We start from the raw sequence: 112,869 nt of genomic DNA, 5'->3' as shown, positions 1-112,869 counted from the left end.
CATCTCGCAGGCGCTCCCCACCGAGCTCATCGAGGCCGCGCGCGTCGACGGCTGCTCCATGATCCGCACGTTCTGGCATGTGGGCCTGCCGGCCGCACGCCCGGCCGCCGCGATGCTGTTCCTCTTCACCTTCGTGACCAGCTGGAACAACTTCATGTGGCCGTACATCGTGCTCGACAAGAGCAACCCGACGCTTCCCGTGTCGCTGTCGATCCTCCAGGCGAACTACTTCGTCGACTACTCGCTCGTGCTCGCGGGCGTCCTGCTGGCAACGGTGCCGCTGCTCCTCCTGTTCATGTTCGCCGGGCGCCAGCTGGTCTCCGGCATCATGGCGGGGGCGGTGAAGGGCTAGGCGCGACATGCCTCGCGCCTGCGGCGGGCATGGTGCGGCATCCGCAAGGATGGCCCCATGCCCGCCGACAAGGAGCCTCGCATGAGCGTCCCGGGGCGTACCCCGCCGCCCACGCTCGAGCTCGTGGCGGCCCGTGCCGGCGTCTCCCGCGCGACGGTGTCGCGCGTGGTCAACGGCTCGACGTCGGTCTCCCCGCCCATCGCGGAGGCCGTCCGCAAGGCGGTGCAGGAGCTGGGCTACGTGCCCAACCGGGCCGCGCGCTCGCTTGCGAGCCAGCAGTCCCAGGCCATCGCGCTGGTCGCTCCCGAGGACGTCAACCGCTTCTTCGGGGACCTCTTCTTCGCGGAGATCGTGGCGGGCATCGACGCCCGCCTCGAGGACTCCGACTACGTCCTCAACCTCATGATCGCGAACCATGACCCGAGCGGGAAGACGATGCGCTACCTCGGCGGCGGTGCGGTCGACGGGGCGATCGTGGTCTCGCACCACACGAGCGACAGGTTCCTGCGGCGCCTCACCGAGTCGCTGCCCGTGGTCTACGGCGGGCGCTCCGCGATCGCGGGCTCCGACACGTACGTGGTGGACGTCGACAACGTCGCGGGCGGTGCGATCGCCACGCAGCGCCTGATCGACCGCGGCTGCCGGCGGATCGCCACCATCGCGGGGCCGCTGACCATGCAGAGCTCGCTCGACCGCCTCGCGGGATGGCGGCGAGCGCTCGACGCGGCCGGCGTGGCCGCGGGTCCCGTGGTCGACGGCGACTTCACGATGTTCGGCGGCGCGAACGCGATGCGCGAGATCCTCGATTGGCGCGAGCCCGTCGACGGCGTCTTCATCGCCTCCGACCTCATGGCCTCGGGCGCGATCCCGGTGCTGCTCGACCGCGGCCTGCGGATCCCCGAGGACCTGGCGATCGTGGGCTTCGACGACAGCGCCGCCGCCGTGTCGACCGCCGTGGGCCTCACCACCGTGCGGCAGCCGTCGCGTCAGATGGGCTGGCATATGGCGGACACCCTCATCGAGGTCCTGCGCGGGAACGAGGGCGTGCCTCGCGAGCTGATCATGCCGCTCGAGCTCGTGGTGCGCGAATCCGCCTGACAGGCGGAGGCGCGCGTCGCCTCAGCTGGGGCCCAGGCCCCGCATGAGCAGGTCCCAGGCCTGCTCGATCCGCGGATGGCGCGCGGCCGCCGGGAGGCCCAGCACGAGCGAGGACATCATGCCGATCGCGAGCATGAGGTCGTCGACGCTGGTGCCCTCCGCGAGGACGCCCTCGGCGCGGGCGGCGTCGACCTTCTCGGTGATCGCGCGTGCGGTCCTGCGCTCGAGGGCGCGCATCTCTGGGCGCTCGTCGCGGGAGGCGAAGGCGATGACGGCGGCGCTGCCCTCGATCTGATGGGTGATGAGGTCCGTCACGTCGCGCAGCGTCGCCGTCGGGTCGGCCGCGAGGGCCTCGATCGCGTCGAGGTTCTCCTCGAACACCGCGTACGCGAGGGACTCGCGCGTGGGGAAGTGGCGGTACAGGCTCGCCTGCCCGACGCCTGCACGGCGGGCCACGGCCGAGATCGGGCCGTCGACCCCCTGCTCCGCGAACACGTCGCGTGCCGCGGCGACGAGCGCGGCGCGGTTCTCCGCCGCGGCGCTCGGCCCGCGGTTCGCCTTGGTCACCATGGCTCGAATGTATAGGCTGGGGGCACCGGACAGAGTTGTCCGGTAGCAGAGGGAGCATCATGGTCGGCCGAGGCCTGTCCCATGCAGGGTGCGCGACGCGCGAGGTGCGCCGCGTCCCGGGACCGGGTGATCCGGCCATCCTCCCTTCGGCTTTCCCCGGAGCCGTCCGCGCATCGCACGCCTCGCGCGCCGTGCGCAGTCTCTCCAGCCCCCACTGAGAGGAAGTCATGCCCACCACCCTTCCCACCGGAGACACCAAGGTCGCCGACTGGCTCGCCCACCCCGTCGCGGGCGAGGTGATGCGCGAGATGCTCGCCGAGGCCGGCCAGTCCGAGCGCACCCTCGCGCCTGTCAAGCGCTTCTCGATGAACAAGCTCGTCAAGATCTCGGGCGGCCGCTTCAGCCAGGAGCTGCTCGACGGTCTCATCGCGGAGACCGCGCGCCGCGCCGCGGACCCCGCGGCATCGTCCCTCCCTGCCGCTCCTGCTCCCGAGGCGGCCGTCGAGCCTCCCGCCCCGGCCGAGGCCCCCGAGTGGGAGGAGCGGATCACCGACGGCCGCTTCACCGGCAAGACCGTGGTGGTCACCGGTGCGGGCTCGGGCATCGGGCGCGCCACCGCGGCACGCGTCGCCCGCGAGGGCGGTCGTGTCATCGCGCTCGACATCTCGGAGGAGCGCCTCAAGGGCTTCGCCGCCGAGCTCGACGGGCTCGACATCACCACGGTCACCGCGGACGTCACCCAGGAGGCGGACATCGCGCGCGTGCTCGACGCCGCGGGCGACCGCATCGACGCGCTCGCGAACGTCGCCGGGATCATGGACAACATGACCGGGCTCCATGACGTCTCGGACGACGTCTGGTCGCGCGTGTTCGCGGTCAACGTCGAGGGCGTGATGCGGCTGTCGCGCGCGGTGCTGCCGCGCATGCTCGAGGCGGGCGCGGGCTCGATCGTCAACGTCGCCTCGGAGGCGGGGCTGCGCGGCTCGGCGGCGGGTGTCGCCTACACCGCCTCCAAGCACGCGGTGGTCGGCATGACCAAGAGCACCGCGTTCCTCTACGGCCCGTCGGGCATCCGCGTCAACGCGGTCGCCCCCGGCCCGGTCATCACCAACATCGAGGCGCGGTTCGACTCTCCGCTCGCGCAGGACCGCATCACCACCGCGATGGCGGTGCTGCCCACGCCGGTGGCCGCCGAGCAGCTCGCGGCGTCGATCACGTTCCTGCTGTCGGACGACGGCGTGAACCTCAACGGCGCGATCCTCCCGTCCGACGGCGGCTGGTCCGCCGCCTGACAGGCAAACGTGCGGCCGGTCCGACCGGACCGGGGCCACGCTGAGAGGGAGCGGGGGTCCGGGGCGCGAGCCCCGGGCCCCTGTTGCGTGTCGGGGCAGGTACCTACGATGGTCGGCATGATCGTCAGACACCTCGGCAAGACGCCCGTCATCGACCCCACCGCGACCGTCGCCCCCACGGCGGTGGTCTCCGGGGATGTGACGCTCGGTCCAGGGGTGCGCATCCTCCACGGCGCCGTGCTCACCGCGGAGAACGGCCGGATCGCGGTCGGCTCCGACGTGGTGGTCATGGAGAACGCGGTGGTGAAGGCGCGCGCGGGGCACGATGTCGAGATCGGCGACGCGGTGGTGATCGGCCCTCACGTCCACCTCAACGGCGCGCGGGTCGGGGACGAGTGCTTCCTCGCGACGGGCGCCGCGATCTTCCCCGGCGCGGTGATCGAGTCCGGATGCGAGGTCCGGATCCGTGGCGTGGTGCAGGTCAACACGACGCTCGCGAAGGGCACCATCGTGCCGATCGGGTGGATCGCGGTCGGCTCTCCCGCGTCGATGCTCCCGCCCGAGAAGCACGAGGAGGTCTGGGCGATCCAGCAGGACCTCGACTTCACCGGCACGGTGTACGGCATGGAGCGCGAGTCGACCATGCGCGAGATCCTGCGCAGCCAGAGCGAGTTCTACGGGGCGCACGCGCACGACGAGATCGTCGGGTGACGGCCTGCTCGATGGAGCGGTCGCCCGTGCGCCCGGCCATGGGCGGCGTCGCATCGTCGATGGGCCGCTCCGCCGGGACGCCGATGCAGCCGCGGGCGCCGCGGCGGGCCGAGGCCCGGGAGCGTGGCCCCCGGGCCTCAGCGAAGGTCAGTCGGTGCTGACCTGGATGCGGCGCGGCTTCGCGGCCTCGGACTTGGCGACCGTGACCGTGAGCAGGCCGTCCTTGTAGGTCGCGGCGACCTGGTCGGGGTCCACGCGGTCGGGCAGCCGGACGGCGCGGTGGAAGCTCCCGAAGCGGCGCTCGACGCGACGGAAGCCCTCGACGTCCTTCTCGTCGTAGAAGTCGCGCTTGCCGGACACGGTGAGCACGTTCTCCTCGAGCGAGACGTCGACCTCCTCGGGCTTCACGCCCGGCAGCTCGATGTGCATGGTGAAGCCGTCCTCGGTCTCCTCGACGTCGAGGGCGGGGGAGAAGGCTCCCGCGAGCGACGTGTCGGTGTCGCCGAAGAACTGCTGGACGATGCGCTGGAAATCGTCCGGCCACGGGCTCGCGGCAGCGGCCGGAACCGAACGACGAAGAACCTCTCGTGCCATGATCTGACCTCCTTCAAGGATGGGTGGCCCGGAAGGGTTGGCGCCCTTACGGGCGAGCGCTCGGTGGCGCTCCAAGGCCAGGATAAGACTTGAGCGCCAAAGGCTCAAGTCTGATTCTTCGTCCTGGTAAGGAGGTGTTTCTCAGTCCTGGTCGTACGGCAGGCGGGCGAGCCGGCTCGGGTGCGAGACATGGCCGAGCCATGCCACCACGAGGGTGAGGATCGCGGACAGCGCCATCCCGAGCCCGATGTGCGCCTTGAGCAGCAGCGCGCCGGTGAGCGCGCCGGCGCCGATGAGCACGATCGCGCCGGCGCGGCGCTTCCACGGCTGCCCGCCGCCGGACCCGAGGACCGAGTCCGAGGCCAGCCCCGTGATGGTCGACGTCACCACCACCGTGGTGACGTCCTTGACCGCGACGTGGCGGGCCGCTGCGGCCTGGCAGCCCATCGCGAGACCCAGCGCCGCGGTGATCGCGTACTGCAGCGCGGTCTCATCGGGCTCGAGCAGCGAGGCCGGCACCGCGGCCGCCGCGATCACGAGCCCGACCGCACCGAAGAGCACCGTGTGGCGAGCGGTCCACGCGGCCTCGGCGCCACGCAGCGCCCGGCCCCCGGCGGCGGCGCCGCCCATGAAGGCGGCCAGCGCGATCAGAGGGCCGACGACCGGCAGGCCGGTGTCGCCCGCGAGACCCATGCCGAGGATGACCACGTTGCCCGTCATGTTGCCCGTGAACACGCGGTCGAGCCCCAGGTAGCCGACGGCGTCGATGATGCCGGTCGAGAACGTGAGCGCGAGCATGAGGCCCAGATGGGCGCTCGCGGGGTTGCGGCGCATGCGGTCGAGCACGGGACCTCCGATGGGGACGGCCCCGGTCGGGATCCGAGGATGCGACGCGGGGCGGCTGTAGTCTCGGCCCAAGACTAGGGCACGGCGTGGAACGGCCACCGAGGGGACACCGCATGGGGGACTACCAGGGGACACTGCAGCCGGGTCGAGGCGTGGACGGGTCCCCGTACCTCGCCGCGGACCCTGCGCAGGTGTACTGGGGAAGGCTTCCCGCGCGCGACGATGCCCCCGTCCTGACGGTGGACCCCGGTGCCGAGGTGGTGGTCGACACCGTGAGCCACGAGGGCCTGCTCCCGGATCAGGGGTCGGATCCGCTCGCCTTCTTCGCCCGCCATGGCGTCGCGCCGCAGGACGTGCTCGAGGACGCGGTCGCGATCGCGGCGAGCCGCTCGCGGGCCGAGGGCGACGGTCCGCACGTGGTGACCGGGCCCATCGATGTGCGTGGCGCACGTCCGGGGGACCTGCTCGCGATCACGCTGCTCGACGCGACCCCGCGCGTGCCCTACGGCGTGATCTCGAACCGCCACGGCCGCGGTGCCCTGCCCGGCGAGATGCCTGCCGGGCCGGACGACGTCTCGGTGTTCACCCCGATCGCGCCCGACTCCTCCGGCGAGTGGCGCGGCCGCCTGCCCCTGACCGAGGGCGGCGAGCGTTCCGTGAGCTTCCCGCTCGCGCCCTTCCTGGGGATCATGGGCGTCGCGACCGACACCCCCGAGCGGGCCCACTCGGTGCCGCCGGGGCCGCACGGCGGCAACATCGACATCCGCCATCTCACGGCCGGCGCGACGCTTCATATCCCGGTCCAGGTCGAGGGCGCGCTCGCGTACGTGGGCGATCCGCACTTCGCCCAGGGCAACGGCGAGGTCGCGCTCACGGCGCTCGAGGCGTCGCTGCGGGTGCGCATCCGGCTCGACGTCCTCGATGCGGACGCGGCCGCGCGCGAGTTCGGCGCCTTGGCGACACCGCTCGCGGCCGATGCGACGCACCTCATGCCGACCGGGCTCGACGCGGACCTGGACGAGGCGATGCGGGCGTGCGTGCGCCAGGCGATCGCGTTGCTGGGCGCCCGGTACGGGATGGCGCCGCACCTCGCGTACGCGTACCTGTCCGCCGCCACGGACTTCGAGATCTCGCAGGTGGTGGACCTGGTCACAGGCGTCCACGCCCGCATCCGGCGCGCCGACTTCGAGGAGGTCAGATGAACATCGTGGTCGAGGGGGGAGCGGCGGCTCCGGAGGGGCTGGTCGAGGCCGTGCTCGCGTACGAGGCGGCGCTCGCGGACGACGATCTGGACGCGCTCGCCGCCGCCTTCGAGCCCGGCGGCTCGACGTTGCGCGGAGATCGCGCGGGTCTGCTCGTGGGGCACGAGCGGATCACGGGCTTCCGGGCGCGCCGCGGTGGTGCGGGCGCGCGCGGGCTCGACGAGATGCGGATCCATCTCGCCGGCGACGATGCCGCGCACGTCACCACCGTCAACGCCCCGGCGGGCGGCGGGCGGGGACTGGTGACGCAGCTGTGGAGGCGGGGTCCCGACGGCGCGTGGCGCATCGCCGCCGCCCATGTCACCGCGCCTGCGCCGGCCCTCGATGCCCGGATCTGGCGTGTCGCAGGGGCGCCGCTGGTCGCGGGCACGCCCGGCGGACCGCTCGCGGGCGAGACCGTCGCGGTCAAGGACCTGTTCGCGATCGCGGGCCAGCGCATCGGTGTGGGCGTGAAGGCGTATCTCGCCGAGGCGCCCCTCGAGCCGGAGACAGCGCCTGCGGTCCAGGCGCTGCTCGATGCGGGTGCCGATGTCCTCGGGATCGCGCAGACGGATCAGTTCGCGTACTCGATCGCCGGCCTCAACCCCGACTATGGGACGCCGCCCAACGGCGCCGTGCCGGGTGCGATCCCCGGGGGATCGAGCTCGGGGCCGGCATCGGCCGTCGCAGCGGGTCAGGCGAGCATCGGTCTCGGCACCGACACCGCGGGCTCCATCCGGGTGCCGGCGTCGTACCAGGGGCTGTGGGGGCTGCGGCCCTCCCACGGTGCGGTGAGCCTCGACCGGGTCGCGCCCCTCGCCCCGCGGTACGACACCGCCGGCTGGCTCACGCGCGACGGCGGCACGATGCGCCGTGTCGCCGAGGTCGGGCTCGCAGGCCGTCCCGCCGTCGCGCCGGCGGCCTCGTACCTGGCCGCGCCCGCCGTGATGATGTCGTGCGCGGCAGGCGTGCGGGACGCGTTCGACCGGGCGCTCGGCACGCTCGCCGGCGCGGGCCTCCACGTCTCGCCCGTCGACGTCCCGGCGCTCGACGACCTCCTGCTCGCCTTCCGCCTCACCCAGTCCGCCGAGGCGTGGAGGGCGGACGGCGCCTGGGTCGAGGCGCACCCGGGCGCGCTGGCGCCCGATGTGCAGGACCGCTTCGACTTCGCCAGGAGCGTCACGGAGGACCAGGAGGCCGATGCGGTCGCCGATGCGGGGCTCCTTGCCGCCCGGCTCGACCTCGAGCTCGGTGACCGCGTGCTCCTGGTGCCCTCGGCCGCATCGGCGGCGCCGCGCCTCGACGCGGACGGGGCCGAGCTGGAGTCGCGCCGTCGCGCGACGCTCAGCATCACCGCGATCGCGGGTCTCACGGGGCGTCCCGGGCTCTCGGTGCCGCTGCTCGGTACCCCTGATGGGCCGGTCGGGATGTGCCTGGTGGGTCCGGTCGGCTCGGAGCTTGCGCTGATCGACCTGGGGCTCGCGCTCGAGGCCGCGCTGCGCAATCCAGGCGAAACATCATCAGGGCACACTGTGTAAGTCACATCAACATTTCGCGGAGGCCCCATGTCCCTGCCAGGCCCGATCGACCCGCCCGCGCGCCTGCTCATGGGCCCCGGTCCCATCACCGCGGACCCGCGCGTCCTGCGAGCGATGTCGGCGCAGCTGGTGGGCCAGTACGACCCCTTCATGACTGAGTCCATGAACGAGGTCATGGGCCTGTACCGCTCCGTCTTCGAGACCGCGAACGAGCAGACGCTGCTGGTGGACACCACGTCCCGCGGCGCGATCGAGGCGGCGCTCGTGTCGCTGCTCGAGCCGGGCGACTGCGTGCTGGTGCCGGTCATGGGACGCTTCGGGCACCTGCTGGTCGAGATCGCGCAGCGGTGCGGCGCGGAGGTCCACACCGTGGACGCGCCGTGGGGCACGGTGGTCCCGATCGAGGACATCGCGGCCGCGATGGAGCGCGTCCGTCCCAAGGTCCTCGCGATGGTCCACGGCGACACCTCGACCACGATGATGCAGCCGTTCGACGGGCTGCGCGAGCTGTGCGACCGCTTCGACTGCCTGCTCTACGCGGACGTCACCGCGACGCTCGGCGGGAACCCGTTCCCCACCGATGCCTGGGGCGTGGACGCCGCGACCGCGGGCCTGCAGAAGTGCCTGGGCGGCCCCTCGGGGTCCGCGCCGGCGACGTTCTCCGCGCGCGCGGTCGAGGTGATCGAGGCGAGGCGGTCCATCGAGGCAGGGATCCGCGACGACGGCGATCCGGTGACGGCGCACCCGATCCGGTCCAACTACCTCGACCTCGCGATGATCTTCGACTACTGGTCCCCGCGGCGGCTCAACCACCACACCGAGGCGACCACCATGCTCTACGGCGCCCGCGAGTGCGCGCGGATCATCCTCGAGGTCGGGCTGCCTGCCTACCAGGAGCGTCACCGGCTCCACGGGAGCGCGATGCTCGCCGGCGTCGAGGGGCTGGGCCTCGAGGTGTACGGCGACCGCGCGTCCCGGATGGCCAACGTGGTCGGCGTGGTCATCCCCGACGGCATCGACGGCGAGGCGGTGCGCGGCTCGATGCTGCGCGACTTCGGCATCGAGATCGGGACCTCCTTCGGCCCGCTCGCCGGGCGCGTGTGGCGCATCGGCACCATGGGCTACAACGCCCGGACCGATGCCGTCCTCACGACGCTCGCGTCCCTCGAGTCGGTGCTCCGGCGTCAGGGCCACCCTGTCCCGGCGGGCGGCGGGGTGGACGCCGCGATGGACGTCTACGGCGGTGCCGCATGAGGCGCGCGCGGCGCGCGGCCGCGAGCGCGGGTGCGTCGCTCGAGGACGCCCGCGAGGCGCTGCGGCGCTGCGACGTGCTCGCGGGGATCTCCTCGATGGAGGGCGGCATCGAGCGCGTGTACCTGTCGCGCGAGCACGCCGCCGCGAATGCGCAGGTGTCCGAGTGGATCGAGGGCGCGGGCATGCGCGCGTGGCAGGACCAGGCGGGCAATGCGCGCGGCTCGTACCCGGGTGCGACGCCCGACGCGCCCGTGCTGCTGCTCGGCTCGCACCTCGACACGGTCCCCGATGCGGGCCGTTACGACGGCATCCTCGGGGTGATGATCGCGATCGCGGTGGTGCGGCGTCTCCATGCGCACGGGGTGATGCTTCCGTTCGCGATCGAGGTGCTGGGCTTCGCGGATGAGGAGGGCGTGCGTTTCGGGCGGACGCTCCTGGGATCGTGCGCCGTGGCCGGCACGTGGGACCCGGCGTGGCTGGACCTGCCCGACGGCGAGGGGGTGACGCTGCGGAATGCGCTCGCCTCGTTCGGGCTCGACCCCGAGGAGGTCGCGAGCGCGGCGCTCGACCCGGCGACGGTGGTGGGCTACCTCGAGGCGCACATCGAGCAGGGCCCGCTGCTGCTCGATGCCGGCCGGCCCCTGGGTGTGGTGTCGGGGATCATGGGCGCCAAGCGCTTCGATCTCGCGATGGAGGGCGAGGCGGGCCATGCGGGCGGCGTGCCGATGCGCCATCGGCGCGATGCGCTGCTGGGCGCTGCGGAGACGGCGATCGCGGTCGAGCAGGTCGCGCTCGAGCACGGCGTGGTCGGGACGGTGGGACAGATGGCGGTGCTTCCCGGCGCCGCGAACGTCATCCCGGGCCGCGCCGACTTCTCGCTCGACGTGCGCGCGGCGACCGACGCGGATCGGGACAAGGCGTGGGAGGAGATCCGCGCGCGCGCCGTCGCGGCTGCGGGGGAGCGCCGCCTCACATTCACCGAGCATCTGCGCCACGAGGCGCGCGCGACCTCGACCGAGCGGCGTCTGAGCGAGGCGATCGAGCATGGCGTCACCGTCGCGACGGGCGAGCGCGAGCCTATGGAGCTCCTGTCCAAGGCGGGCCACGACGCGATGGCGATCGCGTCGCTCGCGCCGTACGCGATGCTCTTCGTGCGCAACGGCAACGGCGGGGTGAGCCACCATCCTGACGAGACCGTCACGGTCGAGGACGTGGCGCTCGCGATCGATGCCTTCGAGGCCGCGGTGCTCGCGGTCGCCCAGCGGATGACGGACGGCACGCCGGCCTGACCCGGGCCTGCACGATGTGGTGCCAGCCGCGGCGCGCGCGGACCTGGCCGGGCGCATCGTCCGTGCCTACCGTGGTCGCGTGACCTCCCTCCACTTCCGCCAGGTCGACGTCTTCGGCGACCGTCCGTACTCCGGCAACCCCGTCGCGGTGATCCTGGGCGCCGACGGGCTCACCGACGCGCAGATGGCCGCCATCTCCGTGTGGACCAACCTGTCCGAGTGCACGTTCGTGCTCGAGCCGACCGTCCCGGAGGCCGACTACCGCGTGCGCATCTTCACGCTGAGCGCGGAGCTGCCCTTCGCCGGTCACCCCACGCTGGGCACCGCCCGCGCGTGGCTCGACGCGGGAGGCGTGCCGCGCGATGCCAGGCGCATCGTCCAGGAGTGCGGGATCGGCCTGATCGAGATCTGGGACGACGACGTGCGGCTCGCCTTCGCCGCGCCCGAGCCGCTGCGCACCGGCGACGTCGAGGAGGAGGACCTCGCGGGCTTCTGCGCGGTGCTGGGCATCGAGCGTGACCGCGTTGTCGCGTCGCACTGGGTCGACAACGGCCCCGGCTGGGTGGGCATCGAGCTCGCCTCGGCGGAGGAGGTGCTCGCGCTCGTGCCCGACGCGGCCGGTCATCCGGGCGACTGGTTCATCGGCGTGGTGGGGCCGCACCCCGAGGGTGCGGAGACCGCGGTCGAGGTGCGGGCCTTCTTCACCTCCGACGGCTCCGGGCTGCGCGAGGACCCCGTCACCGGGTCCCTCAACGCGTCCCTGGGGCAGTGGCTCGTCTCGACGGGCCGCATCGAGGCTCCCTACGTGGCGGCGCAGGGCACCGCGATGGGTCGCCGCGGGCGTGTGCACGTGACCCCCGCCGATGAGGACCTGTGGATCGGCGGCGCCACCGAGGTGTGCGTGCGCGGCACCATCGAGGTGTGAGTCAGGGCGTGTCGACGTCCGTCGCGACGCCCAGGCCCGTGCAGTCGACCGCCTCCGCGTGATGCGCCTCGAGGTAGTGGGCCGCGCCGCGGCCCCCGCCCACCGTGGCGAGGAGCGGTCGGAGGTGGGCCGCCCCGATGAGGACCGGATGGCCAGGGGTGTCGCCGTCGACCGCGCGCGCGAGCACCTGGGGATCGCCGGTCCAGCGCTCGACCACGCGTGCGACGGCCTCGGGCGCCAGCGAAGGGAGGTCCACGAGCGTGACGAGGACGGCGCCCGCGTGCACCGACTGCGCCACCTCGAGCGCGGCATGGAGGCTCGCGCCGATGCCCTCGGACCAGCGCGCGACCACCACGCCGTGGGCCCCGCGCGGGAGCAGGTGGCGGGCCTCGTCCGCCTCGGCTCCCAAGAGCGCGAGCACGGGTTCGCAGCCCGCGCCGCTGAGAAGGTCGCACGCGCGGGGGAGCCAGGCCCCCGCATCGTCACGTGCCAGGGCCTTGGGGCCGCCGAATCGCGACCCCGCCCCCGCGGCGAGCACCACTCCGACGAGTCCGTTGGCCATACTGGACATCGTAAGGAGGGACGATGATCGAACCCACCCGTGAGGACCTTCTCGCGTGCCTGCGCGTGTCCCGATGGGCCGACGAGCTCGCCTCGCGCGCCTATCCGTCGCTGCTGTCGCTGGAGCGCGCCGCGGTGTCCGCCGCGACCCCGCTGTCGCCCGGCGAGGTCGACGAGGCGCTCGCCGCGCATCCCCGCATCGGGGAGCGACGCGCGGGCGTGGACGCGGAGGCGAGGTTCTCCGCCTCCGAGCAGGCCTCGTCCGCGTCGGACGATGCGGTGCTCGCCGCGCGGCTGGCCGAGGGCAACCGCGCATACGAGGCCCGGTTCGATCGCGTGTTCCTCATCAGGGCCGCGGGGCGCTCGCGCGAGGAGATCGTCGCGGAGCTCGAGCGCCGGCTGCTCAACGACGACGTGGTCGAGCTCGCCGAGGTGGCCGACCAGCTGCGCGGGATCGCCCTGCTGCGCCTGCGCGCGACCTATGGGGAGGTGGCCGCATGAGCCACGTGACCACGCATGTGCTCGACTCGGTGCACGGGCGGCCCGCCGCCGGCCTGCACGTGCGGCTGATGCACGGCATGGAGGAGCTCGGCACGGGCGTGACGGACGCCGACGGGCGGGTCCCGTCGCTCGGGCCGGAGTCGTTGCACCCCGGGACCTACCAGCTGGTGTTCGCGACGGGGGACTGGTTCGCGGATCACGGTGTCGCGACGTTCTACCCCGAGGTGCGCATCGCGTTCGGCATCGCTGGCGACGAGCACTACCACGTGCCGCTGCTGCTGAGCCCGTTCGGGTACTCGACCTACCGCGGAAGCTGACGCGCGCGCCATCGTCCCTCGCAGTCGACGGAAGTTGACGCGTCATGGAATTTTTCCGGCACTGTTTGCGATAATCCATGCGTGAGCATCAACATCGACATCTGGTCCGACATCGCGTGCCCGTGGTGCTACCTGGGCAAGCGTCGCCTCGAGGAGGCGGTCGCCGCCTCCGGGGACGACGTGACCATCCGGTACCGCAGCTTCCAGCTGGACCCGGGCATCCCTGCGGACCAGGCGACCCCTCATGCCGAGGCCCTCGCGAAGAAGTTCAACACCACCCCCGAGCGCGTGCGTGAGATGAACCAGCGGCTCGTGGACCTCGGCGCCGAGGCGGGCATCGCGTACGACTTCGACGCCTACATGTCCGCGAACACCCGCGATGCGCATCGGGTGCTGCATCTGGCGCACTCCCACGGGCTCGGCGTCGAGATGAAGGAGCGCCTCATGAAGGCGCAGATGGTCGACGGCGCGGTGGTCTCCGATCACGACACCCTGGTCGCCCTCGCGGCCGAGGTCGGGCTCGATGCCGACGAGGTGCGCGACGCGCTCTCCACCGGCGCCTACGGGGACGCGGTCGACGCGGATGTCGCGCAGGCGGCGGCCTACGGCGCCACCGGCGTGCCGTTCTTCGTGTTCGACGGCGCGTTCGCGGTCTCGGGCGCGCAGCCCGTCGAGACCTTCGCGCTCGCGCTGTCCAAGGCTCGCGAGGCCCGCGCGGCGTCCTGACGCCTCGCGGCGTCCCTATTGACAAACGATCTTTATCTATCGATCATCGAGAGATGAGATCCGTTGTCATCGCCTGGCTCCGCCTCCTGCTCGTCGGAATCCTCGCCGGGTCGCTCCTGGGCCAGGTCCTGGTGGTGCTCATCGCGCAGGCGAACGGCAAGGAGGCTCCGGAGGTGGAGCATCTGGTGGTGCCGTACTCGATCGCAGGCATCGCGGCGATCCTGTGCTTCCAGATCGCGGTCGCGTGCATCTGGGCGCTGCTCACCATGGTCGAGTCCGGCCGCATCTACACGGCTCGCGCGCTGCGGTGGGTCGAGGCGATCATCTGGTGCGGGGGGACGGCCGCCGGCATCGTGGTGGCGACCGCAGGGCATCTGCTCCTGTTCGAGCGGCTCGGCGGTCCCGGGGTCCCGCTGGGGATGATGGTCGCGATGGTGACGGGGAGCGCATTCGTCCTGCTCATGGTCGTGATGCGTGGCCTGCTCGCCACCGCCATCGCTGACCGCGCGGAGCTGGCGGAGGTGATCTGATGCCGATCGTCGTCGACATCGACGTCATGCTCGCCCGCCGGAAGATGCCCGTGGGGGAGTTCGCCGCCGCCGTGGGGCTCACGTCGGCGAACGTCGCGGTGCTCAAGAACGGCCGCGCGAAGGCCGTCCGGTTCAGCACGCTCGAGCGGATCTGCGAGGTGCTCGCGTGCCAGCCGGGGGACATCCTGCGCTGGGAGCCCGACGTCGAGCCGGGCGCGCCCGCGAGCTGACCCCGACGGTCACTCGACGGTGATCGAGCCCTGCTCCGGGATCGCGATCGCGGGTCCCTCGAGGTGGCAGCTGGAGAGGTAGTAGGCGATCCGCTCGTACGGCGTGCCGTCGATCGAGAGCATGGGCTCGTCGGGCGCGGAGTCCTCGATCACGGTCGCGGTGAAGGTATCGCCGTCGGTGGCATGCGCGCGCAGGGTGGTGCCGTCGTCGAGCGTGACGATGGAGGCGGTGGGATCGTCCTCGTCCTCCTCGATGGTGGTGCCCTCGGGCCAGAACGTGAGGCGCGCGGTGCCGTCGACCACGGAGGTCACGCACCCGTTCGACCTCGCCGTGAGCGTCGCGGTCACGGTCACGGGATCACCGTCGAAGTGGCCGTCGATCAGCTCGACGTCCCGCATCGTGTGGTTCTGGTCTCCCACCTCTCCATCGTCGGCGAGGGTGAAGGCGAACCAGATCAGGCCTCCGGCGATGGCGGCGACGGCCACGAGGGGCCATGCAAGTCGTCCTCGACTCTTCATGGACGGAACGTATGGCCTGGTCAGAGTGCTGTCCATCCCCCATTTCGGGGGGCGTGCACGGGCGACGACGAAGGGGGCCGGCCCCGGCGGGCCGACCCCCTTCGCTACGTCCGGTTCAGGCCCGGTTCGCGCGGTAGTACGCGATGAGCGCCTGGGTGGACGCGTCCTGCGCGGACAGCGCCGCATCGTCGCCCTCGATCGCCGGAGCGATCTCGAGCGCGAGCTTCTTGCCCAGCTCGACGCCCCACTGGTCGAACGCGTTGATGCCCCACACCACGGACTGCGTGAAGGTGATGTGCTCGTAGAGCGCGATGAGCTGTCCGACGACGGACGGCGTGAGCGACGGGGCGAAGATCGACGTCGTGGGCTTGTTGCCCGCGAACGTGCGCGCGGCGACCAGGGCGCCGGTGGTGCCCTCCGCCTCGACCTCCTCGGCCGTCTTGCCGAAGGCGAGCGCCTTGGTCTGCGCGAGGAAGTTCGCGAGGAACAGCGCGTGGACGTCCTGACCGCCGTCCTCGAGCGGGTACGCCGGGTTCACCACGGCGATGAAGTCCGCGGGGATGAGGCGCGTGCCCTGGTGGATGAGCTGGTAGAACGCGTGCTGGCCGTTGGTGCCGGGCTCGCCCCAGAAGATCTCGCCGGTGTCCGTGGTGACGGGGGAGCCGTCCCACATGACCGACTTGCCGTTGGACTCCATCGTGAGCTGCTGCAGATAGGCAGGGAAGCGGTGGAGCTGCTGCGCATACGGCAGCACGGCGTGCGACTGCGAGCCCAGGAAGTTGCAGTACCAGACGTTGAGGAGCCCCATGAGGACGGGCACGTTCTTCTCGAGCGGGGTCTCGGCGACGTGCGTGTCGACCGCGTGGAAGCCCGCGAGCAGCTCACGGAACACGTCCGGGCCGAGCGCGATCGCGAGCGAGAGGCCGATCGCCGAGTCGACCGAGTAGCGGCCGCCCACCCAGTCCCAGAACCCGAAGGCGTTGGTGGGGTCGATGCCGAAGGCCGCGACCTTGTCGAGCGCGGTGGAGACGGCGACGAAGTGGTGCGCGACCGCATCGTCCTTCTCCGCGTCGGTGCCCACGGGCACGCCGGCCGCCTCGAGCGAGGACCACAGCCAGTCGCGCGCGAGACGCGCGTTGGTGAGCGTCTCGAGCGTGGTGAAGGTCTTCGACGCGACGATGAAGAGCGTGGTCTCGGGGTCGAGGCCCTTGACCTTCTGGCCCATGTCGGTGGGGTCGATGTTGGACACGAAGCGCGCCTCGATGCCCGCGGTCGCGTAGGGCTCGAGGGCCTCGTAGACCATCACGGGGCCCAGGTCGGAGCCGCCGATGCCGATGTTGACGATGTGCGTCACGGTCTTGCCGGTGACGCCCTTCCACTCGCCCGAGCGCACGCGCTCCGCGAAGGCGTCGATCGCGCTCAGGACCGACTGGACGTCACCGTCGACGTCCTGACCGTCGACCGTCAGCGCGGGGGAGGAGCCGGCGGGGCGGCGCAGCGCGGTGTGGAGCACCGCGCGGTCCTCGGTGGTGTTGATGTGCTCGCCCGCGAGCATCGCCTGGTAGCGCGAGGCCACGCCGGTCTCCTCGGCCAGCTTCACCAGCGAGGCCAGGATCTCGTCGGTCACGAGGTTCTTGGACAGGTCCACGTGGAGGTCGGCGAGGGGGAGGGAGTAGCGCGCGACGCGGTCGGCGTCGGCGGCGAACCACCCGCGGAGGTCCGGGGTGAACGAGTCCTTGATGGCGGCCAGCTCGGCCCAGGCGGAGGTGGCGGTGGGATCGATAGGTGCAGTCACGGTTGCCAGGCTAGTCGGGTTGGGGGCGATGCGCGTGGGACCTGGGGTCGTCGCGCATCGTCCGCGGTCCGACGCCTTTCGGCGTGGTCCGCCTCAACTTGCCCGTCGCCGGGCCGATGGGAAGGGGCGAGCACGGATCGCTCGCCCCCGCGCCACGGATCGGCCGCCCATGAACGACGCCGGAGGCGCACCATGACCTCGATCACCGCCATGCCCTCGATCCAGGCACGCATCGCGGAGATCCGCTCGATGATCCAGCCGCAGCCGGTGATGGCGACCCTCGAGCAGCCCCTGACCTCGTCCGCCGTGGCGACCACCGTCGCGTCCGGAGAGCCCGACTTCGCGAGCGCCTACGAGAGCGCGCTGACGTCCCTCGACGCGGGTGCCGCCACCGCCGCGTCCTCCTCGATCGCCACGCGGGCCGTGACCGCCGTGAGCGACGCGACCGCCGCATCGTCCGGGTCGACCGGCCAGGACCTCGTGGAGGCCGCGCGCCAGTACCTGGGCACGCCCTACGTGTGGGGCGGGGAGTCGCTGTCCGAGGGCGGTCTCGACTGCTCGGGCCTGGTCCAGCTGTCCTTCAAGGACCTGGGCATCACCGACATCCCGCGCGTCGCGAAGGATCAGGGCCGGATCGGCACCGAGGTCGCGTCGCTCGACGAGGCGGAGGTGGGAGACCTGCTGATCTTCGACAACGGCACGCACATCGGCATCTACCTCGGCGACGGGAGGATGATCGACGCCCCGTACCGCGGCAGCTACGTGCAGGAACGCGACGTCTACGCGACGCCCACGAGCATCCGTCGGGTGCTGTAGGCCGAGGGAGGCCGTCAGCCGAGGCCGAGCGCCTCGTCCAGGCGCGCGTCCCAGTCGTGCCCGGCCAGGCCCGCGCGGTCGAGGAGGTCGCGCCAGTCGTCGCGGGCCTGCTCGAGCGCGTCCTCGAACAGCGTGAGGTTGCCGCGCGCCGCGATGAGGACCGCCGCCTGAAGCCGGTCGCGGTCGAGGCTCGCGCTCACCGTCAGCCGCTCGAGCGCGCTCACGATGCGCGGCGCCGAGCGCCCGAAGTCCTCTGCCGCACGCTCCGCGATGCGGTCGCTCACCACTGCCATGGCCGGGATCCTCTCACGGACGGGCGCAGGTCCTACAGCGGGGGAGCGACGGCCCGGCGACCGGCGACGTACACCCCGGCGATCGCGGGCTGGCGCAGCCCGACCAGCAGAGTGAAGAGCTCCTCGAGCGTCGCCTGCTCCTCGTCGTCGGAGCGGATGCCCATCGACAGCATCCCCTCGAGCGGCTCCCAGCGGCTCGTCTCGATGAGCAGGAAGTCCGCGTCCTTGCCCACGTCGAGGTTGCCGAACGCATGCTCCATGTCGAGCGCCCGCGCGCCGGCCAGGGTCGCGGCGAACAGCAGCTCGGCGGGGTGCAGGGCGGTGCCCGCCTCGCCCTCCTCGGAGATGTGCACCTTGTAGCAGTCGCCCGCGACGCGCGAGATCAGCCACTCGTCGCCGGCGCCGATGTCGGAACCGAGCGCGATGTTGACGCCCGCCGCGACGGTCGAACGCCAGGGCATGGTCCCCGAGCCCAGGAACAGCTGCGACGTGGGGCAGTGCGCGATGGATGTGCCGGTCTCGGCCATGCGGGCGAGCTCGCGCGGCTGCGAGTGCACGGCGTGAGCGAGCGAGGAGCGGCGGCCCAGGAGCGAGTGGCCTCCCGACTTGGAGCCGGGCAGGAAGCGGCCGTCGTAGGTGTCGAGGTAGGCCTCGACGCCGTAGGAGCCGAGCACGGCGGCGATCTCGCCGTCGCCCTTGCGGTTGTTCTCGTTGAGGTGGGAGTGGAAGTAGACGCCGGTCATGCGGGCCTCGTCGTAGAGCTCGCCGAGCGCGTGGAGCGTGCGCGGCGTGACCGAAAGCGAGAAGCGCGGGACCACGGCGACCTGGACGTGCGCGGTGCGCGGGTCGCCGGTGTCGACCGCGTGCCAGCGGTCGATCTCGTCGGCCACGAGCGTGACCGCGTCCTCCTCGGTGGTGAGGAGGGCCGATGCGGCGTCCGGACCGACCGTCTGGATCCCGCGCCCGGAGACCACGCGCAGCCCGGCGTCGAGCGTCTCCCGGTACAGGGCGTCCTGGGCGACCGGGAAGGCGCTGCCGAAGACCATCGCCGCGGTGGTGCCGGCGGCGATGCGGCGGCGCGTGAAGTACCGCGCGGCACGGCCGGCGAACTCGAGGTCGGCGAACCGCGCCTCGGTGGGGAAGATGCAGTGGTCGAGCCACTCGAGCAGCTGCCCGCCGCCGTGCGCGGCGGTCGCGTACGACTGCGGGAAGTGCACGTGCGCGTCGACGAACCCGGGGATGAGGTAGTCCGCGCGGGTCACCGGCGCCGCCGCGTAGGCGGCCGGGAGGGAGTGCCAGGGGCCCAGCCAGACGATGCGGCCCTCGCCGTCGACCACCAGCCCGCCGTCGGGGAAGGACACCAGGTGCTCGGCCACCCGGGTCTGGTCGGGAGCGCCTGCGATGTGGAACACGTGGGCGCGGTAGACGTGGACGCCGCCCGTGGTCGAGGCGTCTGTCGGGCTTGTCATGGTCTGTCCCCCCTGCGCCCGGGGAGGCGCGCATCGTCACCGTAGACGGGGTGGGTTTCGGGTGCGTTTCAAGTATCCCCAGGCCGTCCCGGCGTGTCGCCGGGCGTGTCGCGCACGGCGTCCGCGGCTATCCCCAGGCGTCCCCCGAGGCTGTGTGTAAATTGTGTGTAAATCTGTGGAGGAAACACACCATCTAGTGGTGGCATCCGGGCGCAGGCCCCATATATAGTGGCGTCTACCCAGTCCGCCCTAGCGTCTCGAAAGGACGTCCCCATGACGATCTCGGTCTACTCGAAGCCCTCCTGCGTGCAGTGCACCGCCACCAAGAAGGCGCTCGAGCGCGCCGAGCTCGAGTTCCAGATCTTCGACGTCACCGAGGACCAGGACGCGTACGACACCGTCATGAAGCTGGGCTACCTCCAGGCGCCCGTGGTCATCGCGGGTGACGAGCACTGGTCGGGCTTCCAGCCCGACCGCATCGCGGCGCTGGCCGAGCGGGTCGCGTCCTAAGCGAGCCGCCCTATGGCCTCCTTGGTGTACTTCAGCTCGGCCTCGGGCAACACCCACCGCTTCGTGCAGAAGCTGGGTGTCCCGGCGGACCGGATCCCGCTGTACCCCACCGAGGAGCCTCTCAAGGTCGACGAGCCCTACGTGCTGGTGCTCCCGACCTACGGCGGCGGCAACGACCGCGGCGCCGTCCCCAAGCAGGTCATCAAGTTCCTGAACGACGAGCACAACCGCTCGTACATCAGGGGAGTGATCAGCGCGGGCAACACCAACTTCGGTTCGGCCTACTGCATCGCCGGCGACATCGTCGCCAGCAAGTGCAAGGTCCCGCACCTGTACAAGTTCGAGCTTTTCGGAACGCAGGACGACGTCACCGCCGTCCGCGATGGATTGGAAGACCTGTGGAAGCAACTGTGATCGACACGCCCCGCACGGGCATGGACTACCACTCGCTCAACGCGATGCTGAACCTCTACGACACCGAGGGGAAGATCCAGTTCGACAAGGACCGCGAGGCGGCGCGCGAGTACTTCCTCCAGCACGTCAACCAGAACACCGTGTTCTTCCACTCGCTCAAGGAGCGCCTCGACTACCTGGTCGAGAAGAAGTACTACGAGCCCGAGGTGCTCGAGCAGTACGACTTCGGCTTCATCCAGGAGCTCACCGAGCGTGCGTACGGCAAGAAGTTCCGCTTCCCGACCTTCCTGGGCGCCTTCAAGTACTACACGAGCTACACGCTCAAGACCTTCGACGGCAAGCGCTACCTGGAGCGCTACGAGGACCGCGTGGTCATGGTCGCGCTGACGCTCGCCGCGGGCGACACGGAGCTCGCGACCAAGCTGGTCGACGAGATCGTCTCGGGCCGCTTCCAGCCCGCGACCCCCACGTTCCTCAACGCGGGCAAGGCGCAGCGCGGCGAGTTCGTCTCGTGCTTCCTGCTGCGCATCGAGGACAACATGGAGTCGATCGGCCGCTCGATCAACTCCGCGCTGCAGCTGTCGAAGCGCGGCGGCGGCGTCGCGCTCTCGCTGTCGAACATCCGCGAGGCCGGCGCCCCCATCAAGCACATCGAGAACCAGTCCTCGGGCATCATCCCCGTGATGAAGCTCCTCGAGGACTCCTTCACCTACGCGAACCAGCTGGGCGCGCGTCAGGGAGCCGGCGCGGTGTACCTCTCGGCGCACCACCCCGACATCATGAAGTTCCTCGACACCAAGCGTGAGAACGCGGACGAGAAGATCCGCATCAAGACGCTCTCGCTCGGCGTGGTCGTGCCGGACATCACGTTCGAGCTCGCGCGCAAGAACGAGGAGATGTACCTCTTCAGCCCGTACGACGTCGAGCGCGTCTACGGCGTGCCGTTCGGCGACATCTCGATCTCCGAGAAGTACCACGAGATGGTGGACGACGCCCGGATCCGCAAGACCAAGATCTCGGCCCGCCAGTTCTTCCAGACGGTCGCGGAGCTGCAGTTCGAGTCCGGCTACCCGTACATCGTGTTCGAGGACACGGTGAACAACGCCAACCCGGTCGCGGGCCGCATCAACATGTCGAACCTCTGCTCGGAGATCCTCCAGGTCAACACCCCGTCGACCTTCAACGAGGACCTCACCTACGCGGAGACCGGCAAGGACATCTCCTGCAACCTCGGCTCGATGAACATCGCGACCGCGATGGACGGCGGCAACCTCGCGCAGACCGTCGAGATCGCGGTGCGCGGCCTCACCGCGGTGTCGACGCAGTCGGCCATCGACGCGGTGCCGTCGATCCGTTACGGCAACGACCGCGCCCACGCGATCGGCCTGGGCCAGATGAACCTCCACGGCTACCTCGGCCGCGAGCGGATCCACTACGGCTCCGAGGAGGGTGTGGACTTCACCAACATCTACTTCTACACGGTGCTGTTCCACGCCGTCGCCGCGTCGAACACGATCGCGAAGGAGCAGGGGACCGCGTTCGAGGGCTTCGAGAACTCGAAGTACGCGTCGGGCGAGTTCTTCGACAAGTACACCGAGCAGGAGTGGGTGCCCGCGACGGCCCGCGTCGCGGCGCTGTTCGCCGACGCCGGCATCGAGATCCCGACGCAGGAGGACTGGCGCTCGCTCAAGGCCAGCGTCCAGGAGCACGGCATCTTCAACCAGAACCTGCAGGCGGTGCCGCCCACCGGCTCGATCTCCTACATCAACAACTCGACGTCCTCGATCCACCCGATCGCGTCGCGCATCGAGATCCGCAAGGAGGGCAAGCTGGGCCGCGTCTACTACCCGGCGCCCTTCATGGACAACGACAACCTGGAGTACTTCCAGGACGCGTACGAGATCGGCCCCGAGAAGATCATCGACACCTACGCCGCCGCGACGCAGCACGTCGACCAGGGCCTCTCGCTGACCCTGTTCTTCCCGGACACCGCGACCACGCGCGACATCAACAAGGCGCAGATCTACGCGTGGCGCAAGGGCATCAAGACCATCTACTACATCCGCATCCGCCAGATGGCGCTCGAGGGCACCGAGGTCGAGGGCTGCGTCAGCTGCATGCTGTAGCGTCCCGCGCATCGTCCTCTCGACACACGTAAGAAGGAACTCACATGACCGATAAGCTGACCCTCGTCAGCCACGTCGACGCCATCAACTGGAACCGCATCCAGGATGACAAGGACGTCGAGGTGTGGAACCGCCTCACGGCCAACTTCTGGCTGCCCGAGAAGGTCCCGCTGTCGGGCGACGTCCAGTCCTGGGCGACGCTCACGCCGCAGGAGCAGGAGCTCACGATGCGCGTGTTCACGGGCCTCACGCTCCTGGACACCATCCAGGGCACCGTGGGCGCCGTGTCGCTCATCCCCGATGCTCTGACCCCGCACGAGGAGGCCGTCTACACGAACATCGCGTTCATGGAGTCGGTGCACGCGAAGAGCTACTCGTCGATCTTCTCGACGCTGTGCTCGACGCCCGAGATCGACGCCGCGTTCCGCTGGTCCACCGAGAACCAGAACCTGCAGCGCAAGGCGCAGATCGTCCTCGACTACTACCACGGCGACGACCCGCTCAAGCGGAAGGTGGCCTCGACGCTGCTCGAGAGCTTCCTCTTCTACTCGGGCTTCTACCTGCCCATGTACTGGTCCTCGCGGGCGAAGCTCACGAACACGGCCGACCTCATCCGCCTCATCATCCGCGACGAGGCCGTGCACGGCTACTACATCGGCTACAAGTACCAGAAGGGGCTCGAGACCGAGACCGAGGCCCGTCGCGAGGAGCTCAAGGACTACACGTTCTCGCTGCTGTACGACCTCTACGAGAACGAGGTCCAGTACACGCACGACCTCTACGACGGTCTGGGCATGGCCGAGGACGTCAAGAAGTTCCTGCACTACAACGCCAACAAGGCCCTCATGAACCTGGGCTATGAGGCGCTGTTCCCGTCGAACGTGTGCGACGTGTCGCCCGCGATCCTGTCGGCGCTGTCGCCCAACGCGGACGAGAACCATGACTTCTTCTCGGGGTCGGGCTCGTCGTACGTCATCGGCAAGCACGAGGAGACCACGGACGACGACTGGGACTTCTGAGCCCCGCCGCGTCCACGGCAGAGGCCCCGCACCGGAAGGTGCGGGGCCTCTGCGCGTCCGGGTGGACGATGCGCGGGTCGGGTGGTCCTAGACGAGCCCGCTGTACCCCTGCCATGCGGGGCCGGCGTCCGGCGCATCGTCGCGGGTCACCGACGCCTGGATGAGCCCGTACGGGCGGTCGTCCGCGTGGAAGACCTCGTTGGTGTTCTCAAGGCCGAAGGGCGCCAGGTCGTACGCGAAGTGGTGCTTGTTGGGCGCGGAGAGACGCACCTCGACCAGCTCGGGCACGGCCTCGAGCGCGGCCTTGCCCATCTCGTACAGCGTCTGCTGCAGCGCGAGCGAGTGGAAGCCCGCGAAGGTCTCGACCAGCGCCGCCTTGATCTCGGCGTAGGCCTCGTCGAAGTCGAAGGCCTCGACGTCGACGTCCCCGAAGCGCCACCTCGCCACCAGCGAGGTGGCCATGATGCGATCCGAAGTGGGCTCGAGGACGGTGTACTCGTCCTTGAGGAAGCCGTGGAACTCGGAGCCCGAGGACTTCAGCACCACCAGGTCCTTGAGCCCGCCGGTGATCCAGGTCCCCTCGGCGTCGTACGTGACGGACACGGTGCGCACCTCCTGGCCCTTCCGCACCCAGCTGAAGTCATGCTCGGTCCCGCCCACGGACACGCGCTCCCACGCGAACTCCTCGAGCTCGACGCGCGCCTGGTCGACGGGCTCGACGTCGTTCACGAAGTGGGTCGCGAGCGCATAGGCGTAGCGCTCGAGCGAGGCCAGGCCGACGGTCTTCGCGAACGCGTACGACGTCTGCTTCTGCGTGTCCGTCGGGAGGACGGCGCCCTGGTCGCCGGTGAGGTGGGCATCGTCGAAGCGTCCGCGCAGGCAGCTCGAGACGTTGACGTCGCGGATCTCGTGACGAGGGGTGTCGCGCACGATGCGCACGATGCCGTTCTCGGCCTTGCCGTACTGGTGGTCGCCCAGGATGATGCCCATGATTACCTCCGTTGATGGGTGCTGATCGCACGGTAGGGCATGTTGATTACATCGACATTTCGCCGTGATGCCGCGCCGTCACGGCCGCGCGATCATCACCCCGTCGGCCTCCTCGGAGCCGCCGATCCAGACCCGGCGCACGCGCCCGGCGAGCGCGTGCCCGTCGTAGGCGCTCACGGGGTTCTTGTGCGCGAGCTCGCCCGCGTGCACCTCCCACGGCTCCTCCGCGGCGAACGCGACCAGGTCCGCATCGTGGCCGGCCGCGATGACGCCCTTGGTGCCCAGCCCGGCCCACGCGGCGGGACGGGCCGACATCCATCCCATGACGTCCGTGAGCGAGTAGCCGCGCACCCGGGCGCCCGTCCACACGGCCGCGAGGGACGTCTGCAGCCCTGCGATGCCGCCCCACGCGATCCCGAAGTCGCCGCCGCCCGCGAGCTTGAGATCCGCGGTGGCGGGGGAGTGGTCGGAGGCGACGAAGTCGATGGTGCCGTCGGCGAGCGCCTCCCACAGCCGCTCGCGGTTCTCCTCCGAGCGGATGGGCGGGCAGCACTTGTACTGCGTCGCGCCGTCGGGGACGTGCTCGGCATCGAAGGTCAGGTAGTGCGGGCAGGTCTCGACCGTCAGGGGCAGCCCTTCGGCCTTCGCCTCGGCGATCACGGGCAGCGCCGAGGCCGCGGAGAGGTGCAGGATGTGGACGCGCGCGCCGGTCTCGCGCATCGCGGCGATGACGGTCGCGATCGCGCTCGTCTCGGCCGCCTGGGGGCGGGTGGCCATGAACGCCCCGAAGTCCCGGCCCGGCGGGGTGTCGTACGCCTCGAGGACGTCCGGGTCCTCGGCATGCACGATGAGCAGCCCGCCGAAGCCCGCGATCTCCTCCATCGCCCGCACCAGCTCGGCCGTGTCCAGGTGGGGGAACTCGTCGACGCCGCTGGGCGCCAGGAAGCACTTGAAGCCGAACACCCCCTGGTCCCAGAGCTCGCGCAGCGATCCGAGGCTGGACGGCACCGCGCCGCCCCAGAAGCCCACGTTGACGTGCGTCTTGCCGGCGGCCACCGCCTGCTTCTCGCGCAGCGCCGCGACCGAGACCGTCGGAGGGATCGAGTTGAGGGGCATGTCGATCAGGGTGGTGACACCGCCGGCCCGCGCGGCGCGGGTGGCCGAGTCGAAGCCCTCCCACTCGGTGCGGCCGGGCTCGTTGACGTGCACGTGGGTGTCGACGGCGCCGGGGACGAGCACCTCGTCCGGCGCGAGCACCACCTCGGGGACATCGGGCGCGGGGGCGTCGATCGGGCCCACGGCGGCGATGCGCCCGTCGCGGACGAAGATCGCCGCAGGCACCTCCCCCGTGGGCAGCACTGCGCGGCGTGCGCGGATGACGAGGTCGTGGCTCATCTGGTTCCTCCGGGTGGGGTGACAGACTGGCGGGCGTGTTCGAGATCGCGCGCGAGGCGCTGGGTGTGCTGCACGAGGGTGGCGCGCTCGGCGTCGTGGTGGTGACCGCGGTCCATGGCTCCACGCCGCGCGCACCGGGCTCCGCGATGGCGGTCACCGCGGACGGCCGCGCGATCGGCGCGATCTCCGGCGGCTGCATCGAGTCCGAGGCCTACGAGCTCGCGCTCGCCCGCCTCGCCGACCCGGCACCCGTGACCGAGACGCTCGGCGGCGAGGGCGACCTGCTGCGGCCCGGCCTCGCATGCGGCGGGGCGGTCGACGTGATCGCCTTCCACGTCGCACCGGGCGACCGGGACCTCGTGGAGGCGCTCGAGGCATCCCTGGACGACGGCGAGGTGACCATGCTCCTCCCGGGCGGCCACCGCATCGTCCGTCCGCGCGCCCCGCGCCTGGTGATCGTGGGCGCGGTCGACTTCAGCCCAGCGCTCGCGGCGGCGGGACGCGCGCTCGGGTACCGCGTGATCGTGGTCGACCCGCGCCCCGTGTTCGCGACCGCGGAGCGCATCCCCACGGCGCACGAGGTCCACGTCGCGTGGCCGGACGCGTTCCTGCGCTCCCTCGAGGTCGAGGAGTCGACCGTGATCTGCCTCCTCACCCACGACGACCGCGTGGACGTGCCGGCGCTCGAGGTCGCCCTCGCATCGCCCGCCGGCTACGTGGGCGCGATGGGATCCCGGGTCACCCACGAGCGCCGGCTCGAGCGCCTGCGCGAGGCGGGCGTCGGGGACGATGCGCTGGCGCGCCTGCGCTCGCCGATCGGCCTGGACCTGGGAGGGTCCTCGCCGGCCGAGACGGCGATCGCGATCCTCGCCGAGGTGATCGCGGACCGTCATGCGGCCAGCGGGCGCCCCCTCCGGGAGCTCGGAGGCGTCATCCATCGGAGGTGAGCGTCCCGCCCGGCGACGGCTCGCCCGCAGAAGCAAGGCGAGTGTCCCGGCTGGTGCTGGGGGTGGGGGTGGGGGCTGAGGCCGCGAGGCGCCAGACGCGGTCGCGTGTCATCGGCACCTCCATGGGACGGACCCCGATCGCCCGGCGGATCGCGTTGGCCAGCGCCGGCGCGACCGGGTTGTAGGGCGACTCGGACATCGACTTCGCTCCCAGGGGGCCGAGCGAGTCCGAGGTCTCCGCGAAGTACACCTCGGTCTCGGGGACGTCGGCGATCTGGGGCACGCGGTACACGCGGAAGGCGGGGTTGGTGGGCGAGCCCTGGTCGCCCATGAGGACCTCCTCGTACAGCGCCGAGCCGATGCCCTGCGCGACGCCTCCCTCGATCTGGCCGCGGCACTGGGCCGGGTTGAGCACGGTGCCGGCGTCGGCCGCCTGGATGGACTGGAGGATGCGCACGCGGCCCGTCTCGACGTCGACGGCCACCCGCGCGGCGTGGACGTTGAACGCGAGCGAGCGGATCTTGCCATCGGTCTCGCCGTGCGCGGTGAGACCCGCTTCGGGGATCTCCGCTCCGTCGTCGAGCAGCTCGCGCAGCGCGACAGCCGCGGCGTGCACCGCCTTGCCCGCCACGGTGATGCCGGTGGAGCCCCACGCACCCGTGTCGTGGGTGGTGGCGTCCGTGTCGGAGGTGTGGAGCCGCACCGCTGCGGGCGAGAGGCCCAGCACCTCCGCCGCCAGCTGCGTGAGCACGGTGTGGGTCCCGTTGCCGAACTCGACGGTGCCGGCCGCGACCTCGACGGTGCCGTCGGGGAACGCGGTGACCGCGGCGGTCGCGGGGTGCCCGCGCGGCGGGATGGTCGCGATCATGCTGAGCGCCATGCCCTCGCCCACGGCCCAACCCTCCGGAGCCTCGACGCCGTTGCCTCGCACCAGCGCCTCCTGGGCGAGGTCGAGGCACTGGTCCAGGCCGTACGAGCCGAAGACGAGGTCCTCGTGGTGGCGCCGCTCGGTCACGCCGAGCTTGTCGCCGTCCTTCACGGCGTTGATGCGCCGCATCTCGAAGGGGTCCATCCCCAGCTGGAGCGCGAGCTCGTCCAGAGCGGACTCCACCGCGAAGATCACCTGGCCCAGCCCGTAGCCGCGGAAGGCGCCGGCGGGGGTCGTGTTCGTGTAGACCACCTCGGCATGCAGGCGCTTGGCGGGGGAGCGGTACGCCTCGAGCGACTCGGCGCACCCGTGGAACATCACGCCGATCGCATGGTTGCCGTACGCGCCGGTGTTGGACAGCACCTCGATGTCCATGGCGGTGAGCCGGCCGTCGGAGTCGGCGCCGAGCGTCGCGGTGACCCGGAAGGGGTGGCGCGTCGCCGTGCGCACGAACTCCTCCTCGCGCGTCATCTCGTACGCCACCGGACGGCCGGTCCGCAGCACCGCCAGCGCCACGATGTCCTCGGTGAAGATCTCCTGCTTGCCGCCGAAGCCGCCGCCCACGCGCGCAGCGAACACGCGCACCGTGGCGGGGTCGAGGTCGAGCACCAGCGCGAGCTCGTCGCGGGTGAGGAACGGCACCTGGCTGCTGGTGCGCAGGGTGAGGCGGCCGTCGTCGGCGATCCAGCCGATCGAGCCGTGCGTCTCGAGCTGCGCGTGGCTGACGCGTGCGTTCGACCAGGTGCCGGTCGCGAAGACGGTGGCCCGTGCGAGGCCCCGTCCGACGTTGCCGTAGGCGCCGCGCCACGACGCGACGACGTTGCGCGACGCGTCCTCGACCCCGTCCTCCGGGGTCAGCCCCGGGTGCACCAGGGGTGCGCCGGGCGACCGGGCCTCCTCCGGATCGAGCACGGCGGGAAGCACCTGGTAGTCGACGCGCAGCGCGGCGCAGCCCGCCTCCGCGAGGGCGGGCGTGTCCGCGACCACGGCCGCGACGCGCTGGCCGCGGAAGCGCACGGTCGAGTCGAGGATGCGCGTGTCGCGAGGGTCGTCGAGCCGGTTCGCGTGGCGCGCGGTCGAGAAGCGGGTCGCGGGCGCGTCCTCGTGGGTCAGGACCGCGTGGACACCCGGGATCGCGAGCGCCTCCGTCGCGTCGATGGCGACGATGCGGGCGTGCGCGTGCGGGCTGCTCAGCACCTTGAGGTGGGTGAGGCCCGGGATGTCGGTGTCGAACGTGTACGGCTCGCGGCCCTGGACCACGCGGTCCGCCGCGGGCGGCCGCGCGTTCGCGCCCGCCGTCGCCGCCGCATCGTCCGTCCCTCCGGGGCAGCCCACGCAGGAGCCGCCGCAGCCGCGGACCGCGTGCTCGACGGCCTCGCGGATGGGTCGGTAGCCCGTGCAGCGGCAGAGGTTGCCCTTGAGGCGGCGGTCGAGGTCGGGGAGGTCGTCCTCGGTGAGGGTCGAGGCCGTGACGGTCATGCCCGGCGTGCAGAATCCGCACTGGAACGCGAAGTGACGCGCGAACGAGTCCTGGACGGGATGCGCCTGGTCGCCGGGGGCGAGGCCGCCCGCCGTGGTGACGTCCCTGCCCTCGGCCCGGAGAGCCGGGTAGAGGCACGAGTGCACCGGGCGGCCGTCCACCAGCACCGTGCACGCGCCGCAGTCGCCCGCGTCGCAGCCCTTCTTGACCTCGAAGCGGCCCTGGTCGCGCAGGTAGGTGCGCAGGCACTGACCGGGGGCGGGCTGCCCCTCGACGGGAGCGCCGTCGACATCCATCCTCATGCGAGCTCCTCCGCCACCTCGGCCGCGAGCACGCCGGCCACGTGCCGTCGCCAGTCCTCCGCGCCCAGGGCGTCCGTGTAGTAGCCGTCGGCGGCGCGCGCATCGTCCGCGACCTGCGCGGGAGCGGGAGGCGCCGCGTACCTGAGCACGGTCGGGGTGAGCGTCGCGGCGGTGACGACGATGACGGTGCGTCCGTCCTGGTGCGCCCTGCCGGTGACCACGGCGCCCGAGCGGCCCAGCTCCGCGAGCGCGATCTTGCGCAGGGCGGTGCGGGCGCGGAGGGCATCGGCGCCGATGCGCACCTCGCGCACCAGGTCGCCGTGCGCGAGCGTGGTGGTGCCGTTGCCGGTGGGCAGGCTCGCGACGGGGACGATGCGCTCGTCGCCCGCGGCGGTCCAGATCACGGCGTCGGCGTCGAGGGTGACGCACGCGGCGAGCATCGCGGCGGCGGAGAACGAGCGGCAGATGTTGCCCACCACGGTCGCCTCGTTCCAGATCTTGAAGCTCGCGAGCAGCGCGTTCGCGGCATCCGCGAACAGCGGCTGGGCGGCCCATCCCACATGGGGTGGGAGCGCCAGGAGCTCCGCGATGGTGCAGGTCGCGCCGATGGCGAGCCGGTCGCGGCTCACCTCGAGACCCGGCCAGCCCATGCCGGCGAGGTCGACAAGCCCCGTGATGTCGCGGTTGGGCTCAGAGAACAGCCAGGTACCACCGGCGAGGAAGCGCTCGCCGGGGGCCAGCGCGAGCTCGCGGCGCGTGGTGGCGCGGCGGTAGCTCGCGACCGTGCTCAGGTCCATCACGCCTCCTTCCGACCGGACTTTTGCGGCGAGTCTGCCACGCCCGAAAGTCACGCTTGTGTCACGGAACCGCGAATTTACGAGGGCGAAACACAAACGCGCATGTTCATGAAATCTACATTCCATAACGTCGTCGGCGACGTGCCGGACCTGTGAGCCCGGCTGCCGCGGGAGGCTTCCCCACCACCCGGCGCTCGCGGCGGACCACGCGTCCATTCCACGAGGGAGACACACATGCGTTTCATCACCGGCAAGGCGGGCCGTACGGTCGCCGTCGCCACCGCGGCAGTCGCGGCGCTCGCGCTCGCGGGCTGCTCGTCGAGCGAGGCGGAGCCCGAGGGCTCGTCCACCGGTGCCGCCGGCACCACCGAGGAGACAGCCGCTGCGGTCGAGCCCGGCACCTACGGCGACTTCGCCGTCCAGCTGTCGTGGATCAAGAACGAGGAGTTCTCCGGCGAGTTCTTCGCGGACGCGAACGGCTACTACACCGACGCGGGCTTCGCCTCCGTCTCCCTGACCCCCGGCCCGTCGACCGGCGCGGCCGAGCTGCTCTCGGGCACCGCCGACGTCGCGCTCTCGGACGCGGTCTCGATCGGCTCGGCGGTCGCCGCCGAGGAGGCGCCGCTCAAGATCATCGGCACCACGTACCAGAAGAACCCCTTCACGGTCCTCTCGCTTGCCGACGGTGGCAACATCGCCACGGTCGACGACATGGTCGGCAAGAAGATCGGTGTGCAGGCGTCCAACACCTCGCTGTTCGAGGCGCTGCTGGCCGCCAACGGCCTGACCGACGGGGACGTCACCATCGTGCCCGTCGAGTACGACCCGGCGCCGCTCACCAACGGCGAGGTCGACGGCTTCATCGCCTACCTCACCAACGAGGCCATCACCGTCGCGGCGGCGGGCTACGACACCGTGAACCTGCCCTTCGCGGACAACGGCCTGCCGTTCGTCGCGGAGACCGTGACCGTCACCGACCAGTCGATCGAGGAGAACCGCGACGCGCTCAAGGCGTTCCTCTACGCCGAGATCCTCGGTTGGACCGACGCGGTCAACGACCCCGCCGAGGGTGCGCGCCTCGCGTACGAGGTCTACGGCTCCGACCTGGGTCTCGACCCGGCCAACTCCGAGGCGGGCGCGATCGCGCAGGCCGAGGACCTGGTGGTCTCCGAGGAGACGGTCGCGAACGGCCTCTTCACCATCTCGGACGAGCTCCAGGCGTCGACCCTCGCGTCGCTCGCCGGCGCCGGCATCGAGCTCGAGGCCGCGGACCTCTTCGACATGAGCCTCCTCGCCGAGGTCTACGAGGAGCACCCCGAGCTCATCGCCTACGCGGGCTGATCTGCGAGCATCACAGTGACCGACGTCACCCAGTCCGGTGCCCGGGGCGAGACCGCCCCGGGCACCGGCCTGCAGATCTCCGGCCTCACCAAGGTCTTCTCCTCCGGGAAGAAGACCGTCACCGCGCTCCAGGACGCGAACCTCCACACCGACCGCGGGTCCTTCCTCGCGCTGCTCGGCCCGTCGGGCTGCGGCAAGTCGACCATCCTGCGCATCCTCGCGGGCCTCGAGGAGCCCACGAGCGGCACCACGCGTGTCGACGGGCGGTCCCCGAAGGACCTGCGCGCGTACAACGAGCTCGGCATCGCGTTCCAGGACAGCGCGCTCCTGCCGTGGCGCTCGGTCTACAACAACATCAAGCTTCCGTTCGAGGTCGCCGGCAAGGACGTCGACCACGACTACATCGAGGAGCTCATCGCGCTCGTGGGCCTCACGGGCTTCGAGAAGGCCAAGCCCTCGCAGCTCTCTGGCGGCATGCGTCAGCGCGTGTCGATCGCGCGCGCGTTGGTGCTCAAGCCCTCCGTGCTGCTCCTCGACGAGCCCTTCGGTGCGCTCGACGACATGACGCGGCAGCGGCTGAACCTCGAGCTCATGCGCATCCTCGCGGCGAAGCCCGCGACCACGCTGCTGGTGACGCACGGCATCACCGAGGCGATCTTCCTTGCGGACCAGGTCGCGGTCATGAGCCCTCGACCCGGCCGGGTCAAGGAGGTCATGGAGATCGACCTGCCGCGGCCCCGCACCCCCGACATCCAGCGCAGCCCCGAGTTCCACGCCTACGTGGATCAGGCCTCGGAGCTGCTGTTCGGTGCGGGCGGCGCGGCCACCGAGGACGACTGATGGGTCGCCGGCTCCCGTCGTGGGCCATCGTCCTGCTCAGCAGCCTCGCGCTGGTGGCGTTCTGGTGGGTCTCGTCGGTGACGATCTTCGCGAACGTCGGGTCCGGCGACACCAAGGCGATCCCGACGCCGTGGCAGGTGATCCAGGAGTACGGCACCATCGGCTGGGACTTCTACGTCACCCACTTCTCGGTCACGCTCAACGAGGCGCTTCAGGGCTACCTCTGGGGCAACGGGGTCGCGCTGGTGCTCGCGGCGATGGTGATGGTGCTGCCCAAGCTCGAGGGCGCGGTCATGCAGCTCGCGGTCATCTCCTACTGCATCCCGATCGTCGCGATCGGGCCGCTGCTGGTGCTGATCTTCGAGGTGCCCAAGAAGGGCGAGCCCTCGGGCACCGCGATCTTCATCGCGGCCCTCAGCGTCTTCTTCACCACCGTGGTGGGCTCCTTGCTCGGACTGCACGCCGCCGACAAGTCGAGCCTCGACGTGGTCCACGTCTACGGCGGCAGCGCGTTGACGCAGCTGCGCAAGGTCCGCGTGATCTCCGCGATGCCGGCGGTCCTCACCGCGCTTCAGATCGCGGTTCCCGCGGCCTTCCTGGGCGCGGTGCTGGGCGAGTACTTCGGCAAGGTCGAGACGGGGGTCGCCACGGCGATGATCATCGCGCAGCAACAGCTCAACTCGCCCCGGGTGTGGGGCATCGCCCTCGCGTCGGGCGCGATCGCCCTCACCCTCTACCTCCTGGTCGGGCTGCTCACGCGGCTCGCCACCCCGTGGGCGAAGGGAGCAGAGGCATGACCGACGTCACCTCTACGACGCTGCCGGCCGACCCGCAGGTCGCGGAGCTCGCCGACAAGGTGCGCCGCCAGGCGCGACAGGCCACGCTCAAGTCGCTCGGGAGCTCGCTGCTCACCTTCGCGCTCACGCTCGTCGCCGTCGTCGCGATGTGGCAGATCGTGCTGTGGGTCTCCGACCTCTCGCCCTATGTGGCGAAGGGCCCGGTCGACGTGTGGAACTTCTTCTTCGTGGAGGAGGACGCCGCCGAGAACCGTGCGGAGATCGCCTCCAACCTCGCGATCACCATGCGCGACGCGACGGTCGGCTTCGTCGCCGGCCTCCTGCTGGCGCTCCTCGGCGCCATCGGGTTCCGGCTGTCCAAGAGCTTCGAGCACGCGGCGATGCCGCTCGCGCTGCTGCTGCGCTCGGTGCCCCTCATCGCGTTCGCGCCGGTGATCATCATGATCTTCGGCCGCGAGTTCATGACCGTGGCGGTCATGGGCGGCATCGTGGTGCTGTTCCCTGCGCTCGTGAACATCGCGTTCGGCCTCAAGCAGGCGTCCACGCAGGCGCTCGAGGTGGTCGAGGTCTACGGCGGCAGCCCCATGAAGCAGCTCACCACGGTGGCCCTGCCCGCGTCCCTCCCGGCCTTCTTCGCCGCGGTGCGCGTCTCGGTCCCGGGTGCCATCACGGGTGCGCTGCTGGCCGAGTGGCTCGCGACCGGCGGCGGTATCGGCGGCGTGATCTACGGCTACAGTACCGGGGCGAAGTTCGACGAGCTGTGGGCCTCCGTGGTCGTGGTGACCGGCGTCTCGCTCGTCCTCTACAACGTCGTGGCGATCGTCGAGAACACGGTGCTCGCCCGCATGGGCATGCATCCGGAGAAAAGGGTCTAGGCGTGAGCGCAGTCGGCGGCGAACCGGACGAGTCCGCCGCGCGGCTCGGTGCACGGCTGCGCGAGCTGCGTCGCTCCCGCGGGCTCACCCTGGTGCAGCTCGCGGATGCGACCGAGCTGTCGCACCCGTTCCTGTCGCAGGTGGAGCGAGGGCTCGCCAACCTCTCGTTGCAGTCGCTGCGACGCATCGCGGTCGCGCTCGAGACCAGCCCGGTCGAGCTGGTCGCGGCCGCGGAGGCGGAAGACGGCGCGGCCCCGCGGCGCATCGAGGTGGTGCGAGCGGGCTCGCGTCGCCCGACCCCCGAGGGCTTCGCGCGCGGAACGGCGGTCTCGCTCGCACGTGGCGCGAGGCCCTTCACCCCGATCATGGTCGACTCGGACGCCTCGGAGCCGGGCGAGGTGTTCACGCACGCCGAGGACGAGTTCGTGCTGGTGCTCGCGGGCTCCGTGGTGTCGGAACTGGACGGCCGTGCGCACGCCTTGGCCGAGGGCGACTCGGTCTACTACGCGGGCGGTGTCACCCACCGGTGGTGGTCCGAGGAGCCCTACCGTCTTCTGGTGGTGAAGCAGCAGGCGCGCTGAGGCGCGGGTCCCGCGGGCGCACCTTTCACGCACGAGCGGCGGCGGGCGGGGTGGTGCCGTGCCGCCTGCTCGCACCTGTCATGCACGAGTGTCGGCCACGCGGGCCGGCACGCAGGCCCGCGCCCGGCCCCCGAGCGTCAGGCGCGGAGCCGCTCCGCGGCCTGAGCCACGCGTCCGGCGATCCGGGCCGAGTCTCCCCGCGTGAGCTCGCCGTCGACCACCACATCGCGACCCTGCACCAGCATCCGTCGCACGCGCGGCAGCGAGCCGAGCCCGAGCGCCGCCACGGGATCCGCGATCCCCGCGTGCTCGACCTCGCCGAGCTCCCACAGCACGATGTCCGCGAGCTTGCCCACCTCGAGCGAGCCGATCTCGCGCTCGCGGCCGAGCACCCGCGCGCCGCCCATGGTCGCAAGGCGGAGCGCGTCGCGGACGGGCATGGCGCCCGCGCCGTCCCGCAGGCGCGCGAGCAGCGCGGCCTGACGGATCTCCGAGCCCAGCCGTCCGTGCTCGTTCGAGGCGGCGCCGTCCACGCCCAGGCCCACCGGCGCCCCCGCATCCACCAGGGAGCGCACCGGCGCGATCCCGGCCGCGAGACGGGCGTTCGACGACGGGCAGTGCGCGACGCCGGTGCCGGTGGCGGCGAAGCGCGCGACATCGGCCTCGGAGAGGTGGACGCAGTGGGCCATCCATACGTCCGGACCCAGCCACCCGAGCGACTCGAGGTAGTCGGTGGGCCCCATCCCGAACCGCTCGTGGCAGAAAGCCTCCTCCTCGACGGTCTCGGCCCCGTGCGTGTGGAGGCGCACCCCCAGCGAGCGTGCGAGGGCGGCGGATTCGCGCAGCAGGTCGGCCGTCACCGAGAACGGCGAGCAGGGCGCGATCGCGACGCGCACCATCGAGTCGGACGATGCGTCGTGATACCGGGTGACTGCCTCTGCCGAGGCCGCCAGCGCATCGTCCGTGGTCTCGACGGCGAAGTCCGGCGGGAGGCCGCCGTGCGACTCGCCCAGGTCCATCGAGCCGCGCGTCGCGTGGAGGCGCAGCCCGAGCTCGGAGGCCTCGTGCACGATCGCCCCGACGATGTCGCCGGAGCCGCGCGGGAAGATGTAGTGGTGGTCGCCCACGGTGGTGCAGCCGGAGCGCGCGAGCACCGCCATCGCGCCCGCGGCGGCCGCACCCGCCGTGCCCTCGTCGATGCGCGACCACGTGGGGTAGAGGGCGACGAGCCAGTCGAAGAGGATCGAGTCCTGCGCCCAACCGCGCGTGAGCCACTGGTAGAGGTGGTGGTGCGTGTTGACCAGGCCGGGCGTGATGAGCGCACCGCGCGCGTCGACGCGGTCGGGGAAGGCGTCGCGCACATCCGAGGGCGCGGGCCCCTCGCCCAGGCCCGCGATGCGACCGCCCCTGACCGCGATCCAGCCGCGCGTGAGCTCCGTCCCGGCGGCGTCCATCGTCACGAGGTGCCCGCCCTCGATCAGGGTCGATGCGGCCATGGCGTCTCCTCAGGGCTCGTCGGCGTCAACCCAGGGTAGTAGGCGGATCAGCCGCCCTGCGCGGAGAAGTGCATCCAGTCGTCGAGCTTGTCCCACGTGCCGCCCCACGTCCAGCCGAGCTCCTCGAACTCGTCGATGATCTGCTGCTGCGTCTCGATCATGCCGGGGCGGAGCCAGTCGCGGTCCAGGTAGGCGCGCGCGAGCTCGGGGAACACGGCGCCGTCGCGCTGCCACGGGTTGTGGAAGGGGTTGATGTCGATCGCGAGGCCCTTCGCGTGCTCGGACCACACGTCGTAGCCACCGGTGACCTTGCGGCACTCGAAGCTGATGGTGACGTTCTGGTCGCCGGTGTGCGCCCCGTTGACCTCGGCCCACGTGGTGACGCGCATCTCCTCGATCGGGAAGCGGCGCTCGTACATGCCCTCGAAGGCCGTGACCACATCGTCGGCGTACTGCGCGGAGGTGATCATCTCGCCGGTGTGCGCCTGCCCGTCGAAGCCCCAGAAAGGCATGACGATGTAGGCGAGGTCGCTCGCCGGCACGGGGCACTCCTCGCGCCAGCTCGAGCGGGCGAGGACGTCCGCCGGCACCGTGGAGACGGTCGCGAACCAGGCGTCGTCCTCAGGGTCCGGGTAGGCGCCCTCGCGGGGCTCGAGGCGGCGGTCGCGCAGCTCGGCGGGCGTGGCGCCCGGCTTGCCCAGGCCGTTGTCCTGCTTCTTCAGCACGGTCGTGCCCAGCCACTCGGGTCGCGCGAACTCGGAGACGGGCGCGGCGGTCGCGGTCGGCTCCGGCGTGGCCGAGGTCTCGGCGGTCGGCGTGGGGGTCGCCGTCGGGGAGGGGACGATGCTCGGCCCAGGCGTCGCCGAGGCGGTGGGGGAGGTCTCCGGGGCGGTGGTGACGGCGCCGCTCCCCGGTGCCGTGGAGCCGTTGGACGAGGCCGAGCACGAGGCGACGGCCGCGGCCAGGCCCAGGCCGCCGGCGAGCACCGTGAGGACCACACGGGTACGGGTCGAGGCGAGGGCATGGCGGGGAGACATGCGGTCCAGGCTAGTGGGGGGCGCGTGGGCGTCGGTAGGTCGTGGTGGGATAGTGCCGTGACCGACCCCCGCGCCCGCCACCAGCAGCTCGTCCAAGAGATCGAGGCCCACCGCCACGCCTACTACGAGCTCGATGCGCCCACCGTCTCGGACGCCGAGTACGACTCTCTCGAGCGCGAGCTGCGGGAACTCGAGGCGCAGTGGCCCGAGCTCGCCACGCCCGAGAGCCCCACGCAGACCGTGGGCGGCGCGGTCGCGCAGGGCTTCGCGTCCGTGAAGCACCGCGAGCGGATGATGAGCCTCGACAACGCGTTCTCGATCGAGGACGTCGAGGCGTGGCTCGCGCGTGTGGAGAAGGACGCGGGCCCGCAGACGGTGGTGTGCGAGCCCAAGATCGACGGGTTGTCGATCTCGCTCACCTACGAGGACGGCGTGCTGGTCCGCGGCGTGACGCGCGGCGACGGCACCACGGGTGAGGACGTCACCGCGAACGTCCGCACCATCGCGGGGCTCCCGGATGCGCTCGCCGGGGAGCACGTGCCCGCGCTCGTGGAGGTCCGCGGCGAGGTCTACCTCCCGGTCGCGGCCTTCGAGGAGCTCAACGCGCGCCTGCTCGAGGAGGGGAAGGCGCCCTACGCCAACCCCAGGAACACCGCGGCGGGCTCGCTGCGCCAGAAGGATGCGACCGTGACCGCGACGCGACCGCTGGCGGTGACCACGTATGCGCTCGGCGCGCTCGAGTGGGGGGCCTCCGAGCCGCATCCGGCCATCGGCTCCCAGCATGGGATCTACGAGGTCCTCGCGTCGTGGGGCCTTCCGGTGACGGACCACGCGCGCGTGGTGAGCGGGGTCGACGAGGTCGCGGGCTACCTGCGGGAGCTCGAGGACAAGCGCCACTCGCTGGTCCACGAGATCGACGGCGCCGTGCTCAAGGTCGACGACCGCGGGGTGCAGGGCGCGCTCGGGTCGACGTCGCGCGCGCCTCGCTGGGCGATCGCCTACAAGTTCCCGCCGGAGGAGGTGCACACCACGCTCGAGGACATCCGCGTCGACGTCGGGCGCACCGGGCGCGTCACCCCCTACGGCGTCATGACGCCGGTGCTGGTCGCGGGGTCGACCGTGACCTTCGCGACGCTCCACAACGCGCATGAGGTCAGGCGCAAGGGCGTGCTCATCGGCGACACCGTGGTGCTGCGCAAGGCCGGCGACGTGATCCCCGAGATCGTCGGCCCCGTGGTCGCTGCGCGCACCGGCGCGGAGCGCGAGTGGACCATGCCCGCGGAGTGCCCGTCCTGCGGCACGCCCCTCGCGGAGCAGAAGGAGGGCGACAAGGACCTCCGTTGCCCCAACTCCGAGGGCTGCCCCGCGCAGATCGTGGATCGCATCGCGTTCATCGGCTCCCGCGGTGCGTTCGACATCGAGGTGCTCGGTGAGAAGGCCGCCGCGGCGCTCGTGGAGTCCACGGTGCTCGCGAACGAGGCGGGGCTCTTCGCGCTCACCGACGAGGACCTGCGCCGCGTACCGCTCTTCGTGCTCGAGAAGGACTCGAAGGTGAAGGGCGTCGAGCGCCAGGCCGGCGACCTCTCGACCAACGGCCAGAAGCTGCTCGACAACCTCGCCGGCGCGCGCTCGCAGCCGCTGTGGCGGGTCCTGGTGTCGCTCTCGATCAGGCACGTCGGTCCCACGGCGAGCCGTGCGCTCGCGACAGCCTTCGGCTCGATGGACGCGATCCGCGCCGCATCCGAGGAGCAGCTCGCCGCCGTCGAGGGTGTCGGTCCCGTGATCGCCGAGTCCGTGCTGCAGTGGTTCACGGTGCCGTGGCACGTCGAGATCGTCGAGCGCTGGGCCGCCGCGGGCGTGCGCATGGAGGACGAGCGTGACGAGTCCATCGCGCGCACCCTCGAGGGGCTCACCATCGTCGCGACCGGCTCGCTCGAGGGCTTCACCCGCGACTCCGTGAAGGAGGCGATCATCTCGCGTGGCGGCAAGGCTGCGGGCTCGGTCTCGAAGAACACCGACTACGTGGTGATCGGGGCGAACGCGGGCTCCAAGGCCGCCAAGGCCGAGTCGCTCGGCGTCCCCATGCTCGACGAGGCCCAGTTCGTGCGGCTGCTCGCGGACGGTCCCGCCGGCCTCGACTGACCCCTGACGCGCGTCGGCGGGCGTGGGTAGGCTGGCCAGCAAGGGGGAGGGAGGAACGTATCGTGATGAACTCCGCAACCGTCATCGGCGTCGTCGCCGGCGTCGTGGTCCTGGCGGTCCTCGTGACGGTCATCGCCGTCTCGGTGGCCCGCCGCGGCCCGCAGCCCCCGCGCTCGCACCCGCATCCGCATCCGCGCGACCAGGCCGGACGCGGTCCGACAGGCCAGCATCCCGACCCGGTCGAGGGGACGCCGTCAGAGACGTCGGTCCCTCACTGGGACCGCCGCATCGACCCGAACGAGGGCCCACAGTGAGATCTGCCGTCCGCGTCATCAAGCCCGACGAGAAGTCCCGCCTCCAGGAGATCGGCGAGCTCACCGCGCTCGCGTACCTCGCGGACGGCCTCGTGGACCATGCCCACCCGTACCTCCCGCAGCTGCGCGATGCCCAGGCTCGAGCGGAAGGTGCCGAGCTGCTCGCGATGATGGATGGCGAGAAGGGTGAGGGGTCGATCGTCGGGACCATCACGCTCGTGCCCCCGGGGAGCCCGTTCATCGAGCTCGCCCAGGACGGCGAGTACGAGCTGAGGATGCTCGCGGTCTCCCCCATCGAGCGGGGCCGCGGCATCGGGCGCGACCTCGCCCGCGCCGCCATGGAGAGGGCCGTCGAGGAGGGCGCGCCGCGCATCGTCCTGTCCACCATGGAGACGATGCACGTGGCCCACCGCCTGTACGAGCGCATGGGCTTCACGCGACGCGAGGAGCTCGACTGGTTCGTGGTCGACAACGAGGACGGCTCGGTGACCCGGGTTCCGCTCGAGGGCGGCAGGGCGCCGGAGGGCGCCATCCGGCTGCTCGGCTACGCCTGGGAGCCGTCTGCCTGAACGAGGGCCGTACGGCGCAGCGCCGTGACGGGGACCTCGCGCCACTAGACTCGTCGCCATGTCTTCCCTTGAGCGATCCGATGTGGCGCGCCTCGCGGCGCTCGCCCGCATCGACATGACCGACGCGGACCTCGACCGCCTCTCGGGCCAGCTCGCCGTGATCGTCGACGCCGTCGCCAAGGTGGCCGAGGTCGCCGGCGAGGACGTCCCGGCGACGAGCCACCCGATCCCGATGGCCAACATCCATCGCGAGGACGTGGTCCGCCCGTCCCTCGCGCAGGACGATGCGCTGGCCGCCGCGCCCGACGCGGAGGAGGGGCGCTTCCGCGTCCCGCAGATCCTGGGGGAGGAGGCCTGATGGCTATCGACTGGACTCGGAAGACGGCCGCCCAGATGGCCGACGCCCTCGCCGCCGGCGAGGTCACCTCCGTGGAGCTGGTGCAGGCGCACCTCGACCGCATCGCCGCCGTGGACGGCACCGTGGAGTCGAACAGCGTCCACGCGTTCCTCCACATCGACGCCGAGGGCGCGCTCGAGACGGCGCGCGCCGTCGACGCGGACCGCGCCGCGGGCGTGGAGCTGCCTCGCCTGGCGGGCGTGCCGATCGGCATCAAGGACGTCCTGGTCACCAAGGGCCTGCCCACGACCGCCGGCTCGCGCATCCTCGAGGGCTGGATCCCGCCGTACGACGCGACGGTGACCCGCCGCGTCCGTGAGGCGCGCATGCCGATCCTGGGCAAGACCAACATGGACGAGTTCGCGATGGGCTCCTCGACCGAGCACTCCGGCTACGGCCCGACGCGCAACCCGTGGGACCTCGACCGCATCCCCGGCGGCTCGGGCGGCGGCTCGGCCGCGGCGCTCGCGGCCTTCGAGGCGCCCCTCACCATCGGCTCGGACACCGGCGGCTCGATCCGTCAGCCCGCATCGGTCACCGCGACCGTGGGCGTGAAGCCGACCTACGGCGGCGTCTCGCGCTTCGGCGCGATCGCGCTCGCCTCCTCGCTCGACCAGCTGGGCCCCTGCGGCCGCACGGTGCTCGACACCGCGCTGCTTCACGAGGTCATGGGCGGCCACGACGAGATGGACGCCACGTCGCTGGACGAGCCCGTCCCGGCCGTCGTCGAGGCCGCCCTCGAAGGCGCGCAGATGGACCTCACCGGCGTGAAGGTCGGTGTGGTCCGCGAGCTGAGCGGCGCGGACGGCGGCTACCAGGCCGGCGTCACGCAGCGCTTCGAGGAGTCGCTCGACAAGCTGCGCGCCATGGGCGCCGAGATCGTCGAGGTCTCCTGCCCGTCCTTCGAGTACGCGCTCGCCGCGTACTACGTGATCCTCCCCTCGGAGGCGTCGTCCAACCTCGCGAAGTTCGACTCGGTGCGCTTCGGTCTCCGCGTCGAGAAGCCCACTGTCGAGAAGACGATGCTCGCGACCCGGGCCGAGGGCTTCGGCGACGAGGTCAAGCGACGCATCATCCTCGGCACCTATGCGCTGTCGGCGGGCTACTACGACGCCTACTACGGCTCGGCGCAGAAGGTGCGCACGCTGGTCCAGCGCGACTTCGACGCCGCGTTCGCGCAGTGCGACGTGCTCGTGTCGCCCACGACTCCGACCACGCCGTTCAAGATCGGCGAGCGGATCGACGACCCCCTGGCGATGTACCTCAACGACATCGCGACCATCCCCGCGAACCTCGCGGGCATCCCCGGCATGTCGCTGCCGTCGGGCCTCGCGCCCGAGGACGGCCTGCCGGTCGGCTTCCAGATCCTGGCGCCGGCCCACGAGGACGCCCGTCTGTACCGCATCGGCGCCGCCCTCGAGGCGTCGCTGACCGCCGAATGGGGCGGCCCGCTGTCCGCGCAGGCCCCGGAGCTGGAGGTGGCGTCGTGAGCGCCATGACCTACGAGCAGGCGATGGAGGAGTTCGACCCGGTCTTCGGTATCGAGGTCCACGTCGAGCTCAACACCAGGACCAAGATGTTCTGCGGCTGCGCCAACGAGTTCGGCGCCGAGCCCAACACGCAGGTCTGCCCGGTGTGCCTCGGCCTCCCGGGCGCCATGCCGGTGACCAACCAGAAGGCCGTCGAGTCGGCGATCCGTCTGGGCCTCGCCCTGGGCTGCTCGATCCGCGAGTCCTCGCGCTTCGCCCGGAAGAACTACTTCTACCCGGACCTGTCGAAGGACTACCAGATCTCGCAGTACGACGAGCCCACCTGCTACGAGGGCTCGCTGGACGTGGTCCTCGACGACGGCACCGTGGTGACCGTCGCCATCGAGCGCGCGCACATGGAGGAGGACGCCGGCAAGAACACCCACGTGGGTGGCTCGGGCGGCATCCAGGGCGCCGACTACTCGCTGGTCGACTACAACCGCGGCGGAGTGCCGCTCGTGGAGATCGTCACCAAGCCCATCACGGGCATGGGCGACCGCACCGCCGAGGTGGCGCGCGCCTACGTCGCGACCATCCGTGACATCGTGCGGGCCCTAGGGATCTCGGACGGCCGCATGGAGCAGGGCTCGGTGCGTGCCGACGTCAACCTGTCCCTGCGCCCCAAGGCGGTCGCGGGCGAGTCGCAGGATGATGTCCCCTTCGGCAAGCGCTCCGAGACCAAGAACGTCAACTCGCTCCGCGCGATCGAGCGCGCCGTGCACTTCGAGGCAGCCCGCCAGGCGTCGCTGCTGCTCGCCGGCCAGCCGGTGGTGCAGGAGACCCGTCACTGGCACGAGGACACCTCGTCGACCACGCCGGGCCGATCCAAGGAGGAGGCGGAGGACTACCGCTACTTCCCGGAGCCGGACCTGCTTCCGGTGCAGCCGTCGCGCGAGTGGGTCGAGGAGCTCCGCGGGACCATCCCCGAGCATCCCGCCAAGATGCGCGCGCGCCTGCGCGAGGAGTGGGGCTTCTCCGACCTCGAGATGCGCGACGTGGTCGCCGCCGACGCCCTGGTCCTCATCGCGGACACGGTCGCCGCGGGCACCACGCCCCAGGCTGCGCGCAAGTGGTGGATGGGCGAGCTGTCGCGCGTGGCGAACGACCGTGAGGTCGCGCTGACGGCGCTGCCGCTGACGCCTGCCGCGATCGCCGAGCTCCAGGGGCTGGTCGACTCGGGCAGGATCAACGACAAGCTCGCGCGCCAGGCTCTCGAGGGTGTCCTCGCGGGAGAGGGATCGCCCGCCGAGGTGGTCGCCTCGCGTGGCCTCGAGGTCGTCTCCGACGACTCGGCGCTCGAGAAGGCCGTCGACGAGGCCCTCGCGGCCCAGCCCGACGTCCTCGCCAAGATCCAGGACGGCAAGGTCCAGGCCGCCGGCGCGATCGTCGGAGCGGTCATGAAGGCGACGCGCGGCCAGGCCGATGCGGGTCGCGTGCGGGAGATCATCCTGCAGCGCGCCGGCGTCGAGGCCTGACGGCACCGCCGAAGGGAACGAGCCATGCTCAGCAAGACCCCCGTTCGCCGCGTCGCGAGCGGGGGTCTCGCGCTGTCCGGCCCCGCCTGCGCGCTGACCTTCGACGACGGCCCCAACGGCCTCGACACGATCCGCCTGCTCGACTTCCTCAAGTCGCGCGGGATCCGCGCCGTCTTCGCGGTGATCGGCTCCGAGATCCTGCGCCCCGCGGGCGAAGGCGGAGACGGGACCCCGATCCCTTCCGGCGCCGAGGTGCTGCGCCGCATCGTCGCCGACGGCCACGTGCTCTGCAACCACTCCACCTCCTACGAGGCGATGGGGGAGTGGGACGCGCTCTCGGTGCGCGACGACATGCTCAAGAACCTCGCGATCATCGAGTCGGTGGTCGGCGACGAGGTCCCCGTGCCCTACTGGCGCGCGCCCAACGGCGCGTGGGGTGTGACGGCGCCCGTGGCGGTGCGGCTCGGGATGCAGCCGCTCGACGTGGTCAACACGGTCGAGGACTGGGTCGAGCAGGACCCGGCCGTGCTCGCCTCGCGGCTCCGGCTCGCGATGGTGCCGGGCGAGCTGGTGCTGCTGCACGACGGCGGCGGCAACCGTTCGGGCACCGTCGACGCCGTGATCGAGGTGGTCTCCGAGCGCCTTGCCGAGGGCTGGCGGTTCGTGCTCCCGGAGATGCCCTAGCCGCGAAGCCACGCACGGTACGGCGCTGCCGGCCGAGCGGCCATCACGCAGTCGCGGCGACGGTGCGCACCACGCTGGCGGGACCGACCACCCCGGCCATGGCGAGGACACGCCGCGGGCCGACTGCCGCGCCGCCTGCTCCGCGCGAACGGCATGCTTCGCGCCGCGGGGGCCGCCACGTCCCGGGTCAGGCGGCGTCGGGTCTCGCGCTCGGGGGCTCACCGCGACGGGGCCGCCAGGCGCGTGGCGGCCCGAAGCGAGCGCGTCCGCCTTGGCGGGGCACGCGCGCCGGATCGACGCTGCTGGGCGGGATGAACCAGATCTCGGTGTCGGTGGCGCGGACGGTCCAGCCTTGGTCGTGGATGACGTGATGGCAGTGGGAGCACAGGAGCGCGCCGTTCGACAGGTCCGTGCGGCCGCCTCGGGACCAGAACTGGAGGTGATGGGCCTCGCACCAGGCGGGTGGGACGCCGCAGAAGGCGCAACCGCCGTCCCGCTCGCCCAGCGCGATGCGCTGGGCGCGAGTGAAGGGGTAGGTGCGGCGGCCGAGGTCGAGAAGCTCGCTCTTGGAGCCCAGGACGGCGGGGACGACGAAGGCGGTGGCGGCAAGCCGACGCGCGGTCGCGATGTCGACGGGTTGGCTGCATCCATCGACCTCGCCGAGGCCCGCTCCGGTCCTGAGGTCGGTCTCGCTGACACGCACCACGACCGTGGTGGAGCCGAGCAGGGGCGTGGTGGACTCGCAGCCCAGCGCGTGTCGGGCGAGGTCGGCGAGCGCGTCCGCGCGCATCTGATCGGTGGTGCGCTCATCGACGCCCGGGTTGGCGCGGCTGGCGCGCATCGCATCGCCGACCAGCGCATCGAGCGCCGCGCGCACCGGCGCGGCCGTCTCGGGGTCGAGCTCGCCGTTGATCACCAGCATCCCGGCGCGGTTCTCCCACATGCGGAGGTGGCGTGCGCGGCGCATGCGGGCAAGGTTGCGTTCGTGCTGCTCGATGTCGAGGGCAGCCCTGAAGCGGGCCACGATCCTGGCGAAACGCGTCGCATCCAGCCCGAGAGCCCTCTCGACCAGCTGTGAGGCCGCGACCCGCTTCGCCTCCTCGGGTACTCCCTCGGCAAGCGAATCGAGCATGGTGATGATCTGGGCGCCGCAATCCGCTGAGATCTCGCCCTGGAGCAGCGCCGCCGCGACGGCCGGATAGCGGGACGCGGCGGGCCTCGGCGTCGGCGGTTCCGGCGGAGGGGCAGGCGGCGGGTTCCCCTCGGGGCTGTCGGGAGCGGCGTCCCGGCCGTCCCCGGCCCCGCCTTCGGGATCGTCGGACCCGTCGTCAGGCTTGCCCCCTTCCATCTCCTCCAGCGTGCGTCCCACCTCGAGCAGGCGCCACGCTTCGGCGCGCGTGGTGCCCATCGCGGCCGCCACCAGGTCCGCGGCGCTGCGGTAGCCGTGATGCTTCGCGAGCCCGCCGCCGGGGACATCGGACCGGATCGCGATGTCGTGGGCGGTGCGGGCGAGCACCATGTCCACCTCGCGAGCCAGCTGCGCCGCATCCCCCAGGCGCTTCACCACGTCCGCCGCTCCGCCCGAGGATGCGAGCCCGCGCATGGTCCCCACCGCCGCGCGTGCGTCCAGGCATGCGCGCCGGAACGAGCCGACCGCCGGGTCGGCGCCCGGGTCCGCATCGAACAGGTTCGGGATGTCCATGGCTCCATCCCACCACGAGGGTCTGACATCGCGCGCCGATCATCCTCCCAGGTAGATGTGGAAATTGCGCGTGCGACAGGGCCTGTGGACATCGCCCCGTGGATGCGGGTGGGCGGGCGGTCGCCTCCCCGGTCCCGCCGCCGTCGACCTTGCCGGCACGGGCCTTGACCTTCCAGTCGAGTGGAAGGAATAGCGTCGAGAGTTGTTGCCACTCCCAAGGAGGTCCCCATGGCTCACGATCACGCGACGATGGCTCACGACGAGCCCGCTCAGCGCGACGACCAGCACCAGCACCACGACCAGCACCAGCACGACGACCACGCCCACCACGGCACCGACCACAGTGGCCACGCGATGGTCTTCAAGCGCCTGTTCTGGTGGAACCTGGTCCTCGCGGTCCCCGTGATCGCGACCAGCGAGATGGTCGAGGGCTGGCTCGGCTACGACCTTCCGGGCAGCGCGTGGATCCCACCGCTGCTGGGCACGGTGATCTTCGCGTGGGGCGGCTGGCCGTTCCTCAGCATGGCCTGGCGCGACGAGATCAGCGTCCGCAAGCCGGGCATGATGACGCTCATCAGCCTCGCGATCACGGTCGCGTTCCTGGCGTCCGCGGCGGCGACGCTCGGCATCGGCGACCTCAGCTTCTGGTGGGAGCTCGCCGCGCTGATCGTGGTGATGCTGCTCGGCCATTGGCAGGAGATGAAGGCCGTGGGGCAGGCGCAGGGCGCGCTCGCCGCTTTGGCCGAGCTCCTGCCGGACGATGCGGAACGCGTCACCGGAGACGGCGGGACCGAGCATGTGAGCATCGGCGACCTCGAGCAGGGCGACACCGTGGTGGTCCGTCCGGGCGGCCGGATCCCGGCCGACGGCAGCATCGTCCGGGGCGACGCCAGCGTGGACGAGTCGATGATCACGGGCGAGTCCGCACCCGTCGCGAAGCACGAGGGCGACCGCGTGGTCGCCGGAACCGTCGCGACGGACGGATCGCTCCGGGTCGAGATCACCGCGACGGGCGACGACACCGCGCTCGCGGGCATCCAGCGCATGGTCCAGGACGCGCAGAGCAGCCGCTCCGGCACCCGCCGGCTGGCCGATCGCGCGGCCGCGTGGCTGTTCTGGATCGCGCTGGGGGCGGCCGCGCTCACCTTCGCGATCCACGCCGCCATCGGCGATCCCGCGCAGGGGCTCAGCGCGGCGGTGTCCGTCCTGGTGATCGCGTGCCCGCATGCGCTGGGCCTCGCGATCCCGCTGGTCATCGCGATCGCCACGTCGAGCAGCGCCAAGCAGGGGATCCTGGTCAAGGACACCGCGGCGCTCGAGGCGATGCGCACCGTCGACACGGTGCTGTTCGACAAGACCGGCACCCTCACCGAGGGCTCGCACCGGCTGACCGAGGCTGCGACGATCGACGGCTGGGACGAGGACCGCATGCTCGCCCTCGCCGCAGCGGCCGAGTCCGACTCCGAGCACCCGATCGGGCGCTCCGTGGTCGCCGCCGCCCAGGACAGGGGGCTCGATGTCCCGTCCGCGGATGACGTCGAGACCATCCCGGGCAAGGGCGTCCGCGCGCACGTCGACGGCAGCGACGTCGCCGTCGGCGGGCCGGCGCTGCTTGAGGAGCTCGGCATCGAGGCCTCCTCGGGCCTGGACGATGCGGCCGCCGGGTGGCGCGAGAAGGGCGGCGCCGTCCTGCACGTCGTGGTCGACGGCCAGGCGGTCGGTGCGTTCACCGCGACGGACCCCGTGCGGGACGAGTCCCGCCAGGCCGTCGAGGCGCTGCACGCGCGCGGTATCGACGTCGCGCTCATCACGGGCGACTCGCAGGCCGTGGCCGATGCGGTGGCGGGCGAGCTGGGCATCGACGACGTCTTCGCGGAGGTCCTCCCCGACGACAAGGACAAGGCTGTGGGCGATCTCCAGTCCCGTGGCAGGAAGGTGGCGATGGTGGGCGACGGCGTGAACGATGCGCCCGCGCTCGCCCGCGCGGATGTGGGCCTCGCGATCGGTGCCGGTACCGACGTGGCGATGGAGGCCGCGGGCGTCGTGCTCGCGGGCTCGGATCCGCGCGCGGTCGCGAGCGTGATCACGCTGTCGCATGCGAGCTATCGCAAGATGCGCCAGAACCTCGTCTGGGCCACCGCCTACAACGTGGTCGCGATCCCGGTCGCGGCGGGCGCCTTCCAGTGGGCAGGCCTCACCATGCCTCCCGCGGTCGCGGCGATCGCGATGAGCCTGTCGACCATCGTCGTCGCGGCCAACGCCCAGACGCTGCGGCGCGTGGAGCTCGACCCTGAGCAGGTCGGCGCCTGAGCGGTGCCGTGCCCGTAGCCTCGGAGCAGTCCCCACGAAGGAGCGTCCCTTGCCGCTTGTCATCCTCATCACCGGCGCCTCGTCCGGCATGGGCCGCGAGGCGGCCCTCCGGCTCGCCGCCGACGGTCATACGGTCTACGCCGCCGCGCGCCGCACCGACCTGCTCGAGGCGCTGCGGCCGCACGGCATCGTCCCGCTCGAGCTCGACGTCACGAGCGACGAGGACTGCACGCGCGCTGTCGCCACGGTGCTCGACGAGTCCGGTCGCATCGATGTCCTTGTCAACAACGCCGGCTACGGGCTGTACGGGCCCGTCGAGGAGGTGCCCCTCGAGGAGGCGCGTCGCCAGTTCGACGTCAACCTCTTCGGTCTCGCCCGCCTCACGCAGCTGGTGCTGCCGCACATGCGGGAGCGCGGCACGGGGAGGATCGTCAACATCTCGTCGATGGGCGGCAGGATCTACACGCCGATGGGCGCGTGGTACCACGCCTCCAAGCACGCGCTCGAGGGTTGGTCCGACTGCCTGCGCTACGAGCTCGCGCCGTTCGGGATCGACGTGGTCGTCGTCGAGCCGGGCAGCGTCCGGAGCGAGTGGGGCCCGCGCATGAGCGGACGGCTCGCGGACTTCGCGGACGGCCCGTACCGGGCGATGGTGGCGTCCATGGTCGCGAGCGGCGGCGATGGCCGCGACAGGGCCACGCCGGCCGCCGTGCTCGGAGAGGTGTTCGCGGAGGCCGCCACCGCGCCGCGGCCCAGGCGCCGCTACGTCAAGGGTTATCTCGCGCGCCCGGCCATGGCGGTGCGACGCTGGCTGGGCGACGGGGTCTACGAAGCGATGGTGCGGCGTCTCGCGAGCTGACGGGGCGCGGCGCGGCTCAGCCCTGCGCGGCTCAGCCCTGCGCGCCGAGCTTCTCGAGCAGAAGCGCCTGCGCGAGCACCATGCGCTCGATCTCCGCGGGGTCGACGCTCTCGTCGGACGCGTGGATGCGCGACTTATCCATGTCCTCCGGCCCCCAGAGCGCGAACTCCGCCGCCGGGCAGGCCTCGCGCAGGGTCTGGAGCAGCGGGATGGAGCCGCCCGACCCGACCTCGCTGACCTCCATCCCGAAGGCCTCCGTCATCGCCTCGCGCGCCGCCGCGACGGCCGTGCCGCCGCCGGGCACCAGGAACGCCGGAGCGGCCTTGACGCGCTTGACCTCGACCTGCGCGCCCCACGGCGCGTGGGTCTCGAGGTGCGCGACCAGGGCGTCGAGCTCCGCCTCGGGGTTGGATCCGGGGACGATGCGCATGGAGATCTTCGCGCTCGCGGCCGGGTGGATCACGTTGGAGGAGTCCTTGATCGACGTGATGTCGACACCGATCGCGTTGATCGACGGCTTGGCCCACAACCGGTCCGAGATGGTCCCCGTGCCGATGAGCGAGACGCCGTCGAGCAGGGGAGCGCCGTCGCGGAAGCTCTCCTCGCTCTGCACCGCGCCCTCCCACGTGCCCGTGGTGACGCCCTCGACCGCGACCTCGCCCGCATCGTCCACCAGCGAGGACAGCAGGCGCGCGAGCGCCATCATGGCGTCGGGGGCGGCGCCGCCGAAGACTCCGGAGTGCAGCGGGTGGTCGAGCGTGCGCACCGTCACGGTGCAGGACACGTCGCCGCGGAGCGCCGTGGTCAGCACCGGCTCGCCGGCGACCAGGTTGCCCATGTCGCAGACCACGAAGAGGTCGCACTGGAACAGCTCCGGGTGCGCCTCGACGAACTCCTCGAGGTTGCTCTCGGTCTCCTCCATGCCCTCGAGGATCAGGCGGAGCGTGACCGGCGGCTGCCCGTCGAACGCGCGCAGCGTGCCCAGGTGGGTCGCGATGCCGGACTTGTCGTCGGCGGCGCCGCGGCCGTAGATGCGGCCGTCGTCCTTCACGGTGGGCATGAACGGCTCGGTGGTCCATCCCTGCGAGACGGCGGCGGGCTGCACGTCGTAGTGCGCGTACAGCACCACCACCGGGGAGCCGGGAGGACCTGCGATCTCGCCGTAGATGGGCGGGTAGCCCCATGGCACGTCCATGAGGCGCGCATCCGCGAAGCCGGCCTCCTGGACCAGCTCGAGCGTGCGCTGCGCCATCGCGTGCACGGGCTCCTCGGGGTAGCCGGGGAACGCGATCGACGGGATCGAGATGAGCTCCTTGAGGTCCTCGATGACGCCGGGCATGAGGTCATGGACCTTCGCGGCCATGGACGTTGCGGGCATGGGTGAACGCCTTTCCGTGCGGATGCGGGTCAGAAGAATGCGCCGATGAGCGCGCCGACCACGACTGTAGTGAAGGAGAGGATCGCCATCGGCACGAAGAAGCTGTGGTCGAGCAGCTTGGTGCCCAGCTTGGTCGAGCCGGTCTCGTCGAAGTTGGCCGCGGCGATCTGGGGGCCGTTGGCCGGAAGCGTGTAGACGCCGCCGAGGCCGCCGGCCCACATGCCCGCCACCGAGCCGACAGGCAGCCCTGCCGCGAGGCCGATGGGGACGATGGTGTTGGTCGCGGTCGACTGGCTGGTGGTCATCGCGGCGACCAGGAACACCGCGAGGGCGAAGATGAAGCGGAAGTCGGTGACCCAGGAGCCGACCGTGGACACGATGTAGTCCTCGTGCGCCGCGATGAACGTCGCCGTGAGCCATGCGATGCCGAACAGCGCGATGGCGGCCACCATGCCCGCCTTGAACACCGACTGGTCGGGGACCGATGCGACCTTGGGCCGGCCGACGAAGATGATGATCGCGCTCACGACGAGCATCACCAGGATGATGGTGACGCCCATCCCGACGCGCACCTCCTCGCCGTCGACCGTGTAGGTGGGGCGGAGGGCCTCGAAGATGCCGAACAGCACGATCGCGAGCACTCCCAGCAGGAACGTGATCGCCGCGTTCCTGCCGCGCGCCGTGTAGGTGAGGTGCGCCGTGGAGCTGCCGCCCGCATCGGGCCGCAAGGCGGCGACGGCGCCGGCCGCGATGCGCTCCTGGATCTCGGGGTCGTCGTCCATGTCCTTCCACATGCGGTTCACCACGAGCGACGTGACCACGATGCCGATGACGCACGCGGGGAACGTGATCGCGAGGATCTGCGCCAGACCCAGGTTGTAGGGCGCGACGTCGGTGAAGGCGAGCATCGCGGCCATGGCGGCGGACACCGGCGAGGCGGCGAGCGCGATGCCGGACTGGACCACCGTGACCGTGAGCGGCCGTGCCGGCCGGATGCCGTTCTTGACCGAGAGGTCGTAGACCACGGGCAGCAGCGGGAAGACGATGTTGCCGGTCCCGGCACCCGCGCAGAACAGGAACGCGGTGAGCGGCGCGATGACCGTGATCTGCTTGGGCCGCTTCTCGATGACGCGCGCCGCCATGGCGACCATCCAGTCGATGCCGCCCGCGGCCTGCATGAGCGCCGCGGAGGTGACCACGCCGAGGATGATGCCGATCGCCGTGATCGGGGCCTCGCCCGGCGCCTCCCCGAAGAGGAACACGAGGACGAACATGCCGACGCCGCCCCAGATGCCGACGCCCACGCCGCCGGCGCGGGTGCCCAGCACGATCGAGCCGAGCACCACGATCGCCTCGAGCACGAAGCTGATGGTCATGGTCCGCCCCTCCGGGGCCGCCGGAGGCCCCGAATACGGACATTACGCGCGCGCTCCGACACGCGCCCGTCGAGGGACGATGCCGGGTCCGGCTACGCGGTGTAGGTCCCGGCGGCCGCGGCGTACGCCGCCATGATCTCGGGCCGCGTGTCCTTCTCCGGCGCCGCGACCACCGCGAGCGGCCACGCGGGCCGTGTCCCCGTGAGCGCCCACGCCGCCTGCACCGCAGCGCCGGCGGCCACGTACTCGCCGGGCTCGGGCACCTCGACGGGCACGTCGAAGACCTGCGCCGCGATCGCCTGGACCGCCGGGTTCTGCGCCGAGCCGCCGACCAGGAGCGCGCGCGTGGCGGACACCCCCGCGGACAGGATCGCCTCCATCCCGACCGCCTGCGCCGCGAGCATGCCCTCGATCGCGGCGCGCGCCATGTTCGCGCGCGTGGTGTTGGCCAGGGTCATGCCCGACAGTGTCGCGGTCGCGTCGGGCAGGTTCGGGGTGCGCTCGCCCTCGAAGTAGGGGACCAGGGTGAGGCCGCCCGCGCCGGGCTCGGCCTCGAGGGCCAGCGCGCCGAGCTCGTCGTAGTCGACGCCCAGCACCCGGGCGAAGGCGTCGAGCACGCGGGAGGCGTTGAGCGTGCACACGAGCGGCAGGTGCTCGCCCGAGGCCGAGGCGAAGCCCGCCACGATCCCGGTCGCGTCGCGGAAGCCCCGCTCGGTCACCGCGAACACCGTGCCGGACGTGCCGAGCGAGATGACCACGTCGCCCACGGCCGCTCCCAGGCCCAGGCCCGCCGCGGCGTTGTCGCCCGCACCGGGGCCCACCAGGCAGCCCTCGTGGCCGGCGATCTCGGGCAGGACGGTGCCCGCGCTCTCGCCCGGCCCGAGCACGCGCGGGACCACGGCATCGTGCCCCAGCGCGGTGACCAGCAGGTCGCGGTCGTACTCGCCCGTGGCGGCGCTCCAGTAGCCGGTGCCGGACGCGTCGGAGCGGTCCGTGGTGAGCGCCTCGAGGTCGGGTCCCAGCGGGGACGACGCCGCGGGCCCGTAGCCCCGCAGACGCCACGTGAGCCAGTCGTGGGGAAGCGCGACCGCCGCGACCCGCGCGGCGTTCTCCGGCTCGGCGTCGCGCAGCCAGCGCAGCTTGGTCGACGTGAACGATGCGACGGGCACCAGGCCCGTCCTGTCCGCCAGGGCGTCCGCGCCGAGCTCGGCGATGAGGTCCGCCGCCGCGCCCGCGGAGCGGGTGTCGTTCCACAGCAGCGCGTCGCGGACCACCTCGCCCGCGGCGTCGAGCGCGACCATGCCATGCTGCTGGCCGCCCACGGAGATGGCGGCGACGTCGGCGAGGCCGCCCGCTTCGGCGAGCGCTGCGAGCAGCGCGTCCCACCAGGACGCGGGGTCCACGGAGGTGCCGTCCGGGTGCGATGCGCGCCCGGTGCGCACCACGGCACCGGTGTCGAGGTCGCGGATCACCACCTTGCAGGACTGGGTGGAGGAGTCGACGCCGGCGACGAGGGTCATGCGCGGGCCTTTCGTTGATCAGGCGGGAGAAGGTGCGTCCCGGCCGCCCCAAGGAGGTCGGGCGGCCGGGACGCGGGAGGGGGGAAGGTCAGCGGGCGCCCATGAGGTGCTCGACAGCGAGCTGCTGCAGGCGCACGAAGCCGAAGCCCTTGCCGTTGTAGTACGCGTCCGCGTCGAAGTCCTCGTACGCGGAGGCGTCGGCGAGGAGGTCGGAGATCGTCTCCCCGGCGCCCAGGGTGGTCTGCGCGAGCTCGTGCTGCTTGGTGGCCGCGATGGCCTCCTGCACCTCGGGGTCGGCGCGGAACGCGGCCGCGCGCTCCTTGAGCGCGAGGTACATCCGCATGTTCGCCCGCGCGGACTCCCACACGCCGTCGAAGTCCTCGGTGCGCGAGGGCTTGTAGTCGAAGTGGCGGGGGCCGGTGTAGGACGGGCCGCCGTCGGGGCCGCCGTTCTCGAGCAGGTCCACCAGCGCGAACGCGTTCTGCAGGTCGCCGTGGCCGAACACCAGGTCCTGGTCGTACTTGATGCCGCGCTGGCCGTTGAGGTCGATGTGGAAGAGCTTGCCCTGGTACAGCGCCTGAGCGATGCCGGCGGTGAAGTTGAGGCCCGCCATCTGCTCGTGGCCGACCTCGGGGTTGAGGCCCACCAGCTCGGGGTGGTCGAGCGTCTCGATGAACGCCATCGCGTGGCCCACGGTCGGCAGCAGGATGTCGCCGCGGGGCTCGTTGGGCTTGGGCTCGATCGCGAACTTGAGGTCGTAGCCCTTCTCCAGCACGTAGGCGCCGAAGATGTTCGCCGCCTCGCGGTAGCGCTCGAGCGCGACCCGGATGTCCTTCGAGAAGTCGTACTCGGCACCCTCGCGGCCGCCCCACATCACGAAGGTGGTCGCGCCCAGCTCGGCGGCCAGGTCGATGTTGCGCAGCACCTTGCGAAGGGTGAAGCGGCGCACCGCGCGGTCGTTGGAGGTGACGCCGCCGTCCTTGAACACCGGGTGGGTGAAGGTGTTGGTGGTGATCATCGGGATCTTCATCCCGGTCTCGTCGCACGCCTTCTTCAGCGCGTCGATCGCGGCGCGACGGTCCGCGTCCGAGCACCCGAAGGGGAAGAGGTCGTCGTCGTGGAACGTCATGCCGTAGGCGCCGAGCTCCGCGAGCTTGTGGATCGCCTCGACCGCGCCGAGCGGGCCGCGCGTCGCGGAGCCGAACGGGTCCGCAGCCGGCCAGCCGATGGTCCAGAGGCCGAACGTGAAGTGATCGGCCGGGGTGGGGGTGAGCGACATGCTCGAACTCCATTCGTCATTGAGCGGGGTAAAATGTTCCCGCAGGAAACATATACCCGACGGGCGGCTCCGTCAAAGCGGGGCGCACGCGCGTCGACGGGCGGGGCGCCCCGGCCGACGACAGGGTGTCCCGTGGTGGCCCGCCGCGTGCGATCCGGAGTCCGGAGCACCCCGATCCGAGGCGCGGGGGATCACGGTGCAGGCGAGTCCCGGGCATACTGACGAGCACGAAGGAGGAACGATGCCAGAGGCGACGGGGATCACGGACGCGACCGACGAGTCGCCCGCGGAGGCGCGCGTCGCCGCCGCGCGTGGCAGCCGCAACGACCACACGCGCCGCCACAACCTCTCGGCGCTCCTCACCGCTGTCCACTACGGCGGCCCGCTCACCCGCGCGCAGCTCACGCGCGACACCGGGCTCAACCGCTCGACCATCGGCGGCCTGGTGACGGAGCTCGCGGAGCTCGGCCTGGTGATCGAGGACGCGGCCGCAGAGACCGGCGCGGTCGGGCGTCCGAGCCTCATCGTGCGGCCGCGGCGCGATGTGGTCGCGCTCGCCCTCCACCCCGATGTGGACGCCCTCGAGCTGGGCGCCGTCGCGATCGACGGGACGGTGCTCGCGCGTCGGCGCGCTTCGGTGAGCGCGCCGCCCACGCCCGCCGATGCGGTCGCGTTCGCCTGGGAGGCGGCCCGCGAGGTCGCGGCCGAGCTCGACGGGCCTCGCATCGCGGGCCTGGGCGCCGCGGTGCCCGGGCTGGTCTCGGTCGACGGCGAGGTGGTGGTCGACGCGCCGCACCTCGGCTGGCGCGAGGTGTCGTTCAGGGAGCAGCTCGCAGAGGCGCTCGAGCTTCCCGTGACGGTGGGCAACGACGCCAACATGGGCCTGCGCGCCGAGTGGAGCTTCGGGGCCGCGCGCGGCATCGACACCGTGGTCTACCTCAACGGATCCGCGTCCGGCATCGGCGGCGCGGCGCTCGTGGGCGGGCGCATGCTCCGCGGCGGTCGCGGCTACGGCGGCGAGTTCGGCCACATGATGATCCGTTCGAACGGCGAGCGCTGCTCGTGCGGGCGCCGCGGCTGCCTCGAGACGGAGGTCAACGCCCCGCGCCTCGACGCCGCCGCGCACGACGACGCGGCGCTGGACGGCTACGCCGAGACGCTCGCGCTCGCGATCGCCAACCTCGAGTGCGCCTTCGATCCCGATGCCGTGCTGCTCGCGGGCTACCTGGGCGGGCTGTTCGACGTGCGGCGCGAGCTGGTCCAGCAGCGCGTCCGCGCGCTCGCGTTCCGGCCCGATGCGGAGGACGTCGCCATCGCGCGGGCCGCGCTCGGCGGCAACCGGCTGCTCATCGGGGCCGCGGAGCGCGCGTTCGCGCCGCTGCTCCAGGACCCCGCCGGGACCCCGCTCACGGTGGCCGCGTGATCACGGTCGGGGTGCCGTCGCGCGAGGTGGCCGACGCCCTGGGCGACCCCGGCGAGGGTGCCCGCGTGATCGTCTGGAACCCCGCCGAGGGCGAGGTCCCGGAGGCCGAGCGCGACCGCATCGTCCTCATGTGCATGCCGCACTGGACGGGAGGGCGCCGCGTGTACGGGCGTCTCGCCGCGTGCCCGAACCTCCGCGTGGTGCAGATCGCCTCGGCCGGCTATGAGCACATCGCGCCCTTCGTTCCACCGGGCGTCACGCTCGCGAACGCGCGCGGCGTCCACGACACGCGCGTCGCGGAGATGACGATGCTGCTCGCGCTCGCCTCGCAGCGGCGCCTGCCGCGGTTCCTCGACGCGCAGCGGCGCGGCCGGTGGGAGCCCGACCAGGACACGCCGTCGCTCGCGGACTCGCGCGCGCTCATCGTCGGCTACGGAAGCATCGGCGAGGCGATCGCGGTGCGGCTGCGCGCGAGCGAGGTCCACGTCGAGGGCGTCGCGCGCACGTCCCGCACGGCGCCCGACGGGACCCTGGTCCACGCGATCGCGGACATCCACGGGCTGCTGCCGGGCTTCGACATCGTCATCCTTGTCACGCCGCACACGGAGGAGACGGACAAGCTCGTCGACGCGCGCTTCCTCGCCGCGATGAGGGACGATGCGCTGCTCCTCAACGTCGGCCGCGGCAAGGTGGTCGACACCGATGCCCTGCTCGCGGAGCTCGAGAGCGGGCGGCTGCGCGCGGCGCTCGACGTCACCGATCCCGAGCCGCTGCCCGACGGGCACCCGCTGTTCAGCGCGCCGGGCTGCATCGTGGTGCCGCACATCGCGGGCACCGAGCGGCTGACCGATCGTCGCTACACGGACCTGGTGCGCCGTCAGATCGCGGCGCTCGTGGGTGGCGAGGAGCCTGTCAACGCGGTGCTGATAGGCGCCTTCCCCACGTAGCCCCCCGTCGCGGGGAAGGCACCGCCCCTCAGACCCGAGCACATCGCGCTCGGTGAACGACCCCCCTCAGGCTCAGGCTAGACCCGCGCGGGTCGGCGCGCGCGGCGAGGCCGCGCGGGTGCGGACGCGTCGATCCGGCCCTCCGCCACCGCGGTCCACAGGTGAAGCGCGGCGTAGGCGCGCCACGGCCGCCAGGCCTCCGCGGCTGACGCGAGGGCTGCCGCGTCGAGCCCCGCGGCGCGCTGCAGCACCAGGTCCCCCGTGGGGAAGGCATCCGGGTCGCCCAGGGCGCGCAGGGCCACGTACTCGGCGGTCCATGGCCCGATCCCGGGGATGGCGAGCAGCGCCCGGCGCGCCTCGGTGCGGTCCGCGCCCGGCCCCAGGTCGAGGGCGCCGTCGAGCATCGCCCGCGCCGCCGCGGAGATCGCGCGCCACCGCGCCTGCGGGATCAGCCCGCTCGTGGGGTCGACGTCGGCGAGCTCTGCGGGCCCGGGGAACACGCTTCCCATGCCGGCCGGGACGGTCGCCATGCGTGGATCCGCCTCATGGCCGCCTCGCGGGACGCTCGGCTCCGGAGCCCAGCGCTCGACCAGCGCGCCCAGCGTCCGCCGCGCGCCCGCGACGCTCACCTGCTGCCCCACGATCGCCCGGACGACCATCTCGAACGGTGCGACCGCCCCTGGCACGCGCAGGCCCGGCGTGGCCTCCACATGCGCGGCGAGCAGGGGCGAGGCTCCGAGCGCCGCGTCGACCGCCGCGGGGTCCGCGTCGAGATCGAGCAGGCGACGGCACCGCGCCACCGCCGTGCCGAGGTCGCGAACATCCGCGAGCGAGAGCCTGGCGCTCACGTAGCCGTCCGCCGGCGCGAGGCTCACACGCCCCGGCCCGTGCGGGAGCGAGAGGGTGCGGGAGTAGGACGTGCCGTCCCAGGACTCGACGCCGTCGACGGCGCGCGCGCCGAGGAACGCGAGCGTGCGTGCGGTGGTCGCCGGTCGGCGGTGCCTCAGGCGAAGCTCGAGGCGTGCCTCTCCAGGGAGCGCCGCCTGGGGTGCCGCCCCGCGCCCGCGCACCTGCGACGGGGTGAGGTCCCACGCCGACCGCGCGGCGTCGTTGAACTGCCGCACCGACCCGAATCCCGCGGCGAAGGCGACCTCGGAGACGGGCATCTCCGTGCCCTCGAGCAGCGCGCGGGCGTGGTGGAGACGATGCGCGATCGCGAGGGCCTGCGGGCTTGCGCCGAGCTCGTCGACCAGCACGCGCGACACGTGCCGCTCGGTGTAGCCGAGCCTGCGCGCGAGGCCCGCGACCCCCTCGCGCTCGACCAGCCCGTCGTCGATCATCCGCATCGCGCGGCTCGCGATGTCCTCTCCCACCTTCCAGCGGGGCGAGCCGGGTGCATCGTCCGGGAAGCATCGGCGGCATGCGCGGAAGCCGGCGCGCTGAGCGGCGGCAGCGCTCGGGTAGAAGGTGACGTTGGCGCGGGCGGGGGTGCGGGCGGGGCACGAGGGCCGGCAGTAGATGCCCGTGGTGCGGACCGCGGTGAAGAACTGCCCGTCGTAGCGGGCGTCCTTACCGTGGATCACCGCGTAGCGCGTGTCGTCGTCCCACATGCTCATGAGTGTGACCCATGGAAGGGAGGTGGCGCTCGCGGTCATCGGACATGGCCTGAACGCCTTCGCGTGTGCGGAGCGCCCCTCGGCGGTGCTCCGCGCGTCGCGATCAGGTGGTCACGCCGCGGCTCGCGAGCGCATGGGCGGCGAATGCGAAGTACGCGATCTGGACCACGGCCGCCGCACCGTATCCCAGCGCGAGCCCCGCACGTGCCCGACGCGTGGCGGCGGACTCCCCGCGCCGGATCGCGCGCATGCTGGCATGGCCGAAGGCGATGGCCGCGGGGAACAGCAGCAGGGACCCTGAGGCCACCGCCGCCGTCGCCAGCCAGTCCTTGCGCTGGTCCGGGCGTCGTCCCAGATACGGGTAGTAGCCGTGCGGAAGCTCGGGGTGGCCCACGTATCCCAGGTACTCGCGTGCAGGAGTCTCCATGACCGGTCCTTCCCGTCGGGGAGGGCGCCATGCCGGGAGGGCGTCGGCATGGGCCGTGCGCCCGGGTGGGCGCCCTCGCTGGCGGGACTCACGCTACGACGCGTGTGTGTCGGCGCGGTGTCGACCGGGAAATAACCTTGTTACGCCCGTGAGTGCCGTAGCGCGGCGAGCGCGACCTCGCGCTCGGCGGCGTGGTCGACCATCGGTGCGGGGTAGGCGGGGGTGTCCAGCTCGGGGATCCACCGCTCCGCATAGTGTCGGTCCGGGTCGTAGCGGTCCGCCTGCGTCGTGGGGTTGAACACGCGGAAGAAGGGCGCCGCGTCCCGCCCGGTGCCTGCGACCCACTGCCAGTTGAGCTGGTTCTGCGCGTGGTCGTAGTCGAGCAGCGCGCGGCGGAAGTGGTCGGCCCCGCGCTGCCATGGCAGGTGGAGGTCCTTGACCAGGAAGCTGGCGACCACCATGCGGACCCGGTTGTGCATGGCTCCCGTCGCGGCGAGCTCCCGCATGCCGGCGTCGACCAGCGGGTAGCCGGTGCGGCCGTCGCGCCACGCCATGAACGCCTGGTCGGCCTCGCGGCCTGCGGCCCAATGCGCGTCCGGCATGACCGGGGTCAACGACTCGCGCTGGGCGCGCGGGTGGTGGAACAGGACATCCGCATGGAAGTCGCGCCACGCGATCTCCGACTCGAGCTTGCGGGCGGCGTCGCCGGGGACGGCGCCGGTCGCAGCGAGCAGCGTGCGCGGGTGGAGCTGGCCGAAAGCCAGCGGCACCGAGACGTGCGACGTCGAGTCGAGGTCGGGCCGGTCGCGCTCGACGGCGTAGCGCGCGAGCGGTCCGTCGACGTAGTCCGCCCAGGCCTGGACGACGCGCTCCTCGCGGAACTCGTGCGGCGCCGCGAGCGGGTCGTCGGTGTCGCCGCGCGCCGCCTCCTGGTCGAGGTCGACGTCCGAGGCGACGCGCACGAACGCGTCGGGGTCCGCGGGCGGCGCGGGCGCGGGCCAGCCGTGCTCGCGCCACGCGCGGGAGAACGGCGTGAACACCTTGTACTCGGTCCCGTCGGCCTTGACGATGCGCCCCGGTGCCACGGCGTACGGCGTGCCGACCAGGCGCAGCTCCCGACCGTCCGACTCGAGAGCCGCGCGGACCGCGTCCTGAGCGGCGATGCCGGCGGGGGAGGCCTCCCTCGCCGCGACGACCACCCGCGCATCGTGCTCACGGGCGCTCGAGAGGATCGCGTCCGCGGGGTCCCCGCTGCGGACGCCGAGCGCCCCGCCCGTGTCCTCGCGCAGGCTCCACAGCACGCGCGCGAGGTGGGCGCGGCGACGACCGGACCACAGGTGGACGCCGCGGTTCCATGCGAAGACCGCCGCGGCCCGGCCGTCCTCCTGCGCCGCGAGCAGGGCCGGGTTGTCCGCGAGCCGTGCGTCTCTGCGCACCCACCACACCGACGTCATGGTGCGCTCAACGCCTGGGCGGCCCGGCGTGATTCCACACCCTTGACAGCATATCGATCATCGTTATTATCGATTTTCGATAGGGGGTGGTCGATGAAGGTCATGGTGAGGCGCTCCGCGATCGGGGTGGTGCAGTGGACCGCGATGGCGCTCGCGGTCGTGTCGGCGGTCTGGGCGCTGGCGTGGGCGCTCGGTCCGAACGGCGTCGACGTGATCGAGCTGTGGCGTCTCGGCGATGTGCTCATGTGGTCGGATGCGAACACCCTGGGGCCGAACGAGGCCGTCACGATCGACGGGGAGGCCGGCGTGCAGTCCGCGATCGCGGCGCAGCAGCTCGCGGGGGGTCTCCAGTCCACGTCCAACGGTGACTTCGGTGTCGAGTTCTACGGCAACGAGTCGCATGTCACCATCTATGGGGCATCGCGCGTCGAACAGTTCGCGTGGATGGCGGTCCGCGCGCTCCCGCTCGCCGGGGTCGCCGTGATCTGGTGGCTGGTGTTCCGCACCGTTGGCGAGATCCGCCGCGCTGCGGGGTTCGGGCCTGCGGCCTCGCGCCGCATCATCGCGATCGGGGTGCTCGTCGCCGTCGGCTCACCGCTCGCGGCGTGGGCGCGGTGGGCGGTCGCCGACTGGATCGTCGAGGGCTCGGCTGCGGGAGCCGTCGCGACGGCGGCGCCGCTCGCCGTCAACCTGTCGGTCGTCGTGGCGGGCCTCGTCATCATGGCCCTGGGCGTCGCGTGGCGCGAGGCCGCGGCGATGCGGAGGGACCTGGAGGGTCTGGTGTGAGCCCGGCCGAGGTCGACGACCACCGCATCGTCTGCACGCTCGACGCGATGCTCGAGGCGCGCGGCGTGACCCTCACCGAGCTCGCTGAGCGCGCGGGCGTCACCGTCGTGAACCTCTCGGTGCTCAAGAACAACCGTGCGCGCGCCGTGCGCTTCTCCACCCTCACGGCGATCTGCCAGGCGCTGGACTGCGACGTCTCGGACCTCCTTCGCATCGGCGGCTGACGCGCCGGGGATGCGAGCGCTCGCCCTCGTGCGCTGAGGCGGCGCATGGCGAAGGCCCCGCCTGGCGTGCTGCCTGACGGGGCCTTCGGACTGAGATCGGGGGCTATGCGACGGCGACCGGCGCGTGCTTCTCGACGTGCGCGATCGCGGCGTTGACGAAGCCCCCAAGGACGGCGGCCGAGGCCTCGTCCTGGAGCGAGCCGTCGGCGCCGAACGCGTCCGCGCGGTAGTGGAAGAAGGTCTCCGGCTGGCCCATGGTGGGGGCGTCGTAGTGGCCCAGGATCGCGCGCAGGTGCTGCTGCGCGGCGGCGGTGCCGGCGGCGCCGATCGAGGCGCCCATGATCGCGACGGGCTTGCCCGCGAACGAGCCCTGGCCCCACGGGCGGGCCGACCAGTCGAGGGCGTTCTTGAGGACGCCGGGGATCGAGCGCGAGTACTCGGGGGTCACGATTATGACGCCGTCGACGTCGGCGATCGCCTGCTTCCAGTCGCGCGCCACCTGCGGGTAGTCCGCGTCGTGGGCGTAGTCGTAGAAGGGCAGGTCCTTGTACTCGAGGAAGACGAACTCGACGTCGTCGCTCGAGGCGAGGCTGGGGAGGGCGTTGGCGACCTGGCGGTTGATGGAGGCGTCGGCGATGGAGCCGACGATGATGCCGATGCGGGTCATGGGAGTCTCCTGTTCAGGGTGAGGGTGGAGGCGCCGACTCCGTCGTCGGTCGATCACCCCAACGAGGGTGACGCGTCAACTATTCCAGAAGATGATGCATCAACCAAGTTGTGCGTCACGCGATCACGGCAGGGCCCGCGACCGGAGCCATCGCCTGCGTCGCCATGGGCACGCCGACCTCGGGGCTCAGCGGTGCTGTGCCTGCGGCATCGATGGCGGGCACAGGCGTCGACGGGACCGCGGCACGCGCACGTCGCACATGCACCGTGAACCCGGCCGCATCCGCGAGCAGCTCCGCAGCCTGCTGCCACAGCGCGGCATCGGAGCACTCGCCCGCCTCGCCGAAGGCGGCGGGGTCCATCGCGAGCGAGCGCTCGGGCTGGCCCGCGACCTCGGCTCCCGCGTCGTTGAGGATGGTGCGCAGATGCGCCACAGGGGAGAAGAGGCCCTCGTGCGGACGCGCGACACCCGCGATCATCACGGGCATGCCTGCCAACGGGCTCGGCGTCGATGCGGCCCAGTCCAGCGCGTGCTTGAGCGTGCCGGGGATCGAGCGCTCATGGCTGGGCGTGACGACGATCAGGCCGTCGACCCCGGCGAGGGCGCACTTCCACGCCGCTCCGGCCGACGGCATCGGCGCGTCGGTGTACGGCGGGTGCATCGGCAGCGCCTGGGGCGTGAGCTCCACCAGCGTGGTGCCGCGCGACGCGGCGCGGTGGAGCAGCGAGGAGAGCAGTCGCGTCGATCGCGCCTGCGGGAGCTGGCCTAGCAGCAGACCGATCGTCGGCATCGTTCCCCCTTGGGTCGCACGGGTCAACGGCGCGGCGCCCCAAGTGATTCCCGACGGGTGGCAAAGAGCCCTGGTCAGTCGTGCAACGACTGTGCGTAGACCGCGATCGCGTCCCTCAGGAGGACCGCGGTGCCGTCCCCGTGCTTGTCGTAGGTCGCGCGGAAGCGCGCGTCGTCCGCGTACGTCGCGCCCAGTCCCGTGTACGCCTCGCGGCCAGGGGTCCAGAACAGCGAGACCCACGCGTGATGGCGGGCGACCAGGGCCTGGACCTCGTCGCTCGCGGGGTCGGCGTCGGCCGCCGCGAGGCGTCCCAGCGCCTCCGCGATCGCCTCGTGCTCGGCAAGGTGGGCGCGCTGGTCGGCCTTGTCCAGCGACGCCCAGGCGGCGTTCGATCGCGCGACCGCATCGTCGCCCCAACGCTCGCGAGCCTCGGGCTCGTACGCGGTGTGATCGAAGCCTTCGAACATGTCGTCGGCGGTCATGGGGAGTCCCTTCTCGATGCGGGTGATGGTGCGCTCGACCGTCTCGGCGAGCGCAGCGAAGCGGTCGCGGCGCGCGAGCAGCGCGACGTGGTGGTCACGCATGAGCGCGGAGGTGAGGGTGGCATCGTCCGTGTCGACGATGCTCGCGATGGTGTCGAGCGGGACCTCGAGCTCGCGCAGCACAAGGATGTGCTGGAGGCGCAGCAGCTGGGCGTCGCCGTAGAACCGCCGACCGTCGTGGCCGGTCCGCGCGGGGGTGAGCAGCCCGATCGCGTCGTAGTGGCGCAGCGTGCGGCTCGTCACGCCCGTGAGCCGCGCGACGGCGGCGATGTCGAGGTCCATGCCGACCACGGTAGAAGTTGACGCCACGTCAACGTCAAGCCGGGTGTGCAGCGCAAGGGCCCGGGGCGTCGCGCCTGCGGCACCCCGGGCCCTGGGCAGGATCAGCGGTGCTGCGTCGGTCGACCCTTGCCCTTCGCGGGACGGTCGACCGTGACGGTGTCGACCGAGTACAGCGTGGTGGTGCCCGAGACCTCGTTGCCCACCGCGAGCATCGGCGAGCGCGTCGGGGAGTCCTTCGCCGCGATGAATGCGAGGCCCTCGGGGCCCAGGTCGCCCGCTGCGGAGGACTCGGGGTCCGCCTCGAAGTCGCGGTTGTTGACGTAGGTGACGAACTCGGCGCACGCCGGCGAGGTCACGTCGTAGACCATCACGCCGCCGATGCGCTCGAGACCCACGAATGCGTAGGTGCGGCCGCGCACCTCGCCGACGGTGACGCCCTCGGGCTCCGGTCCCTTGGCGTCCGAGCGCGAGTCGAGCTCGGTCTCGTCGTTGCTCGAGTTGAAGTAGTCCGGCAGCGCCTCCGCGGTGATCTGCTCGAGGTCGTCGCCCGAGTCGAACACCTGCGTGCCGTCGGTGGTCCAGATCGAGAAGGACCGCCCGCCGAAGGCGTAGAGCTCGTCGAAGCAGCCCAGGTCCTCGTTGTAGCCCGATGCGGTGGAGACGTCGAGGCGGCCGAGCGCGCCCTTCTTCAGCTGGTCGTCGGTGAGGACGCCGTCGCACAGCAGGCCGTCGTCCGCGAGGTCGGCGATGCGGATCGACTCCTCGTACCCGTCCGGGCCCTCGTTCCAGTCGTCGCGCGCGTCGCCCTCGTTCGCGGTCACCAGGTAGGTGATGCCGCGCGAGGTGTAGGCCGCGATCGAGTCGGGCATGTACAGGCTCTTGAGGGGGACCGGCCGGATTGCGATGGCATCGTCCTTGTCGGAGGGGTCGATGCCGTTGCCCGCAACCGACAGATCCTTCGCGCCCAGCGACCACAGGTCGGCGACCGTGGCGGCGCGCAGGTCGACCACCGCGATCGCGTTCGCCTCCTGGAGGGTGACGTAGGCGGTGCGCGACCTGGAGTCGACCGTCACGTACTCGGGCTCGAGGTTGCGGGAGACCGGGTAGGCGAGGCCGTCCTTGGACGTCGGACCGAAGACGCGCACGCCGTCGGGCAGGGCATCGCCCTCGTACGCGTGGAAGTCGGCGGTCCGCACCGCGGCCTGCGTCGGTGCGGCGACCTTCCTCGGCAGGGTCACGATGCTCACGGTGCCCTCGGGGTCGACCGTGTACGTGGGGTCGGGCTCGCCCTCGTCCGCGCTGATCGCCATGCGGCCGTCGGGCGTCACCGTCACCATGTCGGGCTGCGCGCCCACGCGGACCGCGCCCAGCGCGTCGCCGTCGGTGTCGAAGAACGCGAGCCACCCGCGGTCCGTCTTGGCGGCGGCCTCGACCGCCACCACCACGAGCCCGTCCTCGCGCACCGCGACCGAGTTCGCCTCGGAGCCCGCGGGGATCATGTCGCCGGAGGCGTCGACGATGCCGGCGACGGCCAGCGTGCCCACCAGCGACGGGGCGGCGGGGTCCGAGGCGTCGAGCACGTTGACCTCCCCGACGTTCGCGTCGACGCTGTAGAGCTGCTGCGAGCGCGCGTGGAAGGCGACGATCTCCGCGGCGGACGCGTCGAAGACGCCCGTCTCGTAGGTCCCGAGCGGGGAGACCGTGAGCGCCGCGCCGTCGGCGGAGAACGTGGTCGGACCGCTCACGATCGCGGCGGTCGCAGGCGCCGCCGCCGCGGCGGCGAGGGCGGTGGCCGCGCAGGCGGCAAGGAGCAGCTTCATCGGTTCCTCCGGGGTCGGGCCGCGGCCGGCGGTCGTGCATCGTCCCTGAGTGAGGGGGTGCCGCGTCGAACTCAACGTACTGAGCGCAAGGTGACGAACCGGACATGGGCCGGTGAATCCTCGGTGAACCTTGGGCCAGGCGTGCCGGCGCGCCCCGCCCATGCGGTCCATGGTGCTGGAGAGGTGCCGGGACCTCCCCGGCAACCCCGGCATCGTCCGTGTCCACCATGCGGGCACCGTGTCCCACGCGAGCGCCCTAGACTCGCGCGTATGACGCAGACTCCCGACATCAAGCCCCGCTCGCGCCAGGTCACCGATGGCCTGGAGGCGACCGCGTCGCGCGGCATGCTCCGCGCGGTCGGTCTCGGCGACGACGACTTCGCGAAGCCGCAGATCGGCATCGCGTCCTCGTGGAACGAGATCACGCCCTGCAACCTCTCGCTGCAGCGCCTTGCCGCGGCCTCCAAGAACGGCGTCCACGCCGGCGGCGGCTACCCGCTGGAGTTCGGCACCATCTCCGTCTCCGACGGCATCTCGATGGGCCACGAGGGCATGCACTTCTCGCTCGTCTCCCGCGACCTCATCGCGGACTCGGTCGAGACGGTGATGATGGCGGAGCGCCTCGACGGCAGCGTGCTCCTCGCGGGCTGCGACAAGTCGCTCCCGGGCATGCTCATGGCCGCGGCGCGCCTGGACCTTGCGAGCGTGTTCCTCTACGCCGGCTCGATCATGCCGGGCCACGTGAAGCTGTCGGACGGCACCGAGAAGGACGTCACCATCATCGACGCGTTCGAGGCCGTGGGCGCGTGCGCCGCGGGCCTCATGTCGGAGGAGGACCGCCTCGCGATCGAGAAGGCCATCTGCCCCGGCGAGGGCGCGTGCGGCGGCATGTACACCGCCAACACGATGGCGTCCGTGGGCGAGGCGCTCGGCATGTCGATCCCCGGCTCGGCCGCCCCGCCGAGCGCCGACCGCCGCCGCGACTACTACGCGCACAAGTCGGGCGAGGCCGTGGTCGAGATGCTGCGCAAGGGGATCACCGCGCGCCAGATCATGACCAAGGAGGCCTTCGAGAACGCCATCGCCGTGGTGATGGCGTTCGGCGGCTCGACCAACGCCGTCCTGCACCTGCTCGCGATCGCCAACGAGGCGGAGGTGGACCTCACGCTCGACGACTTCGCGCGCGTCGCCGCCAAGGTCCCGCACCTGGGCGACCTCAAGCCGTTCGGTCAGTTCGTCATGAACGACGTCGACCGCGTGGGCGGTGTCCCCGCCGTCATGAAGACCCTGCTCGATGCGGGCCTCATGCACGGCGACGTCATGACGGTCACCGGCAAGACCCTCGCCGAGAACATGGACGAGCTCAAGCCCGCCAAGATCGACGGCCGCGTGGTGCGTGCGCTCAACAACCCGATCCACAAGTCGGGCGGCATCACCATCCTCAAGGGCACGCTCGCTCCGGAGGGCGCCGTGGTGAAGTCGGCCGGCTTCGACGACGACGTGTTCGAGGCCACGGCGCGCGTCTTCGACCGCGAGCGTGCGGCGCTCGACGCCCTCGAGGCCGGCGAGATCCAGAAGGGTGACTGCGTCGTCATCCGCTACGAGGGCCCCAAGGGCGGCCCCGGCATGCGCGAGATGCTCGCGATCACCGCGGCCATCAAGGGCGCGGGCCTCGGCAAGGACGTCCTGCTCGTCACCGACGGGCGCTTCTCCGGCGGCACCACCGGGCTGTGCGTGGGCCACATCGCCCCCGAGGCGGTCGACGGCGGACCCATCGCCTTCGTCCGCGACGGGGACAGGATCACGCTCGACGTGGCGAACGGCACCCTCGAGCTGCACGTCGACGCCGCGGAGCTCGAGGCGCGCAAGGAGGGCTGGGAGCCCATCCCCGCGCGCTTCACCAAGGGCGTCCTGGGCAAGTACCAGAAGCTCGTGGGCTCGGCTTCGAAGGGCGCCGTCCTCAGCTGATCGCATCCCCACGGAGGCCCCGCATCGTCCGGTGACGATGCGGGGCCTCCGTGCGTTCGGCCCCGTCGTGCGCCTCTGTGACGGAATCGTGATGAGGAGTCGCCGGTTCGCGGTGCCGGCCCGGCTAGGGTCTTCGGAAGCGATCGGCGAAGGGGCGAGCCATGAGCATGGAGATCCACGGGGCGTGCGCGAGCGCGGTCCCCCCAACCTCGGACGGAGGTCTCACGTTCATAGGGCTGAGGGGGGTGATCGGATCGTGGTGACCAAGGCTGCTGAACCGATGTTCGAGGCGCTCTGCCGGGAGCGCTACGGGAGGCTGATGGCGCTCGCGACCATGCTCGCGGGCCCGGATGAGGCGCCGGACCTGGTGCACGATGCGATGGTGGCGGTCTTCGCCCGCCACCGCCGCTTCGCGTCGCTCGACGCGGCGGACGCGTATGTGCGCAAGGCGATCGCGACAAGGTTCGTCGATCGCGGGCGCAAGAGCTCGCGCCATGATGCGACCGTGCGGAGGGTCGCGGCTCAGACGCCCCGCGCGCACTCGGACCGGCCGGCGGAGCCCTGGCCGGACCTCGATGCAGCCCTGCAGTCCCTTCCGCCTCGGGAGCGTGCGTGCGTGGTGCTGCGCTTCCTCGACGACATGAGCGTCCGCGACACCGCCGCCGCGCTCGGGCTGTCCGAGGGCGCCGTGAAGCGCTACGTCTCGGACGGCCTCTCCGCGCTCAACTCGCGCCTCGGCACGGACGCGCAGCTCGACAGCTCGGACCGTGTGTCCGTCACCATCACGAGGGGGCAGCGATGAACGATCTCGAGGAGATGATGCGCCGCCGCGAGCAGGCGTTGGCGGCGAGCGCCGGCTCGCTCGACCCGGCTTCGGCCGCGCAGCTCGGCGGCGCCGCCCGTCGCCGCCGCCGGACCCGCTCCGCCGTCCTGACGGGGGCGGTCGCCATGGGCATCGTGGCCGCGGGCGGGATCGGCTTCCTGTCGATCGGTGCGTGGGGCGGAGAGCCGGCGCCCGCGGCGCCGACCGTGTCGACCAGCCCGTCGCCCAGCGTGACGCCCTCCGCCACGCCGAGCGCCACGCCGTCCGCCTCGGCCACGCCGCAGGCGACCGCGACGGCCCAGGCGCTTCCGTCGGCCTCGCCTACGCCCGCGCCCACCGAGGTCACGCCCACCGTCCCGCAGTTCGACACGAGCGGCGACGTGTATGCGGGGCTCGCGCTCGCGAGCATCCGCTGCGCCGACACGAGCTCGAACACCGACTACCTGGGTGCGCCGTGGAACCTCAAGGCGCATGGTGCCCCTGCCTCGCCGGCACGGTCGGACGCGACCCATGCGCTCACGCGGTTCCGCGGTGACGAGGCGAGGGACGGGATCGTGGACATGGTCTGGTCTCCGGACTCCACCCGCGCAGCCGTGCTCACGGTGGGTCCGGGCGCGGTCTGGATCCTCGGTGTCGACGGCGCGGCCACCGAGCTGTCCGAGGGCTTCGCCGTCGAGTCGCTCAGCCCCGTCCGGTGGTCGCCCGACGGCACGTTCGTGCTCTGGATCGGCGCGGCCGAGGACGGCACCCACATCCTCTACCGGGGCGAGGTGGCCACGGGCGACGTGTCCGAGGTCGCACGCGCGGACCGTATCCATGGGTACGACGTCTCGCCGCTCACCGGCGACATCGTGTACGGCGCGGCGAGCGCGACGGGCGGCGGCCGCATGGGCGGGTCGTTCCCCGTCGTCATGCGTGTCGATGCCGAGACGGGGGATCAGCAGCGGCTCCGGGCAGGCGGGTGGCCTGCGTACTCGCCCGATGGCACGATGATCGCCGCGGCCGCCGAGTACGGCACCAAGCTGCTCGACGCCGAGTCGGGAGAGCTCGCGGCCGTCGGCGCCACCGGTGCGACCCTTGGCGCGTCCACGAGCTATGCGGACCGCGGCGCCCCCGTGTGGTCCGCGGACTCCTCGTACATCGCGGTGCTCACCGCACGCGACGACGAGCCGCACCGCACGCGCCTGACCGTGGCGTCGCGCGATGGCGCGCTGATCGCGCAGGCGGACGTGGACTCGGACTACCCTCCGGTCTGGACGTCCGACGGCCATGCGGTCGCGGTGGGGAGCTCGGGCGCCGCATCGATCGACGCCGCCACGGGCACGGTGGCTGAGGCGAAGCTGCGCAACAGCGTGGGCGTCTACTCCGCGAGCGGCTCGCGCGTGGTCGCGCTCGCTTCGCTCTGCGGGGAGGAGTCCTACCGCTCGCTCGTGATCGAGCCGACGCTCACCTCGGGCGCCCCTGCGCCCACCGCCGATGGCTGGATCGAGGGCGGCATGCCGGTGGCGTCCCCCGACGGCCGGTACGTGCTCCAGATCCTCGCGGGACCGGGCAGCGGGCGCGGGGCGCTCTACGTGGTCGAGCAGTAGCCCGACCTCCCGACGGGACGATGCGTGGGCCTCGGCCCGCGCATCGTCCCTTGTCATGTGGCGGCTCGGGGACGAGGATCACGTGAGCGTCACCCTGTGCCTCTAGGGTTCACAGGTGAGCGGGAACAGCGGAGAGGATCACGTGGACGACGAACGCGGTGTCGATTCGGGCGTGCCTGGCTCGCGCTGGCCCGCCGTGCTGAGCTCGCCGCGCTTCTGGATCCCGGCGGGGGCGGCGGCGACGGCGCTTGCCGTCGCACTCGGCCTCGCCCTGGTAGGGCCGGTCGCGCGTGAGCGCGCCGCGGCGGAGGTTCCGCGCGTGACCGCGAGCCCCGGTGACGATGCGGCGATCGCTGCGCCGTCCCTCGACGCGACGCCCGAGGCGGCGGTCGCGCCGTCGACCTCTCCCAGCGCGCCGGCATCGGCGGAGCCGGAGGCGCTGCCGCTCGAGGCCGACCGGACGCCGGTGACCGCGTGCGTGCCGGACCTCGCGCTGCCGGTCGCGCTGCAGGCCGCGACGCAGGTGCTTCCGGGCGACAAGGGCGCCAGGTCCGCGGACGTCGAGGCCCCGGCCACCACCGAGCTCCCCGAGTACGTCGACGCGGGGTTCTCGGCCGACGGCGCCCGCGTCGCCGCCGTCGAGCATGGCGAGGGGGCGTACACGGTCCGCCTGCTCGAGGCCCAGGGGATGGCCTCGGTGCTCGACCTGCCATCGATCGGCGCGCCGAGCCTGGCATGGAACCCCACCCGCACCCTCCTCGCGGTGGTGCGCGGCGTCGGTGACGACGCGGTCGAGGTCTCGACCATCGACACCCTCTCAGGCGAGCAGACGCTGGTCGCGCAGCTCGCCGGCGCGGGCACCGAGTCCGTCGTGTGGTCGGCGGACGGTGCCTGCCTCGCGGTCGCCGTCCGTGACACCGCCGCGTCCGGTGCGGACGGCGACCCCCGGGCCTACAGGATCTCGACCGTGCGCCTGTCCGACGGCGCCGTGACCGCGATCGACACGGGCGTGATGCCCGGCTTCGCCGAGGACGGCACGCTGATCTACCGCAAGGTCGACGGCGGACGGCTCGAGCTGTGGTCCTCGTCGCTCGACGGCACCCGGCAGGGCGTGCTCGGCTCGGGCGCAGGCAAGCTGTTCACCGCGCGCACGGTGGTCACCGCGCCCGCGCTCTCGGCCGATCGCAGCACCGTCGCGTACGCGGAGCAGAGCTCTCCGGTCTCCATCCGGGTGGTCGACGTCGAGGGCGTGCACGATTCGCTCGCGACCACGCTCGACCTGCCGTGGGCGCGTGTGCGATGGATGCCCGACGGCGTCACGCTGCTCGTCGACGACTGCGATGGGAGCGTCACCGCGTGCGAGGTGTGGCTGGTCGACAGCGTGTCGGGCGCCGCGGAGCAGGTGAAGGTTCCGCATGCGCGCGGGACCGCCCTGGACTACCCGACCCCGCTCCCGGACGGCTCCGGGATCGTGGTGATGGTCGGCAGGCCCGCCTCGAGCGAGAAGCCGGCCGCGGCGTGGCCCGTGGTCGTGCGCGACGGCGAGGCGGCCCGGCTCTCGGATCCTCAGCCCGGGTATGCCGCATCGGCGCCCGTGTGGTCCCCGGACGGCGACCGCCTGCTGCTGTCGCTCGGCCCCGTGCCCGACGGCGACCAGGGCGTCGCGGGACGCTTCCTGGTGACGCGCCGCTGAGCGGCGCCGGCGCTTCAGCGACGCGCGCCGGCGGCGTCCTCGGCCGCGGCCTGACGCGCCCAGAGGCGCGCGTACGCGCCACCCGTGGCGAGCAGCTCATGGTGCGTGCCCCGCTCGACGATGCGTCCCGCATCGACCACGACGATCTGGTCGGCGTCCACGATCGACGTGAGCCGATGCGCGATCACCGCGACCGCGCGGCCGCGGCGCACGGCGCGCATCGCCTCGCCCAGACCTGCCTCGGTGGCGGAGTCGAGCTGGCTCGTGATCTCGTCGAGCACCAGGACGGGCGCGTCCCGCAGGAGCGCACGCGCGATCGCCACGCGCTGACGCTCGCCACCCGAGAGCTGCGTGCCGTGCTCGCCCACGGGTGTGTCGAGTCCCTGGGGCATCCGCGCGAGCGTGTCGGTGAGCATCGCGTCGGCGCATGCCCGGTGCAGCTCGTCCTCCGTGGCGTCGGGACGCGCGAGCAGCAGGTTGTCGCGGATGGTCCCGGCGAACAGGTACGGACGCTGCGGCACCACGGAGACGAGCCGCCGCAGGTCCGCGTCGGCGAGGTCGCGGGCGTCGACGCCGCCGAGCGTCACCCTGCCTTCGCCCGGGTCGTGGAAACGCGCGATCAGCGCGCCGATGGTGGACTTCCCGGCGCCCGAGACCCCGACGAGCGCCGTGGTGGTGCCGGCGGGGATGGACAGCGTCGCGCCGTCGAGGGCGCGGCGTGCGGGGACGTCGCCATCCGTGCCGGCCTCCATGCTCGGATAGGAGAACGTCACGTCCGTGAGCGCGACGTCGATCTCGCCGCGCGGCGCGGTGGCGGGCACAAGCGGCTCGGGCGTGGCCGGCGGCGCATCCATGACCTCGCGCAGGCGCGCGGCGGCGGCGTACGCCTGGTCGAGCTCCGCGGCGAACTCCTCGACGGCGACCACGGCGGGCGTCGCGCCGAGCACAGCGGCGGCGGCGACCACCGCGGTCTCCCAGCCGAGCGGGAGCGCGGCGGCCAGCGCGACCATCGGGGTCGCGACCGCCAGCGCGTGCGTCAGCCCCCGGCGAGCGGAGGCCCACCGGGCGCGGGTCGCCTGGAGCATGGCGGTGTCGCGGCCGATGCCCTCGAGCTCCGCCACACGGCGCTCGTTGGCGGAGAACGCGATCACCTCGGACACGCCCTGCACGGTGTCGGTGACGTGCTGCGCCAGTGCCCCGCGCCGCTCGCGCAGCCCGGCGGACGCCGTCACCGAGGCCCGTGCGCCCAGGGAGGCGACCCCCAGCATGAGCACCCAGCCGACCGCCGCGACGGCAGCGGCAGCGGGGGAGACGGCGAGCGCGAGCCAGGTACCGACCCCGAGCGGCACCAGCACCGCGGTGAGCGCCGGGCCGATGGTGTGCGCGAAGAAGACCTCGACGCGGTCCACGTCGCGGGTCGCGCGCGACAGGAGGTCTCCCGTGCGGCGCCCCTCGACGGCGGCGGGTGCCTGGGGCTCGAGGCGCTCGAACATCATGACGCGGAGGAGCGCGAGCGCCTTGAAGGCGACGTAGTGGCCCGCGTACTGCTCGAGGTAGCGCGCGAAGGCCTTGACCAGCGCGATCGCGACCAGTGTCCACAGCACGGGCGCGAGCGCACCGCCGTCCACCGCCGTCGTCACGCCCTCGACGGCGACCACCAGGAGCGCGACGCCGCCGATGAGCGCGACGGTGCGCATGAGGATGGAGATGCTCAGCGGTGCGAGCACCGGGCGAGCGACGGTCAGCAGCCAGCGGGTCATGCGGCACCTCCCACGGTGACGATGCGGGTCGAGGACGACAGCACGGCCTCGGTGTGACCGACAGCGAGCACCGTGCGGTCCTCGCATAGCTCCGCGATCGCGGCGAGGATCTCCGCCTCGGCGTCGAGGTCGGTCTGCGACGTCGGCTCGTCGAGCAGCAGGATCGGGGCGTCCGCGAGCAGCGCCCGCGCGATGCCGACGCGCTGGGCCTGGCCGCCGCTGAGCGCCATGCCGCGCTCGCCCACCGGGGTGTCGAGGCCGCGCGGCCACGCGCGCACCTCGTCCTCGAGGCGTGCGCGCCTCAGCGCCTCCCACAGGTCCCGCTCGCTCGCCTCGGGTGCCGCGAGCCGCAGGTTCTCGGCGAGCGACCCGGTGAACAGGTACGTCTGCTGCGCAACGATCCCCAGACGGCGATGGAGCCACGCGGGGGAGACGTCGCGGACATCGTGCCCGCCGACCTTCACCGTCCCGGACTGCGCAGCGAGGTGGCCCTGGATCAGGCCGAGCACCGTCGACTTGCCTGCTCCCGAGCGGCCCGCGAGCACCACGCGCTCACCGCGCCGCACCTGGAGCGCGAAGCCGTCGAGCACCGGTGCGGACGCGTCCCGGCCATAGGTGAAGGTCACGTCCTCCAGCACGATCGAGCCGTCGTCGGCGGTGGGCTCGGGTGCATCCGCGGCGGCGCGCGGGGTCGGCTGCGCGAGCGTGCGCGCGATCTCCTTGCCGGACGCGATGCCGCCCATGCCGATGTAGAAGAACTGTCCGATGCGGTCCACCGGCTCCGTCATGAGCGTCGACAGCAGCACCACGGCGATGGCCTCGCCCGCGGTCAGCGTGCCCGCCGCGGCGCCCGCCATCGCGAGCCCGGTGGCGAGGACGATCATCGCGAGCGAGAACACGGCGTCCGTCACGAACAGCACCAGCTGGTTCCCCGCCAGCAGGCGCATCACATCGGCACGCACGCGCTCGGCGTGCACCGCGAGTGCCGCTCCGCGTGCTCGACCGGCGCCCAGCCCGCGCAGCGTGGGCAGTCCCTGGAGCGAGTCGAGGTACTCCGCGGCCAGGCGGCGTGCGGAGGCTCGGTACGTGGTCGACACCTTGCGGAACAGCTTCCGGAAGCCCCAGATCGCGAGGGGCACCACGGGGACCGCGGCAAGGAGGAGGAGCGCGATCCGCAGGTCGATCGCGACCGCGACGATCACCACCACGGCGAGAGGAGCGAGCAGCGATCCGATGACCGAGCCGAGGAACGTCGCTCGGTACTGGGCCGACCGCTCCACGGCATCGGTCGCGGTGGAGACGAGCCGCCCGGCCTGCGCGCGTGTGCGGTGCACCGGCCCGAGCGCGATGACGTGCCGCACCAGGCGCGAGCGGTCCGCGCCCTCGAGCGCGACCTGATCCCGTGCGGCGGCGTGTGTCGCGTACCACGAGCTCGCCCCCACGACCGCGGCGAGCACGAGGGCGGCGAGCACGAGGCCTGCGCCGTCCTGGTCGTCGATCGCGCGTCCGGCCCGGAGGTACAGGAGGGCGGTCAGCACGGTCGCGAGGACGCCCAGCACAAGGGGGCGATAGGTCAGCACCGGCCAATCTTAACGGCACTCCAGCGTTGCGAAATTAGGGTCGGAGGTCCTGGGCAGCCTGGCGCGCGAGGAGGCCCCGCATCGTCCGTCTCCGGGCGGACGATGCGGGGCCTCCTTGGTGCGGGGGAGCGCCTCGGTCAGACGGCCGCCTCGACACGCGCGGGCTCGACGCCGGCCGCCGCCAGCTGCGCCTCGGATGCGCCGGGGATGGACCTGACCACGCGGCGGTAGGCCGGCGTGTCGTCGTAGATCTCGACCTTGAGGGGGTTCTTGCGACCCGCGCGCATCTTGCGGATCTGGTAGACGGCGAGGGCCAGGTTGGCCGCAAGCGAGATCGCGGACACCGTGAACAGCGCGGCAGGGTCGTGCGAGGACTCGACGGCGAACGACGAGTCGGACACGAAGGCCGGCACGGCCATGGTCCACATCATCCAGAACGCGAGGGTGTGCGCGCGGTGCTGGAGCCACGCACCCTTGCGGATGAAGAACGCGGGGATGGTGCAGCTGATGAGCAGCGCGGCGCCCGCGTAGAACGAGTGGTCGCCCACGCAGTTGTAGACGTACGCGAAGTTCCACAGGTCGTACGCGATGATCCAGGGCCAGATCATGTCCGGGTAGATCATGTCCTGGACCTTGTCGCGCGCGATGTAGATGCCCATCCAGCCGGTGATCGCGAGCAGGTTGATGAGCCCGGCGACGCCGTTCATCCAGTTCCAGGAGCCGGACAGCATGTAGACGCCGTCGACCATGCCGTCGGCGTTCATGGCGCCGACCTGGAAGTCGCGGATGCACGCCTCGAGGATGTTGAGGGCGAGGATGCCCGCGGGGAACATCAGCGCCCATCGGTTCCTCTGGAGCCGCGGGATGTAGCGAATCGCGAGGAAGCCCAGGCAGCCGGCGAGGGCCGAGTACACCTTCACCCAGTGGAACCAGGTGCCGGTGGAGGATCCCTCGCCGGCGGTGTGCGGCCACACGAAGATGGTGAGCACCACCGGTACGGCGATGAAGAAGAACATGCCGGCCCAGGGCCCGCGGCGCGAGAGCTCGTTGAGCCCGATCAGGGCCCCGAGCACCACGAACCACATGACCCCCTGGGCCAACGTGATCGATTCGAACAGGAACATCTCACTCTCCTTCGAGCGGTCGTTCCCGGTCGGGGCCCCGGGAGGTGTGAGGCGCCAGACGGAGGGTCTGGCGCACGAGGTCGGCGAGCACGTCGTCGCCGATGTCGGGGGTGGTGCGCATCACGCCGACGATGCCGTGGAGGAGCATCGCGAAGGTCGCGCGCACGTGGCGGATCTCGATGGTGTGCCGCGCGGCGTAGGCCGGGATGGTGGTCGCCTCGAGCACGTCGAGCAGCGCGGTGACGGACTGGTCGACGTAGCGGACGTACAGGCCCGCGTCGTCGAGGCGCGGGAGCGGGTGCGCGGTGTGCGCCTTGCCGTCGAGACGGTGGGGAAGGTTGCGCCGGAACAGCTGGATGTAGGTGCGGACCGCTCCGTCGATGTCACCGGGGGTGCGCGCGGCGTCCCATGCGCGGAGCTCGTCCGCGAAGTCCGCGACGCATGCATCGAGCACCAGGGTCACCAGCTGGTCCATGGAACCGGCGTAGTGGTACACCAGGCCGCGCGTCACGCCGACCTCGTCGGCGATGTGCTGGAACGTCGTCGCCCGGACGCCGCGCTGCGCGAACATCCGTCGGGCCGCGGCGACGATCTCCTCGCGGCGCGCATCGGGCGCCTTGACGGTGCGCCGGCGTCGGGTCTCCATGACAGGACGCTAGCGCCCATTGACACATCGTCAATTGGGACGGACGTCCCGACCGGACGATGCGCGGGCGGCGCGTCGTCGGGAACGCGTCGGCCGAGGTAGAGGGCGCGTGCTACCGTGCGCGACAACGCGCGAAGGCGCGGCTTCTTGAGGGGGAAGAATGACGACTGGCCAGCCCGCCGCGCCCGACGCCGAGGTCCTGGATCCGCACACCGCGCCGGCGCGGCTCGGTGAGATCGTCCAGCAGCGTCCCGACCTCGGTGCGGCGGTCGCCCGGCACCCGCAGGCGTACCCCGCGCTGCTCGACTGGCTCGCCGCCTACGGTGACCCCCAGGCACGCGCGACGGTCGCCGCGCTGCGCACGCCCGAGCCGGCATCGTTCACGCCGGCGGGGCCCCTGACGGCCGGTCACGCGCCGGCTCAGGCGGGGTACGTCGCCGCCCATGCGGCGCCCGTCGCGGTCGCCGATCCCGTGGCGCCCGCCCCCGAGCAGGCGGACGTCGATGTCCTCGGGGCGACCCGTCCGCGTCCTCGCGGTCGCGTGGTCGCCGGGATCGTCGCCGGCGTGGTCGTGCTCGCGCTTGCCGCGGGCGGTGCGTTCGCCTACTTCACGTTCCTCCACGGGGCGGGCAGCCCGCAGAGCGCGGTCGAGAAGCTCGTCGACGGCGCGCTGAGCGGGGACATGGTCGCGCTCGGCACCTCGATCGCGCCGTCCGAGCGTGAGCTGTTCCAGGATCTGGCGGACGGCTTCGACGAGATCGCCCAGCAGCGGCTCGGCGGCGTCGCGGACGCGGAGGAGTCCTTCGACGTGGAGGCGATCCTCGACACCGTCGACGTGGATCTCCGCGGGATGGTGTACGAGACCGAGGAGCTCGCCGAGGGCGTCGCGGTGGTCCGCATCACAGGCGGGGTGATCGAGGCCGATGTGGACAAGGGCCCCTTCATCGACGCCGTGATGGAGCAGTACGAGGCCGCGGCGACCGCGGGCCTCGAGGAGATGGGCTACGACCCTTCGATGATCGACTCCGAGCTCGACACCGCGCGCGACGCGATCGACTCGTGGGTCGACGAGACGTTCCCGTGGACCTTCGACATCGCGCAGGTGCTCGAGGAGCAGGCCGAGCATGTCGACCCGGACGCCGGCGACCTCTCGCCCCTGGCGTTCGTCACGGTCGACGAGGGCGGCTGGTACGTCAGCCCGATGCTCACGGTCGCGGAGCTCGCCTCGTACGCGGCGGTGGGTCGCGTCGACCATGGCGGCGCGGTGGTCGACGCGCTCGCGTTCGCCACGCCGGAGCAGGCCGTCACCGGGACCGCGGACGCCGTGGAGGAGTTCTTCAGCACGCACGACCTCGAGGCCCTGGCGGCGGTCATGCCGCTGCCCGAGCGCCGGCTCCTGTCGATCTACGGAGAGCCCCTCCTCGATGAGGTGGACTGGTCCGGGGCGCCCGAGCTGACGCTCGACATCACCGACGTGGACGTGGCCACGGACGGCGGCCGTGCGGTCGCCGAGGTCCTCGCGTTCCTCGTCGCGGTCGAGCCGACGGACGGCGGGAGCCCGTCGACCGTGCGCTACGACGACGGCTGCATGACGGTCGAGACGTCGTACCAGGAGGAGCTCTGCCTCTCCGACGCACCGCCGCTCGAGATGCTCGGGATCGACGATCTCACGCTCACCGTCCTCAAGGAAGGCGACGGCTGGCTGGTGAGCCCGTTCGCGACGCTGGGCGACTACCTGGTCCGCGTCACCGAGGGCTACGCCGACGCGAGCGAGGACGGCTCGCTCGAGGAGCTGATGTACGGGTTCTGACAGACCCGACCCAACCGATCTGCCAGCGGTGTCGTTATCGAGTCGAGACCCGGGGTCACCCGGTCATGGCACATGGTGCCGCTAGGGTCTCATCAACGGATCCGCTGGGGGCAGCATGGATGAGCAGACGCAGGAGTCGACGCCGGACGCACCGGGGCCCGGGGCATCACGCTGGGCCGCGTGGGCTGACGCGCTGAGGCCGCCCAAGGTGTGGGTGCCGACCGCCGCTGCGATCGGCGTGATCGCTCTGTCGATCGGCGTCGTCGTGGTGCAGGCGAACGCCGACGATGCTGTGGCCGCGACCGACGCGCCGTCGTCGAGCCCGAGCCCTGTCCCGAGCGTCACGGCGACGGTCGAGCCCGACGTCGTCGCGGTGCCCGCCGGATCCCCTGTTCCCAGCGCGACGCCGAGCGAGATCGCTGTCGCGCCCCCGTCGCCCGGGCCCAGCGCATCGGCGAGCGCCGAGCCGGAGCCCACAGAAGAGCCCGTCGCGATCGCGGCGCCCCAGGTGTGGAACGCCGCCTACGCGGGCGAGGTGCGCAGTCTTGGCGCCACCGCGAACGCGTTCTTCGCGGTCGACACGACGCCTGACGGCGCCGCGTACGTCGCCCGCGCCACCACGTTCACCGGCGGATACGAGTCCTCCCTCATCTACGTGGGCTCCGTGGCGGGGTCCGGGCCGCTCCAAGCGCGGAAGCTCACGGGCTCGACCCTCACCACGATCGAGCTCGCGCCGACCGGCCACGAGCTGCTCATCGGCACGTCCGGCGAGGACGGGCACGCGCTCGAGGTGGTCGACGTGGTCACGGGCGATGTCTCCTGGTCGGTCGACTTCCCCGGCAGGACCGTGGTGGACGCGCAGTGGAGCCCGTCGGGCGACAGCATGGTGGTCTCCCTCGGGACGGGCCGCGACTGGAGCCTCGACGGCACGGCGAGCTCGATCGTGGTCGTCGACCGCGCCTCGAAGCGCGTGACCGAGGTCGCGATGGGCGCGCGAGGGACGTTCGCGCCGGACGGGCGCGCGGTCGTCTACTACGCATCGCACGATGGCGAGATCCGGCTCTACCGCACGCTGCTGGCGTCAGGGACCGAGCAGGCGATCTCCGCCGCGGCGCTGACCCTGGAGGACCCCTCGGTCTACGCGCTCTCCACGCCCGTGTGGGACCCCACCGGCGAGTGGGGTGCGTACACCTACTCGCAGGGCGACGGCGACGACCACGAGCCGGTGCGGCTGTTCGCCGCCGACGGCAGCGGCGATCGCGAGGTGCCAGGTGTGAGCAGCTACCGCGGGATCCGCTGGGCGCCTTCGGGACAGCGGTTCTCCGTGATCGGCTGGGACGGTGTCGCGGTGGTCGACGTCGACGACGCCGCGCACCCGGACGAGCTCGACGAGAGCGACATCTGGTTCAGCGGCCTCGAGCCGCTGTCGGTCGCGTGGACGCCGGACTCGTCCGGGCTGATCATCAACGGCACGACGCGTTCGGAGGCGTGGACGGGCCTCTACGACGTGGAGAGCGTGGACCTCATGTGGCTTCCTGTCGAGGGCCACCGGTACTCCGGCGCGGTCTGGGCCGCGGACGGTCGCTGGCTCATCGAGGACAACGACGGCGCGCTGGTGGCACGTCACACGTACGTGGAGTGAGCGCGGTGCTCCCCGCCAGGGGAGCACCGTCTCAGAATGCAAGATGGTGAACCACGATGTGAGATTCATTGTCCATCTGGTGACACGCGCGCGAACCCGGGCGTAGAGTCGCTGGCATGCAGACGATCCTCGTACGAGTTATCGGGCGCGCGGACTAGCCCCGAGACCCACGCATCGTCCGCGCGCTGACCCCGACGCCGCCAGGCCGAGGGGTTCTTTCATGCGAGGCGGACGCGAGGACCGCCTCACCCCGACCCCCAGGAGAGAAGATGGCACAGGTTCAGGCCAAGCCGGGCGTGCCCGCGGCCCGCATCGCCCGCCAGGCGCCCAGCGCACCCACGCTGGCGCGCCCCACGCCGCAGTCGAACCCCGACCCTGCGCTCAACGGCGTCCAGATGACGGGTGCGGAGGCGATCATCCGCTCGCTCGAGTGCGCGGGAGCCACCGACGTCTTCGGCATCCCCGGCGGAGCGATCCTCCCGACCTACGACCCCCTGATGGACTCGCAGCGCCTGCGCCACATCCTGGTGCGCCACGAGCAGGGCGCCGGCCACGCTGCTCAGGGCTACGCCCACGCGACGGGCAAGGTCGGCGTGTGCATCGCCACCTCGGGCCCCGGTGCGACCAACCTGGTGACCCCGATCGCCGACGCGAACATGGACTCCATCCCCATGGTCGCCATCACCGGTCAGGTGGGTGCGGCGATGATCGGCACCGACGCCTTCCAGGAGGCGGACATCGTGGGCATCACGGCGCCCATCACCAAGCACAACGTGCTGGTGACGGACCCGGCGGAGATCCCCCGAGCCATCGCCGAGGCCTTCTACATCGCAAGCCATGGCCGGCCCGGCCCCGTCCTGGTCGACATCGCGAAGTCCGCGCAGCAGGCCACCACCACGTTCCAGTGGCCCGGCCGCATCGAGCTGCCCGGCTTCAACGCCGGCGCGCGTCCGCACCAGAAGACCATCCAGGAGGCCGCGCGCCTGCTGGCCACGGCGCGTCGACCCGTCCTGTACGTCGGCGGCGGCGTGATCCGCTCCGGCGCATCGGCCGGGCTGCGCAAGCTCGTGGACCTGTCCGGCGCGGCCGTGGTGACCACGCTCATGGCGCGCGGCGCGCTGCCCGACAGCCACCCGCAGCACCTGGGCATGCCCGGCATGCACGGCACGGTGGCGGCGGTCGCGTCGATGCAGAAGGCGGACCTGGTGGTGTCGCTCGGCGCACGCTTCGACGACCGCGTCACGGGAGCGCTCAACAGCTTCGCCCCGCACGCGACCATCGTCCACGCGGACATCGACCCGGCGGAGATCGGCAAGAACCGCGCCGTCGACGTGCCGATCGTCGGCGACCTCAAGGATGTGTTCGAGGCGCTCGTCCCGGCGCTCGCCGCCGAGCATGAGCGCCACGGCAAGCCGGACCTCGAGGCCTGGTGGGCGCAGCTCGACGACTGGCGCACCACGTACGCGCTCGGCTACACGCCGACCAACGACCAGCTGTCGAGCCCGCAGCACGTGATCCAGCGCCTGGGCGAGCTCAACGACCCCGACCGCACCATCTACACCGCGGGTGTGGGCCAGCACCAGATGTGGGCCAGCCAGTTCATCAAGTACGAGCACCCGAACACGTGGATCAACTCGGGAGGCCTCGGCACCATGGGCTTCTCGGTGCCCGCAGCGATGGGCGCCCAGGTGGGCGCGCCCGACAAGCAGGTGTGGGCGATCGACGGCGACGGGTGCTTCCAGATGACCAACCAGGAGCTGGTCACCTGCGCGATCAACGAGATCCCGATCAAGGTCGCGATCATCAACAACTCGAGCCTGGGCATGGTCCGGCAGTGGCAGACGCTGTTCTACGACCAGCGCTACTCGAACACGGACCTGCACACCGGCCACGGCACGCGCCGCGTCCCCGACTTCGTCAAGCTCGCGGAGGCCATGGGCTGCGTGGGGTTGCGCTGCGAGTCCGATGCGGACGTCGACGCGACCATCAAGCGCGCCAACGAGATCGACGACCAGCCCGTGGTGGTCGACTTCACGGTGTCGCGCGACGCGATGGTGTGGCCGATGGTCGCCGCCGGCAAGTCGAACGACGAGATCCAGTACGCCAAGGGCATCGCGCCCGAGTGGGACCGGGAGGACTGACCCCATGACCAAGCACACGCTCTCCGTGCTCGTCGAGAACAAGCCCGGCGTCCTCGCCCGCGTCGCGGGCCTCTTCAGCCGTCGTGCCTTCAACATCCACTCGCTCGCGGTCGGCCAGACGGAGCACCCCGAGATCTCGCGGATCACGGTGGTGGTCGATGTCGAGGACCTCCCGCTCGAGCAGGTCACCAAGCAGCTCAACAAGCTGGTGCACGTGCTCAAGATCGTCGAGCTCGAGCAGGGCCGCTCGGTCCAGCGCGACCTGCTCCTGGTGAAGGTCCGCGCCGACGCCCGCCAGCGCACGGACGTGCTCCAGATCGTGGACCTGTTCCGCGCGCACATCGTCGACGTCTCCACGGACTCCGTGGTGATCGAGGCCGTCGGCACCCCTGACAAGCTCGAGGCGCTGCTCGCGGCCCTCGCGCCGCACGACGTCCGCGAGATCGTCCAGTCCGGCACCGTCGCCATCGGCCGCGGCGCCCGCTCCATCACCGAGCGCGCGCTCGACCGCGTCGCCACCGCTTGACCCCACGGCCGATGCGCGGGTGACCGCCGCATCGTCCGTCCGCAGTTCTCATCTACGTCAGTACCGAAACGAAGGAGATCCCCAGCATGGCTGAGCTGTTCTACGAGAAGGACGCCGACCTCTCGATCATCCAGGGCAAGAAGGTCGCGATCGTCGGCTACGGCTCGCAGGGCCACGCCCACGCGCAGAACCTCCGCGACTCGGGCGTCGACGTCCGCGTCGCGCTGCGTGCCGGGTCGGCCTCGACCCAGAAGGCCGAGAACGACGGCTTCACGGTGCTCACGGTCGCCGAGGCCACGCAGTGGGCGGACCTCATCATGATCCTCGCGCCGGACCAGCACCAGCGGACCATCTACAACGACGAGATCAAGCCGCACCTCACCGAGGGCAAGACCCTCGCCTTCGCGCACGGCTTCAACATCCGCTTCGGCTACATCGAGGCCCCGCAGGGCGTCGACGTCATCCTCATCGCCCCCAAGGCCCCGGGCCACACGGTGCGCCGCGAGTACGTCGCGGGCCGCGGCATCCCGGACATCATCGCGGTCGAGGTCGACGCCTCGGGCTCGGCGTGGGCGACCGCGCTGTCCTACGCGTCGGCGATCGGCGGCACGCGTGCGGGTGTCATCAAGACCACCTTCACCGAGGAGACCGAGACCGACCTGTTCGGCGAGCAGGCCGTGCTCTGCGGCGGCATGTCGCACCTGGTCCAGTACGGCTTCGAGGTCCTCTCCGAGGCCGGCTACCAGCCCGAGATCGCCTACTTCGAGGTGCTCCACGAGCTCAAGCTCATCGTCGACCTCATGTGGGAGGGCGGCATCGCCAAGCAGCGCTGGTCCATCTCCGACACCGCCGAGTACGGCGACTACGTCTCGGGCCCGCGCGTCATCACGCCGGAGGTGAAGAAGGCCATGCAGGAGGTCCTCGCGGACATCCAGTCGGGTGCGTTCGCCAAGCGCTTCATCGACGACCAGGACAACGGCGCGGTGGAGTTCAAGGAGCTCCGCGCGAAGGAGGAGTCGCACCCGATCGAGAAGACGGGCAAGGAGCTCCGCGCCCTGTTCTCGTGGTCGGCCGCCACGGTCGACGCCGACTACGTCGACGGCTCCGCGGCGCGCTGATCCGCCCCGCCTGACCGAAGCGAAGGGGAGGTCCCGTCCGGGACCTCCCCTTCGTCGTGCGTCAGGACGATGCTGCGGGCGGCCGGTCGCCGAAGCCGCACGTGGAGCGCCACTCGCCGAGCCGGTCGTCGAGTCGTTCGTGTTCGACGTCGCGCCCTAGCCTGCGCGAGGCGCGTCTCGCGATGCGAGACGGGCTCCCCAACATGTGGACAGTTCCCCTAGGATGGAGGCAGAGCCCGCGGCCCGATGACGGGGCGGGTCAGCATCCGACCGAGGGAGAACCGATGACCACCTACCGCCTCGCAGTCGTCGCCGGCGACGGCATCGGCCCGGAGGTCGTGGCGGAGGGCCTCAAGTGCCTCGCCGCCGCGACCGAGGGCACCGACATCACGTTCGAGACCACCGAGTTCGACCTCGGTGCCAAGCGCTGGCACGCGACGGGGGAGACCCTCACCGACGCGGACCTCGAGGCGATCAAGGGCCACGACGTCATCCTGCTCGGCGCGATCGGCGACCCGACCGTGCCGTCCGGCGTCCTCGAGCGCGGCCTGCTGCTCAAGCTCCGCTTCGAGCTCGACCAGTACGTCAACCTGCGTCCCTCGCGCCTCTACCCGGGCGAGGTGTCGCCGCTGAGCGAGCCCGGCGACATCGACTTCATCGTGGTCCGCGAAGGCACCGAGGGACCGTACGTCGGCAACGGCGGCGCGCTGCGCGTCGACACTCCGCACGAGATCGCGACCGAGGTCTCCGTGAACACCCGTCACGGCGTCGAGCGCGTGGTCCGCTACGCCTTCACCGTCGCTCAGGGCCGCGACCGCAAGCACGTCACCCTGGTCCACAAGCACAACGTGCTCGTCCACGCCGGCCACCTGTGGCGCCGCACGGTCGAGGCCGTGGCGCCGGAGTTCCCGGACGTCACGTGGGACTACCTGCACGTGGATGCGGCGACCATCAAGCTGGTCACCGCGCCCGCATCGTTCGACGTGATCGTGACCGACAACCTGTTCGGCGACATCCTCACCGACGAGGCCGCCGCGATCTCGGGCGGCATCGGTCTCGCGGCCTCCGGCAACGTCAACCCCGACAAGACCGGTCCGTCCATGTTCGAGCCGGTCCACGGCTCGGCGCCCGACATCGCCGGCAAGGGGATCGCGGACCCGTCGGCGACCGTCCTCTCGGTCGGGATGATGCTCGACTTCCTCGGCCACAAGGACCTCGCGCAGAAGGTCGAGGACGCGGTCGCGGCCGATGCCTCGGCCAAGGTCGCCGCCGGCGCCGAGGGCAACGGCCCGCGCTCCACGTCCGAGGTCGGCGACGCGATCGCCGCCCGCATCCGAGGCTGAGCCCACCCCGCCCCCGCCCCCGCCCCCGCCCCCCCAGCGGGCAAGCGTTTACCCCGACGTCCGGTGCACGATCCGCGAGAGAAGCGTGCACCGGACGTCGGGATTGACGAAGCGCCACCCGGCGAGCACTACCCTCAGACAGACACCCCATCACAGGAAGGCCCAGACGTGACCGACATCGCTGCATCGTCCACTGCGGAGGCCTTCCGGGTCGTCCCCCACCCGAGCCCGGCCACCGACGCCGAGCGCACGGAGCGCCTGCGCGACCTCGCCTTCGGCCTCCAGTTCACGGACCACATGGCCCACATGACGTGGACCGCTGCGGAGGGATGGGGCGACCGCCGGGTCGAGCCCTACGGCCCCCTCCCGATGGACCCCGCCGCCTCCGTGCTGCACTACGCGCAGGAGGTCTTCGAGGGCCTCAAGGCGTACCGCTGGGCCGACGGCTCGGTGCACCTGTTCCGCCCGATCGCGAACGCCGAGCGTCTCAACCGCTCCGCGTGGCGCATGGCTCTCCCGGAGCTCCCGGTCGAGGACTTCATGGAGTCGATCCGCGCGCTTGTCGAGATCGACCAGGCCTGGGTCCCCGACGCCCCCGAGACGTCGCTGTACCTGCGTCCGTTCCTCATCGGGACCGACGTCTTCCTGGGCCTGCGTGCGCCCAAGCGGGTCGACTACCTGCTCATCGCGTCGCCCTCCGGCCCGTACTTCAAGGGAGGCGTCAAGCCCGTCAGCATCTGGGTCGAGCGCGACTACCACCGCGCGGGTCCGGGCGGCACCGGCGCCGCGAAGTGCGGCGGCAACTACGCGGCCTCGCTGCGCCCGCAGATGGCGGCGATCGAGCGAGGCTTCGACCAGGTCCTCTACCTCGATGCGGCCACCGGCTCCGTGCTCGAGGAGCTGGGCGGCATGAACGTCTTCGCGGTCCACAAGGACGGCACCGTGCTCACGCCGATCATCAACGGCAACATCCTCGAGGGCGTGACGCGCTCGTCGATCATCCAGCTGGTCGAGGACCAGGACCTCAAGGTGGTCGAGCGCGACATCACGCTCGCCGAGCTGCGCCAGGGGATCGAGGACGGCGACATCACCGAGGTGTTCGCGTGCGGCACCGCGGCGATCGTCACCCCGGTGGGGCGCATGGCCTCCACCGACTTCGACGTCACGGTGGGCGACGGCGAGCCCGGCGAGGTCACGCTCAAGGTGCGCCAGCGCCTGACGGACATCCAGTACGGCCGCGCCGAGGACACCTACGGCTGGATGACCCAGGTCATCTGACGCCCGCGGGGCGCGGGAGGCTCGGTCCTCCTGCGCGTCCCGTGCCGGTGAGGCATCCTGGCCTCATGGCCGTCGCGGATCTCACCCTCACCAGCCCCGACATCGCGTGGGGCGAGCGCATCGACGACCGCTTCGCCGGCCAGACGGGAGCCGAGGCGCCGCGCCTCGCGGTGAGCGGCGTGCCGGCGGGCACCGTCGAGCTCGCGGTGGTGTGCCACGACCCCGACGCGCCCATGCCGCACGGCTTCACGCACTGGACGCTGTACGGGCTGCCGCCGGTGGATGGAGAGATGTCCGTCGCGCGCGGGCGCCCGGGCCCGAACGACGACGACCGTTTCGGCTATGTGGGCCCCTTCCCGCCGTTCGGCCACGGCGACCACCACTACTACTTCTGGGTCTACGCGCTGTCGCGCAAGGTCGAGGGCACGCCGGACCGCGGGACCTTCCTCGATGCGTACGCCGATGCGGTGATCGAGCAGGCGCGCCTGGTGGCGACCTACTCGCGCTGAGCGGGTCGGGGCGGCACGCAGGGCCCGGACCGTTCGCGCGCCGGCGCGCGTGGGCGCATCCTGGAAGACAGCCCCGCGTGCCCGAGGAGAGTGGCCATGCCTTCCGCGACCCCACGCGTCTCGCGACGCGACGATGCGCGCTACCGCGACGCGGAGGCGGCCGTCTGGGCGAGCCGCGGGATGGCGCCGGTCGAGCGCTGGGTGGACGTGCCCGGGTACGGGATCCGTGTCCGCGCGCTCGAGCACGGCGAGGGCAGACCGGTGGTCCTCGTCCACGGGAACCCGACCGCCGGCAACGTGTTCGTGCCGCTCGTCGCCGCGCTTCCGGACGTCAGGGCGATCGTGGTGGACCGCCCCGGCTGCGGGCTGAGCGAGCCGCTCGACTACTCGGGGATGGGCCCGGAGGACCTGCGTGCCGCGATCACCGCATACCTCGGGACGATCATCGACGCCCTTGTGGGAGGCGCGGTGGACCTGCTGGGCAACTCGGCGGGCGGCGGCGCCGTGGTGGTCGCCGCGGCGCAGATGCCGGAGAAGGTGCGCAGCGTGGTGATCGAGGGCGTGCCCGCGATCCGTGGCATGCAGCTGCCCCGCCTCCTGCGTCTCAGCTCGCTCTCGCCGGTCGCTCGGCTGGTCGCCGGGCACAGGGTCAACGAGGGCGATCTCCGTCGCTCGTTCCGGGCCATGGGCCATGGCGGCCTGCTGGAGGCGGGCGGCCCGCCCGCGGAGGAGCTCGCATGGCGCATCGCGTTGTCGCGCTACACCGACACGTACTGGCACGAGCTCTCGCTCATCCGCCGGACCGCGACGTGGCGCGGGCTGAGGCCCGAGTGGGTCGCGGGCAAGGAGGACCTCGACGCGCTGCGCATGCCGAGCCTGTGGATCGTGGGCGACCGCGACCCCTTCGCATCGTCCGCGCGGGTCCGGGCGTGGGCTCGCCACGCGACCCGCGCGTCGGTCCAGGTGATGGAGGGGTCGGGGCATCAGCCGTGGCTCGACGATCCTGCCCGTCACGCCCGCATGATCCATCGCTGGTGGGCCGAGCAGGCCATCGCGTAGCGCGACGCGCGCGACCCGGGCCGTTTGGCACATGCCAACCTACGGTCGCGTAGGTTAGCCTGGAACCATGCAGAGCAGCATGACGTCCCCCGCCCTTGCCACCGTCGACGACCACCTCCACCTCACCGCGCTCCTGCGCGCTCGCGCCTCCGCCGACGCCTCCGCGCCCTTCGCCGAGGTCAAGGACGCGTCCGGCGCCTGGAGCCCCGTCTCCGTGGGCGAGTTCGAGCGGCGTGTGCGCGCGGCTGCCAAGGGCCTGATCGCCTCGGGCGTCGCGGCCGGCGACCGGGTGGGCGTCATGGGAGACACGAGCCTCGAGTGGTCGGTCATGGACTTCGCGGTGCTCGCCGCGGGCGGCGTGACCGTCCCGATCTATCCGTCGTCGTCCGCGCACCAGTGCGCGTGGATCATCGAGGACGCCGGCCTCGCGTTCGTCGCCGCGCAGTCCCAGGAGCAGCGCACCATGCTGAGCGGGCTCGAGCACGCCCCCGCCGTGCTCGCGCTGACCCCGGAGGGTCTGGACGAGGTCGCGAGCAGGGGCGCCGACATCGCCGACGAGCTCCTCGACGCTCGCACGTCGGACGTGGTCCTGGGCGATCTCGCGTCCATCATCTACACCTCGGGCACCACGGGACGTCCCAAGGGCGCGATGCTGACGCACGGCAACCTGGTGAGCCACGTCGCGAACATCGAGCTCGACCCGGACTTCGGGGTGTTCGTCCAGGGAGAGACCCGCGTGCTGCTGTTCCTGCCGCTCGCGCACGTGTTCGCGCGCCTCGCGATGGTGCTCGCGCTCTCCTCGGGCGCCGTGATCGGCTACTCGCCGAGCCACAAGACGCTCGCCGCGGACCTCTCCTCCTTCCGGCCCACGTGGATCCCCCTGGTGCCGCGCGTCCTCGAGACCATCTACAACCGTGCCGACGCCGCGCAGACGGGGTTCAAGAAGAAGATCTTCCGCTGGTCCGCCTGGGTGGCGCGCAAGGTGTCGATGGCCCAGGAGACGGGCGGCCACGGCATCGTCCTCAAGGCGCAGTACGCGGTCGCCGACGCGCTGGTGCTGAAGAAGATCCGCCACCTGCTCGGCGGACAGCTCGGCTTCGTCCTGGCGGGCGGTGCCAAGCTCACGCCGCAGGTCGGCCACTTCTTCCGAGGTCTCGGCGTGACCGTGATGCAGGGCTACGGCCTGACCGAGACGACGGCGGCTCACATGGGCACCCCCGCGTCCGGCCAGATCATGGGCACCGTGGGCCACCCGATCGCGGGCTGCGACGTCATGGTCGCGGACGACGGCGAGATCCTGGTGCGCGGCGTCAACGTGTTCGCGGGCTACTGGAACGCCCCCGAGGCGACGGCCGAGGCGGTGCGGGACGGCTGGTTCGCCACGGGCGACCTGGGTGAGATCCGCGACGGCGCCCTGACCATCACGGGGCGCAAGAAGGAGATCCTGGTCCTCTCCTCGGGCAAGAACATCCAGCCCGCGGTGCTCGAGGACTCGATCCGCTCGCACCCTGCCATCCAGGACTCGGTGGTGATCGGTGACGGCCGCCACTTCGTGTCCGCCGTGGTGACGCTCGACTCGACCATGCTCCCGGCGTGGCTCGCGGCGCATCAGCTCCCCGAGATGTCGCTCGAGCAGGCATCGACGCACGAGCGCGTGCGCGAGCTGATCGGTCGCGCGATCGCGGCGGCCAACGAGCACGTCTCGCGCGCCGAGGCCATCCGTGAGTTCCGTATCCTGCCGCGCGAGTTCACCGAGGTGCGTGAGGAGGTCACCGCGTCGCTCAAGGTGCGCCGGGCCGCGGTGATGGAGCACTTCGCGGACGTCATCGAGTCGATCTACACCCCGGCGGGCGGTGCCGCGCCCGCGGCTCGCTCGTAGCGCCTGAGGGCGGAGCGGCCGCTGCCCCCACAAGTGGGGACCTTCCTCTGGTCGGCCGGCGGACGTAGCCTGGCGGGGTCGCAACGAGCCCGGGGGAGGGCGACGATGACGCAGCCGGCCATCGAGACCGAGGGCCTCACCAAGGTCTACGGGAGCACGCGCGCGGTCGACGGCATCGACCTCGCGATCCCGCGGGGAGGCGTCCACGGCTTCCTGGGCCCCAACGGCGCGGGGAAGACCACGGCGATCCGCATGCTTGCGACCCTCATCCGTCCCGACGGAGGCAGCGGCCGTGTGCTGGGCTACGACATCGAGCGGCAGTCGGACGAGGTCCGCAGCCGTGTGGGTCTCACCGGCCAGTTCGCGTCGGTGGATGAGGACCTGTCGGGGCGCGAGAACCTGCGCCTCATCGCACGGCTCTATGGATTCCGGGGCGGGGCCGCCACGGATCGGGCAGATGAGCTGCTCGCGGCGTTCAGCCTGGACGATGCCGGGGACCGGCAGGTGAAGAAGTACAGCGGGGGCATGAGGCGGCGCATCGACATCGCGGCGTCGCTTGTGGTGAGCCCCGAGCTGCTGTTCCTCGACGAGCCGACCACGGGGCTCGACCCGCGCGCCCGCAACGAGGTATGGGACATCATCCGCGCGCTCGTGCGCCACGGCACCACGGTGATGCTCACCACGCAGTACCTGGACGAGGCGGATCAGCTCGCCGACCGCATCTCCGTGATCGACAGCGGCAGGATCATCGCGGAGGGGACCTCGAGCGAGCTCAAGGCGTCCGTGGGCTCGGGGACGGTGCACGTGCGGGTCATGCACCGCGCCGACCGCGACGCGGCGCGCGCGATCCTGTCGAAGGAGCTCGGTGTGGGGCTCGACACCACCCACGATCCCCAGGCCCTGGTCGCGGCGCTCGAGGACCGCTCCGGGGTGACCCGCGCGCTCGCGGCGCTCGAGGCGGCGCACATCGAGCTCGCTCAGTTTGCGCTGGGTCAGCCGACGCTGGACGAGGTGTTCCTGGCGCTCACCGGCCATACGGCCGAGGACACCGAGGAGGAGGCGGCATGAGCGCGCAGACCGCCACCGCGGAGCCGGCGGCGCCGCGCACCGACGCCATCGCGTCGGCGCTCACGAGCGTCGCGCGCCCGCCGCGCCCGAGCGCGCTGTCCACCTCGATCACGTTCGGATGGCGCGCCCTGCTCAAGATCAAGCATGTGCCCGAGCAGCTCTTCGACGTGACGGTGTTCCCGGTCATGATGACGCTGCTGTTCACCTACCTGTTCGGCGGCGCGATCGCGGGCTCGACCGCGGACTACATCGCGTACATCGCGCCCGGCGTCCTGGTGCAGTCCGTGCTGTTCATCACCATGTACACGGGCTCGAACCTGCGGACGGACATCGACCGCGGCGTCTTCGACAGGTTCCGCTCGCTTCCCATCTGGCGGCCCAGCCCGTTGGTCGGGATGCTCCTGGGCGACGCCATCCGGTTCCTGGTGGCCTCGCTCATCACGGCCGCAGTCTGCCTGGCCATCGGCTGGCGACCCGGCGGGGGAGTGCTCGGCGTCGGCGCGGGCATCGCTCTGGTGCTGGTCTTCGCCTTCTCGCTCGGGTGGATCTGGACGTTCCTGTCGCTGGTGCTGCGCACCCCGCAGGCGATCATGGGAGTCGCGGGGTTCACGCTCATGCCGCTGCTGTTCGGCTCGAACATCTTCGTCGACCCGAGCACCATGCCGGGGTGGCTCCAGGCGTGGGTGGACGTCAACCCGGTCTCGGACCTCGTGACCGCGGTGCGGGCGCTCATGGACGGGACGGAGCTCGGAGGCGAGCTCGTGATGGCGCTGGCGTGGTCCGCGGGCCTCGTCGCGGTCTTCGGCACGCTCACCATGTGGCGCTACCGCGACCCCCGTTGAGCGCATCGTCCCTGGTCCTGATCGTTCTTGAGGGGAGCGGGACCATCGGTGGCACTCGGTGCTTCACGGATGCTGAATAATCTTCCGGTGACAATTGCCCAGGACATCGAACCCCGGACGTACTTCCGATCCTTCGAGGCCGCGCTCGCGGACTTCCGCCCCCCGGCCGAGAACATCGATCAGATCGTCGAGACCGTCCGCGAGCTCCGCTTCGAGCACGTGTACATCCCCGAGTCGCGTGCCTTCATCGCGCTCGAGCCCGCCGGCGGCGGCAGCCCCGTCGCCTTCATCGCTCACGGCTACATCGCGGTGCACCCCCAGGACGGCCCGAACTACTGGGTCGAGCTGCCCGCCCACCAGGCCGCCGCGAAGGGCTTCGCCGCGGTCGCGGAGAAGGTCGCCGAGGCGGTCATCCCGACGTGCGCCTCGTGCTTCACCAACCTTCCGTCGACGGGTCTGTGCGACTACTGCGACTGAGATCGCGCTTCATGCCCGATAATTGAACCGACTCCGAGGTCGGGTGCCCTTTCCTTCCAGTTCCGGGTTCCCGATCTCGGAGTCCTTCCATGTCCGGCCGGGTTTCCCGCCCCGCCCCACCCCCCTCCCGCGGGCAAGCGTTTACCCCGCCGCTCAGTGCCCGTTTCGCCGCAGAATCGTGCACCAAACGTCGGTGTAGATGGCCCGCGCGGCTACAGGACGTCGTAGACGAGCGTCACGTGCCCGCTGGGCAGGGTGTCGATCTCGCGGGGCCGCAGACCCCTGTAGTGGCGCAGGCCCGGGGTGGCGGTCCGTCCCTCGCCGATGAGCACAGGGACGATGCGCAGGCGCACCTGGTCGACCAGCTCGGCCTGGAGCAGGGCCCCCGCCAGCATGAGGCTGCCCCACAGGATGATGTCGCCCCGGTAGCGGTGCTTGAGGCGACGCACCGTGTCGCGGGGCTCGCCGGGCTCGACGGTCGCGGACGCGTAGTCGCCCCACGGTGCGCGCGTGAGCGTGTTGCTCACCACGTGCTTGGGAGCGCCGTTGATGAACGATGCGATCGACTCGTCCGCCGCGGTGCGCTCGGGCCAGTACTGGGCGAACATCCCGTAGGTGTGGCGGCCCAACAGGATCGCATCGCAGCGCGCGACCATGGCCAGCTGGCCTGGGTCGTCCGGGTCGAAGTCGCCCGGTGCGGTCATGAAGTCGATCTCGCCCTGCGGCCCGGCGGCGAAGCCGTCCGCGGACACGATCTGCTCGACGATGAGCCTTCCCATGGCGCCAGGATAGGCCGCTGCGCCGCGCGTGGGGCGGCGCGGGTTAGGGTCCTGGACCATGAGCTTGGGCGACGCGTGGGACCGCATCTGGGGCGACATCACCGCGACGGCCTCTCCGTCGCCCCAGAGCTTGTGGATCGCGCTGGGCGCGGTGCTCGTGTGCGTCGCCGTGCCGTCCCTGTGGCACCTGGCCCGGCACGTGGTGACGCTGGTGCACGAGGCCGGCCACGCGCTCGTCGCGACCCTGCTGGGGCGAGAGGTGCGGAGCATCAGCCTGCACTCGGACACCTCCGGGCTCACCGTGTCCCCGGGCGACGCCAGGCGGCTGCCTCTCGCGCTCAAGGCGTTCGCGGGCTACCCGGCTCCCGGCATCGCCGGCCTCGCGATCGCGTGGGCCATCGGAGCAGGGCATGGGGTCGCGGTCCTGTGGGTGAGCGTCGCGGCGTTGCTGATCGTGCTCCTGCGCGTCCGCAACGTCTATGGGGTGCTCGTGGTGGTCGCCGTGGGAGCAGGGCTGGGCTGGGCGGCGTGGGCGCTGCCGGACGGGTGGCGCGTGGGGATCGCGTGCGGGCTCGCGTGGCTGCTGCTGATCGGAGGAGTGCGCGCGGTGGTCGAGCTGCAGGGCTCGCGTCGAGGAGGCGCGAGGGGATCGGACGCCGATGCGCTGGCGCGGCTCACGCGCGTGCCTGGCGGCGTGTGGGTCGCGCTGTTCTGGCTGGTGACGGTCGCGTGCCTCGGCGGCGGGGCGTTGCTGCTTGCTGGAGCGGCGGCTTAGTCAGGAGCGGCGGCCCAGGACGGCCGCGACGATGCTCGCGGCGACCTCGTCAGGATCCTCGTGCTCCCAGAAGCGCAGGACCAGCCAGCCGGCGGCCTCGAGAGTGGCGGTGGTCTCGCGGTCGCGCTCGCGGTTGCGCTCGAGCTTGGGGAGCCAGTAGTCGCTGTGGGCGCGAGGGCTGGTGCCGTGGACGGGGCATGAGTGCCAGAAGCAACCGTCGATGAACACCGCCACCTTGGTGGGGCGGAAGAGCAGGTCCGCGGTGCGACGCATGCCCCGGATGGGCTGCGCGGCCACCCGGTAGCGGAGCCCCGCGGCGTGGACGATGCGTCGGACGGCGAGCTCGGGCTTCGTGTCACGCTTCCTGTTGCCGCGCATCGACCGCGCGACGCCGGGGGTGGAGGCCCAGGAGACATCGCGGTCCATCATCCGACGCTACTGCCGGGCGACCAGCGAGCGCTGTGCGTGCAGCGGGCTTCGGTGCTCATCCCAATACTTGGCGAGCCAGTCGACCTGCTCATCCCTGAGGCCGACGGTGAGAGGCTCGCCATGGAGCCTCTCGTACTGGGGGTAGGCCGCAAGGTCGGGAGCGACATCGACTCGGAAGCGCGTCGGGTCGACCGCAAGCAAGCCGTCGTCGAACAGCCGATGGATATCTCGCCTGAGCATGAGGCCGCCGTGGGGGCGGTGCTCGCCGAGCTGGGCGTAGCTGTACAGGTGCCCGGCTTCCAGAACGCGTTCAGGGGCTCCACCCGTGAACGCGCAGACTCGGCCTTGCTGGGCGAGGATCTGGGTGCGGAACTGGGTCTGACCCTTGCGCACCCGGACGAGCGCGTGCCGGAAGCCCTGGGGCATGGCGACGGTGATGCCTGAGGTCGGTCGCGTGACCTGTGGCATGCGCCCCCTCACGCGCGCGAGCGCGCGCTCGGCGCGCTTCTCCGTCAGCGCGCTCTCCATCGCGTTCCAGTCGATCGGTCTCATCGCGTTGAAGTCTCCAGCGTGCACCGTGAGGTCGCGGATCTCCGCACCGACGAGCAGGCCGTCGAGCGGTGTCCAGCCCGCGTCGTACCTTGCCCGGAAGCGGTCCACCTCCACCACATCGATGTGCGGCTCATCGAACTCATGGCGGCATTCCGACTTCATGCATCGGTATCGGGGAGCGCGTGTCTTGCGTTCGCTGATCCGCGTAGCTCTGCATCGCGGACACCGGCTCAGCATCTTCGGGCCCCGCGTCGTCGTGATCTCCTCGATGACAGAGACTCCGAGAAGCCGCTCCTTGTCCCAGAGCGCGATGGGGTCGCCGACTGCGAGCTTCTTGTGGTTGGGGACGTTGCTGTCCCAGGAGTAGTACGCGTCGACCTGGTCGTCGTAGCCATCGTTGCCCGCATGACCTCGGTTGTCGTCGGCGGCAAGCAGGAGCCAGGCCTGAGGGCCGCCAAGAGTCATGTCAAGCAGCTTGCCGCACCTGGACGCGAGAAGCTAGCGCCCCAGCCGGAATACCCACCCCACCCCCCGGGTTCCCGCAACCATGACCACCATCGGCATCATCGGCTCCGGCCGCATCGGCTCCAACGTCGCCCGCGCCGCCGTCGCGGCCGGCTACGACGTCGTCCTCTCGAACTCGCGCGGCCCTGCCACGCTCGGCGACCTCGTTGAGGAGCTGGGGGAGCGCGCGAGCGCGGCGACGCCTGAGCAGGCGGCCGAGCGGGGCGACCTCGTCCTCGTGGCCGTCCCGCTCGGCAAGATCGATCAGCTCCCGGCCGAGGCGCTCGCGGGCAAGGTCGTCATGGACGCCAACAACTACTACCCCCAGCGCGACGGTCGCATCGCGGCCCTCGACGCCAACACGAGCACCACGAGCGGCCTGCTGCAGGCCCTCGCGCCGAGCGCCCGCGTGGTGAAGACCTTCAACAACATCTACGCCCACGAGATCCCGCAGGACGGTACCCCGGTCGGAACGGAGAACCGCCGCGCGCTTCCTATCGCCGGCGACGACGAGGCCGCGAAGCACCTGGTCGCGAGCTTCCTCGATGCGATCGGCTTCGACGCTGTGGACCTCGGCCCGCTGGAGGAGTCCTGGCGCGTCGAGCGCGACACCCCTGCCTATGGCAAGCGCACCACCGCGTCCGAGCTCGAGGCCATCCTGCCCTCGGTCGAGCGGGTCCAGCAGGCGTAGCTCGCGCGCGCTAGGCTCCCGTCAACATCGTTGGGGGGGACGAACATGATCGCAGGGCAGCAGCCGTCAGCTCATCAGGGCGCAGGACCCGAGGACCCGCGGATCGCCGGCGTGACCGCGCACGGCGACGGCGCCCAGGTGGCGACGCGGGCACGGACCTGGCTCGCGCTCGCGGCGATCGTTCTCATCGTCGGCGCGGTCGTGCTGTGGTGGCGTGTCGCCACAGGTGACGACGCGTCCGCGCGGGAGGCGGCCGCAGCACAGGGCATCGTGGTCGAGGAGTCGGCCACCGACCTGGTCCAGATCAGCGAGGCCGGCGCAGGCTTCGCCATCCACGTGGGCGACGAGGCATCCGACGGCTTCGGCGGCTACGGCTTCGAGGTGACCCCGACGTCTGCCGACGTGGCGGACGGCTGGCCCACATACGCCTGGGACGGCGCCGAGGCCCACGCGAGCTGGGATCCGCGCGCGACGCTGGTGATCGACACGGGCGACCAGGCGTGGCAGGTCGTGATCTCGTCGCTCACGGGCAACGCGTCGCGGCACGATGCCGCGGAGGCCTTCGCGGCGCTCGACGCGGCCGTCGACTTCACGCCTGCCCCATAGAAGCGTCGGCCGCAGATCAGGGGTTACCTCGGATGATCCGCTGATCTCGGGTAGAAAAAGGACAAAAGGCGCGCTACTCTCCACCCAAGGCTGGGGGGTCTTGATATGAGCGCAGCGCAGCAGTCGTCGTCACCTGAGGACCGGCGGGATCGAGGAGGATCCGCCGGTCCTGACGTGTCGCGCATGGCGGGTCTCCGCGCCTCGACGCTGATGGTCATCATGGCCACGGTCATCCTGATCGCGAGCCTCGCGTGGTGGTTTTCCGCCGCGCGCGGCGACCGGGAGGCGCGTTCCGCGGCGGCGGCCGCAGGCATCGTCGCGTCCGCAGACTCCCGCGTCTCGGAGATCGACGGCGGCTTCCATGTGTGCCACGACGTCGACACCTCGGGCGGCCTGGTGGTCTACGCCTTCGACGTGGTCGAGGCGGACCTTCCCTTCGCGCGGCCGGACGATGCGGCGGAGTGGGCCCCGTTCGCCATCCGGGGGGCGGATGGGTACGCGGAGGGCGACCCGATCACCGCCTTGCACATCGATGCGGGATCGCATGCGTGGACCGTCACCAACGCGACCAGCTGGTACGCGGACGACGGCGCTTCCGCCGACGAGGTGTGGACCCAGGTGCCCGACATGATCGCGTTCGAGGCCCTGGGCTAGAGGCGCGCACGTCGCGCGACACAGCCTTCCGTCCCTGGTTCCCGCGCGGTCGCTGGCCTAGGGTCGAGGCATGTCCATCGACTGGTCGATCCTGGTCCCCGGCCTCATCATCGCCATCGTGGCGGGTGCGGCCGTGGGTGGGTTCCTCGACCTCTCCCGTCGTGTCGAGGAGCGGCGCACCCGCAGGCGGGCGTTCGCTCAGGAGGCGCCGGTCGCGCTGTCGAGCGCGCACGACCTCCTGATCCCGCCGCTGGCCAAGGACCCCTCGTCGCTGGTGCCGCCGGAGAGCCTCACGCGCGGGCTCCGCGAGCAGGCGGTGCGGCTCACGCGCGGCACGCCGCGCCAGCGGGCCGCCGTGCCCGCGATCGACATGGTGCTCGAGATCGACCGTGCGCTCGAGGATCTCGCGGTGCGGGGCCGTGCGCTCGACGGCACCCTCGCGATCGTCATGGCCGCCGCGCCGCAGTCGCTCGAGCAGCGCCTGGTCCTGCGCCTCGCGACCCAGGCGGTCCAGAAGGACCCGGTCCCCGCCGATGCGATCCCGCGCATCGAGAACCCCGAGGCTCAGGCGGCGTTCGAGGGCGACCCCTCGCTGGTGCGCGAGGTGATCCGCTACCGCCGCGCCCAGCAGCTGCTCCACGAGGCGCGCGACGCCTTCGTCGACCACTGGTGGACCGTGCGCGACCTCCGTCTCGCGTCGGAGACGCGCCTCGCGACCGCGCGCCACGAGCAGGGCGAGAGCGGTCGCCGCGCGGCCAAGGCCGTCGAGCGCGAGCTCGCCGAGGCCATCGCCACGGACTTCGCGCGCAACTGGAAGCGCATCGACCACGGCATCGCGCTCGCGGAGGTTGCGATCGTCGAGCCTGCGGAGCCCGACACGAACGCGGCCGAGGCCCACGGCGCGCCGCAGCAGCCCGGCACGGCCGCACGACCGGGCAGGATCCAGCTCTGATGAGGTGGCTCGGCGGGGGGCTCGTCTTCATCGCGGAGCTCACGATGTACGCCGTGCTCGCGTGGTGGCCCGTCGCGGCGATCGGCGGCATCCTCGGGTGGGCTCTCGCGTTCCTGCTGCCCATCGTGGTCGGGCTGCTGTGGTTCGTCTCGTTGTCGCCCAAGGCGCCTCGGCCCATCGGTACCGTCGCCACGCTGGTCGCGCGGACCATGCTCCTGGCGGCGGGCTCGCTGCTCTACGCCTCGATCGGCGCGACCGCCATGCTGTGGATCCACACGGCGGCGTGGCTCGTCGGCACGCCGATCGCGCAGCGCTGGCCGGTCGAGCCCCCGCCCGAGCGCCGATCCCCCTGACCTCCGACCGGGGTCGAAGGTGGCCGTGCGGGTCTAGGCTCGGCGCATGGAGACGCAGGCCCTCACCGCATCGTTCACCGTGATCCCGAACCGCCACCCGGCCTCGGACGAGGAGCGGTGGCTCGCGATGGAGAACCCCGTCTTCGGCAAGGTCTTCACCGACCATATGGCGCGCGCGACGTGGCGCGACGGCGAGGGCTGGGCGGACCACCGCATCGTCGCCCTCGCGCCGCTGCCCATGCATCCCGGCGCCGCCGTGCTGCACTACGCGCAGCAGGCCTTCGAGGGGCTCAAGGCGTACCGGCACGAGGACGGTTCGGTGTGGCTCTTCCGTCCCGAGGCCAACGCGGCGCGCCTGGCCGCGAGCTGCCGGCGCATGGCGCTCCCCGAGGTGAGCGAGCAGGACTTCATGGCCGCGCTCGAGGGGCTGATCGCGGCCGACCGCAACTGGGTCCCCGGCACGCCGGGCGCGAGCCTCTACCTGCGCCCGTTCGTGTTCGCGAGCGAGCCGAGCCTCCTGGTCCAGCCAGCGCACGAGGTCGAGTTCCTGGTGACCGCGAGCCCCGTGGGCGCCTACCTCTCCCCGGGCGACACGGGCGTCCCGATCTGGGTCTCGCGCGGCTACCATCGCGCCAACCCGGGCGGCACCGGTGAGGCGAAGACTGCGGGCAACTACGCCGCGAGCATGCTTCCTCAGCAGGAGGCGAAGGAGCAGGGCTGCCAGCAGGTGCTGTTCCTCGACGCCAAGGAGGACACGTACGTCGAGGAGTTCGGCGGCATGAACCTGGTCGCCGTGCGCGCCGACGGCAGCATCGTCACGCCGCGCCTGAGCGGGACCATCCTCCCCGGTATCACGCGCGACTCGATCCTCACGCTGCTGCGCGACGAGGGCCGCGAGGTGGAGGAGCGCGACCTCGCGCTCTCGGAGATCCTCGAGGGCGTCGCGTCGGGGGAGATCGTCGAGCTGTTCGCGTGCGGCACGGCCGCGGTGGTGACGCCGGTGGGCCGGCTCGCCTCCGACGACTTCGACGTGACCGTCCCGCGGGTCGAGGGGGAGTCGGTGGCCGATGCGGTGCTCGCGCGCCTCACGGACCTTCAGTACGGACGCGCCGAGGACCCCCACGGCTGGATGCGCAAGGTCCTCGACGCGCCCGAGGGCTGATCACTCCGGGAGGACGTCGCCCGCCTCGATCATCCCGAGCTCGACCGCATTGAGCTGGTGCTGGTGGAACGTCTCGGCGAAGTGCCCGTCGCCGGTCTCGGGATCGATCAGGAAGAACATCAGGTCGCCGGATTCGGGATGCGCCGCCGCGTCCACGGCGCCGAGCCCGGAGGAGCCGATCGGCGTCGGCGGCAGGCCCTCGTACATGAAGGTGTTGTACGGCGAGTCGACCGCGAAGCCGTCGTCGGTGACCCGCCGCTCGGCGGCGCCCGTGATGTAGTACAGCGGCGACTCCAGCTGGAGCATCATGCCCGCGTCGAGCCGGTTGTGGATCACCTCGGAGATCCTGGTCCAGTTGTACGGGTCGCCGGACTCGCCCACCAGGATCGATGCGATGGTGAGCGTCTCCTTCCAGTCCTCGCGCGCGACCCCCATGGACTGGAGGTTCCGCAGCTGCAGGTCCACCAGCCACTGCGCGGCCTCCTCGAGCGTGGTGGGCGCGAGCTCGGAGCCGGGCGACACCCATCCCTCGGGGTCGTCCTCGGCCTCGGGCGGCAGCGCGGCGACGATCGCGGCGCGGGCCTCTTCCGCGGTCGCGGAGTAGACCGTGGCGAGCGCGGTGACGGTGGCCTCGATGGTGTCGCCCTCGGCGACCAGGTAGTCCGCGGTGACGGGCTCCGAGCTCACCATCGCCTCGGGAGAGCCGCTCGGTTCCGCCGTGGCGGACGATGCGGGCGTGGTGGCCTGGACCGACGGCGAGGTGCTCGCGGGCGCCACCGGCACGGCGGCCCCCCAGCGCGAGTAGCCGTACACACCGGCGCCGAGCGCCGCGATGCCGGCGACCGAGCCGGTGGCGGCCCGCACCGCACGGTGGCGGCGCACGCGGCGGGTCACGGGGGAGAGGCCGGCGCTCAGCCCGGTCGTGGCGAAGTCCTGTGCGGCGGTCGCGCGGATCGCGGCCAGCGCATCGTGCGCGGTGCTCATCGGATGCCTCCTGGGTGCTGGTGGACGGCGACGGTCTCGACGTCCGTGAAGTCGATCTGGGGGACGGTCTCGCGCAGCCGCGCCACGCCGTCGGAGAGGTAGCGCTTGACCGTGCCCTCCGCGAGCCCGAGCGTCTGCGCGACACCGGCCACGGTCATGTCCTCGAGGTAGCGCAGCACCACGCACGCCCGCTCGCGGGGCGTGAGGGTGAGCAGCGCCGCCTGCAGGGTCACGGCATCGTCCACGTGCCGGCTCGCGTCGGGTGCGATGGCCGCGGCCTCGGGCGCCTCGATGCCCGCGCTGCGGGGCCTCGCGGCGGCGCGTCGCCCGCTGTCGATGAACGCTGTGGAGATGCATCGCTTCACGTAGGCGTGCGCCGAGTCGAGCGAGCCCAGGGCCCTTCCCGAGCGGAAGGTGCGCACCAGCGCGTCCTGCATCAGGTCCTCGGCCGCCTCGCGGGACCCGGTCAACACGTAGGCGTACCCGTACAGCGCCGGGCCGCGCTCGCGGACCAGCGTGTCGAGCATCCTGGCCCACGCGCTCATGGCTCGATTCTCCTCATGCCGGGTAGTACGCATGGATGGGCGCGCAGGTTGGGGACGATTCGGGGCTGTGGACAGACGCGGAGGTGTCGGCGCGCGCACCTACAGTGGGCGCATGCCCGACCGGATCCCCGCGTACACCCTCACGCGTAAGCGCATGAAGAACCTGCGCATGGTGGTCGTCTCCGGCACCGGGGAGGTGCGGGTGAGCGCTCCGTTGCGTGCCCCGCAGCGCGAGATCGATGCGTGGGTGCGGTCCAAGGCGGCGTGGATCGCGGCGAAGCAGGCCGAGGCCGTCGCACGGCCCGTCGCTCTCGCGCCCGGGCCCGAGGCGGATGCGCTGCGCCGCGAGCTGCGGCCCCTGCTGGCCGCGGTGGTCGCCGAGTGGGTGCCTCGCATGGGCGTGCCGGAGCCCACGTGGCGGATGCGGATCATGCGCTCCCGCTGGGGGACCTGCAACCACACCACCCGCGTGATCACCTTCAGCGTCGAGCTCGGCCGGCAGGACCACCACCTGGTCGAGTACGTGGTGGTCCATGAGCTCGCCCACCTGCTCGAGCCCAACCACGGGCCGGGCTTCCGCGCGATCATGGACACGTACCTGCCGGGTTGGCGCGAGCACCGGGCCGAGCTCAACGGCCGCGCCGTCGACTAGCTACGAGCCGGCGCTGGTCGGCGGCTGCTCCCACTCCGTCTCGAGGACCAGCTCACGCGCGCCGTTCTCGTCGTCGTCGCGCGCGACCCGGATGGTGACGTAGAACCTGTCCGCACCCTCGATCTCGCCCACATCGAGCGTGGCCTCCCCGGTCACGGTCCCGCCCGGCTCGACGGTGACCACGTCGGACTCCGACGAGAGGTAGCCGTAGCGTTCGTCGCCCTCGGCGGGCCAGCCGACCGTGGTGTTCTCGGTCGAGGACATCCACCCTGCGCCGTCGATCTCGACGACGATCCCCATCGCCGCGCGGTCGAGCCTGAGCGCCTGATCGGACACGTTCGTGAGCGTCCACGTGACCGGGATCATCCCGGCGTTCGGCTCCGAGGCGAACAGCAGGCGGGTGAGCTCGAGCTGCTGCCCGCCCGGCACCCAGACCGTGGGGCACAGCGGCTGCGTGAGCCAGGGGCCGCCGTCGTCGCCCTCGCGACTGGTGCTCGTGCGCGGATTGTCGGCATCGCCCACGTGGCACAGAAGCGCGGCTTGCGCATCGTCCCTGATCTCGCCTGCGGTACGGGCCTCGAGGCCCTCGAGCGCGGGCGAGATGGGGTCGAGCGTCCCGGTCGGGTGGACGGTCGTCTCGGCCTCGAGGAACAGCTCGCTGGTGGAGACCGCACCGGCGGGCGGGATTCGGACCTGGACCGTGATGGTCGCCTGTCCGGTCGTCGACGTGAGGTCGTCGAGGAGGGAGGGGAGGCCCGGACCATCCAGGTCGTCCGGCGAGAGGAGCGAGGTTCCCGAGAACGTGCCGCCCGGCTCGAGCCGCATCGGGCTCGTGTCCCCGTCCATGGTCACGTGGCGCGTCGTGTCGTCCGACCACGGTCCGAGCGCGACGGTCGCATCGTCCACGAGGCTGATGCCGGTCGACACCGCATCGGGATCGGTGCCGAACAGCAGGGTGGTCGCGGCTGGGTCGACCGTGATGGCGGTATCCGAGGCGTTGGAGACGGTCCAGCGGACGGTCACCGCTCCGTCGCCCGCGATCTCGACCGTCGCCTCGCCCACCTCGAGCACAGGGGCGTCGCCGACCCACAGCGCCGCGCAGTCGTCGGTCACCGACCCCGAGTGCCCGTCGCTCCACGGGTTCGCCTTGACGTGGTCGAAGGTGCACTCGACCGCGGCCTGGCCCGTGCCGGCCTCGCCGCGCACGCGTGGCGCGGTGTCCCAGCGCAGGTCGTTCGCGGTGAGAGCGGTCCCGGTCGGGGTGGGGTCGGCGGGAGCGACATCGGTCCCTCGGCCGCCCAGCGTCGAGGCGCCCACCGCGATGCCGACCGCCGCGACGGTCGCCGCACCGGCGAGGCCCACGCCGCGCATCGTCCTGGCGCGTCGCACCCGGCTCCGCGCGGGGTCCACCACCGAGGACACGCGCGAGTCGAACAGGTCGCCGCCCGCATCCGCGCCCCTCGCGAGGGATTCCATCAGCTCGTTGCTCATCGTCCCGCTCCCTTCGTGAGGATCACCACGTGCTCGTCTCCGCCCTCGATCGCGTCTGCGGGATCGAGCCCGAAGTCGCCGTACGTGCGCTGCAGCGTCGCGAGCGCGGTCGAGAGGTATCCGCGGACCGTCCCCGAGGAGAGCCCGAGCTCGGACGCGATGGCGGTCGAGGACAGGCCGTCGAAGTACCGCATCACCACGCAGGTCCGCTCACGTGGTGGGAGCGAGTGCACCGCCTGGAGCAGCGCGTCCCGCGTCGACGATGCGCCGGTCGGGTCGGGCGCGACGCGGTCGGCCTCGCGGCGGTCCCGCTGGGGCCGGACGCTCGCCCGCCGGTGCGAGTCGATGAGGGCCGTCTGCATCGCGCGCTTGACGTAGGCATGCGCGGCGTCGAGCGACTCGGGCCCGCGTCCGCGCTTGAAGGCGCGCACGAGCGCGTCCTGAAGCAGGTCGTCCGCGGCCTCGCGCGACCCGGTGAGCACGAACGCGTACCCGTACAGCGTCCTGCCACGCTCGCGCACCAGCGCATCCAACGTGTCCGACCACCCGCTCACCGCAGCCCCCGTCCCGTCGCGTGAATCCTTCCACCGCTTCAGACGCATGCGCGGACGGAAACGCAGGGTCCGGCTTCAGGGTGATGCGGACGGGGAGGCCAAGGGTCCCGCGAGCGGGGTCTCGAGGATCAGGACCCTGCGGGCGTCATCAAGGAACGGCACCTCGACCTGCGCGGTTGCCGCGCCGCCGCTCGCGATCGCCATCGCGACCGCGTCGACATCGATCGGCTGGCCGTCGGTGAGCATCGCGGGGAAGAGCGAGTCGTACCCCGTGATGGCCTCACCCGGGTCGACGTCGATCTCCATCGTCGCGTTGTCGAGCAGCGCCGTGCGGTGGCCGTCGGGATCCCACGCCGTGGCAGTGGTCACCACCGCGGAGCCGAGCCGCAGCAGCGGTGCCGTCCCGTCCGCCAGGGAACCGCTCTCGATAAGCAGGCTCCATCCCGATACGGTGAGGGCGCCCTCGGCGCGCGAGACGACGCCCCAGCCGACCACCGGTGCGATCTCGCCTGCGGTGAGCGCGAGCGACGACTGATCGACCACCACCGCGTCGGGGAGCCATCCGGCCCGGCACGTCACCTCGCCGGCCGCGTACGGGAAGGCGCCGCCGGGTTCGGGCCGGAGCTCAGGGGGGACCTTGCACAGCAGGGCGGCCTGAGCGCCGTCACGGGACTCGCCGGGCGCGCGGGGCGTGAGGTCGGCGACCAGGGTGTCCGCGCTCACGCCCGGCGCCAGGCGCTCGGTCGAGGTCTCCGCCTCGAGGAACAGCTCGGTGGCGCCGGACAGGCCGAACGGCTGGACCCTGATCTGCACGCCCAGGGTCGGCCAGGCCGCACCGGTGGCGATGTCCCACACGGCATCCCGCGGCGCTCCAGGTTCCGGCGCGGTGCCGGTGAAGCGCGTCGATCCCTGGAGGTACTCGCCGGGCTCGACCGTGACGGGGCGCGAGTCCCCGCTGAGCGACGCGTAGCGCTGCGTGTTCGACGCCCACAGCGACCCGCCCGCGAAGCGGTCCTGGTCGTACTCCCGATCGGTCGTGACGGCGGTCGACTCCGTGGTGAGGGACGTCAGGACACCGCCGGCATCGAGCGCCAGCGGTGCATCCGCGCGGTTGCGCAACGCCCATTCGACCGTGATCACCGCGCTCTTCTCGCCCACGTACGCGGTGAGGTGCGTGCGGGCGGGATCCACCGCGAGCATCGGCGCGTCGCCCGCCCATGCCGCCGTGCAGACCGAGCGCACCGGCAGGCTGCCGCCGTCGGACGATGCCGCCCAGGGGTTCGCCTCGGACCGCACCGAGCACAGCACCGAGGCCTGCGCGGGTGCTACCGACGCCACACCTCGCGTGCGGTCGACGACGGTGCCGGTCAGGTCCTCGGCGAACACGGTGGGGGCGCGGGTCAGGGTCCGGGTGACCTGGGGCTCCTCGCCCCGATCCCAGGACGGCAGCACGATCGCGGCGCCGCCCAGCACCACGCACGCTGCCGCCGCCCAGGCGACCGCGCGCGAGCGCCGGCCGCGGCGTGCGCGTGCTCGCGCACGGCCCGCGACTCCCGCGAAGCCGTCCCTCCCGGGGCCCGGTCCGGCATCGGCCTCGAGCGCCTCGACCAGGTCCCCGGTCACCACGGCTCCATCCCGGTGAGGGGGACCTCGAGCACCATCACGGTCGACGGATCGTCCTCGAAGGGCACCACCACGGCGCCGGTGACCGCGGCGCCGTCCGCGATCGCGGTGCGCAGCGCGGCCGCGTCGATGGTGGCGCCCGACACGGTCCGGTCCGGGTCGAGGTGTGTCTGCGCGAGCAGCGTGGAGCCGCTGCCCAGCTCGCGCCACCGCGGCGAGGCGGGCGAGGGGAGGCTGCGGTGGGCCGCGTCCAGCCACAGGGACCGCGTGAGGGTGACCGAGCCCAGGACCGAGGCGGTCGCCTCGGATGGTGCGGCCTCCGGCGCGGTCTCGAACAGGACCGACCAGCCCGCCGTGACGATCGCCTGGTCGGACACGTTGACGGCCGCCCACGCCACGTCGGCCGCGCTGCCGTTGACGCCGTCGACCACCTGGACGCCGTGGGACGGCTCGAGGACCGGCCCGGCGACGGAACCTGCCAGGCACGCGGGGGGTTCGAGCCCCAGCCACGCCGCCTCGCTCGCGGTCAGGCCCTGAAGCGCGTCCGGCACCTCGCACAGCAGCGCGGCCTGCCGGTCCGCCGCCAGCGCCTCGTCGTCGGTGCGGGGCGCGAAGCCCGCCACCCATGCGTCGGCGGTGACCGCGTCGGCCCGAGGCTCCGCAGCGGGCACGCTGCGCTCCACGCGCTCGAGCGGGTCGACCGGATCCGCGGCGGGCATGCCGCCGGGGCCGTCTGCGGGCGACGTCGCGAGCACGGCCGTCACGGCGGCACCCGCGAGCACCACGGCCCCTGCCGCCACGGCGCCGGTCGCGGTGCGTCGCCGCCTCCTCACGATGCGACGGCGCGCTCGCGCGGTCGCGGCCGCGACGGCATCGGGGTCCAGGTCGCCGTCCCGCGGAGCGAGCGCGGCAGCGAGCGCCCCGTTCACCGCTCCCCGCCGATCGTGACCTCGTCCTGCGCGACGCTGCCCCCCTCGAGCGCATCCTCGACGGACAGGCGGAGGTCGGGGTGCGAGAGCGCGAGCGCCTGGACCGCGTGCGTGAGCGCCTCCTCGATCGCGCTGCGATGCAGCCCCGTCTCCTCGCCGATCGCAGGGACCGCGAGGCCGTCGACGTAGCGCATCGCGAGCAGCGCCCGTTCGCGGGTGGGGAGGTGGTGCAGGTCCTCCGGGAGCGACGGCGGGCCGTCGGCCTCGACCGTTCCGGCCACGGCTGGGGACGCGTGCGCTCGCACCGCCGCCCGCCGGATGGCGTGCTCGAGCGCGGGGTAGGCCTCGTCGACCGTGCGGGGATAGCCGCGCCTGCCGAACACGGCGGCGAGCGCGTCCTCGACCACGCGGGCTGCGATGGCATCGTCCCCGGTCAGGGTGTGCGCGTAGGCGAAGAGATCGGCGGCGCGCGCCTGCATCGTCGCGTCGAGCACCTTCTCCCAGTGGCTCACATCGCCCCCTCGAGGAACCCTTCGATCCTCCCACCGCGGCACGGCGGCCGCATGGCGGTGTCAGCCGTCGACGGGCTCGTCGAGCGGCAGAGGCACCTCGAGCACCAGGATCCTGCTGTCGTCGCCCAGGAAGGGCATCGCGACCTGGGCCGTCGCCGCGCCTCGCTCGCCCAGCTCCGCGAGCTGGCCGTTCGTCAGCTCGGTCCACCAGGCGCCCATGCGCTCCCAGGCGAAGCCCTGCGGGTAGCCGTACGTGGCGATCGCAGCCGACCGGGTGGTCGCGCCGGTCCACGCGTTGGTATCGAACGCGATGCCGTACCCCTCGCCCAACGTGTCGCTCCGGGACGGCTCGAGCGAGGCGGCGTCGTGCTCGACGATCACCGTGAGCGAGTTCATCAGCAGCTCGCCGCCGGAGGCGTTGCGCACCTCCCAGACGGCACCGCCATCGGTGACCCAGTCGGTGTTCGCGTCCGCGCTGAGGTAGGTGCCGTCCACCCACCCCGCGGCGCACCCGTCCCGCACGGTCCACCCCAGCTCGTCCACCTCCCTGCGCCAGGCATCGTCCACGTCGCACAGGAGGGCCCGTGTGGCGCCCTCCCGGTCCGCATCGTCCCGGCTCCGCTCGGTGAAGCCGACGGCGATCTCGTTCGCGGTAAGGCCTTCCAGCTCCGGACGGACCGGGGTCGACACCTCCAGCAGCAGGGTCGACTCGGGATCGACGGTCCGCGCCTCGACCTCGACCCAGCTGGTCACGACGGTGCCCTCGGCGTTCGCCCCGGCGTTCGCGACGGCCCACACGGGATCGCGCTGCTCGCCGGGGTCGGGGGCGGCCGCATCCGCGGAGAGGTTGCTCGAGAGGTAGGAGGTCGGCTCCAGCGTGCCTCCCCAGGGCCGCTCAGGCATCACCACGCTGCGCGTGGTGTAGCCGTTCCACAGGGAGGTCGCCCTGTCGCCGCCGAGCCAGCCGTCGGATTCGGCATCGGGGTCGCTCACGATGACGCCGGGGGAGAGGACGTCCGAGACCGCGAGCGCGCGTGAGCCCGTCACGGTGAACATGACCGCCACGTTGACCCGCGCGTGGCCGTCCGCCACGAACCGGTCCATGCGCGAGATGCTCGAGTCCGCGACCAGCAGCGCCGACTCGCCGACGGTCACCGCCGTGCATCGTGCGATCGAGCCCGCCTCCAGGCCCGACGGGCACAGCACGGCGGCCTGGCCCCGCACCGGCAGGCCACGCACTCGCGGCTTGGCGCTCGCGATGAGCTCTTCCGCGTAGATGGTGCCCACGCCTTCCGACACCGGAGCCGAGGATGCGCTCGCCGAGGTGCTCGGCGCCGCGGCGGCATCACGGTCGTCGGGGCCCGCCCCCGCGGGACCTCCCGCGCCGACGGCGCCGAGCGCCACCGCCACCGCGACCAGGCCCGCACCCGCGCCTCCACCGAGCAGCGCCGTCCGCCGTCGTCGCCGCCTCGATGCCGCCGAGCCTGCGCGCGTGTGGACCTCGTCCTTGCGCGCGTGCGCGAGGACGCGTCCCGCCTCCGCGTCCGCCGCGATGGCGCGCTCGAGCGCCGCGCTCACCACGCCTCCTCGACGGAGGCCGTCTCGAGCATGCCGCCCTCGAGCGCGTCCTCGACGGTGAGCCCGATGCCCGGGTAGGCGGAGAGCAGCAGCCTTACGGCGCGGGTGAGACCCTCCCGCACATCGCGCTCCTTGAGCCCGGCCTCCTCGGCGATCGCCTCGACAGCCAGCCCCTCGCCGTAGCGCAGCACCGTGAGCGCGCGCTCCCGTCGGGGCAGCGTCGTGAGGGCTTCGCGCGCGAGGGACGATGCGTCGGCGCGTCCCTCCGGCGGCGCGGGCGGGACGGGCGGCGCGGTGGCGCGCACGGCGGCGCGGCGCATCGTCCTCATCACGGCTCGCATGCCCGCGGTGGGGGACTCGGGGACGTGGCCGTGCGAGAAGGTCTCCACGAGCGCCTCCTCGACCAGAGCGGTCGCGGCTGCGTCATCGCCAGCCAGCGCGCGGGCGTGAGCGAAGATCGCCTCCCCGTGCTCGCGCATCGTGCCGTCGAGCGCGCGCCCCCACCGCCCCATGCCATCTCCGATCCGGTCGTGCGCCCGATCCTGCCAGCGCGGACGTGATCACGCCATCACCTCACTGCGAGCTGTCCCCGCCCTCCCACGTCGACTCGAGGAACACCTCCGGAGTCCTCACGGTGTCGTCGTCGTGCGCGACGCGCACGTGGACCGAGAACCGCGCCGACGCGAGATCGCCGATCTCGGAGAGGAACACCTCGCGTTCGCCCACGACCTGCTCCCATGGCTGGACCGTCTCCACCGTGCTCGCCCGCTGGACCAGGCCGAACCGCTCGGTCTCCGAGGCCCACAGGCTGCCCGCGATGAGCGTCCCGTCCGAGGTGAACACGATCCCGCCGTCGTTCAGAGGCATGGGATCCACCGGCTGCTCGATCGCGAGGGTCATGCCGCCGGTGTCGAGCGAGAGCGGCACCCCCGAGGTGTTCTGCAGGGTCCATCGGATCCTCGCCACGTCGTTGGCCTCGTCGACGTCGAAGGTCATCTCGGTGACCCGCAGCAGCGGGGTCCCGTCGCTCAGCCAGACGGCGTCGCAGACCGGATCGAAGGAGTCCTGCTCCACCGTGTCCGTGCGGGGGTTGAGCCCCGGCTCGACGGTGCAGTGCAGCCCCGCCTGCGCGGCTCCGCGGTCGAAGTCCTCCATGGTGCGTGAGACCTCGGTCGCGATCAGGTCGTCGGCCGTGATCGTCTGGGCCGTCGAGGCCTCCGCGTCGGACGCGATCACCGGGGTGCCGCCGATGCTCGCGAGCAGCCACAGCTCGCGCGTGTCCGCGGCGTCCGCGAACGGGACGGGAACCAGCACGGTCATGTCGATGGACGTGCCGGGGGCCACGGCCGAGCCCTGTGCGAGCGCCACGGTCGCGGTACCGGTCGCGGTGCTCCCCGGCGCGATGCTCGCCGGCTCCGCGTCGATCTGGATGGAGAGATCCGTGAGCCTGCTGATCGCGTCGTCGACCGAGGTCCACGTCGGCTCGATCTGGGGGTAGACCAGGTCCGGCAGGTAGGTGAGAGGCGTGTCGCCCTGGTAGGTCACGCCCCACCCGACGGTCGCGGTGGTGTCGGTCGTGGAGACCTCGACCCGCGCCGCGTCCGGTTCGAGCTGCAGCATCTGCCAGTCCCCGAACCGCACCTCCTCGCAGGTGCGGGGCACGGCCCCGTCGCACAGGATCGCGATCTGCGCGATGTCCTCGGGTCCTCCCTGCTCGGCGAGCAGGTCCTCCGCGGTGAGCGCCGCGTGCGGGTCCCGCGCCCCATCCACGCCGGCGGATGCGCTCGGCGTGGGGCTCGCCGTCGCCGGCGCCACCGTCTCCCGGGCGCCCGCTGCGATCGCGACCGTGGTGACCGCGGCCACCGCCACGGCCGCGAGGCCCGCGGTGCCCAGCGCTCGCATCGTCCTGGCACGTCGGACGCGCGCGCGGGCGAGCGGCACCATCGCGTCGGCCCGCTCGCCGTACTCCGCAAGGCCCGCGGCGACCCGGCGCTCCATGGCCTTCTCCAGCTCGCTGCTCATCGCGTGCCTCCCTTGCTGGTGACGATCACGTGGTGGTCGGCGCCGCCGCTGACGGCGTCCGCCGGCTCGAGCCCGAAGTCGCCGTGCGTGCGTCGCAGCGTCGCGATCCCGTCGTGCAGGTATCGCCGGACAGAGCCGGGCGCCAGCCCCAGCTCATGGGCGATCGCCTGCGCGCTCAGGCCGTCGAGGTAGCGCATGACGATGCAGGTGCGTTCCCGCGGGGGCAGGGACGTCACGGCGTCCATGAGCGCGTCGAGGGTGTCGGTCGCCGGCGCGTGGTCCGGTGCGACCCGGTCCGCCTCGCGGTGGTCACGCTGGGGACGCGCCGTCGCGCGGCGGTGCGCATCGATGAAGGCGGTCTGCATCGCGCGCTTCACGTAGGCGTGGGCCGGGTCGACGCCCTGAGGGGCGCCTCGTCGTCGGAACGCCCGCACGAGCGCCTCCTGCACCAGGTCCTGCGCATCGTCCGCATCCCCCGTCAGCACGTAGGCGTACGCGAAGAGCGCGCCGCCGCGCTCCCGCATCACCGCCTCGAGCGTGTCCCCCCAGCTGGGCATCCGACCTCCCTTGTCCCACCTGACAACGCATCCTTGCGCGCAGGTGTTGGGTCGGCGTCGACCGCCGCGCGCGGCGCTAATGTCGGGCCATGGCGAGCGAGGGCGACCTGCAATGCGCGGACGGGCGCATCGTGCACTGGTACGAGGACGGGCCGGCTGACGGCGTCCCCCTCTTCTGGCACCACGGCACACCCAACATCGGCCAGCCGCCGGGGCCGCTCATGCGCCCTGCCACGGAGCGCGGCTTCCGGTGGGTCTCGCTCGATCGTCCCGGCTACGGCGGCTCGACGCGCCGCGAAGGACGATACGTGGCGGACATCGTCGAGGACGTCGCCGGCGTCGCCGACGCGTTGCGCATGCCGCGGTTCGCGGTGGTCGGCCACTCGGGAGGAGGGCCTCACGCTCTCGCGTGCGCCGCGCTGATGCCCGGGCGCGTGCTCGCCGCCGCGTCGATCGCGGGGTTGGCGCCGTACGGTGCCGCAGGTCTCGACTGGTTCGGCGGGATGGGGCGTGGGGGACGGGAGGAGCTCGAGGCCGCCGCGCTCGGACCTGCCGCCTTGAGCGCCCAGCTCTCGCAGGACTGGGATCCCGAGATGTTCACGCCTGCCGACCATGAGGCCCTTGGCGGACCGTGGCGCTGGTTCACCGGGATCGTCGAGGCGGCGCTTGCGCACGGACCTGACGGCATGATCGACGATGACCGCGCCTATGTCACGGGCTGGGGCTTCGATCCCGCGGATGCTGGTGCGGTCGCGACCTTGATCGCCCACGGGGGAGAGGACCGCGTGGTGCCGGCGAGCCACGGCCGCTGGCTCGCGGAGGCCATCCCCGGCGCCGCTCTCAGGAGGTTCGACGACGCTGGACACATCTCGGTGCTGCTGCACGCCGAGGAGCTCCTCGACTGGCTCCAGGAGAGCGTCGAGGAGGCGCGTCGTTGACCCGCGGAGGCGGTCCGCAGCGGGCAGGGGCCCGCGGCCCCAGGGAAGTACCTGGTGTCACCAAGTTATGCGGCTCTCGGTTGGACAACGCCGAAACATCTGTGTAACTTATTCCGAGTTGCCAGCGAGCAGCCCGGAAGGGTGAGACGCAGTGACGGAGGGTCCATCCGGAGCCTGGAGAGCGGTCAGCGAACCGGTCAAAAGGATGTAAGATGGAAACCCGCTCGGACAGCCGGGCCTGACACGATCTCCGCAAGGCGATTGGACAAGGCGCCGAAGTCCGAGTAACATAGAGAAG

The 112,869-nt window shown here is 72.0% G+C and carries 108 protein-coding genes (1 of these 108 only partly in view); 64 read left to right on the top strand and 44 right to left on the bottom strand.

Translation table 11 applies throughout. From position 1 onward, the window contains the following. Positions 1–352, top strand: the 3' end of a protein-coding gene (locus tag AOM00_RS00540) for a carbohydrate ABC transporter permease (RefSeq protein ID WP_156158969.1). Its footprint begins 467 nt before the window's first position; the window shows 352 of its 819 coding nt (coding positions 468–819); its start codon lies beyond the left edge, outside the window; the stop codon is at positions 350–352. A gap of 57 nt (positions 353–409) precedes the next feature. Next, a complete protein-coding gene (locus tag AOM00_RS00535; RefSeq protein WP_156158954.1) occupies positions 410–1,450 on the top strand; it encodes a LacI family DNA-binding transcriptional regulator in 1,041 nt (346 codons plus the stop codon). Between the two features lie 21 nt (positions 1,451–1,471). Here AOM00_RS00535 and AOM00_RS00530 read toward each other — a convergent pair whose 3' ends face one another. Then, positions 1,472–2,020, bottom strand: coding sequence for a TetR/AcrR family transcriptional regulator (locus AOM00_RS00530; protein ID WP_062515928.1), 549 nt, complete (start codon positions 2,018–2,020; stop codon positions 1,472–1,474). A 227-nt stretch (positions 2,021–2,247) separates the two neighbouring features. Here AOM00_RS00530 and AOM00_RS00525 point away from each other — a divergent pair, with 227 nt between their 5' ends. Together AOM00_RS00525 and AOM00_RS00520 are read left to right on the top strand one after the other, a co-directional pair. After that, positions 2,248–3,312, top strand: coding sequence for an SDR family NAD(P)-dependent oxidoreductase (locus AOM00_RS00525; RefSeq protein WP_062515927.1), 1,065 nt, complete (start codon positions 2,248–2,250; stop codon positions 3,310–3,312). Positions 3,313–3,429: 117 nt separating this feature from the next. After that, on the top strand, positions 3,430–4,023 hold the full coding sequence (locus tag AOM00_RS00520) for a gamma carbonic anhydrase family protein (RefSeq protein ID WP_062516088.1): 594 nt from the start codon (positions 3,430–3,432) through the stop codon (positions 4,021–4,023). A 147-nt stretch (positions 4,024–4,170) separates the two neighbouring features. Here the strand turns inward: AOM00_RS00520 and AOM00_RS00515 are convergent, their stop codons facing one another. Beyond that, positions 4,171–4,617 carry an Hsp20/alpha crystallin family protein gene (locus AOM00_RS00515; RefSeq protein WP_062515926.1) on the bottom strand — a complete coding sequence of 149 codons (447 nt, stop codon included), beginning with the start codon at positions 4,615–4,617 and terminating at the stop codon, positions 4,171–4,173. A gap of 141 nt (positions 4,618–4,758) precedes the next feature. Beyond that, positions 4,759–5,463 carry a YoaK family protein gene (locus tag AOM00_RS00510; RefSeq protein WP_228373357.1) on the bottom strand — a complete coding sequence of 235 codons (705 nt, stop codon included), beginning with the start codon at positions 5,461–5,463 and terminating at the stop codon, positions 4,759–4,761. Between the two features lie 113 nt (positions 5,464–5,576). Here AOM00_RS00510 and AOM00_RS00505 point away from each other — a divergent pair, with 113 nt between their 5' ends. The 5 genes from AOM00_RS00505 (at position 5,577) to AOM00_RS00485 (ending at position 11,710) form a co-directional block, all read left to right on the top strand. Beyond that, positions 5,577–6,665: an acetamidase/formamidase family protein gene (locus tag AOM00_RS00505; RefSeq protein WP_062515925.1), complete on the top strand. Its 1,089-nt coding sequence runs from the start codon at positions 5,577–5,579 to the stop codon at positions 6,663–6,665. Then, entirely contained in the window at positions 6,662–8,242 is a 1,581-nt protein-coding gene (locus tag AOM00_RS00500) for an AtzH-like domain-containing protein (RefSeq protein WP_062515924.1), read from the top strand. The genes AOM00_RS00505 and AOM00_RS00500 overlap by 4 nt, the downstream gene beginning before the upstream one ends. A gap of 27 nt (positions 8,243–8,269) precedes the next feature. Then, a complete protein-coding gene (locus tag AOM00_RS00495; RefSeq protein WP_062515923.1) occupies positions 8,270–9,496 on the top strand; it encodes a pyridoxal-phosphate-dependent aminotransferase family protein in 1,227 nt (408 codons plus the stop codon). Then, positions 9,493–10,785, top strand: coding sequence for an allantoate amidohydrolase (locus AOM00_RS00490; protein WP_062515922.1), 1,293 nt, complete (start codon positions 9,493–9,495; stop codon positions 10,783–10,785). The genes AOM00_RS00495 and AOM00_RS00490 overlap by 4 nt, the downstream gene beginning before the upstream one ends. Positions 10,786–10,864: 79 nt before the next feature. Beyond that, complete coding sequence (locus AOM00_RS00485; protein ID WP_062516086.1) at positions 10,865–11,710, top strand: PhzF family phenazine biosynthesis protein; 846 nt, start codon at positions 10,865–10,867, stop codon at positions 11,708–11,710. Between the two features lies 1 nt (position 11,711). Here AOM00_RS00485 and AOM00_RS00480 read toward each other — a convergent pair whose 3' ends face one another. Continuing rightward, on the bottom strand, positions 11,712–12,272 hold the full coding sequence (locus tag AOM00_RS00480) for a nucleotidyltransferase family protein (RefSeq protein ID WP_062515921.1): 561 nt from the start codon (positions 12,270–12,272) through the stop codon (positions 11,712–11,714). Positions 12,273–12,295: 23 nt separating this feature from the next. Between AOM00_RS00480 and AOM00_RS00475 the strand changes: the two genes are divergently transcribed. The 5 genes from AOM00_RS00475 to AOM00_RS00455 all read left to right on the top strand — a co-directional run bounded on the left by AOM00_RS00475 (position 12,296) and on the right by AOM00_RS00455 (position 14,575). Continuing rightward, a complete protein-coding gene (locus AOM00_RS00475; RefSeq protein WP_062515920.1) occupies positions 12,296–12,772 on the top strand; it encodes a 2-oxo-4-hydroxy-4-carboxy-5-ureidoimidazoline decarboxylase in 477 nt (158 codons plus the stop codon). After that, a complete protein-coding gene (uraH, locus tag AOM00_RS00470) occupies positions 12,769–13,089 on the top strand; it encodes a hydroxyisourate hydrolase (RefSeq protein ID WP_062515919.1) in 321 nt (106 codons plus the stop codon). The genes AOM00_RS00475 and uraH overlap by 4 nt, the downstream gene beginning before the upstream one ends. A gap of 81 nt (positions 13,090–13,170) precedes the next feature. Beyond that, positions 13,171–13,815 (top strand): DsbA family oxidoreductase, encoded by a 645-nt coding sequence (locus AOM00_RS00465; protein ID WP_228373356.1) that lies wholly within the window; start codon positions 13,171–13,173, stop codon positions 13,813–13,815. A gap of 53 nt (positions 13,816–13,868) precedes the next feature. After that, complete coding sequence (locus AOM00_RS00460) at positions 13,869–14,345, top strand: DUF2975 domain-containing protein (RefSeq protein ID WP_062515918.1); 477 nt, start codon at positions 13,869–13,871, stop codon at positions 14,343–14,345. Beyond that, a complete protein-coding gene (locus AOM00_RS00455) occupies positions 14,345–14,575 on the top strand; it encodes a helix-turn-helix domain-containing protein (RefSeq protein WP_062515917.1) in 231 nt (76 codons plus the stop codon). Before AOM00_RS00460 ends, AOM00_RS00455 begins: the two co-directional genes overlap by 1 nt. 9 nt (positions 14,576–14,584) lie before the next feature. On the opposite strand, the gene AOM00_RS00450 is transcribed toward AOM00_RS00455, so the two are convergent. Beyond that, positions 14,585–15,094 (bottom strand): hypothetical protein, encoded by a 510-nt coding sequence (locus AOM00_RS00450; protein WP_156158953.1) that lies wholly within the window; start codon positions 15,092–15,094, stop codon positions 14,585–14,587. Between the two features lie 115 nt (positions 15,095–15,209). After that, complete coding sequence (gene pgi, locus AOM00_RS00445; protein WP_062515915.1) at positions 15,210–16,889, bottom strand: glucose-6-phosphate isomerase; 1,680 nt, start codon at positions 16,887–16,889, stop codon at positions 15,210–15,212. Positions 16,890–17,081: 192 nt separating this feature from the next. Here pgi and AOM00_RS00440 point away from each other — a divergent pair, with 192 nt between their 5' ends. Next, on the top strand, positions 17,082–17,705 hold the full coding sequence (locus tag AOM00_RS00440; protein WP_082096376.1) for a C40 family peptidase: 624 nt from the start codon (positions 17,082–17,084) through the stop codon (positions 17,703–17,705). A 14-nt stretch (positions 17,706–17,719) separates the two neighbouring features. On the opposite strand, the gene AOM00_RS00435 is transcribed toward AOM00_RS00440, so the two are convergent. Continuing rightward, positions 17,720–17,998 (bottom strand): hypothetical protein, encoded by a 279-nt coding sequence (locus AOM00_RS00435; RefSeq protein ID WP_062515914.1) that lies wholly within the window; start codon positions 17,996–17,998, stop codon positions 17,720–17,722. A 32-nt stretch (positions 17,999–18,030) separates the two neighbouring features. Beyond that, positions 18,031–19,467, bottom strand: a complete 1,437-nt coding sequence (locus AOM00_RS00430) for an amidohydrolase family protein (protein WP_062515913.1) — start codon at positions 19,465–19,467, stop codon at positions 18,031–18,033. A gap of 273 nt (positions 19,468–19,740) precedes the next feature. Here AOM00_RS00430 and nrdH point away from each other — a divergent pair, with 273 nt between their 5' ends. The 4 genes from nrdH to nrdF are packed head-to-tail and all read left to right on the top strand — an operon-like array spanning position 19,741 to position 23,536. After that, positions 19,741–19,977, top strand: a complete 237-nt coding sequence (gene nrdH, locus AOM00_RS00425; RefSeq protein WP_062515912.1) for a glutaredoxin-like protein NrdH — start codon at positions 19,741–19,743, stop codon at positions 19,975–19,977. A gap of 12 nt (positions 19,978–19,989) precedes the next feature. Continuing rightward, positions 19,990–20,391 (top strand): class Ib ribonucleoside-diphosphate reductase assembly flavoprotein NrdI, encoded by a 402-nt coding sequence (gene nrdI, locus AOM00_RS00420; RefSeq protein WP_062515911.1) that lies wholly within the window; start codon positions 19,990–19,992, stop codon positions 20,389–20,391. Between the two features lie 20 nt (positions 20,392–20,411). Then, on the top strand, positions 20,412–22,517 hold the full coding sequence (nrdE, locus tag AOM00_RS00415) for a class 1b ribonucleoside-diphosphate reductase subunit alpha (protein WP_062516083.1): 2,106 nt from the start codon (positions 20,412–20,414) through the stop codon (positions 22,515–22,517). 44 nt (positions 22,518–22,561) lie between these two features. Beyond that, a complete protein-coding gene (gene nrdF, locus AOM00_RS00410; protein WP_062515910.1) occupies positions 22,562–23,536 on the top strand; it encodes a class 1b ribonucleoside-diphosphate reductase subunit beta in 975 nt (324 codons plus the stop codon). An 87-nt stretch (positions 23,537–23,623) separates the two neighbouring features. On the opposite strand, the gene pucL is transcribed toward nrdF, so the two are convergent. Both pucL and allB read right to left on the bottom strand, forming a co-directional pair. Continuing rightward, positions 23,624–24,526: a factor-independent urate hydroxylase gene (pucL, locus tag AOM00_RS00405; RefSeq protein WP_062515909.1), complete on the bottom strand. Its 903-nt coding sequence runs from the start codon at positions 24,524–24,526 to the stop codon at positions 23,624–23,626. Positions 24,527–24,604: 78 nt separating this feature from the next. Next, the gene (gene allB, locus AOM00_RS00400; RefSeq protein ID WP_062515908.1) at positions 24,605–25,921 is read right to left on the bottom strand and encodes an allantoinase AllB; all 1,317 of its coding nucleotides are present in this window, start codon (positions 25,919–25,921) and stop codon (positions 24,605–24,607) included. A 35-nt stretch (positions 25,922–25,956) separates the two neighbouring features. Here allB and AOM00_RS00395 point away from each other — a divergent pair, with 35 nt between their 5' ends. After that, positions 25,957–26,868, top strand: a complete 912-nt coding sequence (locus tag AOM00_RS00395; RefSeq protein ID WP_062515907.1) for an XdhC family protein — start codon at positions 25,957–25,959, stop codon at positions 26,866–26,868. On the opposite strand, the gene AOM00_RS00390 is transcribed toward AOM00_RS00395, so the two are convergent. Beyond that, positions 26,852–29,578 carry a molybdopterin-dependent oxidoreductase gene (locus tag AOM00_RS00390; protein WP_082096375.1) on the bottom strand — a complete coding sequence of 909 codons (2,727 nt, stop codon included), beginning with the start codon at positions 29,576–29,578 and terminating at the stop codon, positions 26,852–26,854. The two genes, AOM00_RS00395 and AOM00_RS00390, sit on opposite strands and share 17 nt — an antisense overlap. Continuing rightward, a complete protein-coding gene (locus AOM00_RS00385; protein ID WP_062515906.1) occupies positions 29,575–30,375 on the bottom strand; it encodes an FAD binding domain-containing protein in 801 nt (266 codons plus the stop codon). The genes AOM00_RS00390 and AOM00_RS00385 overlap by 4 nt, the downstream gene beginning before the upstream one ends. 234 nt (positions 30,376–30,609) lie before the next feature. Between AOM00_RS00385 and AOM00_RS00380 the strand changes: the two genes are divergently transcribed. From AOM00_RS00380 to AOM00_RS00360, 5 genes are read left to right on the top strand one after another with little or no spacing between them, the layout of a single operon-like run. Further along, positions 30,610–31,716, top strand: a complete 1,107-nt coding sequence (locus AOM00_RS00380; RefSeq protein WP_062515905.1) for an ABC transporter substrate-binding protein — start codon at positions 30,610–30,612, stop codon at positions 31,714–31,716. A 15-nt stretch (positions 31,717–31,731) separates the two neighbouring features. Then, entirely contained in the window at positions 31,732–32,556 is an 825-nt protein-coding gene (locus AOM00_RS00375; RefSeq protein ID WP_062515904.1) for an ABC transporter ATP-binding protein, read from the top strand. After that, the gene (locus tag AOM00_RS00370) at positions 32,556–33,353 is read left to right on the top strand and encodes an ABC transporter permease (RefSeq protein ID WP_062515903.1); all 798 of its coding nucleotides are present in this window, start codon (positions 32,556–32,558) and stop codon (positions 33,351–33,353) included. The genes AOM00_RS00375 and AOM00_RS00370 overlap by 1 nt, the downstream gene beginning before the upstream one ends. Next, positions 33,350–34,228 (top strand): ABC transporter permease, encoded by an 879-nt coding sequence (locus AOM00_RS00365; protein ID WP_082096374.1) that lies wholly within the window; start codon positions 33,350–33,352, stop codon positions 34,226–34,228. The genes AOM00_RS00370 and AOM00_RS00365 overlap by 4 nt, the downstream gene beginning before the upstream one ends. Positions 34,229–34,230: 2 nt before the next feature. Further along, entirely contained in the window at positions 34,231–34,809 is a 579-nt protein-coding gene (locus AOM00_RS00360) for a helix-turn-helix domain-containing protein (RefSeq protein ID WP_062515902.1), read from the top strand. A gap of 137 nt (positions 34,810–34,946) precedes the next feature. On the opposite strand, the gene AOM00_RS00355 is transcribed toward AOM00_RS00360, so the two are convergent. After that, positions 34,947–36,305 carry an 8-oxoguanine deaminase gene (locus AOM00_RS00355; protein ID WP_062515901.1) on the bottom strand — a complete coding sequence of 453 codons (1,359 nt, stop codon included), beginning with the start codon at positions 36,303–36,305 and terminating at the stop codon, positions 34,947–34,949. A 47-nt stretch (positions 36,306–36,352) separates the two neighbouring features. Next, positions 36,353–37,342 carry a M15 family metallopeptidase gene (locus tag AOM00_RS00350; RefSeq protein ID WP_082096373.1) on the bottom strand — a complete coding sequence of 330 codons (990 nt, stop codon included), beginning with the start codon at positions 37,340–37,342 and terminating at the stop codon, positions 36,353–36,355. On the opposite strand from AOM00_RS00350, the gene ligA reads away from it, so the two are divergent. The 7 genes from ligA to AOM00_RS00315 all read left to right on the top strand — a co-directional run bounded on the left by ligA (position 37,328) and on the right by AOM00_RS00315 (position 44,452). Beyond that, positions 37,328–39,484 (top strand): NAD-dependent DNA ligase LigA, encoded by a 2,157-nt coding sequence (gene ligA, locus AOM00_RS00345; RefSeq protein WP_082096372.1) that lies wholly within the window; start codon positions 37,328–37,330, stop codon positions 39,482–39,484. The two genes, AOM00_RS00350 and ligA, sit on opposite strands and share 15 nt — an antisense overlap. A gap of 62 nt (positions 39,485–39,546) precedes the next feature. Beyond that, on the top strand, positions 39,547–39,798 hold the full coding sequence (locus AOM00_RS00340; RefSeq protein ID WP_156158952.1) for a DUF6479 family protein: 252 nt from the start codon (positions 39,547–39,549) through the stop codon (positions 39,796–39,798). Continuing rightward, entirely contained in the window at positions 39,795–40,367 is a 573-nt protein-coding gene (locus tag AOM00_RS00335; protein WP_082096371.1) for a GNAT family N-acetyltransferase, read from the top strand. The genes AOM00_RS00340 and AOM00_RS00335 overlap by 4 nt, the downstream gene beginning before the upstream one ends. Positions 40,368–40,425: 58 nt before the next feature. Further along, positions 40,426–40,725, top strand: coding sequence for an Asp-tRNA(Asn)/Glu-tRNA(Gln) amidotransferase subunit GatC (gene gatC, locus AOM00_RS00330; protein WP_062515898.1), 300 nt, complete (start codon positions 40,426–40,428; stop codon positions 40,723–40,725). Continuing rightward, positions 40,725–42,254: an Asp-tRNA(Asn)/Glu-tRNA(Gln) amidotransferase subunit GatA gene (gene gatA, locus AOM00_RS00325; protein WP_062515897.1), complete on the top strand. Its 1,530-nt coding sequence runs from the start codon at positions 40,725–40,727 to the stop codon at positions 42,252–42,254. The genes gatC and gatA overlap by 1 nt, the downstream gene beginning before the upstream one ends. Before the next feature lie 5 nt (positions 42,255–42,259). Next, the gene (gene gatB, locus AOM00_RS00320; RefSeq protein ID WP_062516080.1) at positions 42,260–43,768 is read left to right on the top strand and encodes an Asp-tRNA(Asn)/Glu-tRNA(Gln) amidotransferase subunit GatB; all 1,509 of its coding nucleotides are present in this window, start codon (positions 42,260–42,262) and stop codon (positions 43,766–43,768) included. A gap of 24 nt (positions 43,769–43,792) precedes the next feature. Then, positions 43,793–44,452 carry a polysaccharide deacetylase family protein gene (locus tag AOM00_RS00315; protein WP_062515896.1) on the top strand — a complete coding sequence of 220 codons (660 nt, stop codon included), beginning with the start codon at positions 43,793–43,795 and terminating at the stop codon, positions 44,450–44,452. A 187-nt stretch (positions 44,453–44,639) separates the two neighbouring features. Here the strand turns inward: AOM00_RS00315 and AOM00_RS00310 are convergent, their stop codons facing one another. Next, positions 44,640–46,154 (bottom strand): HNH endonuclease, encoded by a 1,515-nt coding sequence (locus AOM00_RS00310; RefSeq protein WP_062515895.1) that lies wholly within the window; start codon positions 46,152–46,154, stop codon positions 44,640–44,642. A 228-nt stretch (positions 46,155–46,382) separates the two neighbouring features. On the opposite strand from AOM00_RS00310, the gene AOM00_RS00305 reads away from it, so the two are divergent. Beyond that, positions 46,383–48,464: a heavy metal translocating P-type ATPase gene (locus AOM00_RS00305; RefSeq protein WP_228373355.1), complete on the top strand. Its 2,082-nt coding sequence runs from the start codon at positions 46,383–46,385 to the stop codon at positions 48,462–48,464. Positions 48,465–48,513: 49 nt separating this feature from the next. Next, positions 48,514–49,323 (top strand): oxidoreductase, encoded by an 810-nt coding sequence (locus tag AOM00_RS00300; RefSeq protein ID WP_156158951.1) that lies wholly within the window; start codon positions 48,514–48,516, stop codon positions 49,321–49,323. Positions 49,324–49,354: 31 nt separating this feature from the next. On the opposite strand, the gene AOM00_RS00295 is transcribed toward AOM00_RS00300, so the two are convergent. From AOM00_RS00295 to xylA, 4 genes are all read right to left on the bottom strand, one after another. Continuing rightward, entirely contained in the window at positions 49,355–50,701 is a 1,347-nt protein-coding gene (locus AOM00_RS00295) for a M20/M25/M40 family metallo-hydrolase (protein WP_062515894.1), read from the bottom strand. Positions 50,702–50,730: 29 nt separating this feature from the next. Continuing rightward, entirely contained in the window at positions 50,731–52,077 is a 1,347-nt protein-coding gene (locus AOM00_RS00290) for an anaerobic C4-dicarboxylate transporter family protein (protein ID WP_062515893.1), read from the bottom strand. 92 nt (positions 52,078–52,169) lie between these two features. Then, complete coding sequence (gene xylB, locus AOM00_RS00285) at positions 52,170–53,597, bottom strand: xylulokinase (protein WP_062515892.1); 1,428 nt, start codon at positions 53,595–53,597, stop codon at positions 52,170–52,172. Between the two features lie 88 nt (positions 53,598–53,685). Further along, a complete protein-coding gene (gene xylA / locus AOM00_RS00280) occupies positions 53,686–54,876 on the bottom strand; it encodes a xylose isomerase (protein ID WP_062515891.1) in 1,191 nt (396 codons plus the stop codon). Between the two features lie 241 nt (positions 54,877–55,117). On the opposite strand from xylA, the gene AOM00_RS00275 reads away from it, so the two are divergent. Next, entirely contained in the window at positions 55,118–56,299 is a 1,182-nt protein-coding gene (locus AOM00_RS00275) for an ROK family protein (protein WP_062515890.1), read from the top strand. A gap of 128 nt (positions 56,300–56,427) precedes the next feature. After that, positions 56,428–57,246 (top strand): 2-hydroxyacid dehydrogenase, encoded by an 819-nt coding sequence (locus AOM00_RS00270; protein ID WP_439644913.1) that lies wholly within the window; start codon positions 56,428–56,430, stop codon positions 57,244–57,246. Between the two features lie 77 nt (positions 57,247–57,323). On the opposite strand, the gene AOM00_RS00265 is transcribed toward AOM00_RS00270, so the two are convergent. The 3 genes from AOM00_RS00265 to AOM00_RS00255 form a co-directional block, all read right to left on the bottom strand. Then, the gene (locus AOM00_RS00265) at positions 57,324–58,862 is read right to left on the bottom strand and encodes an AlkA N-terminal domain-containing protein (RefSeq protein ID WP_062515888.1); all 1,539 of its coding nucleotides are present in this window, start codon (positions 58,860–58,862) and stop codon (positions 57,324–57,326) included. Between the two features lie 103 nt (positions 58,863–58,965). After that, positions 58,966–59,289, bottom strand: a complete 324-nt coding sequence (locus AOM00_RS00260) for a DUF4190 domain-containing protein (RefSeq protein WP_062515887.1) — start codon at positions 59,287–59,289, stop codon at positions 58,966–58,968. A gap of 140 nt (positions 59,290–59,429) precedes the next feature. Next, entirely contained in the window at positions 59,430–60,725 is a 1,296-nt protein-coding gene (locus AOM00_RS00255; RefSeq protein ID WP_267127704.1) for a cryptochrome/photolyase family protein, read from the bottom strand. Positions 60,726–60,836: 111 nt separating this feature from the next. Here AOM00_RS00255 and AOM00_RS00250 point away from each other — a divergent pair, with 111 nt between their 5' ends. Both AOM00_RS00250 and AOM00_RS00245 read left to right on the top strand, forming a co-directional pair. Beyond that, complete coding sequence (locus AOM00_RS00250; protein ID WP_062515885.1) at positions 60,837–61,529, top strand: hypothetical protein; 693 nt, start codon at positions 60,837–60,839, stop codon at positions 61,527–61,529. Next, entirely contained in the window at positions 61,526–61,753 is a 228-nt protein-coding gene (locus AOM00_RS00245) for a helix-turn-helix domain-containing protein (protein WP_228373354.1), read from the top strand. Before AOM00_RS00250 ends, AOM00_RS00245 begins: the two co-directional genes overlap by 4 nt. A 103-nt stretch (positions 61,754–61,856) precedes the next feature. Here AOM00_RS00245 and AOM00_RS00240 read toward each other — a convergent pair whose 3' ends face one another. The 4 genes from AOM00_RS00240 to AOM00_RS00225 all read right to left on the bottom strand — a co-directional run bounded on the left by AOM00_RS00240 (position 61,857) and on the right by AOM00_RS00225 (position 65,854). After that, a complete protein-coding gene (locus tag AOM00_RS00240) occupies positions 61,857–62,420 on the bottom strand; it encodes an NADPH-dependent FMN reductase (protein WP_062515884.1) in 564 nt (187 codons plus the stop codon). A 115-nt stretch (positions 62,421–62,535) separates the two neighbouring features. Beyond that, positions 62,536–63,210, bottom strand: a complete 675-nt coding sequence (locus AOM00_RS00235) for an NADPH-dependent FMN reductase (protein ID WP_062515883.1) — start codon at positions 63,208–63,210, stop codon at positions 62,536–62,538. A gap of 74 nt (positions 63,211–63,284) precedes the next feature. Then, entirely contained in the window at positions 63,285–64,034 is a 750-nt protein-coding gene (locus AOM00_RS00230) for a MerR family transcriptional regulator (protein ID WP_062515882.1), read from the bottom strand. Between the two features lie 101 nt (positions 64,035–64,135). Continuing rightward, positions 64,136–65,854 carry a choice-of-anchor I family protein gene (locus tag AOM00_RS00225; RefSeq protein ID WP_062515881.1) on the bottom strand — a complete coding sequence of 573 codons (1,719 nt, stop codon included), beginning with the start codon at positions 65,852–65,854 and terminating at the stop codon, positions 64,136–64,138. 270 nt (positions 65,855–66,124) lie between these two features. On the opposite strand from AOM00_RS00225, the gene ilvD reads away from it, so the two are divergent. The 4 genes from ilvD (at position 66,125) to AOM00_RS00205 (ending at position 71,927) form a co-directional block, all read left to right on the top strand. Beyond that, positions 66,125–67,822 (top strand): dihydroxy-acid dehydratase, encoded by a 1,698-nt coding sequence (gene ilvD, locus AOM00_RS00220; RefSeq protein WP_062515880.1) that lies wholly within the window; start codon positions 66,125–66,127, stop codon positions 67,820–67,822. A gap of 280 nt (positions 67,823–68,102) precedes the next feature. After that, positions 68,103–68,624 carry an RNA polymerase sigma factor gene (locus AOM00_RS00215; protein ID WP_062515879.1) on the top strand — a complete coding sequence of 174 codons (522 nt, stop codon included), beginning with the start codon at positions 68,103–68,105 and terminating at the stop codon, positions 68,622–68,624. Further along, positions 68,621–70,234 (top strand): TolB-like translocation protein, encoded by a 1,614-nt coding sequence (locus tag AOM00_RS00210; RefSeq protein ID WP_062515878.1) that lies wholly within the window; start codon positions 68,621–68,623, stop codon positions 70,232–70,234. Before AOM00_RS00215 ends, AOM00_RS00210 begins: the two co-directional genes overlap by 4 nt. A gap of 142 nt (positions 70,235–70,376) precedes the next feature. After that, entirely contained in the window at positions 70,377–71,927 is a 1,551-nt protein-coding gene (locus AOM00_RS00205) for a WD40 repeat domain-containing protein (RefSeq protein WP_062515877.1), read from the top strand. Positions 71,928–71,941: 14 nt separating this feature from the next. On the opposite strand, the gene AOM00_RS00200 is transcribed toward AOM00_RS00205, so the two are convergent. The 4 genes from AOM00_RS00200 to AOM00_RS00185 all read right to left on the bottom strand — a co-directional run bounded on the left by AOM00_RS00200 (position 71,942) and on the right by AOM00_RS00185 (position 77,037). Next, positions 71,942–73,687: an ABC transporter ATP-binding protein gene (locus AOM00_RS00200; protein WP_062515876.1), complete on the bottom strand. Its 1,746-nt coding sequence runs from the start codon at positions 73,685–73,687 to the stop codon at positions 71,942–71,944. Next, the gene (locus tag AOM00_RS00195; RefSeq protein ID WP_062515875.1) at positions 73,684–75,267 is read right to left on the bottom strand and encodes an ATP-binding cassette domain-containing protein; all 1,584 of its coding nucleotides are present in this window, start codon (positions 75,265–75,267) and stop codon (positions 73,684–73,686) included. Before AOM00_RS00195 ends, AOM00_RS00200 begins: the two co-directional genes overlap by 4 nt. 137 nt (positions 75,268–75,404) lie before the next feature. After that, positions 75,405–76,391, bottom strand: a complete 987-nt coding sequence (locus AOM00_RS00190; RefSeq protein ID WP_062515874.1) for a DUF5692 family protein — start codon at positions 76,389–76,391, stop codon at positions 75,405–75,407. 1 nt (position 76,392) lies between these two features. Then, positions 76,393–77,037 carry a TetR/AcrR family transcriptional regulator gene (locus tag AOM00_RS00185; RefSeq protein WP_062515873.1) on the bottom strand — a complete coding sequence of 215 codons (645 nt, stop codon included), beginning with the start codon at positions 77,035–77,037 and terminating at the stop codon, positions 76,393–76,395. Positions 77,038–77,197: 160 nt separating this feature from the next. Here AOM00_RS00185 and AOM00_RS00180 point away from each other — a divergent pair, with 160 nt between their 5' ends. The 13 genes from AOM00_RS00180 (at position 77,198) to AOM00_RS00120 (ending at position 92,729) form a co-directional block, all read left to right on the top strand. Then, on the top strand, positions 77,198–78,847 hold the full coding sequence (locus tag AOM00_RS00180; RefSeq protein WP_062515872.1) for a variant leucine-rich repeat-containing protein: 1,650 nt from the start codon (positions 77,198–77,200) through the stop codon (positions 78,845–78,847). A 115-nt stretch (positions 78,848–78,962) separates the two neighbouring features. Next, complete coding sequence (locus tag AOM00_RS00175; protein WP_062515871.1) at positions 78,963–80,489, top strand: hypothetical protein; 1,527 nt, start codon at positions 78,963–78,965, stop codon at positions 80,487–80,489. Between the two features lie 269 nt (positions 80,490–80,758). Then, positions 80,759–82,630: an acetolactate synthase large subunit gene (locus AOM00_RS00170; RefSeq protein WP_062515870.1), complete on the top strand. Its 1,872-nt coding sequence runs from the start codon at positions 80,759–80,761 to the stop codon at positions 82,628–82,630. A 4-nt stretch (positions 82,631–82,634) separates the two neighbouring features. After that, complete coding sequence (ilvN, locus tag AOM00_RS00165) at positions 82,635–83,156, top strand: acetolactate synthase small subunit (protein ID WP_062515869.1); 522 nt, start codon at positions 82,635–82,637, stop codon at positions 83,154–83,156. Positions 83,157–83,242: 86 nt separating this feature from the next. Then, positions 83,243–84,274, top strand: coding sequence for a ketol-acid reductoisomerase (ilvC, locus tag AOM00_RS00160; RefSeq protein ID WP_062515868.1), 1,032 nt, complete (start codon positions 83,243–83,245; stop codon positions 84,272–84,274). Positions 84,275–84,558: 284 nt separating this feature from the next. Continuing rightward, positions 84,559–85,617, top strand: a complete 1,059-nt coding sequence (locus tag AOM00_RS00155) for a 3-isopropylmalate dehydrogenase (protein ID WP_062515867.1) — start codon at positions 84,559–84,561, stop codon at positions 85,615–85,617. A 168-nt stretch (positions 85,618–85,785) separates the two neighbouring features. Further along, a complete protein-coding gene (locus AOM00_RS00150) occupies positions 85,786–86,895 on the top strand; it encodes a branched-chain amino acid aminotransferase (RefSeq protein WP_062515866.1) in 1,110 nt (369 codons plus the stop codon). Positions 86,896–86,960: 65 nt separating this feature from the next. Further along, on the top strand, positions 86,961–87,404 hold the full coding sequence (locus AOM00_RS00145; protein WP_062515865.1) for a YbhB/YbcL family Raf kinase inhibitor-like protein: 444 nt from the start codon (positions 86,961–86,963) through the stop codon (positions 87,402–87,404). Between the two features lie 96 nt (positions 87,405–87,500). Next, complete coding sequence (locus AOM00_RS00140; RefSeq protein WP_062515864.1) at positions 87,501–88,463, top strand: alpha/beta fold hydrolase; 963 nt, start codon at positions 87,501–87,503, stop codon at positions 88,461–88,463. Positions 88,464–88,530: 67 nt separating this feature from the next. Beyond that, the gene (locus tag AOM00_RS00135; RefSeq protein ID WP_062515863.1) at positions 88,531–90,342 is read left to right on the top strand and encodes an AMP-dependent synthetase/ligase; all 1,812 of its coding nucleotides are present in this window, start codon (positions 88,531–88,533) and stop codon (positions 90,340–90,342) included. A 105-nt stretch (positions 90,343–90,447) separates the two neighbouring features. Continuing rightward, the gene (locus tag AOM00_RS00130; RefSeq protein WP_062515862.1) at positions 90,448–91,410 is read left to right on the top strand and encodes an ATP-binding cassette domain-containing protein; all 963 of its coding nucleotides are present in this window, start codon (positions 90,448–90,450) and stop codon (positions 91,408–91,410) included. Continuing rightward, positions 91,407–92,252, top strand: a complete 846-nt coding sequence (locus AOM00_RS00125) for an ABC transporter permease (RefSeq protein ID WP_062515861.1) — start codon at positions 91,407–91,409, stop codon at positions 92,250–92,252. Before AOM00_RS00130 ends, AOM00_RS00125 begins: the two co-directional genes overlap by 4 nt. 87 nt (positions 92,253–92,339) lie before the next feature. Continuing rightward, a complete protein-coding gene (locus AOM00_RS00120) occupies positions 92,340–92,729 on the top strand; it encodes a hypothetical protein (protein ID WP_062515860.1) in 390 nt (129 codons plus the stop codon). 212 nt (positions 92,730–92,941) lie between these two features. Here the strand turns inward: AOM00_RS00120 and AOM00_RS00115 are convergent, their stop codons facing one another. Then, on the bottom strand, positions 92,942–93,508 hold the full coding sequence (locus tag AOM00_RS00115; RefSeq protein ID WP_062515859.1) for a dihydrofolate reductase family protein: 567 nt from the start codon (positions 93,506–93,508) through the stop codon (positions 92,942–92,944). 58 nt (positions 93,509–93,566) lie between these two features. On the opposite strand from AOM00_RS00115, the gene AOM00_RS00110 reads away from it, so the two are divergent. Beyond that, on the top strand, positions 93,567–94,283 hold the full coding sequence (locus tag AOM00_RS00110) for a M50 family metallopeptidase (protein WP_082096398.1): 717 nt from the start codon (positions 93,567–93,569) through the stop codon (positions 94,281–94,283). Here AOM00_RS00110 and AOM00_RS00105 read toward each other — a convergent pair whose 3' ends face one another. Both AOM00_RS00105 and AOM00_RS00100 read right to left on the bottom strand, forming a co-directional pair. Beyond that, positions 94,284–94,709 carry a very short patch repair endonuclease gene (locus tag AOM00_RS00105; RefSeq protein WP_062516075.1) on the bottom strand — a complete coding sequence of 142 codons (426 nt, stop codon included), beginning with the start codon at positions 94,707–94,709 and terminating at the stop codon, positions 94,284–94,286. Positions 94,710–94,718: 9 nt separating this feature from the next. Next, complete coding sequence (locus AOM00_RS00100; protein WP_062515858.1) at positions 94,719–95,729, bottom strand: HNH endonuclease signature motif containing protein; 1,011 nt, start codon at positions 95,727–95,729, stop codon at positions 94,719–94,721. Positions 95,730–95,811: 82 nt separating this feature from the next. Between AOM00_RS00100 and AOM00_RS00095 the strand changes: the two genes are divergently transcribed. From AOM00_RS00095 to AOM00_RS00070, 6 genes are all read left to right on the top strand, one after another. Then, positions 95,812–96,459 carry an NADPH-dependent F420 reductase gene (locus AOM00_RS00095; protein ID WP_062515857.1) on the top strand — a complete coding sequence of 216 codons (648 nt, stop codon included), beginning with the start codon at positions 95,812–95,814 and terminating at the stop codon, positions 96,457–96,459. Between the two features lie 45 nt (positions 96,460–96,504). Next, on the top strand, positions 96,505–97,065 hold the full coding sequence (locus tag AOM00_RS00090) for a hypothetical protein (RefSeq protein WP_062515856.1): 561 nt from the start codon (positions 96,505–96,507) through the stop codon (positions 97,063–97,065). A gap of 183 nt (positions 97,066–97,248) precedes the next feature. Next, entirely contained in the window at positions 97,249–97,719 is a 471-nt protein-coding gene (locus tag AOM00_RS00085) for a hypothetical protein (protein ID WP_062515855.1), read from the top strand. Positions 97,720–97,789: 70 nt separating this feature from the next. After that, positions 97,790–98,671 (top strand): hypothetical protein, encoded by an 882-nt coding sequence (locus AOM00_RS00080; RefSeq protein WP_062515854.1) that lies wholly within the window; start codon positions 97,790–97,792, stop codon positions 98,669–98,671. Then, positions 98,671–99,024 carry a DUF2568 domain-containing protein gene (locus tag AOM00_RS00075; protein WP_062515853.1) on the top strand — a complete coding sequence of 118 codons (354 nt, stop codon included), beginning with the start codon at positions 98,671–98,673 and terminating at the stop codon, positions 99,022–99,024. Before AOM00_RS00080 ends, AOM00_RS00075 begins: the two co-directional genes overlap by 1 nt. Before the next feature lie 46 nt (positions 99,025–99,070). Further along, the gene (locus AOM00_RS00070) at positions 99,071–100,186 is read left to right on the top strand and encodes a branched-chain amino acid aminotransferase (protein ID WP_062515852.1); all 1,116 of its coding nucleotides are present in this window, start codon (positions 99,071–99,073) and stop codon (positions 100,184–100,186) included. On the opposite strand, the gene AOM00_RS00065 is transcribed toward AOM00_RS00070, so the two are convergent. Both AOM00_RS00065 and AOM00_RS00060 read right to left on the bottom strand, forming a co-directional pair. Further along, the gene (locus AOM00_RS00065; protein WP_062515851.1) at positions 100,187–101,170 is read right to left on the bottom strand and encodes an endolytic transglycosylase MltG; all 984 of its coding nucleotides are present in this window, start codon (positions 101,168–101,170) and stop codon (positions 100,187–100,189) included. It lies immediately after the preceding gene. After that, positions 101,167–101,715 carry an RNA polymerase sigma factor gene (locus AOM00_RS00060; RefSeq protein ID WP_062515850.1) on the bottom strand — a complete coding sequence of 183 codons (549 nt, stop codon included), beginning with the start codon at positions 101,713–101,715 and terminating at the stop codon, positions 101,167–101,169. Before AOM00_RS00060 ends, AOM00_RS00065 begins: the two co-directional genes overlap by 4 nt. A 112-nt stretch (positions 101,716–101,827) precedes the next feature. Between AOM00_RS00060 and AOM00_RS00055 the strand changes: the two genes are divergently transcribed. Continuing rightward, positions 101,828–102,367 carry a M48 family metallopeptidase gene (locus AOM00_RS00055; RefSeq protein WP_062515849.1) on the top strand — a complete coding sequence of 180 codons (540 nt, stop codon included), beginning with the start codon at positions 101,828–101,830 and terminating at the stop codon, positions 102,365–102,367. Here the strand turns inward: AOM00_RS00055 and AOM00_RS00050 are convergent, their stop codons facing one another. The 9 genes from AOM00_RS00050 to AOM00_RS00010 form a co-directional block, all read right to left on the bottom strand. Continuing rightward, a complete protein-coding gene (locus AOM00_RS00050) occupies positions 102,368–103,858 on the bottom strand; it encodes a hypothetical protein (RefSeq protein WP_062515848.1) in 1,491 nt (496 codons plus the stop codon). Beyond that, positions 103,855–104,412, bottom strand: coding sequence for an RNA polymerase sigma factor (locus tag AOM00_RS00045; RefSeq protein ID WP_062515847.1), 558 nt, complete (start codon positions 104,410–104,412; stop codon positions 103,855–103,857). Before AOM00_RS00045 ends, AOM00_RS00050 begins: the two co-directional genes overlap by 4 nt. A gap of 75 nt (positions 104,413–104,487) precedes the next feature. Beyond that, positions 104,488–106,035, bottom strand: a complete 1,548-nt coding sequence (locus AOM00_RS00040; protein ID WP_062515846.1) for a hypothetical protein — start codon at positions 106,033–106,035, stop codon at positions 104,488–104,490. Continuing rightward, positions 106,032–106,964, bottom strand: a complete 933-nt coding sequence (locus tag AOM00_RS00035; protein WP_062515845.1) for a hypothetical protein — start codon at positions 106,962–106,964, stop codon at positions 106,032–106,034. Before AOM00_RS00035 ends, AOM00_RS00040 begins: the two co-directional genes overlap by 4 nt. Beyond that, the gene (locus tag AOM00_RS00030) at positions 106,961–107,476 is read right to left on the bottom strand and encodes an RNA polymerase sigma factor (protein WP_062515844.1); all 516 of its coding nucleotides are present in this window, start codon (positions 107,474–107,476) and stop codon (positions 106,961–106,963) included. The genes AOM00_RS00035 and AOM00_RS00030 overlap by 4 nt, the downstream gene beginning before the upstream one ends. 60 nt (positions 107,477–107,536) lie before the next feature. Beyond that, entirely contained in the window at positions 107,537–109,054 is a 1,518-nt protein-coding gene (locus tag AOM00_RS00025; RefSeq protein WP_156158947.1) for a hypothetical protein, read from the bottom strand. After that, on the bottom strand, positions 109,051–109,566 hold the full coding sequence (locus tag AOM00_RS00020; protein ID WP_062515842.1) for a sigma-70 family RNA polymerase sigma factor: 516 nt from the start codon (positions 109,564–109,566) through the stop codon (positions 109,051–109,053). The genes AOM00_RS00025 and AOM00_RS00020 overlap by 4 nt, the downstream gene beginning before the upstream one ends. Before the next feature lie 61 nt (positions 109,567–109,627). Beyond that, positions 109,628–111,076 (bottom strand): hypothetical protein, encoded by a 1,449-nt coding sequence (locus tag AOM00_RS00015; RefSeq protein ID WP_062515841.1) that lies wholly within the window; start codon positions 111,074–111,076, stop codon positions 109,628–109,630. Beyond that, complete coding sequence (locus AOM00_RS00010; RefSeq protein ID WP_062515840.1) at positions 111,073–111,633, bottom strand: RNA polymerase sigma factor; 561 nt, start codon at positions 111,631–111,633, stop codon at positions 111,073–111,075. The genes AOM00_RS00015 and AOM00_RS00010 overlap by 4 nt, the downstream gene beginning before the upstream one ends. An 89-nt stretch (positions 111,634–111,722) precedes the next feature. On the opposite strand from AOM00_RS00010, the gene AOM00_RS00005 reads away from it, so the two are divergent. After that, on the top strand, positions 111,723–112,571 hold the full coding sequence (locus tag AOM00_RS00005; protein ID WP_062515839.1) for an alpha/beta fold hydrolase: 849 nt from the start codon (positions 111,723–111,725) through the stop codon (positions 112,569–112,571). Positions 112,572–112,869 lie beyond the last annotated feature (298 nt).

This window comes from Demequina gelatinilytica, from assembly GCF_000971115.1.
In the GTDB taxonomy this organism is placed as follows: domain Bacteria; phylum Actinomycetota; class Actinomycetes; order Actinomycetales; family Demequinaceae; genus Demequina; species Demequina gelatinilytica.
The sequence above is the reverse complement of the archived record's forward strand: the minus strand, read 5'-3'. Positions and strand labels throughout refer to the sequence as shown.

Coding starts and splice junctions, on each gene's coding strand:
- AOM00_RS00240 (WP_062515884.1), bottom strand. CDS start 62,420: ATGACCCGCATCGGCATCATCGTCGGCTCCATCGCCGACGCCTCCATC.
- AOM00_RS00390 (WP_082096375.1), bottom strand. CDS start 29,578: ATGAGGATGGATGTCGACGGCGCTCCCGTCGAGGGGCAGCCCGCCCCC.
- AOM00_RS00155 (WP_062515867.1), top strand. CDS start 84,559: ATGACCACCTACCGCCTCGCAGTCGTCGCCGGCGACGGCATCGGCCCG.
- AOM00_RS00210 (WP_062515878.1), top strand. CDS start 68,621: ATGAACGATCTCGAGGAGATGATGCGCCGCCGCGAGCAGGCGTTGGCG.
- AOM00_RS00145 (WP_062515865.1), top strand. CDS start 86,961: ATGGCCGTCGCGGATCTCACCCTCACCAGCCCCGACATCGCGTGGGGC.
- AOM00_RS00125 (WP_062515861.1), top strand. CDS start 91,407: ATGAGCGCGCAGACCGCCACCGCGGAGCCGGCGGCGCCGCGCACCGAC.
- AOM00_RS00475 (WP_062515920.1), top strand. CDS start 12,296: ATGATCGAACCCACCCGTGAGGACCTTCTCGCGTGCCTGCGCGTGTCC.
- AOM00_RS00005 (WP_062515839.1), top strand. CDS start 111,723: ATGGCGAGCGAGGGCGACCTGCAATGCGCGGACGGGCGCATCGTGCAC.
- AOM00_RS00185 (WP_062515873.1), bottom strand. CDS start 77,037: ATGGAGACCCGACGCCGGCGCACCGTCAAGGCGCCCGATGCGCGCCGC.
- xylA (WP_062515891.1), bottom strand. CDS start 54,876: ATGTCGCTCACCCCCACCCCGGCCGATCACTTCACGTTCGGCCTCTGG.
- AOM00_RS00115 (WP_062515859.1), bottom strand. CDS start 93,508: ATGGGAAGGCTCATCGTCGAGCAGATCGTGTCCGCGGACGGCTTCGCC.
- AOM00_RS00520 (WP_062516088.1), top strand. CDS start 3,430: ATGATCGTCAGACACCTCGGCAAGACGCCCGTCATCGACCCCACCGCG.
- AOM00_RS00200 (WP_062515876.1), bottom strand. CDS start 73,687: ATGACCCGCTGGCTGCTGACCGTCGCTCGCCCGGTGCTCGCACCGCTG.
- AOM00_RS00100 (WP_062515858.1), bottom strand. CDS start 95,729: ATGACTCTTGGCGGCCCTCAGGCCTGGCTCCTGCTTGCCGCCGACGAC.
- AOM00_RS00230 (WP_062515882.1), bottom strand. CDS start 64,034: ATGGACCTCGACATCGCCGCCGTCGCGCGGCTCACGGGCGTGACGAGC.
- AOM00_RS00225 (WP_062515881.1), bottom strand. CDS start 65,854: ATGAAGCTGCTCCTTGCCGCCTGCGCGGCCACCGCCCTCGCCGCCGCG.
- AOM00_RS00010 (WP_062515840.1), bottom strand. CDS start 111,633: ATGCCCAGCTGGGGGGACACGCTCGAGGCGGTGATGCGGGAGCGCGGC.
- AOM00_RS00140 (WP_062515864.1), top strand. CDS start 87,501: ATGCCTTCCGCGACCCCACGCGTCTCGCGACGCGACGATGCGCGCTAC.
- AOM00_RS00435 (WP_062515914.1), bottom strand. CDS start 17,998: ATGGCAGTGGTGAGCGACCGCATCGCGGAGCGTGCGGCAGAGGACTTC.
- AOM00_RS00500 (WP_062515924.1), top strand. CDS start 6,662: ATGAACATCGTGGTCGAGGGGGGAGCGGCGGCTCCGGAGGGGCTGGTC.
- AOM00_RS00075 (WP_062515853.1), top strand. CDS start 98,671: ATGAGGTGGCTCGGCGGGGGGCTCGTCTTCATCGCGGAGCTCACGATG.
- AOM00_RS00190 (WP_062515874.1), bottom strand. CDS start 76,391: ATGTTCCTGTTCGAATCGATCACGTTGGCCCAGGGGGTCATGTGGTTC.
- AOM00_RS00355 (WP_062515901.1), bottom strand. CDS start 36,305: ATGGCCGCATCGACCCTGATCGAGGGCGGGCACCTCGTGACGATGGAC.
- AOM00_RS00090 (WP_062515856.1), top strand. CDS start 96,505: ATGATCGCAGGGCAGCAGCCGTCAGCTCATCAGGGCGCAGGACCCGAG.
- AOM00_RS00370 (WP_062515903.1), top strand. CDS start 32,556: ATGGGTCGCCGGCTCCCGTCGTGGGCCATCGTCCTGCTCAGCAGCCTC.
- AOM00_RS00105 (WP_062516075.1), bottom strand. CDS start 94,709: ATGGACCGCGATGTCTCCTGGGCCTCCACCCCCGGCGTCGCGCGGTCG.
- AOM00_RS00085 (WP_062515855.1), top strand. CDS start 97,249: ATGGCGGGTCTCCGCGCCTCGACGCTGATGGTCATCATGGCCACGGTC.
- AOM00_RS00250 (WP_062515885.1), top strand. CDS start 60,837: ATGAAGGTCATGGTGAGGCGCTCCGCGATCGGGGTGGTGCAGTGGACC.
- AOM00_RS00525 (WP_062515927.1), top strand. CDS start 2,248: ATGCCCACCACCCTTCCCACCGGAGACACCAAGGTCGCCGACTGGCTC.
- AOM00_RS00235 (WP_062515883.1), bottom strand. CDS start 63,210: ATGCCGACGATCGGTCTGCTGCTAGGCCAGCTCCCGCAGGCGCGATCG.
- gatC (WP_062515898.1), top strand. CDS start 40,426: ATGTCTTCCCTTGAGCGATCCGATGTGGCGCGCCTCGCGGCGCTCGCC.
- AOM00_RS00505 (WP_062515925.1), top strand. CDS start 5,577: ATGGGGGACTACCAGGGGACACTGCAGCCGGGTCGAGGCGTGGACGGG.
- ilvD (WP_062515880.1), top strand. CDS start 66,125: ATGACGCAGACTCCCGACATCAAGCCCCGCTCGCGCCAGGTCACCGAT.
- AOM00_RS00450 (WP_156158953.1), bottom strand. CDS start 15,094: ATGAAGAGTCGAGGACGACTTGCATGGCCCCTCGTGGCCGTCGCCGCC.
- AOM00_RS00055 (WP_062515849.1), top strand. CDS start 101,828: ATGCCCGACCGGATCCCCGCGTACACCCTCACGCGTAAGCGCATGAAG.
- AOM00_RS00480 (WP_062515921.1), bottom strand. CDS start 12,272: ATGGCCAACGGACTCGTCGGAGTGGTGCTCGCCGCGGGGGCGGGGTCG.
- AOM00_RS00270 (WP_439644913.1), top strand. CDS start 56,428: ATGTGCATGCCGCACTGGACGGGAGGGCGCCGCGTGTACGGGCGTCTC.
- AOM00_RS00380 (WP_062515905.1), top strand. CDS start 30,610: ATGCGTTTCATCACCGGCAAGGCGGGCCGTACGGTCGCCGTCGCCACC.
- AOM00_RS00385 (WP_062515906.1), bottom strand. CDS start 30,375: ATGGACCTGAGCACGGTCGCGAGCTACCGCCGCGCCACCACGCGCCGC.
- AOM00_RS00315 (WP_062515896.1), top strand. CDS start 43,793: ATGCTCAGCAAGACCCCCGTTCGCCGCGTCGCGAGCGGGGGTCTCGCG.
- AOM00_RS00130 (WP_062515862.1), top strand. CDS start 90,448: ATGACGCAGCCGGCCATCGAGACCGAGGGCCTCACCAAGGTCTACGGG.
- AOM00_RS00530 (WP_062515928.1), bottom strand. CDS start 2,020: ATGGTGACCAAGGCGAACCGCGGGCCGAGCGCCGCGGCGGAGAACCGC.
- AOM00_RS00305 (WP_228373355.1), top strand. CDS start 46,383: ATGGCTCACGATCACGCGACGATGGCTCACGACGAGCCCGCTCAGCGC.
- AOM00_RS00440 (WP_082096376.1), top strand. CDS start 17,082: ATGACCTCGATCACCGCCATGCCCTCGATCCAGGCACGCATCGCGGAG.
- AOM00_RS00170 (WP_062515870.1), top strand. CDS start 80,759: ATGGCACAGGTTCAGGCCAAGCCGGGCGTGCCCGCGGCCCGCATCGCC.
- AOM00_RS00080 (WP_062515854.1), top strand. CDS start 97,790: ATGTCCATCGACTGGTCGATCCTGGTCCCCGGCCTCATCATCGCCATC.
- ilvN (WP_062515869.1), top strand. CDS start 82,635: ATGACCAAGCACACGCTCTCCGTGCTCGTCGAGAACAAGCCCGGCGTC.
- AOM00_RS00350 (WP_082096373.1), bottom strand. CDS start 37,342: ATGTCTCCCCGCCATGCCCTCGCCTCGACCCGTACCCGTGTGGTCCTC.
- AOM00_RS00060 (WP_062515850.1), bottom strand. CDS start 101,715: ATGAGCGCGTGGGCCAGGATGCTCGACACGCTGGTCCGCGAGCGCGGC.
- gatA (WP_062515897.1), top strand. CDS start 40,725: ATGGCTATCGACTGGACTCGGAAGACGGCCGCCCAGATGGCCGACGCC.
- AOM00_RS00455 (WP_062515917.1), top strand. CDS start 14,345: ATGCCGATCGTCGTCGACATCGACGTCATGCTCGCCCGCCGGAAGATG.
- nrdF (WP_062515910.1), top strand. CDS start 22,562: ATGACCGATAAGCTGACCCTCGTCAGCCACGTCGACGCCATCAACTGG.
- AOM00_RS00265 (WP_062515888.1), bottom strand. CDS start 58,862: ATGAGCATGTGGGACGACGACACGCGCTACGCGGTGATCCACGGTAAG.
- AOM00_RS00290 (WP_062515893.1), bottom strand. CDS start 52,077: ATGACCATCAGCTTCGTGCTCGAGGCGATCGTGGTGCTCGGCTCGATC.
- AOM00_RS00460 (WP_062515918.1), top strand. CDS start 13,869: ATGAGATCCGTTGTCATCGCCTGGCTCCGCCTCCTGCTCGTCGGAATC.
- AOM00_RS00095 (WP_062515857.1), top strand. CDS start 95,812: ATGACCACCATCGGCATCATCGGCTCCGGCCGCATCGGCTCCAACGTC.
- AOM00_RS00310 (WP_062515895.1), bottom strand. CDS start 46,154: ATGGACATCCCGAACCTGTTCGATGCGGACCCGGGCGCCGACCCGGCG.
- AOM00_RS00275 (WP_062515890.1), top strand. CDS start 55,118: ATGCCAGAGGCGACGGGGATCACGGACGCGACCGACGAGTCGCCCGCG.
- AOM00_RS00065 (WP_062515851.1), bottom strand. CDS start 101,170: ATGAGCACCGCGCACGATGCGCTGGCCGCGATCCGCGCGACCGCCGCA.
- nrdE (WP_062516083.1), top strand. CDS start 20,412: ATGGACTACCACTCGCTCAACGCGATGCTGAACCTCTACGACACCGAG.
- uraH (WP_062515919.1), top strand. CDS start 12,769: ATGAGCCACGTGACCACGCATGTGCTCGACTCGGTGCACGGGCGGCCC.
- nrdI (WP_062515911.1), top strand. CDS start 19,990: ATGGCCTCCTTGGTGTACTTCAGCTCGGCCTCGGGCAACACCCACCGC.
- AOM00_RS00535 (WP_156158954.1), top strand. CDS start 410: ATGCCCGCCGACAAGGAGCCTCGCATGAGCGTCCCGGGGCGTACCCCG.
- ligA (WP_082096372.1), top strand. CDS start 37,328: ATGGCGGGGAGACATGCGGTCCAGGCTAGTGGGGGGCGCGTGGGCGTC.
- AOM00_RS00295 (WP_062515894.1), bottom strand. CDS start 50,701: ATGCCCGCAACGTCCATGGCCGCGAAGGTCCATGACCTCATGCCCGGC.
- allB (WP_062515908.1), bottom strand. CDS start 25,921: ATGAGCCACGACCTCGTCATCCGCGCACGCCGCGCAGTGCTGCCCACG.
- AOM00_RS00365 (WP_082096374.1), top strand. CDS start 33,350: ATGACCGACGTCACCTCTACGACGCTGCCGGCCGACCCGCAGGTCGCG.
- AOM00_RS00180 (WP_062515872.1), top strand. CDS start 77,198: ATGACGACTGGCCAGCCCGCCGCGCCCGACGCCGAGGTCCTGGATCCG.
- AOM00_RS00175 (WP_062515871.1), top strand. CDS start 78,963: ATGGATGAGCAGACGCAGGAGTCGACGCCGGACGCACCGGGGCCCGGG.
- AOM00_RS00015 (WP_062515841.1), bottom strand. CDS start 111,076: ATGAGCAGCGAGCTGGAGAAGGCCATGGAGCGCCGGGTCGCCGCGGGC.
- AOM00_RS00135 (WP_062515863.1), top strand. CDS start 88,531: ATGCAGAGCAGCATGACGTCCCCCGCCCTTGCCACCGTCGACGACCAC.
- AOM00_RS00215 (WP_062515879.1), top strand. CDS start 68,103: ATGTTCGAGGCGCTCTGCCGGGAGCGCTACGGGAGGCTGATGGCGCTC.
- AOM00_RS00050 (WP_062515848.1), bottom strand. CDS start 103,858: ATGAGCAACGAGCTGATGGAATCCCTCGCGAGGGGCGCGGATGCGGGC.
- xylB (WP_062515892.1), bottom strand. CDS start 53,597: ATGACCCTCGTCGCCGGCGTCGACTCCTCCACCCAGTCCTGCAAGGTG.
- gatB (WP_062516080.1), top strand. CDS start 42,260: ATGACCTACGAGCAGGCGATGGAGGAGTTCGACCCGGTCTTCGGTATC.
- AOM00_RS00495 (WP_062515923.1), top strand. CDS start 8,270: ATGTCCCTGCCAGGCCCGATCGACCCGCCCGCGCGCCTGCTCATGGGC.
- AOM00_RS00260 (WP_062515887.1), bottom strand. CDS start 59,289: ATGGAGACTCCTGCACGCGAGTACCTGGGATACGTGGGCCACCCCGAG.
- AOM00_RS00020 (WP_062515842.1), bottom strand. CDS start 109,566: ATGGGGCGGTGGGGGCGCGCGCTCGACGGCACGATGCGCGAGCACGGG.
- AOM00_RS00070 (WP_062515852.1), top strand. CDS start 99,071: ATGGAGACGCAGGCCCTCACCGCATCGTTCACCGTGATCCCGAACCGC.
- AOM00_RS00490 (WP_062515922.1), top strand. CDS start 9,493: ATGAGGCGCGCGCGGCGCGCGGCCGCGAGCGCGGGTGCGTCGCTCGAG.
- ilvC (WP_062515868.1), top strand. CDS start 83,243: ATGGCTGAGCTGTTCTACGAGAAGGACGCCGACCTCTCGATCATCCAG.
- AOM00_RS00515 (WP_062515926.1), bottom strand. CDS start 4,617: ATGGCACGAGAGGTTCTTCGTCGTTCGGTTCCGGCCGCTGCCGCGAGC.
- nrdH (WP_062515912.1), top strand. CDS start 19,741: ATGACGATCTCGGTCTACTCGAAGCCCTCCTGCGTGCAGTGCACCGCC.
- pucL (WP_062515909.1), bottom strand. CDS start 24,526: ATGGGCATCATCCTGGGCGACCACCAGTACGGCAAGGCCGAGAACGGC.
- AOM00_RS00430 (WP_062515913.1), bottom strand. CDS start 19,467: ATGACAAGCCCGACAGACGCCTCGACCACGGGCGGCGTCCACGTCTAC.
- AOM00_RS00110 (WP_082096398.1), top strand. CDS start 93,567: ATGAGCTTGGGCGACGCGTGGGACCGCATCTGGGGCGACATCACCGCG.